The organism is uncultured Parabacteroides sp. (assembly GCF_905196875.1).
GTDB lineage: Bacteria > Bacteroidota > Bacteroidia > Bacteroidales > Tannerellaceae > Parabacteroides.
On the sequence record NZ_CAJJWO010000002.1, the window covers coordinates 1 to 115,343 of the forward strand.

A 115,343-nucleotide genomic window follows, 5' to 3' on the forward strand; every position below is an offset into this window, starting at 1 on the left:
ATTAATACTAAAGTAATGAAATAAAGTTCTTCTGTTCGATCTCTGTGAAGAGCAAAAACAGACAAAAACAAACCCTGGAAGAGTAATCTTCCGGGGTTTCGTATTTAGAAAAATGTTTCATTTCTAGAAAATATTGAACCTATTGCTATCTCCATTGGCATATTGGCACATTAGCATATTGGCACATTATTGCAAATTCCGAATCAACCGGCCTATCGGCCAATTATTAATTATAAAAACAATCCAAATGAAAAAAAATTAGATGCCGCCCTTCTGACGGAGACGGCACAAGAATTGAGGCTCCGCTGTGAGCAGCTCGAAGGGGAACTTCGGGAAGTGAAAAAACAATGCAACAAACTGGCACGCTTGCTGCAGCATGCCGTCTGGGAGGAAGATATGATAGAGGAAGAACCTATCGTCTTCAACGGACTGACTGCCGATTTCGTGGAACTGATCGGCCCTTTGCTGATGAACCGCAAATGGACGGTAAACGGGCGGCACGAAGTGAAACCTTTCCTCCGTTCGCTCGACTCGGTCTTTCGTATACGCTATGATCCCGAAAAAGATTACCTGTCGCTAGGTACGTTGGAGAATGTCGTACAAGAATATATCGACCGCTCCAACATGACTGAGTGCCCCGGATAGTGCATTGATTTTAAAGGGCTCATGTTTATCATAATAAAAAGTAAAACAATGAGCCCTTTTAGATGGAATCAACTATCTTGAAAGCTATAAGGATTACCTCAATTTTAAACTATCTGTTATGATAAAAGTAACTATGTTTGCCCGATTTAAAACCTGTGTGGGCGACGTCAATCTGATCGACGTTCTTTCTGATATTCGAAATGGCAAGTATGCCGCATCCGTTAACCGTATCCGTGTCTATATGGATAAAGAAAATCCCGAAGCTGCCGATATGCTGAAGAGAGAATTGCCGGCTATAACGATCTCCGCTACTTACCGTGAAAAACGCCTGGCAGAATGTATGACAGTCTACAATCCGTTGATAATCCTCGATTTCGACAAACTGAAGAAGGAAGAACTGCCGCACCTGCTCGCCCTGGTGCGCGAGGCTGCCTATACAGTGGCCTGCTGGATCAGTCCGCGCGGACATGGTATCAAAGTCATTGTCTATCCGGTTGTCGGGTTTGAGCTGATCCCCCAAAAACATTCGGCTGTGTATAAGCTGGTGAAAGACTGGTATCAACGTCTGCTGGGTGTCGAAGCCGATACTTCGGGAAGTGATGCCGGGCGGCTCTGCCTTGTTTCGTACGATCCGCAGCTCTACCTCTCTCCCCGCTTCGAACCCTGGCTGAGAGGGGAGGGTGCTTTACCCGGCGATCTGCCTCCGATAAAAGCCATTATCGGGAAAGAAATAATGCAGCTAATCTCTTCTGCCCGTAAGCGGACTACCCGCAAGTTTGCCTATGCCGAGGGCAACCGCAACAATTTCGTACATCTCTTTGCCGCCAACTGCAACCGCCTGGGAGTGGCAAAAGAAGAGGTTGTGAAGTATGCCTGCAAAACTTTTACCGACCTGCCGGCCGAAGAGTGCCTGCAAGCCATCGATAGTGCTTTTACGCATACGGAGGAGTTTGGAGCCGTGAAAATGACGCCCCGTTCGTCTCGCGGAGATGGTTTTGTCGTTCAGATACAAGAGTTCCTGAGCAAAAACTTCAAACTTCGCCGCAATATCGTCCGGCGTATGATAGAGTATCGCAGCCTGACGAAGCACGACGCTTATCAGCCGGTGACCGACTATTGGGAAAACTCCGTCTGGTGCGCTTTGCAGAAAGCGGGTGTGTTTTGCCGTGTGTCCGATCTGCGGGCGGTGATCCAATCTGATTTCAGCCCCGAGTACAATCCTTTCCGGTCTTACTTTGAAAACCTGCCCGCCTGGGACGGGGAGACAGATCCTATTGCACAGCTGGCGTCCACTGTCGATACTACCTGTCCCGACTATTGGGTAAAATGCCTGAAGAAATGGCTGGTAGCTGTCGTGGCCTGTGCCATCAACGAACGGAAGGCAAACCATACGGTCTTGTTGCTGAGTGGGGCACAGGGATTGGGTAAGACCACTTGGCTGCGTAACCTGGTACCCCCTGCGCTACGGAACTATGTCTATTCCGGCAATCTCGACCCTACGGCTAAAGACTCGTCGCTGTTGATGAGCGATTGCTTCCTGATCATCCTCGACGAGCTGTCGGGACAGAGCCGTGTGGAGCTAAACCAGCTGAAAGCCCTGATCACGAAAGACTCCATCCTCGAACGCCGCCCGTATGCCCGCAACGCGGAATCGTTCGTCCGCCGTGCTTCCTTTGCCGCCACGGTCAACGATAGCCAGATACTGACCGACCGTACCGGTTCGCGCCGTTTCCTCTGCTTCGAAACGCTCCGGATAGATTATACCTCCGAAATAGATCATGCCGCCATTTATGCCCAGGCATTGGGGCTTTACAAACAGGGTTTCCGCTATTGGTTTGCCGACAAGGATATAACGGAGATAAACGAGAACAACGAACCTTTCCAGCAGTCGAGTCCCGAAGCGGAATTGCTTTTTACCTATTTCCGCAAACCGGTACGTTTCGAGGTCTATGTGCTGCTTTCTGCCAGTGAAATCATGGCACAAATAGCGGAACGAACACGCTATTCCATGACCACAATGGGCGTAAATCAGCTCGGAAAAGTGTTAAAAAGTGCCGGTTTTGAGTCACAAAAGAGGCACGGGAAGCGCCTTTTTGCCGTGGTTGTGCTAACAAATGATCAGGTAGAAGCCCGTCGCAAGGGATTTGGGTATGATCCGGTGGATGGGTCTGAAGATTCTGATAATAAGGATAATAACGATGATATCCCTCCCGATTATAAACTTCCGTTTTAGCAATCGGGGGCGGGTGGGGGCGGTAAAAAGGCCTTTCCGGAAACTTCTGTATATATGTTCCATGTTCCATTTACGACTCCTTCGTAGATGGAACATGGAACATCTTATCATAAAGTTTTCAAACTCCCTTTTTTGCCGCCCCCATCCGCCCCCACGAAAAAATAAAATAGCTGCCGCACCTATTTTATCTGGCTGCGGCAGCTACTGAAAATGACTGCGGCAGCCGGTAAAAACAGCTGCCGCAGTCATTTCCTTTTCTTCAGGGTTCTCCCAGATGCTCGATGATACATTCCACCTGTCGGGGCGTGAAGCTCCGTACACCGGGATGGTAGCCCAATTCAAGCAGTTTCGCTTTCAGTACGCCATGATAATTGATCCACCGCCATAGTTGCAGGATGGCTGCCCTGCGGCTCAGGTGGGGGCTGTAAAGTGCCGCCAGTTCGCCGATCCCGTAGGCTCGTATCGTGAAGGTTGTTTGTTCCATGATATGAATGGTTTTATTTTACTAAGGTAGTGAAAAACAATGGGTAATGCAATTTATTCTACTTGTTTTTGTTTGGATTTATCTGCAATTATCTGAAATAAACTGTCGCTTCGTTACGTCCTGACACCTATGGCTTCAACAGGGGGAGACGGCTGTCATATCTTTGATATGTAATTAATAATCAACTAAAAACGATAAAGTTATGGCATTGCAGTTTCATTTGGTTCAAAGGAAGAACCTGAGTAAAAATGTGGAAGAAGGGAAAGAGAAGCTTTTCTATGCGCAGACCCGGGCAACGGGGACGTGTTCCTTCGAGGAGTTGTGTAATATCGTGGCGGAGAGTTCTACCGCGTCGAGTGGGGATGTGAAGGTGGTGATAGACCGTGTGATCAAATTTCTTCTTTTGTTTCTGGCTCGCGGAGAGGTGGTGCAGTGTGGCGAGTTGGGTACGTTCCAGTTGTTGCAGACCAGTTCGGGAAGTGTGACGGTCGATGAGTTCTCTTCCAGTATGTTGTATCGTGCCCGTCTTCGTTTCCGCCCCGGACCGAAGTTGCGTGAGTTGATCCTGACGGCCAAAAGCGAGCGCTTCAAGATTGAGGAGCCGAAGAAGCCGGCTGAAGGTGGTGGCGAAGACGATCGTCCTGTTATCGAATAGTTATCCATAGAACCGGTCGCAGTGTATGGATAAGCAATCATTTACCTCGAAGTACCTCCCCGCCGCACGTATGGCGGGTGAGTTGTACGGACTGAATCCGGTGGTCATCCTGGCGCAGTCTGCTATCGAAACCGGCTGGGGCGAGAGCACTCTGGCTACCTCTTACAACAACTTTTTCGGGCTGACAGGCTATGGTGTTGTCAATGCCTACTGGCATGGCGGCAAGACGGATCTGGATAAACCGGGCGGCCTGTTGTTCCGCCGTTACGATAGGCCCGAAAACAGTTTTCTCGATTTTGCCCGCCTGATCTCCACGGTCTACAAACAGGCGGCTGCCGTGAGCCATTACCCCCGGGCTTATGCCCGCGAGATTGCTTACAGCCGGTATATCAGTGAAATAAACGGGGATAACCGGGAGACTTATTGCAAGATGCTGGAAAGCATTGCACGGTCGCTGGTTCCCCTGGTGTATAATCTAAATAATGAAAGCGTATGAGTGAGAAAGGAAACAAGGTGAGGACAATCCTCCAGTTTATCATGGAATTACTGGGATTCCTGTTGGGAAGAAAGAAACAAGGGTGACACCCGTAGGGGCGGTTCGCGAACCGCCCTTACCAAACCGCCCCTACCGCATTTGTTCCTATGTCAACGCCGAAGAAATAAACATATAGATCATCATCCCGATAATATCGTTCGTGATGGTGATGAAAGGGCCGGTAGCCAATGCCGGATCTATCTTCAGGCGGTCGAGCGTCATCGGGACAAGCGTGCCGAAAATACTGGCGAACATGACAACGGAAAACAAGCTCAATGATACCGAAGCCGTGATACCTTTGTCCCCCAGCATAAAGAAATTGTACACAAATACAACCAGACTGATGATACTGGCATTGATAAGTGCAACGATACCTTCCTTCAATATCTGCGGAAGAATATTATCCTGTTTCAAGGAGTTGTTGGCCAGGCCTTGTACCACGATGGCGGAAGATTGTATCCCGACATTTCCCCCTGTTCCACCGATCAGCGGGATAAACAGCGCCATCTTCGGATTGCTTGCCAGGTTTCCTTCGAAACCGCCGAGGATCACCGAGTTGGCCAGTCCGCCGATCATACCGATCAATAACCAGGGAAGGCGGGCAGCCGTCTGGGTAAATACGTTATCCGAAGTTTCCACGTCTTGCGAGATACCGGAAGCCAACTGGTAGTCGCGTTCATGTTGTTCGCGTACTTCATCCATTACGTCGTCGATCGTGATACGTCCGACAAGGCGTCCGATACTGTCTACTACCGGCAAAGCCACCAGGTCGTACTTCTCGATCGTTTCGGCTACCTCTTCGATACTGTCGCTATCACGTACCGAGATCGGTTCTTTCTTCATGACGTGTTTGATCTTCGAGACGGAAGGGTTGGTAATCAATCGTTGAAGAGGAAGAACCCCCTTCAGGCGCTCGTCGTCGTCTATTACATAAACATAATAGATTTCGTCCATGTCTTCGGCCTGCTTACGCATCTCTTCGATACACTGGGGCATACTCCAGTTTTCGTTGACCACGATCATTTCCGTACCCATCAAACCACCGGCGGTGTCTTCGTCGTATTTCAACAGGTCGACGATGTCGCCCGCCTGCTCCACGTCTTCGATATGCGAAAGGATCTCTTCCTGCGTGTCTTCGTCCAGCTCACGCATCAGGTCTACGGCGTCGTCGGTCTCCATGTTGTCGACGAAGCGTTTGGCGATCAGTTCGTTGGGCAGTTCTTTCAACAACTTATGACGGTCTTCTTCGTCCAACTCCATCAAAACGTCAGCCGCTTTGTCACCATCCATCAACAGATACAGATAGATTGCTTCCCGCAAGTCCAGTTCCTGGTATAACTCGGCAATATCGGCCGGATACAGGTCATGGAGCATTGCTTGTGCTTTCGCATCATCTTTTTCGGAAATGATACTTTTCAGATTTTCGATATAGTCTTTCGTCAGTTCGATCATAAGTCACTTTTCTTTATCAGACGTTTGTCCGGTGTTAGTATATACCATACACTGTCTTCTCTGAATTCCGGTGAAGCAAAGCTTTGTTCCCTGTTTTCTTCCGGGTAAGAGATGCCGGCGATGTCGAGGAACGAATGGAACAGATTGGATGTGCTTACTTTTTTCTCTTTATGATTTTCTATTGCTTCCGCCTTCTCAGGCCGGGCATTCCGGTAGGCGGCGGAAGTCCATATAAATAAGGGAATATGCAATTCGTAGATGGACGGCTCCGTATTGCCGTGTACTGCCAGGTTGCGTTCGTCGTCGTAGAGGTTCTCCGCATGGTCGGACAGGTAGACAACGGCGCTGACGGCTTTTTCATCGTCTACTTTCCGGATAATCTCGTTGAGTACATAGTCGGTATAACAAATGCTGTTGTCGTAGCTGTTTACCAGTACTTCCTTGTTTGAAGGGCTGACTACGTCATATCCCGTATTCTCATGCAGCGAAGGAGTGAAGCGGCAAAAAGATTCCGGATACCGGGCATTGTAACGGAAATGGCTGCCCAGGGTATGGATCACGATCAGTTGCTTTTGTTTGTTCCGGCTCAACACCGAGTCGAGATGAGGCAATAGTTTCCCGTCGTAATTATCGGCAGAGTCGAAATCGGTGGTGGAGAAGAACGTGTAGTCCATATCGGCCGTAATACGTTTTACAAAACGGTCGCTCGACGATTGGCTGGCTAGCCATGCCGTGTTGAAACCGCATTCTATAAAGGCATCGGACAGTGCTTTTTCTTTGTAAGCTATATCGGGGTTATCCGGGGTCGCCCGGGTGAGTATCTGCTGAATCGCTATATTGGTCAGGTTCGATGTAGTCAGTACTTTGCTGTAAGAAACCAGGTTTTCCTGTTTGTCCAGCAGCGGGGAAGTGGGGCGGTTATATCCGTTCAGCGAGTAGTTGCCGTAGCGTCCGGACTCGCCGATCACTAATACGTAAATTTCTTTTCCGGGTATGGTGTCCTGTTGCTCTGCCCGGAAGGAGAAGTCTTTTAGTTGCTCCTGCATCCGGTCGATTTCCCGCTCCATCGCGAAAACTTCGGCGGTAGCAGCTATCAGGTCGCAGGGATAAATCTTCTTATATTTCATCAGGAAACTCGAATTGGTGGCCCGCATACGATAGATTGCTCCGTCGGTATAGTCCACCATTTTCCACATCATCCCCCATAGGGCGATATTGAAAATAGCGAACAGGCTGAATACTACTATCTTTCCTTTTACGGTGAATATCGGTTTATTCTCTATCCGGGTGAACAAGACCCAATAATAGAGGATAAGGATCAGGAGGAAGAAGATAACATATCCTTTCAGGGAATAGATGAGTTCGAATGCTTCCTGGTTGTTCGTGTTCAGGATGGCCGACATCAGTCCGATGGATATCGGCATCTTATTGAGCAGGACATGTCCGATCTCGATCGGGCTGAGTATCAGGAAAAGACCCGACAGTGAAAAATAGAGTTTTGCTTTGAACAACAATGCCGGGACAATCAGTATCAGGCAGGAGAAAAACAGGTAGGCCGCTTGCTTCGGAATGTCGCCCATCAGGTCGCTCGACCGGAACATGACAGCAAGGTTCGGTAAAAGAAGAAGGAAAAATAAAAGAGTCATCCATCTGTACTTGTTAGATGGAAATAGCGACCGGATCATTTTCCCTATTCGTTTCATATCTTGTTTATTTTCCTGTTTTTATTCTTTCTGTATTGTCCCCGTTTGTTGTAACCACTTGTTGGTGATCAATGTTAATTCAACGAATTGCTCGACTGATAATTGTTCAGGTCGTTTATCGAAAATAGGCAAGGCATAATCCGGACAATCTTTTCCCAACAACGGCTTCATCGAATTGCGGAGCGTTTTTCGTCGTTGGTTGAAAGAGGTCTTGACGACTGTCTTGAATAATTTCTCATCACAGCCGAGTTCTTTCCGGTCGTTCCTGATCATCCGGATCACGGCACTTTTCACTTTTGGTGGCGGGTCGAATACGGTTTCGCTTACCGTGAAAAGGTATTCTACCGTGTACCAGGCTTGCAGCAGTACACTTAATATACCGTATGTCTTACTGCCGGGACCGGCTGCCAGACGTTCGGCCACTTCCTTCTGTATCATGCCCGAGCAACAAGGTACATGCTCTTTGAAGTCGAGTACCTTGAAGAAGATCTGGCTGGATATATTATATGGATAATTGCCGATGACGCAGAACTGACCGGGAAATAGCTTTGAAAGGTCCAACCGCAGAAAATCTTCTGCCAGGATACGTCCTTCGAGTGCGGGGAAATTCTGTTCCAGGTAATCTACCGATTCCATATCCAGCTCCACCACAGTCAGGTCGTGACCGGCTTCCAGCAGATATTGCGTGAGTACGCCCATCCCCGGACCGATCTCCAAAACAGGTAAATCCTTGTAGTCGCTTAGTGTATCGGCTATACGCTGAGCGATATGTAAATCCTTCAGGAAGTGTTGTCCTAAAGCTTTTTTCGGTTTAACTAATCTCATCCGGTTTTTGATGTAAAGTATTCGTATTAAAATATAATGCTTATCTTTGCGGGTGCACAAAAATACAACAAATAATTTAAAGTATCCTACGTAGAATGAATTTTAAAAGTATACTACAAACGTTTATCAAGATATTTCTACCCTTAGCTTTTGGCTGTTTGCTGCTTTGGTTCTTGTATAGTAATATGGATGTTAGCGAGATATGGAGAGTGATCCGCGAGGGTGTGAGATATGATATCATCCTGGTCTCTTTGTTGTTCGGACTGTTTGCCAATGTGGTTCGCGGGCTTCGCTGGGGGTTGCTTATTTCGTCGTTGGGCGAGCGTTTTAAAATGAGCAATATAATCTATGCCGTTTTAGGAAACTATGCGGTAAACATGGTGCTTCCCCGTGTGGGCGAAGTGTGGCGTTGCGGTATTATTACCAAATATGATAAGATCCCTTTTACTAAGCTGTTGGGAACTCTTCTGATAGACCGTGTAAGCGATACGATCGTGGTCGGATCGATCACTTTATTGATCTTTATCTTTAATTTCGACTTCTTTGTCAGCTTCTTTGCCAGGAATCCGGCGTTGCTGGACGGCTTCCGTACCATGTTCGACTCTATATGGATTTATGTGGGAGCTGTAATTTTAGTTGGCGGAATTTGGTTTGTTTTCAAATATATGAGTAACTTTACGCTGGTTCAGAAAGCAAAGTCTTTGTTACTGAATGTGTGGGATGGAATGAAGAGTATATGGTTACTCAAGCAGAAAGGACGTTTCCTATTGCAGACCTTGTTGATTTGGGGTGGTTATTTTTGTTATTTCTACATCACATTCTATGCTTTCGACTTTACACGCGACCTGGGAATAACTGTCGGACTGATCGCCTTTACCATGAGTAGTATCGGTGTGGCTGTCCCTGTGCAGGCCGGTATCGGCGCATGGCATTTTATGGTGATCGCAACGTTGGTATGTTTTGGCGTCAATGAAAATGATGCTGCCGCTTTCGCCCTTGTGGTTCACACGGTCCAGACAGCCTGGACGGTGATATGTGGTCTGTTCGGTATTGTGGCGTTGCCGCTTACCAACAGGGATAATAAGGTGGAGTTGGCAGTTGACAAATAATAGTTGACAGTTAAAAAAACTCCGTGCGATAATCCTTTTGGGAATAAGTTTGTTACTATATATTATTTATTAATCTGGTTGTCAATGTCTCTCTTGGCATTTATCTGTCAACTGTCACTTGTCAACTGTCAACTTAGAAGAAACTATGTCAGCAGAAATCAAGAATCTTTCTCCGCAGCATGTCTGGGGTTATTTCTATGACCTCACACAAATCCCTCGTCCTACAGGACATATGGAAGCAGTTACCCGTTATGTAGAAGCTTTTGGTAAAGGATTGGGATTGGAAACCTTGCGGGATGAAGTAGGAAACGTTCTGATCCGCAAACCTGCAACCTCCGGGATGGAAGGACATAAAACCGTTATCCTGCAATCGCACCTGGATATGGTTCCTCAGAAAAATGCTTCTGTAAAGCATGACTTCCTTACTGATCCGATCGATGCTTACATAGATGGCGACTGGGTGACAGCCCGTGAAACCACTCTAGGTGCCGATAACGGTATCGGTGCTTCCTTTGCTATGGCTGTACTTTCCGATACGACGATCAAGCATGGTCCGATCGAAGCTCTTTTCACTATAGACGAAGAGGAAGGAATGGACGGTGCTTTCGGATTGAAGTCCGGTTTCCTGAAAGGTGAAACATTGATCAACTGTGACTCGGAGGAAGAAGGTGAACTATTCGTCGGTTGTGCCGGCGGGGCAGACCTGAATATCTCCGTGCAGTTTAAAGAAGATACGTATATTCCTGAAGGCGATGTAGCAGTTAAGCTGAGCCTGACAGGTTTGAAAGGTGGTCATTCCGGCGTGGATATTCATTTGGGACGTGCCAATGCCAATAAATTGATGTTCCGTTTCCTGAAAGAGGCGGTTTGCGATTATGGTGCCCGTTTATCTTCTATCGAAGGCGGTTCGCTTCGTAATGCGATTCCGCGTGAAGCGTTTGCCGTGGTGACGATTCCCGGTGATAATGTGGAGTCATTGTGGGAACTGGTGGCTGACTATCAGGATATGTTCCGTGAAGAATATAAAGGTATTGAGAATAACATCAGCTTCGTAGCCGATATGACCGATCTGCCTGCGACATTGATACCGGAAGAGATACAGGACGATCTGATTAATGCAATAGAAGGTTGTCAGAATGGTGTGATCAGTATGTTGTCTGATTTCCCGGGAACAGTAGAGTCATCGTCTAATCTGGCAATAGTGAGATCATCCAATGAGCTGATCGAGATAAAGATATTGGTACGCAGTTCTTCCGAAAGCCGTAAGGCTTCCGTATGTTCCAGCCTGGAAAGTGTATTCTCTCTGGCAGGAGCGAAAGTAGAATATGGCGGTGCTTATGGCGGTTGGCAGCCGAATATCGATTCGCCACTTTTAAAGGTTGCATCACAGACTTATGAAGAGTTGTTCGGTAGAAAACCGTCGGTAAAAGTGATGCATGCCGGTCTGGAATGCGGTATCATCCAGGAGTCTTATCCTACTATGGATATGATCTCTATCGGTCCGGATCTGGAACATCCCCATTCTCCGGACGAACGGGTAAATATTCCGTCTGTACAGAAAGTCTGGGACTTTATCGTGGCTACGCTGGAAAGAATATGATTGAATGAAGGCGATATAATTTCCGCCAATATATATATATAATGTAAGGTATGCTAAAGCACTGTTGATGCTTTAGCATACCTTTTTTGTTTTAGAGATTGTGATGCTATGAGACCTCTCTTTTTTGCATTGCCATAGTCGTTATATGCAGTCAATATTGTCGGATAAGACTAAATTGTATTATAGGCATATTTAAGGGTAAAGCGCTGTATATCTAAACATTAATATCTATTTATTTTTAAATGTAATGCTTTGGTTACAAATATGTAAGGCAGGCATTTCTAAATAGTATACCTAGCCTTACTTATTTGTAATATATATATTCCGTTTTTAAAATTCCATAAAAATGCCTTTAATTCTCCTGTTTAAAAACTTTAGATTTCCTATGATTTACCTTTAACTAGTCAAAGAACAGAAAAAACGTTAAAGTTTAGGCTTGTGTGGAAGTTATATGTGTGTTGTAAATGGCAGAATATGAAGTTGTTGCGTTTCTTATTAAGATTTGACGGTCATGCCATCTTGTTTTTTTCTTTGGCAGGGAACTGTATGGATAGAGAATATAGCATTTTAGGACAAATGATGTTTTGCATTGTTAATAAGGTACCTGTACATTATTATATGCAAAATAGTTTATTTAAGTTTGGGTATTTTGTATAAGTATTTGAAATATAGATATATAGCAGATCTTAAATGACTGGTTAAAACGATCCTTTTTCTTAGCCACAAAATTACTTATAACTTTTGAATACACAACTATAACCAGAAAAATAATTAACGAACATATATGCTTTCTTATCAACTGAATACGTAAGGGAGTACAAATATAAGACTTTTCATGATTAAGCTAAAAAGACTTGTATGTGATGACTAGAAAAAAGGATCGTTTAATCTCGTCATTTGACTTTGGCAACATTTTACGAATTATCCAAACAGGCTTTTTAAGTAACACTATTATTAATATTAAATTAAAGATTATGGACAAAAAGTTTTCTACTTTGATGGCTGGATTGATGCTGGCTACTTCAATGGGGATAACTGCACAAAATGACCATTCCGGTTTGGGTGAAATCCCTTACCGTTCGGAATTGGTAAAGAGTGCAGTTACTTCATTTCATTGTAATGGAGTAACAGAAATTGACTCAGAGAAATGGTATCAGCTTGTTGTGAGCGATGGAGCTGTAGAACCAGTATCAAGAAAAGGAGATCAAGGACAGGTTGGTGCAAATGCAACAGTTCTTACAATGGAGCGCGATTATGCAACAGGTGAGCTTCGTTTGGAAGTAAAGACAATTGAAGATGCAACTCTTACTCATTCTTTGTGGAAGATCAAATACGAAAAAGATGCAGTGAGTGGCAAAAAATTTACTTTTGTAAATAAGGAAACCGGTTATGCATTGACTTTTGATCACACAAATGCGGTTAATCTGAATGGTGCTGCTGATGCAGAAGCTGTTGTTACGAGTGAAGATGCAACCATTTTGAATGGTTGTAACGATGTTTGGGAGTGGTATACAACAGACAAACAGACAAGCCGTTTCTCTTCTAAATTGGTTTATTCTTATTTCCATAACACAGACTCTGTTATGGCATTTGCCAAGAATACTAATGGAGAAGTCGTTTTGGTCAAAGAATCCAAAATAAAGGCTAAAGATAATCTGAGTGGGATCAGTAATCTGATTAATATTCAGCCTGTTATTGCAGGAGCTAAGGTCTTGAATGCAGCAGAGTTGAATTCAATGATTGATGCTGACGGTTCTTATCAAGGTTTTGGTGCAGGTGCGGCTCGTGCTAACGAAAATGTTAAGTTTAAATTCAATGTGGATTTAGCTAGCAATCCGTTGGCTGCAGCAGAAGGATATCTGGCAGAAGAAAGTCAGGTGGCTGCTTTGGAGCGTGACAACTATAAAAGCGAAATATTTCTTATTAAACAAGGGTTCAAATCAGTTTATGCCGGTTATAACATCTTGTTTAAGAGCTATGCTAATCCTGGTTGTTATTTGAAAGTGACAACGGATTATCATGAATCAATAACGACAGGAAACTATAATGGATTGATCTTGAGGGATGAAGAGTATGCGAATACTGATAAAATTAACGCGACCAATGCTCGTTTTCACTTCAAGGTAACTTATTATCCGACAAATGACAGTTTGGCTATCGAGCCGCTGAATGCTGCTATGCCGAATAATGAAGGTGACCTGGGTGATCTGACTCCTGCATTATATTTGAATACTATCAATGCCGGTATTGCTTACAATAGTTTACCTGTTGTCGGTGGTGTTGCTAACTGCTTGTTTAATAAAGCGGCTGGTGTTCCTGTAGCTTTAGCTTCCATGAACTTTGCCGGAACAGGCGTTGATGCTAAAAAGGTATTAACAGTTAGTACCCCTTATGGTATTAATGCAAATGAAACTAAGTATGCTGCCATCTGTAAGGAAGATTATGCTTGTGCTGAAAGTTCTATCGGACCGAAGAATCCTGCATTTATAACATTCAACTGTGATGCTCATGGTAACAAAGGAACTCATGTAGAATATCAGTCTAATATGGCTGTTAAGGTAGGTTTTGATCATAATTATACTTACCTGACTCGTACATCTGTTCCAAGCGGTGTCTATTTGATTACATTATCAACTTCACAGTCTAATAAAAATGATGCTACAAGTACAGAAAAACGTGCTGACGGTTCTTATATCGTAGCGGATATGGGTGGTCATTTGGTATATGATGTAAAAGAAGAATCTCAGATATTCGAAAATATGCCGGCAACTCAGTGGGTTGTAGAACAGTTGAATTGCAATGTTTATACTAACGATGTAACAACCAATAAAGCTCCTTTGGTAAAAATTAGTAACCGTGAGTATGGTATTGAAGGATTTATTGGTCAGTTATATACTGCTGGTGATAACAAATATTATTTCATTAATCATACTCCGTATGCTGATGGTATGTGGAGTAAAGGAACTGGTGATGGTGAACATTACAATAATGATTACTTCTCTTGTGGTGATACATTGTCATTCGAAAAAATTACACCAAATACCAATGGTTACGCAGTTATCTCAGATGATGTACTGAAAGAAAATGTTTATGCTTTCCAACATGCATTTGATAATGCCGGTGGCTTATTCCTGGGTGTAAATACTACAGATAACTATCTGCAGGCTATGACAGGTGATGAAACTTATTATGAGTTACATCTGATTTCTGATTCAGAAGACTATGGTTATACCAGTGCATTGGCAGGTGCTGCTCAGTTGAAGAAATCTGCTTATGTTGTTAAAGTGAAAGATACCAATAAGATCGACAATGACCATAAGTATGTTGCTGTAGACCATATGTATCGTTATGTAGTAGCTGATGAAGCTGATATTCAGGCTGGTAAAAATGGTTTGAGATGGGCTGTGTTCTATCTGAAAGAAAACAATAACCTGGATTCAACTCCTTACTACTCATTGGTTAATGCAACAGATTTGGAGCAAGACAAATTGGATAATGTTAATAAAACTGCAGGTAAACTGGCTATCGAAGCAATCAGCAAGAAGAGTAAGATTGATAATCTGTGCGGAACTTCAACAGATGTATTTGCTTTGACTACTAACCCTCGCCCATTATATAGAACATTAGCTGCAGAATATGTAAATAATCTGAAGAAATCTATCACGTTGTCTACAGGTTATGGAAACGAGTATCTGTTTGAAGACAGCAAGTCCGGTATTCTGAACTATCTAGCTGTAGAAAACAAAACAGTACAGACTAAGAATGAAGGTTTGTATGCAGATTATGTTGCTAAATCGAAAGATCGCATGCCTCAGTATTTGTTTGCTGTAGCAGCTGATAGCGTACAAGCTTATTACTATTGTGGTGAAAATGTTCATGGAAGTACTCATGGTTTGAATCCTTCTTGTGATCATAAAGTATTGTATCCTGGTTATGTAAGCGGTCGCTTCCTGGTTAACTTGAATGACTCTATTCAAAATTCGATCAACAAGGTAGAAAATCCAAGTAAGTTCCAAAGTGATAACTATACTCGCCTGGCATTTGTTGAGGCTGTTCACCGTGGTGATTCTTTGTATGTATTGAAAGCTCCGTATACTTTGAAGGGTAAAAATGCAATTACTGGTACAGATGTGGAAGGCAATGTATTGATCGTGCCTGATAGCCTTGTTAAAGAAAAAGAAGGTATCATTTATGATGTTGTCGAATTGAATGGAAATCATAACAATGCAGCATTCTCATTCCGTTATGTAGGTGATACGGATGAAGAAGGATTCTTGTTGGAATCTTATGATGTTGCTCACGTAAATGCTGACAAATCACTGTCTGCTATCGGTTCATTCGAAGGAGCATGGGTTCGTATTGTAAACGGCATTCCTGTTCTTGCTAAATTCTACAATGTCAATGGAAGTCATGGTACTGGCGACTTTGTAGATGGTGGTTGGACAAGTGTAACTGATTTTGGTCAGGTATTGAACCAGGCTGCTATCCTTACATTAGGCGAAACAGATAAAGTTGCAACATCCAACGACAATATCACGGCTTCTTCTATCAGCATAGTAGCTGGCGAAGGTTTCGTAACCGTTAAGGGTGCTGAAGGCAAGACTGTTGTTATCAGCAACGTACTTGGCCAGACAATTGGTAATACGGTAATCTCTTCTGACGAAGCTAAAATCGCTGCTCCTGCAGGTGTAGTAGTTGTAGCCGTAGAGGGTGAAGCTGCTGTAAAAGCAATCGTAAAATAAGAAACTATTTATAATCAATAAATTTAAATAGATTGTGCGGTTCTGCCATGAACCAATTACCCCGCGAGGGCGAACAGGCAATCTGTATTAATACTAAAGTAATGAAATAAAGTTCTATTGCAATTATCTCTGTGAAGAGAGAAAGCAATGCAAAAATGAGCTCCGGTAATTATATTGCCGGAGCTTTTTGTATTAAAATGAGTGAGAATCCCTGTCTGAAAGAAAAAAATTGTACTTTTGTGTGCTGCATTAATAAGTATAAAGATAATGGCCAACGATGAAATGAAACAAGCCTGGAAAATACCGGAGCCTACCCTCCGGAGACTACCCTGGTATCTTGCCTTTCTGAAGCTCTTGAAAGGTAAGGGAGAGACGTTTGTATCATCTACCCAGATCGCAAAAGAGATTAATGTAGACCCCAGTCAGGTAGCAAAAGATCTCTCTTTTGTAAATATATCCGGAAAGACCAGGGTTGGTTATGAGATTTGTACCCTTGTGGATGTGTTGGAAGACTTTTTAGGTTTTACTGCACAGCATAAGGCTTTTTTATTTGGTGTAGGTAGTTTGGGAGCTGCCCTGCTGCAAGACTCCGGATTGAACCAGTACGGACTCGAGATTGTAGCCGGGTTCGATGTGCGCCGGGAACTGGCCGGTACGGTGATCAACGGGATACCGGTTTTTCACCTGGATGATTTTCCTGCCAAACAAAAAGAATACGGTGCAACGATCGGTGTGATCACGGTTCCGGTTGATAAGGCACAGGAGGTTACCGAGCAGATCATTGCCGGAGGGATCAAAGCCCTGTGGAACTTTACCCCGTTCCGTATCCGCGTGCCGGAACACATTGTCGTACAGAATACTTCCATGTATGCCCATCTGGCTGTCATGTTTAATCGTTTGAACTCAATAAATCACTGAAATGAAGATCATAGCAGTAGGAATGAATTATGCAGAACACAATAAAGAGCTGCATCATTCGTTAGAATTATCGGAACCTACTATCTTTATGAAGTCCGATTCCTCCCTGTTGAAAGACGGGAAGCCGTTCTTTATCCCCGATTTTTCGTCGGAGATACATTACGAAACCGAGATTGTTGTAAAGATAGACCGGCTGGGTAAGAATATCGCCGAACGTTTTGCTTATCGTTATTATAATGAAGTTACAGTCGGTATCGATTTTACCGCCCGTGACCTGCAAAGAGAACTGCGTGCGAAGGGATTACCCTGGGAGATTAGTAAGGCATTTGATAATTCGGCTGTGATCGGGTCGTTTGTGCCGTTGGAGAAACTGGGGGATGTGAATCGTATCCCGTTCCATCTGGATATAAACGGAAAGAAAGTACAGGAGGGAAATACTTCGGACATGCTTTTCCCGGTAGACAAGGTTATCGCTTATGTAAGCCGTTTCTTTACCTTGAAGATTGGAGATCTGATATTTACAGGTACTCCGGCCGGGGTAGGGCCTGTGAAGATCGACGATCATTTGCAGGGATATATCGGTGAACGTAAGTTGCTTGATTTTTACGTAAAATAGTTGGCAGAAGCAGTTGTGGATGACTTTAACTGTCACTTGTCAACTATCATTGTCAACTAAAAAAGGATTATGTTACGAATACTATATACATTAATAATAAGTATCTGTTTTCTTTCTTCTGTCCGGGCCGATGGAAGTATTTATGCTGCCAAGTCCGTTTTGTCATCCGGTAAATGGGTGAAAATACAGGTGGAAGAAGACGGAATCTATAAACTCTCCTATGCCGATTTACGTTCGATGGGATTTTCCGATCCGGCAAAAGTTTCCGTACATGGATATGGTGGCTGGATGCTGGATGAAGATTTCTCTAATCCTTATATCGATGATGTTCCGGCGGTAGCTACCTGGCGTGGCGATGATTATCTTCTGTTCTATGGACGTGGTGTGGTGAAATGGAGTTATGATACCGTTAACCAGTGTTTTGTTCATGTCAATAATCCTTACTCTCAGTATGGATATTATTTTCTGACGGATGCTACCGCTACAAAAGAAATGGAATCTGTCGCTTCGGCTGCGGGTGCTTCTTTGAAAGTGACGACTTTTGATGATTACCGGTTGCATGAAAAAGATTTAGTCTCTGTTAATAACTCCGGACGTGAGTTGTTTGGAGAAGCGATGGATATGACCCTGTCGAGGGATTTTTCATTTAACAACATAACGGGAATCACCAACGACGACGGTAAAGTCACTCTCCGCTTTATCGCAAAGCCTATCAGCGGTACCGGAAATGTAACCCTGAGTGTGAATGGCAGTGAACTGATCTCGAGGACGATCAGTTACAGTTCTTCCAGCGATGAATATACCAAAGCAAACCTGGCGTATGAAGTGGCCGACTGGAAAGGTGATAAAAGTGCAAATGTCAAAGTCAATGTAAGATACGGGCAATATGGCCATAAAAACGTCTACCTCGATTATATTCGTTTGCAGATGAAACGGGAGTTGCAACCCTATGGTGCCTGTACGTTTTTCCGTAGTCTGGCTTCTGTCGGGAATCCTTCTCGTTTTGTTATTCAGAATGCCAATGCGAATACATTGGTTTTTGATGTAACGGATCCGGTGAATCCGAAGCGGATGGAGACAGAACTGAGTGGAAGCGAATTATCTTTTTCTATTCCGGGAGGAACGTTGAGGGAGTTTGCTTTGGTGCAACGGAATCAGTCACTCCCGACTCCTAAGGTTGTAGGCGATGTAACGAATCAGGATCTGCACGCTTTGCCGCAAACGGATATGATCATTATTGCACAGCCCGGATTAACGAGCCAGGCAGAACGTTTGGCGGAAGCTCACCGCGACCGTGACGGGCTGACGGTTCAGGTAGTTACCCCGGAAGTGATCTACAACGAATTCTCCAGTGGAACACCGGATGCTACAGCCTATCGTCGTTTCATGAAGATGTTTTACGATCGGCAAACATCCGAAAGCGATGCTCCCAAATATCTTCTTCTTTTTGGTGACGGTGCGTTCGATAACCGTTTCTTAACCTCTAGCTGGCAGAATGTAACGACAAGTAATATGCTGTTGACTTACCAGACGGATGAATCGCTGGATGATAAATCGTATGTGATAGACGATTACTTCGGTTTTCTTGACGACAGCAACAATGGAAAAGGTCTGATAGCTTCGAAGATCGATATCGGTATCGGCCGTTTTCCTGTCCGGACTGTAACCGAGGCGACCAATATGGTCAACAAGGTGATCAATTATATGGATAATAATGAGACCGGATCATGGAAAAATAATGTCTGCTTTGTAGCTGACGACGGTAACAATGCCGATGGTTATATGACGGATCATGCCAGTCAGGCTGACCAACTGGGCGAGTATATAAACACCAGTCATCCGGAGTTCATGGTGAATAAGATTTATTTCGATTCTTATAAAAAGGATGTTTCGGGAGGCCTGAGCACTTATCCGGCTGTGAAGACAGATATACAGAAAATGCTTAAGAGCGGTCAGTTGTTGATCAATTATACAGGACATGGTAATACTGTTTCCTGGAGTGATGAACAAGTACTGACGGAAAGCGATATTACTAAATCGACTTATCCCCGTTTGCCGATCTGGATTACTGCGACCTGCGATTTCTGTCGTTTCGATGCTCCGGTAACTTCTGCCGGTGAGCAGGTTTTCCTGAATAAGGTGAGTGGCGGTATCGGGTTGTTCACTACTACCCGTGTAGCCTATTCCAGTCCAAACTTCTCAATTAACGATAACCTGATCCGTAATTTGTTTGAGAAAAAGAACGGACGCCGGTTGACCCTGGGAGAAGTGATGAAAGCGACCAAACGCGCATTGGGTTCCACTCGTTATAAATTGGGATTTGCTTTAATCGGTGACCCCGCTATGAAGTTGTGTTATCCGGAATATCGCATGAATGTGACGGCAATAAACGGGGAACCTGTAACCAACGAACCTGTTACTTTTAAGGCATTGCAAAAAATAACCGTCGAGGGCGAGGTGCTGAACCCGGATGGGAATGTGGCAACCGACTTCTCCGGCCTGTTGAACCCGACAGTTCTGGATAGCCGTGTATCTTATGAAACATTGGACAATAACAATACAGGTAAGACTTTCAAATATACGGATTACTCGAATATACTTTTTATAGGTAACGACTCCGTTCGTTCGGGAAAGTTTAGTTTCACATTTACCGTTCCGAAGGATATCTCTTATTCGAATGAATTTGGAAAGATGAATCTTTATGCATCGGATGAGACGAGTAAAATAGAAGCCCAGGGGGCTTATTTGAATTATCGTGTCGGGGGAACGGACGATAATGCGGATGACGATAAGGATGGTCCGGAAATACGTGCGCTCTATCTGAACGACTCGACTTTTGTGAGTGGCGGACAGGTCAATACTACCCCGTTCTTTGTAGCCCGTCTTTGGGATAAGAGTGGTGTTAATATAACAGGTAGCAGTATCGGACATGACATGATGTTGATCATCGATGGTAATCCGGCTTTAAGTTATAATCTGAATAGTTACTATGAATTGGTAGCGGGAAGCGAAGGAGAAGGAATTGTCAAGTTCCTGATCCCGGTATTGACTCCGGGAATGCATAAGGCAGAGTTTAAAGTCTGGGATATACAGAATAACTCGACGACACAGGAATTTGAGTTCGAGGTTGTGGAAGGCTTGAAACCGTATCTGCTGGAGCTGTCGGCGACTCCGGTTCCAGCTCGTGAGCAAGTGACTTTCCATCTGTTCCATAACCGTCCGGAAAGTCAGTTGACTGTCGGGATTATGGTGTACGATATGGTTGGGCGCTTGCAGTGGAGGCATGAAGAAACAGGTTCGTCTGAACTATTTAAATCGTATACGGTGACCTGGGATCTGACCAATAACAGGGGAGGACGGCTTCGCCCCGGCGTTTATATATATCGTGCAGCAATCAGTTCCGGAGGATCTAAGGAGGCGACGGAAGCGAAGAAATTAATAATCCTCGCACAATAAAGTAAAACAAAATCAGTTTATATGTTCGTAAGGTAAGTTTATTACTTACTGCGTATTTAACAGGAATATAGTATGATAAAGAATTTAAGAATTAGTACACTTATAGTAGTTTTCAGTTTACTGACCGTATTTACTATGTGGGCGGAAGATAATGGAAAAAGCAAATTTGCTCCGGTCAATACAGCAGTACCTTCTCTCTCTATTGCTCCCGATGCTCGTGCCGGTGCGATGGGGGATAATGGAGCGTCTACTACTCCGGATATAAACTCACAATACTGGAACCCTGCCAAGTATGCTTTTATGTACAGCAAGGCCGGTGTGTCTTTGTCGTATACTCCCTGGTTGCGCAAATTGGTTAATGACGTGGCTTTGGCTAATCTTTCCGGTTATTATAAGATCGGTGATAACGATTTGCAGGCAATCGGTGCTTCCCTGCGGTATTTCTCGCTGGGGGATATTAATACAGGTAACCAGACTGATCCGAATGGAAATGGCGGTTATACGGTAAGTCCTTACGAAATGGCGTTCGACGTCAGTTACAGCCGTAAATTGTCCGAATCTTATTCTATGGCCGTAGCTATGCGTTATATCCGTTCGGATATGGGACAGGATGCGCAGGATGAAAGTCGTGTTCCTGGTAATGCTTTCGCAGCCGATATTGCGGGTTATCTGGAAAAGTATGTGGTTCTGGGGCAGGCAGAGGCTTTATGGAGCTTAGGTTTTAATGTGTCTAATATCGGTACCAAAATATCTTATAATGGTGGTACTACCAATGAATTCTTACCTACAACTCTTCGTTTGGGAACAGGTTTGCTTTATCCGATCGACGATTTTAACCGGATTGGTTTATATCTTGATTTGAGTAAATATCTGGTACCGAGTTTGCCTTACCTGACTGAAGGGGCAACAGATGAAGAACGCCAGGAATATGAAGATAAAAAGAAAGAATATAATGATGTATCCGGTATCTCCGGTATCTTCAAATCTTTTGGAGACTCACCAGATGGCTTCAAGGGGGAATTGCAGGAAGTGATGGTTTCGATCGGTGCTGAATATAGCTATAACGATCAGTTTTTCCTGCGTGGAGGTTATTTCTATGAGAATGCCAACAAAGGTAACCGTCAGTATTTTTCCGTCGGAGCCGGTTTCCGTATGAGTGTATTCCAGTTGGATGCAGCTTACCTGGTAAGTACAGTTCAGAGTAACCCGTTAGACCAGACGTTGCGTTTTACCTTGTCGTTCGATATGGACGGAATCAAGAACCTGTTCAGATAAACAGCTATGAAGATACGGGTAGGATTCGGGTATGATGTGCATGCCTTGGTGGCTGACCGCGAACTGTGGATGGGAGGCATACGTATTGAACATACATTAGGTCTGTTAGGCCATAGTGATGCCGATGTGTTGATACATGCTATTTGCGATGCACTGCTGGGCGCAGCGAATATGCGTGATATCGGTTATCATTTTCCGGATACGGCCGGAGAATATAAGAATATAGACAGCAAGATCCTGTTGCGCGACACCATGAAACTGTTGCGTGATGCCGGTTACGAACTGGGTAATATCGATGCGACTATTGCGGCAGAACGTCCGAAGCTGAATCCTCATATCCCTGCTATGAAGCAGACACTGGCCGAAGTAATGCAAGTGGACGAGGAGGATATTTCCATAAAAGCAACAACGACAGAAAAACTAGGCTTTACAGGCCGTCAGGAGGGTATTGCGGCTTATGCTACTGTTCTGATACAGAAGTGATGTATTCTTCATAATGAACTTCGCAGGGAATGGTGAACCAGAAAGTAGTGCCTTTCCCTTCTTCTGATTCTACACCAATCTCTCCGTTCAGGCGATTTACGATTGTCTGACAGATTGATAATCCTAATCCGGTCCCCTGGATAAACAAGTCGAATTTAGCAAAGCGCTCGAATACATGTGGGATGTTTTCCCGGGCAATTCCTTTCCCTGTGTCGGATACGTAAAAGCGTAATCCTCCATCAATTTCCTCGTACCCCATACGGATAGAACCTTCGAAGGTGAATTTGCAGGCATTGGTCAGAAAATTGGTCATAACCTGCGTTAACCGGATCTTTTCCGAATGGATAAAACAGGGCTTTTCCGGGAGGATACATTCCAGTGTAACCCCTTCTTTTGTCCGTGTCTGGTGTGTCTGTGCCAGCATTAAGAAGAGAGAAGATACATCGATGTTTGAAAAGCTGAACTCAAGTTGTCCAGCTTCGATCTTTGACAGGTCGAGAATATCGTTGATCAGTTGCAGCAGCAATTCGTTGTTTGTCTCGATGATCTTACAGAACTCGAGTGTATCTTCCGGGCTTTCGGAATGAGCGATAAGATTGGAAAAACCGACAATAGCATTCAATGGAGTACGGATCTCGTGACTCATATTTGCCAGGAACGCCGATTTCAGGTGGTTGGCCTCTTCTGCTTTTTCTTTTTCCCGGCGCTCTTCATCCTGTTTTAACTTTTGCATATAAAGACGAAAGCGTAGTACAGCGATCATACTCAGTAGGCCGATGATTGCAAGAGCACTGATCAGGTGTATCTGATATTTTTGAAAGAAAGTAGGAGGTTGCTGGTAGTAAACTGCATGCTGAGGGAAACGGACAGGGGGAATACCATTTCTGAACAGATGCTGGTAATTGAGATATGTCTGTGGAGACCCTCCGATATGAGAATGAATATCCCGGGCTGGTTTCCCATTCAGTATAAGACTGATGGTCGATACGACAGATGTGCTGAAATCCTTTACAGATATATAATGTCCACCGGCAAAGTTTCCCGATTCTGGATTCAGGTCTGTCAGGATATAAATCGGGGAATTAGAAAAGCTGTTTATTATTTTTTGAACGTTGTCTCTTAGATACTGGTTCTCATCGTTTTCCTTTGAAAGGAACCATGAGTAATAGATTATTCCGGTTTCTTTGCCATAAATAGAAAGTGTTTCCAGCAGTGTTTCGGTTAAGATGGACGGGCTGGAGAGTATTTCCAACTGCAAATCAGGAAAATGAGTTTTCATTGTATCGGAAAGCTCTTGTTCTGCACAGATACTTATATAACGTTCGTCGCGAATAAATACGATCTTTTTTAATTCAGGCTGAAGCTGTTTTATAAGTCGTATGGTTTCTTCTGTATAAAGCGGTTGCGTTATGGTGGTTACATTATATTTATTAATGAGCTCCTCGGTGGGAACCATATTCTTTGTGTCCTGGATGTCCCTGTGGAGTAAGTATTCGATCTTCGATGGGGATAATTTACGTGAATAGCAAATAACAGCCGGAACCTCTTTCCATTCGTTGTCGAACAAAGGTTGGCAGATTAGCCACGCAGGATCGCCTATGCACACGATTGCTTTGGGAGGCGATGAATATTTATCTTTTAATTCAGTTATTTTGTCGTAAACTTCTGTTATATTTCTCATGGCAGGTATCTGTAATTCTTCCCCTTTTACCATCAGACCATCTTTTGAAAAGGTATCCCGGATGGTTTCATATGTCTCTTGTGTCCAGGTCTCGTTAAAGTTGATGGAATGTAGGATCAGGATATAGTTATCCTTGTCTTGCATTTGGGCATGCAAGATCCTGTTCGTAAATAACAGCAGGAAGAATATGAAGATTGTCTTTTTCATATATGCATGATTGTTAAAGCCAAGTAATAATGAAATTCAGAGCTTGTAGGACAAAGGTATGCATTCTGTTCCGTTATTTTGCTTATCCCGCTGTTAATTTGTAGTTTTGAACCGGATAAAAGAATGAATTATGAAAAATAATGACTGGAAAGATCGTTTGGGAGTTATGTATTCGACAAACCCGGACTTTCAATATAATACGGGAGACGAGGCGGAAGAAGATACGCAACCCAAAGAAAAACAACAATTGCGTATATCTCTTGATAAACGTAACCGGGGTGGAAAAGCAGTTACGTTGATTACCGGATTTCGTGGAACGACAGACGACCTGGAGGCTTTAGGTAAGTTCCTGAAAGTAAAATGCGGTGTGGGTGGTTCCGCCAAGGATGGAGAGATCATCGTACAGGGAGATCTTCGTCAGAAGGTGCTTGAGATACTTCAGAAAGAAGGTTATACAAAAAGTAGGGTTATATAAGCCTTGCCATCTAAATAATAAAACTATGTTGACTGTTTACAGAGCTTCTGCCGGAGCAGGTAAAACCCACAAGCTGACGGGTGAATATCTGAATTTGTTATTCACTGGTACGGGTGCGTATCGCCGTATCCTGGCCGTGACATTTACCAATAAGGCGACCGACGAGATGAAAGGCCGTATCGTGGAGGAGTTATATAATCTCTCGTCCGGCCGGAAGTCCGATTATGTAGATTCGTTGAAGTCTGCTTATTCGCTGACGGAAGAGCAGGTTCGTAAACAGGCAGGCAAGATATTAAGAGATATTCTTCACGACTACTCCTCTTTCAATATCAGTACGATCGACCGGTTCTTCCAGCAGACCATGCGCGCTTTTACCCGCGAGATCGGTTTGCAGGGCGGTTACGGTATCGAGATGGATCAGGAACTGGTACTGACCTCTGCGATCGATAATCTATTGGCCGATCTGGAGAAGCCCGAAAGTAAAGAACTCCTGGGCTGGTTGCTCCGCTTTGCCGAAGATAAGATCGAGAACGGAGGCGAGTGGAACCTACGCAAGGATATCATGTCTTTGAGTCGTGAAGTCTTTAAAGAAAGCTATAAGGCTTCCAGTGATGAAGTTGCCAAAGATATCCAGGATAAGGAAGCACTGGAGAACTATAAGAATGAGCTGTTCGGCATTATCCGTTCGGTAGAAGCCGAGGCCAAACGTTTGGGGGAAAGAGGCTTGCAGATACTGGGTAAATATGCCCTCCGTACGACTGACTTTAAAGGAGGCAGTCGTTCCCCGCTTACCTTGCTCGAACGGCTCGAACGGGGAGAAATGAAAGATCCTTCCGCTACGTTTATCAGCCTGGCCGATAACCTGGAGGGGTGTTTCACCAAGACGACTCCGCAGGGTGCCCGCCAGATCATCGGATGTGCTTTCGAAGACGGGCTGAATGACTGTATCAAGAATATTGTCGCTTTATTCTCCAACCTGACGGCCTATAATACGGCCCGCGAAATAGTCCGTTATTACTATACCCTCGGTATCCTGACCGATGTTTCCCGCCAGATCGCCTCTTACCGTGAGGAAAAGAATGTCATGCTGATCGCCGATACTACCGAATTGCTTAACAAAGTGATCGGTGGGAGTGACGCCCCGTTTATCTACGAGAAAACCGGTACGCATGTGGATCATTATATGATCGACGAGTTTCAGGATACCAGCGGCATGCAATGGAACAATTTCCGTCCGTTGATAGAAGAAAGCCTGGCACACGACCGGGCCAACCTGATTGTGGGTGATGTGAAGCAGAGTATCTACCGTTTCCGTAACTCCGATTGGAAACTGCTGGACGAACAGGTACAAACCGATTTCTCCGCAGAAGAAGTAACGGAAGAAACGCTGAAGGAGAACTGGCGTAGTTGCCGGAATATCGTGGAGTTCAATAACACTTTCTTTACCTCTATTCCCGCCCTGTTGCAGACTGTGTATAATGAAACGCTACTGACTTCTTCGCTGAGTGAAGAGCAACGAGCCTCTTTCCTTACCAAGATCATGTCTGCTTATGATAAGAGTTACCAGCAGGTGCCCCCTCCTTTTCAGCAGAAGGACGGACATGTCAGGATCGAATTCTTGTCGGGTGATGAAGAGAAGGACTGGAAAGAAGAAGCACTCGAGCGTCTGCCCCAGGTTGTCGAACAATTACAGGATAACGGTTATGCTCTGAAAGATATAGCAATCCTGGTGCGAACCAACATGGAGGGAGCTATGGTGGCGGATAAGTTGCTTTCCTACAAAGAAGAAAACCCTTCCGACCGTTATAATTATGATATTATCTCCGATGAAGCCCTGTTTGTCAGCGGATCGCCTGCCGTAAGGTTTATGATCGCCCTGTTGCGCTATCTGAAGAACCCCGAAGACAAGATCAACGAACAAACAGCTTTGTATTCTTACCGGATATTAAAGGGTGAACCTGTAGGAACGGATCATCCGGATGTCTGTTCCGTAGAAACGACCGGACTGGCTTTCCCGCCCGAGATCGGTTCCGAACTGCAGGCCCTTTCCCGCCAGTCGTTGTATGAAATATCGGAAGGGCTCTTCCGGCTTTTCTCCGGTCACTTCCAGGATAATGAACAGGTCTTTGTACAGGCTTTTCTTGATATGGTGTCCGAATATACCCAAAAAGAAAGTGCCGACCTGAGCCGTTTCCTGAAATGGTGGGATGATGCAGGCTATCGTAAGACGATTGCCACACCTGACGCACAGAATGCGATCCGTATCCTTACCGTCCATAAATCGAAAGGGTTGGGCTTTAAGGTCGTTATCATACCTTTCGGCGATTGGGAGATCGACCATAAACCGTCGAAACCCGTTATCCTTTGGTGCAAGCCGGATACAAAACCGTTCGATCGCTTACATTTGGTTCCGGTGCGTTACAGCCAGTCGTTGGGGAATACCATCTTTGCGGAAGACTATTTCCGTGAACGGTTGCACGCCTTTATCGATAACCTGAATACTTTGTATGTGGCCTTTACACGTTCGAAAGAGGAATTGATCGTCTTTGCCCCGCGTCCCAGGAAGATAAAAGAAGAGACCGGAGAGGTAGAGAAGATATCGTCTGTCGCCGACGCGCTTTGGGGGGCACTGCACTGGAAAGTAACGGATACCAAGCAAGGAGAGTCTTTAATGCCTTTGTCTCCCTCTTTCAATACAAAAGCCGGACTTTTTGAATTAGGAACATGGTGGCATCCGTCAGTTGCAAAGGCGGACAGTTCATCCCCGGAAGAAGTAGAAATGATCCGTATCAACTCCATCTCTCCCGACGACCGCCTTCAACTCCGTTTGCATGGTAAAGGCTTTTTCTTTGATAATGAGAAACGGAAACATGGTGCGTTGATGCATGAAGTTTTGAGCCAGATACGAACAAGTGCAGATATAGGATCGGCCGTAGAGAGTTACCGTCTGGCCGGAGTGATCAATAAAAGTGAAGCTGAAACATTGATTCTCCGTTTAGAAGAACTGCTTAAAACAACGGAAGTCCTTCCCTGGTATGACGGAACAGCCCGTGTACTCAATGAAGTCGATATCCTTTTCGGAAAAGGACTGTCGAAACGTCCTGACCGGGTAATGATCACGGACGATAAAGTGGTGGTGGTCGACTATAAGTTCGGGGATATCCAGGATAAGAGACACCATAACCAGGTAAAGAATTATATGAAACTGATTCGCCAGATGGGCTACACAGAAGTGGAAGGTTTTCTCTGGTATGTTGAACAGGGTAAAATAGAGGCTGTTGATAGTTAATAGAGGTGTTTTATCCTTTTTTATTCAGTAAATAGCCGAAATACGCATCATTTGTCAATTGTCGGCAGTCAATTGTTTTGTTATTCCACAAAAATGAATACTTTTGCAGATTGTAATAAAAACGCAGTTTTAGGAAAAGAATGAAAGTACATAAAGAAGGAACAGGTCTACTACTTACGTTATTTACGGTGTTGTTTATCGTGAATGTCGCAATATACCATACCGTCAGCAAGGAGACGTTGTTCTATTCTGTTGCATCGGTATCGACCATTCTCTTTCTCTTGGTACTGAATTTTTTCCGTAGTCCGTTCCGTCGTTTCCCTTACGACTCCGAAGGACTGGTGATTGCCCCTGCCGATGGTACGATCGTAGCCATTGAAGAGGTGATGGAGAATGAGATCCTTCACCGGAAGTGTTTACAGATATCTATCTTTATGTCTGTGTTCAATGTACATGCCAACTGGTTTCCGGTAAACGGGACAGTGAAACATGTTTCTCATAATAACGGACGGTTCATGGCTGCCTATCTGCCCAAGAGCAGTACCGAAAACGAGCGTTCTGCTGTTGTTATCACTACCAAGAATGGAACAGATGTGCTGGCCCGCCAGATTGCAGGCGCACTTGCACGGCGTATTGTTACCTATGCGAAGGTAGGAGAGAAATGTCATGTTGATGAACAAATGGGTTTTATCAAGTTCGGGTCGCGTGTAGATGTCTATTTACCTGTCGGGACTGAAGTCCTGATCGAGATGGATCAGAAGGTTACGGGTAATCAGACTCCGATTGCACGTTTGAGCAAATGCCCGTGCGAATAAGGTCCTGAAAATATACGAAACAATGAATATCAGAAAACATATTCCTAACTCAATTACTTGTTTGAGTCTTATTTCCGGCTGTATAGCCAGTGTAATGGCATTGCAGGGAAATTTGTTGTGGGCAGCTATATGGATCATTATCGCTGCTGTGTTCGACTTCCTGGATGGGTTTGCCGCCCGTTTGCTGAAAGCTTATTCCCCGATGGGGAAAGAGCTCGACTCCCTTTCGGATATGGTTAGCTTTGGCGTTGCCCCCGGTATGATCGTATTCTGTATGCTGAGCCAGGCCAGTCTTCCTTTGGGAGAGATAGGACGTTACATTCCTTATCTGGCTTTTGTGATCCCGGCTTTCTCGGGTTTACGTCTGGCCAAATTTAATATCGACGAACGGCAGACAACTTCCTTTATAGGTATGCCGGTTCCGGCGCATGCGTTGTTCTGGGCCTCGGTCGGATATTCATTGTCTCCTTTGAGCCAGGCTAATAATGTCCTGTTCATTGTGATTACATTGGTGGTGGCGTTGGCTACCTCTTTATTGCTTGTGTCTGAGATTCCCATGTTCTCGTTAAAGATCAAGTCGGTTGGCTGGAAAGGTAATGAAAGACGCTATATATTAGTCGTTTGTGCAGTCTTGTTCATTGCCTTCTTCGGTATGCTTGGTATAGCTGGAACGATTCTTCTCTATATCCTCTTGTCTATTTTTAACAAAAGACACTAAACAAGAGGTTTGGTCTATGTGTTTCTCTTATAAACCAACTAAGTAGCGAATATTATGTTTAAGTTTTTGTTTGTAATGTTTTTCTTCTTTATCCTGTTAGTTTTTCTGATGGGCTTCTCTATTCTGCGCACATTTAAAAATATGTTGTTCGGTAGTGGAAGCAGCAGCGGAAAGAAGGGAGAACAACGTCGTCAGACAAGCAGTTACTCTGGCGGGCAACAGCAGTCGCAAGCTGCTGAGGATGATTACGCTTCTGCAAACCGAAAGAAGATATTTGCAAAAGACGAAGGCGAGTATGTCGACTTCGAAGAGGTAAAATAGTAATATGCAAATAGTATCCCGCGCTTTTGATGTGGGGTTTTTGTTTTTATCTTCTCTGCCGGAAGAATTTCTGCATCTCTTCCGCACATTCTTGTTCCATCACTCCTCTTTTTACAACGGCCTTCGGGTGGAATGCTTTCGGAGCATATTCCTGGTATCCTCTCTTTTCGTCGCTGGCACCGTATACAATCGTACTTAGTTGTGACCAGCCGATTGCTCCTGCACACATGATGCAAGGTTCTACTGTCACATACAAGCTGCATCCGGTCAGGTATTTCGCTCCCAATACACCTACGGCAGCAGTAATAGCAAGCATTTCCGCATGGGCCGTCGGATCGTTCAACCGTTCCGTCTGGTTATGGGCACGGGCAATAATCTGGTTGTTACATACAACTATCGCCCCTACGGGAACTTCTCCTTCGGCCGCGGCAGCACGTGCTTCCACCAGGGCCTGTTTCATAAAATATTCGTCGTTAAATGGATTCATCGTCTCATTTCGTTTTCCTTGAAGAGCGTAGGATAGTCTTCTTCCAGTGTCTTGAGTATGTGTGAAAGGATGGTTTCCCGATACCACCGGGATTTGTTTTCTATGTTATATCTGGCCAGATAGCGGTCGACAGCCTTCTGCTCTTCTTCATTAAGCATAAAAGTAACCTTATATACCCGCGGACGGTTGGGTTGTGGAGCTGAATATTTCCGTTTCTGTACCATAATGTGCAAATGTACAAGCGAAAGCGCAAATAAAAAAGAAAAACAGTATATTTGTGCAAATTAATAAGATGGCTGAAGGAAACGACTTAGGTAGAGACGGAGAGGCTGTTGCACGTGACTTTTTGATTCGTCAGGGCTATACGGTTCTGCATTCGAACTGGCACTGGCATCATTACGAACTGGATATTGTTGCCTTGAAAGACAGCGAGATAATCGTTGTCGAGGTAAAGACCCGTTCGGAGGACTTTCTTATCTCGCCCGAAGAGGCTGTCGACAATAAGAAAATAAGGCGGATCGTAGCCGCAGCAGATGCTTATGTCCGTTATTTCAATCTCGACTATCCGGTTCGCTTCGATATTATAACGCTCATAAAGGGCCGGGAAGGTTATAAGATCGAACATCTGGATGATGCTTTCTACGCTCCTGGCAGATAATAAAACAAAGAAAAGTATGAATATAGAAGAAGCCCGTGAATATTGCCTGTCGCTGAGAAACGTTACGGAAAGTTTTCCGTTTGACGACGTCTCTTTGGTCTTTAAGGTGGAGAACAAGATGTTTGCTCTTCTGGCATTAGATGCGGAAGAACCATATATCGCTTTGAAATGCAGCACTGATTATACGGAAGAACTGCGTGAACGTTATACCGCTGTGGAACCGGCTTATCACTTCAATAAAAAGTATTGGAACGGTGTTTATCTGGAACGTGATATGCCGGCGGAAGAGGTCTGTCGCTGGATTCATCATTCCTATCGTGAAGTAATAGCCAAACTGCCAAAAAAGATAAGGGAAACATACGATGAATGAAGAAAACGAAATGCCGCGCTTTATCCGCCTGAACGAAACAACTTCTACGAATAACTATCTCCGTGGGCTGGTTGGTAAAGAATCGCTACCGGAAGGAAGCGTTGTTGTTACTGAGTTTCAGACAGCCGGACGTGGACAGGTAGGCAATTCATGGGAATCGGAAGATGGCAGGAACCTGATGTTTAGTGTGATCCTTTATCCTGATTTCCTTCCAGCCAACCGTCAGTTCCTGATTTCCCAGATAGCTGCGCTCAGCGTAAAAGAGACGCTCGATCAGTATATCGACGATGTAACGGTGAAATGGCCGAACGATATCTATTGGAAAGACCGGAAGATATGCGGCATGCTGATAGAGAACGACCTGACGGGGCATTCGCTCTATTGTTCAGTGATCGGTATCGGTATCAATATAAACCAGCGGGAGTTCCTGAGTAATGCTCCCAATCCGGTTTCACTGTTCCAGATCACCGGTCGGGAATATGATCGGGAAGAACTGTTAAGCAGTTTCCTGAAACGTCTTTACGACCGTTATCTCGCCCTGATCCTGGAGAAGGAGGAAGAGATACGGAATAGTTATATGGCTGCCCTTTATCGTGGAGAGGGTTTTTATCCGTACCGTGATGAACAGAGAGTTTTCCAGGCACGTATCCAGGGCATAGAACCGACCGGTCATCTGATCCTCGAACTGAATGACGGGGAAGTGAGGCGGTATGCGTTTAAGGAAGTATCGACAGTAATAACTCCTGACTTAAGTTTGTAAAGATTTTATCATTAGATTTTAATTTCCTGATCTGAAGTAAAAGACTATATTTGCCGGTGCAACTTTAATGAAAAGCACTAAAGTGAATGGAAGAGGGATCACACATAGAATTTGAGGATCTGTATAAACGATTTTATAGGAAATCATTCCTTTTTACGATGTCGTATGTACATAACGAGATGGTTGCGGAGGATATAACGTCTGAAGTACTTATCAAGTTGTGGGCGGAACTCAGGCGGGGAGGAATAAATAATCCCGATGCTTTTCTATTGACTCTTCTGAAGAATAAAGCGCTCGATTATCTGAAGCATGAAATGATTAAAGAAGAAGTTTTCAGTAAAATCAAGACAGCGCATCAGGAAGAATTGGATATGCGTATCTCTATGCTGGAATCCTGTGATCCGGAAGAGGTTTTTACAACTGAGATTCAACAGATCATCCGTACTACTCTTGCCGCTTTCCCCGAGCAGACCCGCCTTATATTCGAAATGAGCCGCTTTGATAATAAATCGAATAAAGAAATAGCAGAAGAACTGGGGCTGAGTGTAAAAAGTATTGAATATCATATTGCAAAAGTATTGAAGGCATTACGCATAAGCCTGAAAGATTATCTTCCTATATTTTATTTCTTCTTTTTTTTCAAATAAAATGACTTTCTCTTTAGGGATGTGCAGCTATCGATCGTCGATATGATTGTAAGGCTAATTATATCTTATATAAAACAGATGGATCAGGATTTAATAAAAAAATATATATCGGGTAGGGCTTCGGAAGAAGAGAAAATGCAAATACTGGCCTGGGCGAAGAATGATAAGAAAAACATGTCGGAGCTTCTGGCTATGCGTAAACTGTATGATGTCACGCTTTGGCAACAACGTGATGTAATAGGGAGCTCAAAAAAAATCAACCGATTCAGTCTTTTGTTGTTTACAAAGATAGCCTCTGTTGCAGCTGTTTTTATACTCTTATTGAGTATGAGTTGGTATATATTCGAATTGAAGCAACAACTTCCTCAAACTGCAATGCAAACGATCTCTGTGCCACCCGGGCAACGTGTCGAGTTGACGCTCGCCGATGGGACGGATGTTTGGTTGAATGCCGGTACGACTTTCACTTTCCCGAATAACTTTTCTTCAGACAATAGAGAAGTGGAGTTGAATGGAGAAGGCTATTTCACTGTAAGTCGAAATGAAAAGAAACCATTTATCGTAAAGACTTCTACCTATAATGTTAAGGTTCTGGGGACCGAGTTCAATGTAATGGCGTATGCCAAAGCTCCTATGTTCGAAGTGTCCCTGTTGAAAGGTTCGGTAGAAGTCTATTCTGATGTAAAACAACAGAAAGTATTACTGGAACCGAATATGCAGGCACATCTGGAAAATGACCGTCTGGTAAAAGGGCCGATCTCTCAATTTAATAATCTGCTTTGGAAAGAGGGAGTGATTTGTTTTGACGATGAACCGGTAGACCGGATGATTGACAAGCTGGAATTATACTTCGACACCCGGATTACCGTAGAGAATGAAGCCTTCAAGAAAAAGAGATATACCGGAAAGTTTCAGGCAAAAAAAGGTATCGAACATATCCTGAACGTTTTCCAGCTGAAAGATCGCTTTGTCTACGAAAAGGATGAAGAGAATAATACGATAACTATCAAATAGTAACAGATAAAATAGTAATAACCTTTAAAAGAAATGCCTATGAAGTAAATACCATCAATAAACACAAAACCGGAAAAACGCGCCAACGTTCTTCCGGCTAAGAAGTTAATACCGTGTAATTGCGTTAAACTTAGTACTAACTAATACAGATTTTAAAAGTATGAAAAATATTTCAGATGGGGATAGTTATGCCCTGTTAAATCCTATTAAACGAATAATTAATATTATGAAACTAACCTTTTTAGCTCTTTTCTTATGTGTGACAGGGCTGTTTGCTACCGAGGCTTCTTCTCAGGTGGCGAAGGTTACGATAACCGCACAGTCAATCCCTTTCGGGGAGATCCTTTCCAATATTGAAAAGCAGACTGACTATTATTTCGTCTATGACAAGCGGGATATTGACTTGAACCGTAAGGTATCGATCAGTGCCCATGAGAAAACGGTTGAGGAAGTCCTTTCCACAATCTTCCGGAATACGGATATTGTCTACGCAATGAAAAGCAACAATATCATCCTGATGAAAAATAACGACCGGATGTTGGCAGTAATGCAACAAGCCAACCGGAAGACTATAACCGGTATTGTGCTCGATCCGCAGGGTGAATCCATTATCGGTGCGAACGTGATGGAAAAAGGAACCGGCAACGGAACTATTACCGATATAGACGGTAGCTTTACACTTGATGTTGCATCGAATGCAACCCTTCAGATTACTTATATCGGCTATATGGCACAAGACGTGCCGGTTAAAAATCAGAGCTCGATCCGTATCCTCATGAAAGAAGACACTCAGAACCTGGAGGAAGTAGTGGTAGTCGGTTATGGTGTGCAGAAGAAAGCCAACCTGACCGGAGCTGTATCTGTCGTTTCTTCAAAAGATCTGAAAGACGTATCCAGTTCTTCCGTATCACAAGCCTTGCAAGGTAAATTATCGGGTGTTGTAATAACGAAGAGCAACGGACAGCCGGGTGCCAGTTCGGATATCCGTGTCCGCGGTATGGGCACGTTTGGCGATAATGCTCCATTGGTCGTTATCGACGGTATCCCGGCAGACGGAGGGTTGGAAAGTATTTCATCTTCCGATATCGAGTCTGTCAATGTGTTGAAAGATGCTGCTTCGGCAGCTATCTACGGTTCGCGTGCTGCGAATGGAGTAATCTTGGTGACAACGAAAAGAGGTGTTTCCGAGAAAAGCAGTATTTCGGTAGACGGTTATTTCGGTTTGCAACGTATCACCCGCTATCTGGATATGTGTAATGCAGCTGAATTTGTAGAACTTCAGAATGAAGCCATAGCCAATGCGAACCGCTGGATCAGCGGTAGTAATCTGTCTCCTTATTTTACAAACGAGCCTGCTTCTTACGGAAAGGGAACCGACTGGGGTAAAGAACTGTTCAGTGTAGCTCCGACTTATAATGTAAATGTCAGCGCGCAGGGCGGAAGCCAGAACTCTTCTTATTATATGTCCGGTGGATATGTGGACCAGGAAGGTATTCTGGAAAATACTTCTTACAATAAAGCAAACTTCAGGATCAATAACGATAACAAATACGGCGAACGTTTGTCCTTCGGTACAAGTATCAACCTGAGTACCAGTTTACAGCATGGAACTTCCAATGCAGCGGGCGACGCTTATAATATTTCTCCGACAATTCCGCTTTATGAAGCTGACGGGGTAACTCCAGGTTATGATAAACATCCTGGTGAAACCGGTATCAATCCTGTCTATATGGCAAATTTGAGTAATCCGGATCACCGGACTTATAAAGTATTAGGTAATATTTATGCCGAGTATAAGATATTCGACTTTCTCCGCTTCCGTATCAATGCCGGACTTGATTTCAACTATTATGAAAAGAAGTCGTTTACCCCGACTTACAATATCGCCGACAAATATGGAAATACCCGTTCAAGCTACGAAGAAACACGCGGCAAGAATGTGACCTGGCTGACCGATTATCTGCTTTATTTCGACCATAAGTTCTCATCCAAACATTCTATCGACGGTATGGCCGGCTTCTCGCAACAGCTCACCACCGATGATGATATCTATGGAAAAGCCTACGACTATGTGTCTGAATCCAAGAATATGCAGATACTGAACGGCGGAACCAATCCGACCGACTCACGCAACAGTGGTGCAAAGAGCCAGTTGGCCATGATGTCCTGGTTCGGACGTATCAACTATAACTTTGCCGACCGTTACCTCTTCTCCTTCAATCTGCGTGCCGACGGTTCTTCCCGTTTCGCATCCGGTAACCGCTGGGGTTTCTTCCCATCCTTCTCCGGTGCATGGCGTATCAGCCAGGAAGAGTTCTTTAATGTTCCTGCTATATCTAACCTGAAGTTGCGTCTGAACTGGGGGCAACTGGGTAACCAGTCTGTTTCCGGCAGATATCCTACTATTGCCACCCTTAGCAATATGAGTGTACTGATGGGCTCCGGTGGCTATAATCATAGCATTGTTCCGGGGTACTATGTTGAAAACCTGGTGAATAAAGATCTCAAATGGGAAACAACCACTATAACAAATGCCGGTGTAGACATAGGTTTGCTGGACAATCGCCTGACGGCTTCAGCCGAATATTACGATAAGCGCACTTCCGGTATCCTTCGCCAACAAGTCATTCCCGGAACAGTGGGATTAGGTGCTCCTAATGTGAACTTTGCCAAAGTAGCCAACCGCGGTGTCGAGCTGGAACTTAACTGGCAGGACAAAATCAACAAAGACTTCACTTATTATGTCGGAGCCAATATCAGTACGGTGAAAAACAAGATCCTGCAACTGAGTGACGGTAAGGATGAAGAGCTGCGCGACGGCGGCCATCGTGATACTTATATCAACAAGGTCGGCTATGCGATCGACTCTTTCTACGGTTGGGAAATGGAAGGTGTGTATGCCAGTCAGGAAGATATCGACAACTCGCCTGCATACGGTAGCGCTATTGTCGGTTCAATCAAGTTTAAAGATCAGAACGGAGATAATAAAATAGATGCGGACGACCGTGTGATCTTGGGAAACTCCATTCCTAAATTGACATTCGGCTTCAAGCTGGGCGCACAATATAAGAACTTCGACTTCTCCATGTTCTGGCAAGGCGATTTAGGCAAGAAACAGTTTATGCCTTATGAGAAATGGTTGAACGACGGAGCTATCAATTACGGAAGATGGTGGTACGAAAACCGTTGGAACGGCGAAGGTACACCGGGCAAATGGCCGGCAGTAATCTGGGGCGGTGCCTATTCGATGTATCAGATGAACGACTTCCTGTTGACGAACTCGAGCTATGCCCGTCTGAAAAACCTTTCTGTAGGTTATTCGTTCGATGTGGTCAATAAATATAAGTTCAGAGTATACGTAAGTGGTGAAAACCTGGTGACCATCACAAGTAAAGGCTTTTACGGATACGATCCGGAAAGGAGCGGAACCGCCCAGTATAACAATTGGGCATACAGCTACCCAGCTGCAATGACCTTTATGATTGGTGCAAATATTAAGTTTTAAACAGTAAAAATACGAGAATATGAAAAGGTTCGAAATATATATAATCGCATTGATGGCCGTATTGTCTTCCTGTAGTGATTTCCTCGACAGGGAACCGTACGGAGAACTTTCTGAAGATAACTTTTATCAGAATAAGGATCAGGCAGTTTATGCCGCCAACGCCTGCTATAAAACTTTACAGACCCTGAACGGCTTCTGGGCAACCGGTGTACAGATATTCGGGGACTTATGTTCCGACGATTGTACGCAAAACGGTTCGATCGATGCCTCTTATGCCCGCGGCAGCTTCGATCCGGGCGACAATTATCTGGTAACAGGCTCTTTTGTAAACGCCTATACCGGTATTGCCCGCTGTAACATCGGTATCGAAAAAGTATCTAATATGCCGGACGATAAGATCAGTAGTGAAGACAGAAACCGGATCGTTGCAGAAATGCGTTTCATCCGTGGTTACTGGTATTATCACCTGATCCGTCTGTATGGTGATGTGCCTGTCTTGCTGAGCCAGGTGGATTTGAAGGATGAAGTGTCTTTACATCCTGCCCGCTCCTCCGTGGATGAAGTTTATGAAAAGGTGATTGTGCCCGACTTTACCTTTGCTGCCCAGCATTTGCCCTCCTCTTATGGTTCTGAAGATGCTCCGCGTGCAACGTCGGGGGCTGCCTATGCTTTTCTATCGGCTGCTTATCTCTATCGCCAGGATTATGACAATGCGATCAAAGCAGGTGAGGAAGTTGTGAAACTAGCCGGCGAAGGTGTTTATGAGTTGTTGGCGGATATGGAATCCATTTATATGGAAACGAATGAGTACAACAAGGAATCCATCTTCGAAGCATCCTTCAGTAAAGACCAGCAAAACTGGAAGACCCGTTATTTTGGAACGGTAGACGGTGGTATGTGTCGTGGAGAGATTTACACGACTCACTTTAACCCGACAGCCAATCTGAGGGATGCTTACGCCTTGATCGACGGTAACCCGATAGGAAAGGATGTAAACGCTTTGTATGACGCTTCCGCTTTCTGGAAGAACAGAGATCCCCGCTTTGATATCACTTTCTATACGCCGCTGGATGTCTCTACCCATCGTACGACAGGCGAACCGCTTGTTTATTCGATGGACTGGCTACTGAATAAAGAAGGTGGCGTCGACTTCCAGAAAAATACCTTGTGGTATGGGCCGAACGAAACGAACGTAGGCTTGAATAATATCCTGATGCGTTATGCGGAAGTCCTGCTTAATCTGGCCGAGGCTTATATACAGACCGGTGATTTCCAGACTGGTGCCAAGTATATCAACCAGATCCGGACACGTGCCCGCAATTATGCCCTGGCTCACCCGGATAAATATATTCCTGCCGGACTTCCGGAAAGTAAAGTCTTGCCAGATATTACCATCAGTGGTAAGGAAGACGGTATGGAGAAACTGCGTTACGAACGTCGTGTCGAATTTGCCGGTGAAGATGTTCGTGGTTACGACCTGCGCCGTTGGAAGATCGAAGAGTCGACCTGGGCGAAAGTACAAGGCTTTACCTGGGATAAAAAGATGAGCTTACTGCCCATCCCGAATACGGAAATAAGTAAGAACCCTAACCTGAAACCTCAGAATCCGGGTTATTAAATAAGTCATAAGGTATATCGAAAGGTTTTATCCGCTTTTTGATATACCTTTGTTTTCAAACATAAAAACTAACAGAATGAAACGTTTATTTAACAGCAAGTCTGTCCTTTTTCTTTTGTTATTACTGGTTTCTTCCGGTATCTACGCCCAGACATCCGACTCACACGAACGCGACTGGCGCACGGATCGTCAGAAGGTAAAGATCATTTCCTACAACATCATGAACGGATTCAGCGATGGTGCGGACAAAGATCGTATCGCCCGTTTTACCGCCTGGGTCAAGGAAGAATCGCCCGATGTATTGGCATTGAACGAACTTTGTGGCTTCACCGAAGTCAAACTGAAAGAGTTGGCTGCCGGATATGGTCATCCGTATGCCGCCATCGTAAAGGAGAACGGTTATCCGGTCGGCCTTACATCTAAAACCCCGATCCAGGTAATCGACCGGAAAATAGAGGGTTACGGACATGGCTTGTTGCATTGCAAAGTACTCGGTATGGACTTTCTGGTGACGCACCTGAACCCGTCCGATCGCCTGAAACGTAAGCAGGAAGCAGACAATATTGTCAACTACATAGCCGATAACCAGCTTACCGACTGTCTGCTGATGGGAGATATGAATGCCCATTCCCCTTTCGATGCTTCCTGGACAGACGAACATCTGGAGAATTATGCTGTAATATCAACTTTCATGGCTGCCTCGCTGCACGATATTTGCTATATGTTCACCGCTGACGCTCAACGTTATTCGTTCCCAACACGTATATTGGCCAGTTCTCCGAAAGGGGATGCCTTGCGCCGTCAGCAGGAACGTATCGACTTTATCTTTGTAACCGACAGCCTGCGTTCCAACTGTATAGATGCTCAAATCTATAATGGCCCCGATAACGATTACCTTTCCGATCATTACCCGGTTGGCATCAGTATGTTTATTCCGAAAGAATAATCGGAAGAAAATAATTGTTCCTGCTTGCTGCGTCAACTGCCGTAAAGCAGGAATATATCCGTTGAATATAAAACTGTGTAAAGGTGACGCCGTACTTTTTGTATAGCGTCACCTTTCTTTATTTGTCTCCTTTGCATAATATCAGCGTTACAACTAAGCCGATTTGTTAGTATATTTAAGCCTCAAATACCTCATAGTTAAACATTTTCTTCCTATATTTTCATCCTGTAACATTTACTTTACTAAAAAGTAAGGCATACCTTTCGTTTTTGCAACTATTGCCTTACTCTTATGTAATGCTCCTCTTTCATAATTAAAATACCTGAGAAAAGCCAATAATTGTCCTATGCTTCGAACTTAGTATTCCTGACGAAAATGCTTAGTTGTTTTGATCTTCCTGAAAAGAGGTTCTGAAGATGGTCGGTGATGTAGAAGTAGAAAGAGTGAGTTCTCTGTAAGGTATAGATATATAGTTTGTTACGATCTGATGATTGTCTTTGATAACAAGTATAACGGAAATTATAGATATAAATATAAGGTACGCGTGTACATTATTATATATAGCATAAGATTAAATAGGATAAAAGTAGCAAATAGCATGAAATATATGGATTAAGTATCCAAAAGGTAGTGACTAGGAAAAACGACCGTTTATTCTCGTCAACAAAAGTAGCTATAAGTTTTGAAACTCCAATTCTTTTTCATAAAAAAATCTCTTTTGTATCTTCTTTCTTATCAACAGGATAGCAAACTTAGTACGAAATTCTTCCTTTTAGCTACAAACAGAGTTACCCTCCCAAAGAATGACGAGAATAAACGGTCGTTTTTCCTAGTCACTCCTAATTAGTTTAGTGTCTGTAAACGATTGAACAAGAACTATTTCATTAACACTATTATTAATATTAAAATTTAGATTTATGAACAAAAAGTTTTCTACTTTGGTAGCTGGCGTCCTGCTGGCGACAAGTATTGGAACTGTAAATGCTGCTCCTAGCTATGCTAAGTATGCTACTGCATCAACTACGTATGCAAAAGCAATCAAGGCTGGTACTTATTATCAGCTTTCGACTGGTACTGCAGGAGAAGTGGTTGCAATGGTTCCAGTTACTGGTGGTACTTATAAACTGCAGACTGTTACTACGGCAGATGCAGTTGATGCTCGTTACACTTTATGGACTATTGATGTACAGGGAAATGCTACAGACGGTTATCGTTATGCATTCATTAACTTGGGAACCAGATCTGTTTTGGCTGTTAATCCGGCAACTGCATTGAAAGCGCTAAATGCATCAGCTTCTGCTACAACAGTTGGTGGTGATGTGGCTTTATGGAAATGGCAGGATGCTTATAATCCTGTAAGTGGTTTTGCTAAGAATGGTGAAAAGGAATTGACCTCTGTTTTCGGTGCAAAGAATGACTCTATTGTAACTTGGGTAAAAGGAACTAATGAAGTTTATGCATTGAAATATGCATTGAATAATCCGGTAACTGTTACTGGACAATTAAAAGCTGTTCCTGTTAATCCGGAAGCTATCGTTTTAGGTGTAGATGACCTGAACTCTATGCTTTGGGCTAATACAGAAGCTGGAAAATTGAAACTGACATTTGATAAAGATGTTGAGGGTGGTAATCCTGCAGCAATTAACTTGTTTACTAAACAAGAATATAAAGCTGTAGCGCCGGTAGGTTTCCCTGCTAATTTCACTGCACCTGCAACTCCGGGTAAGGATGAATTGACAGGTAATGCAAGCTTGTTAGCAAAGTATAACGAGTTATCTAATACAGAGTACGCTTATCTGGAAGCCGTCGTAATTGAAGAGTTCGCGAAATCTATTAAAGCTTTAATGCCTGAAGCTACATTTACGGCTGATCATAAGGCGGTATGGGATACTTATCAAGCTATTGCTACTGCAGCTAATGCTGGAAATTATAATCAAAAAACGGCAAAGACCGAAATTGAGACAATTATAAATAATGCAACAGTAACAGGGGTTGATGCTGCGAAAGTCTCAGCGGTGAAAGCTGTATTAAATACAATACTGTATTCTCATCCGGCAGTAGCTTATGATATTACAATATCTGGCTATACATCTGCTTCTGTAGGCTTGGCTAGAGCCTTAGAAGAACTGGATAAAATTGTAAAAGGAACTACTCTTGATGGTGTTTCAGCTGTAGTAGCTACTTATACAACAGCAAAAACAGCAGCAGAAACTGCTTTAATGGCTAAAACTCCGGTTGTTTATGACGAATTTAAGACTGCAGCTATGTCAGATGGTTGGGTTTCTTTGAAGGCTAATGACGAAACTGCAGATGCTTCAAAGATGACTTATCTGGCTGTTGATACAAACTTCGTTACAAGTCAGGCTGGTAACAAACATCTTGCTTTTGCTATAAAGAATTTTAAAGATCAGAAAATTCATAATACTTTGGATCGCACTCGTAATGACTTGAATGGTCGTTTCAACTTCCAGTTTGTATGGCATCCGTCTTCTGACTCAATCGTGATTCGTACAGCAGGTTTTGCAAAGAAACAAGAGGATACAAAGTATTGGACTCAGATGACTTCAGCTTCAAATCCTCAGGACTTAGGAATTTGGAAAGCTAATGCTGCTGCATTGGAAACTACTAATGGCACAGCCGTAGATATTGATGCAAGTCATCTGCCTTTCGAACAAAACTTGATTAAGATTGCTGTTTTGGCTGACAATCACCGTGAAGTAACAGTAGGAAGCTCTGAATACAAAGCTGGTGCAACTCCTATTTCAACTATCAATACGAAGATAACTATCAACGGTTCTTCTAAATATGTAAGAACTACTTTGCCTTCAGGCGTTTACTTCTTTAACTTAGCTTCTAATGTGAAGAAAGTTTTGAATGGTAAATACTTGGTTGCAAGCTTCTGCGGTAGCGATTTAGAATATACAACAGAAGAACAAGCTCAGCTTTACGGACAGGCTCAGGACTTCGGACACATGCCTCGTACTCAGTGGGTTGTTGAACAGAATCCTGGTTTAGCTGGTGAACAGACTGTAAATATCTATAACCGTGAATTCCCTGCTCAGAATGTAAAGAATGTTCAGTTGTATAAAGGTGCTGATGCAAGTCAGATCTTCGCTCAGTACGGAATCTTTACAGGTGTAGTTGGTACAGATACTTTGGCATGGGTTAAGGCAGATGTTAAGAAACCGGTAGCCGGAGTTCTTACTAACAAATATCTGGGATATAATGTAGTGGAACAGGATGATCTTTCAAGAAAATCATTCATCATGGATTACTTCAACGGTATTCAGATCGGTCACTATGTAAATGTAAACAAAACTACTGCTGATACAACTGTATATGTAGACCTGAAAGGTGAAAAAGTAACTTTGGAACTTGTTCCGGTTCAGGATAAAGATCAGAAGTTCGGTTATGAAGGTACTGCTGCTCCTCAGTTGTATAACAGAGCTTATGCAATCCGTGTATACGATAGCTCTAAGCTGGTTAACGATAACAAGTTCATCGTAGAAGATCCTGACAATGAAGCATCTTACGCTATTTCTCCTGTAGAAGTAAAAGATGCAGCTCATTTCTATCTGAAAGAAAACAACCAGTTGATCTCAGAAGAAGGTGACACAACTTGCTATTATGCTTTGGTTGGTGGTAACACTAATGCTTACAACCGTGTAGGTGTGCGTGATGCTTCTCAGAGATTCTCCATTGAAGGTGCTTGTTCAGAAGAACGTATTGCAACATTCGCTTTGAAAGAAAGTGATACTCCTCTGTATCGTCGTCTGGGTGTTTCTAATCCTGAAGATGGTCTGAAAGATATGGATGTTAACAAGTATGCTAAGATCTATAGAGTAAACAGCACAGCTAAAGAATATCTGTATGAAGATGCTTATAGCGTTTATTCTAAGGAAAAAGGAATCAACTTCCTGGGCGTAGAAGGTAAGGGTGACAACAAACTGTCTGCTCTGTATGTAGATACTGCTTATGTACGTAATGAGACTAAGATGCCTCAGTATATGTTTGCTGTGGACGTAACAGAAGTTCCTGCTGGTATGCTGTGTCCTGATAATCCAGAACATAATACAGATGAATATATTGCTAACCACGGTGATTGCGGTCACAAGGTTCCTTCTCAGGGTTATAAGATCGGTCGTTATTTAGTTAATGCACAGGATTCTGTACAGTTGGCTGCTAACGGTAAAGATTATATCTGGAATGAAAAGTATACTCGTCTGTCATTCACATGGGCAAAACATATCGGTGATACTTTGATCGTAATGCGTCATGGTAAAGATATGAACTTGGCTTCTTATGCAGTTGCTGCAGACTCTATCTTCCTGGGTGACAACAAACATAACATGGCAACATGGACTTTGGATGCTGATCCTAGCAAGAACACGAAGGGTGACTCTATCAACGCTGCTCACGAATATGGTATCAAGAATGCAGTATTCGCATTGCGTCTGGTTGATGACAAACCTGCATGTGACTTCCTGATCGAATCAGTTGGTGACAAACCTATTCCTTCTGACGGTAAGGGTGGTTGGATCAAGATCCAGAATGGCGTTCCTGTAATTGCAAAAGCTGCAAACTACAACGAAGCTATCCTCGATACTGAAATCTTCAACATCGAACCGACTGAAGAAGTAGCAACATCTAACGATGCTATCACTGCTGGTGAAGTTTCTGTAGTTGCCGGTAACGGTAAAGTTACTATTAAGGGTGCTGCAGGTAAGACTGTTACAATCAGCAACATCTTAGGTCAGGCTATTGCTAACACAGTTCTTTCTTCTGACAATGCAGAAATCGCTGCTCCTGCTGGTGTAGTTGTAGTTGCTGTTGAAGGTGAAGCTGCTGTTAAAGCAATCGTTAAATAAGAAATAATGAAATAATTCTAAAATTACCGCTACGCGGTTGTCTGGTATAGACGTTGCTTGCAGCGTCTATACTCCAACCAATTACCCCGTGACGGGCGAACAGGTAGCCGTATTAATACTAAAGTAATAAAATAAAGTTCATCTGTCGGTACCTTTGTGAAGAGGGAATGCAGATAAAAAACAAACCCCGATAGATCATTCTACCGGGGTTTCGTTTGTAAATAAAGGTACCTTTATTTATTTTGCTTTGCTTTTTCGGCCAGGTGTTCAACGCGGTCGGCCACATATTCTGCCTGGTTGATGCCTTTGTCGACCGCATCTTTGAATTTCTTTTTTGTTCTGTCAGCCAATTCACTCATGTCATCATGAATACATTTGAATTTGCCGTCGTCCTCCATTTTGCGAAGCACATAGCCGATTGCAATACCTGCAGCGATACCTATTAATACATTCTTCATAACTACTACATTTTTAAATGATTCTACTTGGTTTCTTTATATATGAAACATCGTGTCGGGATGTATTGTTTTTGATTCAAAAGTAAAAAAGAAGCAAGAGAACTTAAAAACAACGTTTCCCCGCTTCTTTCCTCTGAAAGTAGAAGGGAAACGCTAAAGTTAGGAAGAAGGTTTGGTTTAAATTCTTAGTGTTTTCAAAATAAGGAATAAAGTGTGTTTCATGTCTGGTGCAAATGTAGGGCGGCCACGTTACAGTGTTGCTTCATACGCGATACAGTTTTATTAAATAATGCCGGAATAATCCCTTACTGATATTGTTTGCTGATTGAAATACTGTATTTTTGCAGAAAAACATTTAGAAATCAAAAAACAACAAGATGGCACAATACAAACGAATTCTTCTGAAACTAAGTGGTGAGTCGCTGATGGGAGGGAAACAATACGGTATCGACGAAGTTCGTCTGAACGAGTATGCAACACAAATTAAGGAAATTGCCGAAATGGGTGTACAGATCGGAATTGTGATCGGTGGCGGTAATATCTTTCGTGGTCTGAGCGGCGCATCCAAAGGATTCGACCGCGTGAAAGGAGACCAGATGGGAATGCTGGCAACGGTTATCAATAGCCTTGCATTGAGTTCTGCGCTGGTAGCACAAGGCGTGAAGGCAAAGGTGCTGACTGCCATTCGTATGGAACCGATCGGTGAGTTTTATAATAAATGGCGTGCCATCGAACTATTGGAACAAGGTAATGTTGTAATCATGTCCGGCGGTACGGGTAATCCGTTCTTTACAACCGATACCGGTTCTTCCCTGCGAGGGATCGAGATCGAAGCCGATGTGATGCTGAAAGGTACCCGCGTAGATGGCATCTATACAGCCGATCCGGAGAAAGATCCTACGGCAACCAAATTTTCAGATATCACTTATGATGAAATATACACTCGTGGCCTGAAGGTAATGGATTTGACGGCCACTACAATGTGTAAAGAAAATAACTTGCCGATCATTGTCTTCGATATGGATACCAACGGTAACCTGAAAAAGGTGATGAGCGGGGAAAATATCGGAACATTGGTGCATAACTAGTTCTTTATTCTGTTTAACAGACAATTGGCCTCTTTCTTCATTATGGAGAAAGAGGTTTTTTTATATGCGGATGTGAGGTATGGTACAATTGTTATCGAGTTTATGACATTTGTGATAGTCTTTTCAGAGGATATTATTCTATTTTTGTACTTTAAGTCAATGTAAAAATAAATCAGAAGATAATACATGAAAAAACAATCTTGTGTGGCATTGGTATGCCTTGGCTTTTTATTCCTTCCCATTTCAGAAAGTTTCAGGTTCGATATAGAAATGTTGAACTGGGTAAAAGGCGAGGTGGATTATGCGACAACGATATATTGGTATGGAGATTATGATGCCGAGGCGATAAATACTTCAAGATTGAAAGAAATTACCGACTACAAGCTTCCTGAATAATTTTATCTATCTTTGCCTTAGAGTTTAAACCTATTCATAACAGCCATGAGACACGCCATTTATCTGTTTATTACTGTTTTCTTTTCTTTATTGCTGATGGGTTGTAATGCCCCGAAAAAAGAAAAGAAGTATGTGATCGGTCTCTCGCAATGTATGCTCGACGATGCATGGCGGCAGGCGATGGTGAAAGAAATGCAGATCGAAGCTTCCAATTACGACAATATAGAAATCATAGTCAAGGATGCGAACAGCAATAACAATACACAGATCCGGCAGATAAAAGAACTGATCAAAGACAAGGTGGATGTACTGATTATCTCTCCTTTTCAATCGAACCCTATCACAGAAGTAGCGGAAGAGGCTTATAAGGCCGGTATTCCGACCATTATTACCGACAGGAAAGTGAATACGGATATGTATACGACGTTCGTCGGTGCCGATAATTATACGATCGGATATGCTGCCGGCAGTTATGCTGCAAGATATCTTCCTCCTTCGGCTTCAATTCTTGAAATATGGGGATTGTCGAGCTCTTCTCCGGCACAGGAACGCCACCAGGGATTTATAGATGCTTTGGTGAAGCGGTCCGACTTAAGTTTCCGTAAAGTAGAAGGAGAATGGGTGTATGATACGGCCAAAGTTCGTTTAAAGGAGTTGGAATGGCCGTTCAAAGTAGATTTTGTCTATTCCCACAATGATATGATGGCTATCGCCGCCCGCGAATATTTCGTGGAAAAGGGGCCGGAATGGGCGGAAGAGTTACCGATTATTGGAGTGGATGCGGTGGCGGGAGCCGGACTTGAAGCCGTGGCCGACGGGCGTATCAATGTCTCTTTCCTTTATCCTACCGGAGGCGAACAGGTGATCCGCGCTGCAATGAAGATACTGAACGGGGAACCGGTTGATAAGTATATCCCTTTGCAAACCGGAGAGATCGATAAGATCAGCGCCCGCACTCTCTTGATACAATCGGCCCGCCTTCAGAATTACCAAAGAAGGATCGAGCAACAGCGTACGAATCTCGATACGTTGCTGAATCGTTTTAATTTCCTGCAAGACTCTTTTCTGATTATCTCAATCCTGATGATCGGCTTCGTCCTTCTTTCTATCTATACCTTTCTGATTAACTTTAAATTGAAGAAGACCAATCACGAACTGCGCGAAATCAACCGGAAGGAGGAAGAACAACGTGAAAAACTTATTCAACTGAACGCCGAGATAAAGGAAGTGACAGCACAGAAACTACAATTCTTCACGAATATCTCCCACGAGGTCCGTACTCCGCTGACCCTGATCCTCGGTCCCTTGGATAAGTTATTGAAACTGATGCATGACTCCCCTTATCTGCGTGACCTGCAATTGATGCAAAAGAATGCAGAGCATTTGCTGCGGGTCATCAATCAAATACTTGATTTCCGGAAAGTAGAAAATAAGCAGGAGAAACTGAAGATACGCAATACGGATCTTGTCGCTTTCATCCGTGAGATCAAATCTTATTTTGAAAGTATGGCTACCGTGCGCCATATTAATTTCACTTTTACTGCCGACCGGAAGGAATGTCTCCTCTGGTTTGATCCGGTAATGATGGAGAAAGTCTTGATCAACCTGCTTTCCAATGCCTTTAAATTCACATCTGAAAATGGAATGATCCGTATAAACCTGACCGAAATCGATAATAAAATACAGTTATCGGTGGAAGACGATGGTTGCGGTATCAAACAGGAAAATATACCTTATCTTTTCACTCGCTTTTATACGGAAAATACAGCTGTTGGAACCGGAATAGGACTCCATCTGGTGAAAGAATATGTCGACATGCATCATGGAACGATCACTGTCGACAGTACTCCGGGTGTTAAAACCGTTTTTATCCTGACTCTGTTGAAAGGAAAGGAGCATTTCACGGATGGTTATGTAACCGAACTGCCTATTTCACCTTTGGCGTATGATGCATCCCGGCTGGATGACTCTACCGAGAAAGAGCTGTTGGCTGTCAAATATCCTTATACCATTCTTATCACGGAAGATGATGAAGAAGTGAGAACATACCTGAAAGAAGAATTGCAGGACAACTTTGAGATATTGCTTGCTGCCAACGGAAAGGAAGCGTTGGAGGTTTTGGCTACCGAAGAAGTGTCGCTGGTGTTGAGTGATGTGATGATGCCTGAAATGAACGGTTTCGACCTGTGCCGCCATATCAAGACAAATCTATCGACCAGCCATATCCCAATCGTTTTGTTGACCGCCCTTTCCGACGAGCGTCAGCGCAACTTCGGATTGTCGGGAGGTGCGGATGAATATATCCAGAAGCCTTTCCGGATCAATTTCATCAAGCTGAAGATCATCCGTATCCTGGAAGAGCGTAAACGCTTACGCGAGCAATTGCTTGAAAAGCTGCAAAAAGGGAAGTTGCTGCTTACCGAACCGGAAAAGGTGAAGAACATGGATGATGTTTTTCTGAATAACTTTATTAAATGTATAGAAGAAGTCTATGCAGATACAGAATATAACGTCGAGAAACTGAGCGATACGCTCGGCCTGTCCCGCGGACATCTTCACCGGAAAATAAAAGAACTGACCGGAACGACGCCTGTCGAATTCCTTCGTAATTATCGTCTGAGTAAAGCGGCCGCCCTGTTGAAGCAAAAGCAATATACAGTAAGCGAGATTGCTTATCAGACAGGTTTCTCTTCACCGGCTTACTTCTCCAAATGCTTTAAGCTTGTGTACGATGTTACTCCTACCGAGTATCAGTAACGCTATATCATTAGATGATATTTTGTAACGATGGCCTTCATAGCGTTATGAAAGGTGTCTTCATAGTGTTATGAAAGATGGTTTCATAGTGTTGTGAAAGCTGCCTTCATAACAAATGTCTCCTCTCTATCACATTTGTCGCATCAATGCCTTAAATCTTTCTCCATGTGACATTTCTTATACGTTTAGATGAATATTTTATCACCTGTTATTTGCATTAGGAATACTTTTGCTTTCACCAAATCATTGTTAAACTAATAATTTAAGATTAATGAAAGCATTAAAACTACGTAAATGGTGCGTATGGATAACGATGTTATTTATGGCGCAAACTTTGTTAGCCCAGCAAGTTTCTATTAATGGAACTGTTATTTCGGGAACTGATAACTATCCCGTAATAGGAGCTTCCGTTATTGAAAAAGGAACTACGAATGGTATCATTACCGATATGGACGGTAATTTCTCTCTTTCGGTAGCCAAAGGCGCTACTCTTCAAATCAGTTACATGGGATATATTACACAGGAAATACCGGTAAACGAGAATAAGAAGCTGAATGTAGTCCTGAAAGAGGATGTTCAGGCATTGGGCGACGTGGTGGTGACCGGTTACTCTTCACAGAAAAAAGCCGACCTGACAGGTGCTGTTTCGGTTGTAAAAATGGATGATATAAAGAATATAAACACCAGTAATGCTGTTCAGTCATTGCAGGGACGTGTTCCGGGACTTCATGTAACCAATACCGGTCAGCCTAACGGTGATGTGGATGTCAAGATACGTGGCGTCTCTACGTTGGGAAACAGCAAGCCTCTTTATATTATCGACGGTATTCCAAGCACCCGTTCTATGAATGAGATAGCGACATCCGATATCGAATCTATCCAGGTATTGAAGGATGCTTCCGCAGCTACTATCTATGGATCGCGTGCAGCAAACGGTGTGATCATTGTAACGACAAAGAAAGGAAAAGCGGGTGGAACGCATGTGGATTTCAGAGCTTCTCTGACTGCCCAGCAGTGGCAGCGCTCAGTGGATCTGTTAAATACTGAAGAGTACGGGCTTGTGAATTTCCGTGCCAAAGTAAATGACGGTTCAGTACTGAACTCAACGACATTAGCCGACGGATCGGCTAATAAGGGTATGAATCCTTATACATATATGTATGATGTTGCCTGGAATGGTGGCATACCGACTTTAAACAAAATGATCCTTCCTGAATATCTGGATGTAGCGGGCGATCCTGTGATGCGTGCTGGAGACACAGATTGGGTAAAGGAAATCAGCCGTACCGGTTTTATTCAGAATTATAATGTGACGGTAACTTCGGGAAATGAAAAAGGACGTGCTTTGTTCTCTGCCGACTATTACGGAAACGACGGTACCGTGAAAGGTACTTATTTCGACCGTATCACGGCACGTATCAATAGTGACTATAAGTTGTTCAACGACCGGGTAGTGATAGGAGAGAACTTGTCTCTGTCTAAAACACGCTGTTCTACGTTGGATGGCAAAGGTCTGCAGGAAAATGCAAAGAATATCCAGTCTATCGTACCGGTTCATTCGTTGGACGGTGGTTGGGGAGGCCCGGCAAGTAATATGAGCGACCGTCAGAATCCGGTTCGCCTGATTGAAGATAACAAACAAAATCACGAAGATGTGTTCCGCCTTTTCGGGGATGTGAACCTGAGTGTTGATATATTGAAAGGTTTGACATTCCGTTCTAAATTCGGTATCGATTATACCGGATGGTGGAAACGCGATATGCAAAAGACTTATCAGTCCGGTTTCATGTCGGATAAGACAGCCCGTTTGAATACATATACAAACTATGGTGGAAACTGGGTATTGAGTAATACCTTACAATATAAAGTAGATTTAGGTAAGAGTAACTTCGATATATTGGTCGGTCAGGAAATGATGAAATACAGACTTGAAGATATGTCGGCCGGTCGTGACGGCTTCCTGCTGGAAAATGAAGATTATATGTATCTGTCGGTTGGTGACGGTAACTTGCGTAATGCCGGTGGAGCTACTTCTTACGCTCTTTCTTCTTTCTTCGGAAAAGTGAATTACAGCTATGATAACAGATATCTGGCATCTGTAACGGTACGTCGTGACGGTTCTTCCCGTTTTGGTGCTAACAACCGTTGGGGTACTTTCCCTGCATTCTCTTTGGGATGGCGTATCAGTGAAGAAGGTTTTTTCGAAGGAGCTAAAAATATTGTTTCAGACTTGAAGCTTCGTTACGGTTGGGGTAAAACAGGTAACCAGGAAATCGATAACTATGCCTCTTATGGTCTGTATCAGGCTCGTTATTATACAGATCCTACCTGGGAACGTGACCAAGGTACTGCTTATGATATCACCGGAGCAGGACAAGGTCAGTTATCTTCCGGCTTCATCCGCACACAGCGTGTTAACCCGGATCTGAAATGGGAAGCAACTACTCAGAATAATGCAGGTATCGACTTCGGTGTGTTTAACCAGATGTTTACCGGATCTATCGATTATTTCTATAAGAAAACAGATGATATCCTGGTTAAACCTCCTTATATCGCAACAATAGGCTTTGGCGGTGATCGTTGGGTGAACGGTGCAAGCATGGAGAACAGCGGATTTGAATTTATGCTGACTTATAACCAAAAAGTAGGTGAAGTAGACTTGAATATCACTGGTAACATTGCCAGCTATCGTAATAAGATCACCAAATTGCCGGAAGATGTAATCAATTCTTATCCGGGTAATGGCAATGACCAGACTATTCTTGGACGTCCCTGGAAATCTCTCTTCGGTTATGTGGCTGACGGGATCTTCCAGAACGAACAGGAAGTGACAGATCACGTAGAGCAACCGGGTAAAGGTGTTGGCCGTATCCGCTATAAAGACTTGAATGATGATGGTAAGATCAATGATGAAGACCGTACCTGGTTAGGCGTAGAAGACCCGAAGTTCTTGTATGGTTTGAATGTGAATGCCGGTTGGAAGAATTTTGATTTCTCTATGTTCTGGAATGGACAGGTCGGTTCCCATGCCAATAACGGTCAGAAAACATTTACTGATTTCTTTGGACTTTTCGGAGGACAGAATTACGGAAGACGTCTGGTGGATGCATGGAGTCCGGATAATACAAGCTCAACCATTCCGGCTGCTTCATCAAATAATGTAAATGATGAAGGACGTTTCTCCACCTATTTCGTGGAAAATACTTCTTTCCTGAAATTAGCAAATATTGAAATCGGTTACCGTCTGCCGGATCATATACTGAAAGCTGCACACATGGAAAGCGCACGTATCTATCTGTCCGGTCAGAATCTGCTGACAATTAAGAAAGGCTGGGGCGATAATGCCTTTACGGGGGCAGATCCGGAAACTCCGAACTTTGCTTATCCAGTTCCGAGAGCCTTTACTTTTGGTATCAATGTTTCATTCTAATAAATCCGATTATACAATTATGAAAACTTTAAAATATATAGCTTTCGGAGCAGCTTTATTACTCCCGATGATGTCTTGTGATTCTTTTCTGGATGAAGCTCCACAGGGGGTAGCTGATTCGGATAACCTGAATACGGCGGATAATATAGAAAAGATGGTGATTTCGGCTTATTCTTCACTGGGTAACGATAACTATTCGGATGGTTTGAATGCTTACTGGCCTTACGGGGATCTGCGTAGCGGTGATGCTTATAAAGGTGGTGCCGGAACAGGTGACATGGGTGATTTCCATATGTTTGAAACTTTTGTCTATTTGCGTGATGATAATGGTTACCTGGACAAGAAGTGGTATTCGCAATATATCGCGATTGCCCGTACAAATGATGCTTTGGGACGTATTCATGCAATTTCGGAAGAGGCTTATCCTAAAAAGAAAGTCCGTGAAGCTGAAATGCGTTTCTTACGCGCTAATTATTATTTCGACCTGAAGGTTTTGTTCAAGCATATGCCGTGGATCGATGAAAATGATAAAACAGACGATTATATTACGATATCGAACGTCGAGTATACCGATAAGGAATTATGGGATATGATTATTGCGGAGTTCCGTTTTGCAATGGAAAACCTGCCGGATAAGAACGACGATCTGGCACGAGCTAATAAAGGTATGGCGCAAGCTTATCTGGCAAAAGCTCTTCTGTATGCTGCTTACGAACAAAATGAGAAACATGAAGTTACTAATATTGATAAAACAAAACTGCAGGAAGTTGTGACTCTTTGCCAGGGATTGTCAGGGAAGTATTCGCTGGCTGCTGATTTTGCCAATAACTTCCTTTGCGAAACAGAAAATGGGCCGGAGTCGATATTCGCAGTTCAATTTTCTGTAAACGACGGTACGTTGCGTGGCCGTCTGGATTGGGGAGCTATGTTGAATTATCCGATGAATCCGGAATATGGTTGCTGTGGTTTCCATAGTCCTTCACAGAACATGGTGAATGCTTTCCAAACGGATGAAAACGGATTACCGTTGTTCGATACTTATAATAATCATGATTTACAGACTGCTGACGATTTGCTTGCCACAAATATCGACCCGCGTTTGAATCATACGGTTGCCATTCCGGGTGCTCCTTACAAATATAACCCTGAGTTTATTTTTGAAACGAGCTGGACGCGCGATCCGAATACTTACGGTAGCTTTATGTCGATGAAGGAAACAGTTTTACCGGATTGTCCGTGTTTCGCTTTTGCCTCTCCTTTTATGTCAAGCTCCAAGAACCGCGATATTATCCGCTACGACGATGTGATGCTATGGCAGGCAGAAGCTTTGATCGAACTGGGTCGTCAGGCAGAGGCGCTTCCATTAATTAATGCCCTTCGTGAAAGAGCGGCCAACAGTACGGCTAAGTTAGTGGATGTGCAGGGTGATCCTACCGGCAAATTCAATATTGCAACTTATCAGCCGGGTAAGAACTGTCCGGAATGGACACAGGATTTCGCGCGTAAGGCTTTGCGTTGGGAACGTCGTCTGGAAATGTCGCAGGAAGGTTCTACTTTCTTCGATCTGGTTCGCTGGGGTATTGCTGCGGAGACTGTAAATAAATATTTTGAAGTTGAGAAAACCCGCCGTACCTATATGGGTGAAGCGAAGTTCACTAAAAATAAAGATGAATATTTCCCTATCCCGAAAAATCAGATTAATTTTAGCAAAAAGCTGTACAAACAAAATTATGGCTGGTAAAATGAATCAATCGGTAAACAGGGCATTTACCCTTGCAGGTGGTGTCCTGTTTATGACCAATATAAATAGTACTATTGTTTTATTTTAAATCCTTATTTACCATGAAAGTAAGAGCTCGAAATGTCTTAATTCTTGCAGGTGCCCTGATGACCTGTATCTCTACAGTGGAAGCACAAGATCTGACAATGAAAATAACGAAGAAGTATCTTAATCTGCCGGTTTCGCATCAGACCGACCGGGCAGTGATGACTTTTGACGTAGGAGGGAAGCAGGAACGGGCGTTTAACATCCGTCTGGCTCCCGAAAATCCGGACTACTGGGTGTTCTGTGATATGTCTGCACTGAAGAATAAAGAGATAAAAATATCCTATAACGGGAATAAAGCCGGAATAAACAAGATCTATCAGGCGGATGAAATTGCCGGACAGGATAGTCTGTATAAAGAAACCAACCGTCCGCAGGTTCATTACACCCAGCGTAGAGGCTGGAACAACGATCCCAACGGATTATTGTATTATGATGGCGAATATCATCTGTTTTATCAGCATAACCCCTACGAACGTGAATGGGAAAATATGCATTGGGGCCATGCCGTAAGTAAGGACCTGATACATTGGGAAGAACTGCCGGATGCGCTTTTCCCGGATGAACACGGCACGATGTTTTCCGGCTCGGCTGTTATCGACTATGACAATACTTCCGGCTTCGGCAAGAAAGGCACTCCGGCTATGGTTGCTATTTATACTGCCGACAATCCGGAAAAACAGGTACAGTGTATCGCTTATAGCCTGGATAAAGGACGTACATGGACAAAATATCAAGGAAATCCGGTGATCGATTCCAAAGCGAAATGGAACAGTAAAGATACCCGCGACCCGAAAGTTTTCTGGCATAAACCGTCCAATAAGTGGGTGCTGGTGCTGAACGAACGTGATGGACATTCCATTTACAACTCCGATAACCTGAAAGACTGGACTTTCGAAAGCCATGTCACCGGCTTCTGGGAATGTCCTGAATTGTTCGAGCTGGCTGTCGATGGAAATAAGAACAACACCAAATGGGTGATGTACGGTGCTTCCGGTACCTATATGATCGGAGTGTTCGATGGGAAGAAATTTACGCCGGAGGCCGGTAAGTATTACTATTCAACCGGCTCTATCTATGCCGCCCAGACTTTTACCAATATTCCGGAATCCGACGGACGTCGTATCCAGATGGGTTGGGGACGTATCTCTCACCCGGGAATGCCTATCAACGGTATGATGTTGCTCCCGACGGAATTGTCTTTGCGCACTACGAAAGACGGTGTTCGCCTGTTCAGCAAACCTATTAAAGAGTTTGAACAGCTACAAACCAAAGCGGGCCAGTGGAGTTCACTGACTGCTGATAAAGCCAATGAGCTGCTTCAGCAATACAACGACGCAGGAGCTTTGCGTATCCGTACCACCATTAAGCTGTCTCACGCCACGAGTGCCGGCCTGAACCTGTTCGGACAATCTTTACTGGATTATGACATGAACTTCAATCGGATAAACGGTGTGTTCTATTCGCCGGAAGATATGACCAGCATGGAAATTACTGCCGATATCATATTAGATAAGACATCTGTAGAGATCTTTATAGATAACGGGGCTTACTCCTATTCCATGGAGCGTCGGCCGGATGTGAAGAATAAAGAAGGTTTCCACTTCTGGGGAAACAATATCGAAGTAAAAGATCTGGAAGTGTATACGCTCCGGTCTATTTGGAAATAAATGTGTAGTATTAATTGTATATAAAGGATTATGTTGATGAAATATGTTTTATATCTTGCGATCCCATTGATAATCATTCTGTCTATGGCGTCGTGTAAAAATAGTAAACCGAAAGCAGAAGCGCAGGATACAGTGGCTGCATTTCAGGAAAAGTATCGTCCCCAATTCCATTTCTCTCCCGCAGAACATTGGATGAACGACCCGAATGGCATGGTGTATTATGAAGGAGAATATCACCTGTTTTATCAGCATTATCCTGAAGCTTCCGTTTGGGGACCTATGCATTGGGGGCATGCTATCAGTAAAGACCTGGTGCATTGGGAACACATGCCTGTCGCGCTGGCTCCGGATAGCCTGGGGTATATATTCTCAGGTAGCGCAGTGGTCGACTGGAAGAATACATCTGGCTTCGGTACGGTCGAAAATCCTCCTTTGGTAGCCTTCTTCACCTATCATAACCCCGATATAGAACAGGCGAAGCAGATAGAGATCGAATCGCAAGGAGTCGCTTATAGTGTCGATAAAGGTCGTACCTGGATCAAGTATGATAAGAATCCGGTATTGAAGAATCCCGGAATACGCGATTTCCGTGATCCGAAAGTATTCTGGCACGAAGAAAGCGGACAGTGGATCATGTCTGTGGCCTCGGGACAAACGATCAGTTTCTATGGTTCTAAGAATTGCTTGGACTGGTCTTTCCTCAGCGAGTTCGGTAAGGGATTGGGTTGCCACGACGGTGTTTGGGAATGCCCTGACCTGCTGCCGCTCAAAGTAAAAGACTCAGATGAGAATAAATGGGTCTTGTTGGTGAATATTAATCCGGGCGGCCCGGCAGGTGGCTCTGCTACTCAATATTTTGTCGGCGATTTTGACGGTAAGACATTTACCACCGACCAGAAAAAGACCTTCTGGATGGATCACGGTAAAGATAATTATGCCGGCGTAACCTGGTCGGATGCTCCCGGAGGCAGGCAGATCCTGATCGGATGGATGAATAACTGGGAATATGCCGGTGCAAAACCTTGTGTAAAATGGAGCGGAGCCGCCACTTTCCCGCGTGAGCTAGGATTGGTGAAAGACGGATCTATCTATTTACTTACTTCCGAACCCGTTAAGGAACTGGATGTATTATACGGAGAGTCTGTCACCCTGGATCATTTAAAGGTCAACAAATCCGAACTTCTGTCGGATAAGTTTGAGTTCGGTAAGGCTCCTATAGAGATAAAACTGACATTCAACCAGGAGAATAATACCCAGCTGGGCTTTGCCTCCCGTTACGGTGTACGTCTGAAAAACAATAAGGGCGAATATATTACGATTGGCTATGAGAATTTAGACAAGTTGTTTTATGTAGACCGTACCAATGCGACCGGAGAGGTTTTCTCCGATAAATTCGCCTCGGTTCATTCCGTTCCTTACATTGTAAATACACCGGAGATAGAATGGACCCTACTGATAGATGTAGCCTCCGTAGAGTTCTTTACGGCGGAAGGACGCGTAGTCGTGACGGATGTCTTTTATCCTTCGGAACCGTTTAACACGATAGAAGTATTCACTGAAAATGGAAATGTGGATATTGTGAAAGGAAAAATAACAGAAATACGTTCAATCTGGAAATAAAAACATACAAATGATGAAAAAGAACAAGCCAATAGTAGTAGGTATCGGCGAACTCCTTTGGGATGTGCTGCCTACGGGAAAACGTGCCGGCGGAGCACCGATCAACTTTGTGTATCACGCTACCCAACTGGGAGCCGAAGGGTATGCGATCAGTGCCGTAGGGAATGATGTGTCCGGCACGGAGATCATTCAGGAACTGGATAAAAGCGGAATCAACCATTTGCTGGGGAGTGTGGAATATCCGACCGGCAGCGTCATGGTGGAATTGAAAGAGGGTATTCCAACCTATACCATTATCGAAGGAGTTGCCTGGGATCATATCCCGTTGACGCAGGAGGCGATCGACGTGGTGAAGAAAGCCGATGCAATCTGTTTCGGTACCTTGTCGCTGCGTTCGCCCGAATCGCGGGCAACTGTATTGAGCCTCCTGAATTATTTGCCCGAAGACACTTTGCGCTTCTTCGATATCAATATCCGCCAGTCGTACTATTCGAAGGATCTGATCGAGACCTTGCTTCATAAAGCAAATGTATTCAAGATCAATGATGAGGAACTCGTGCTGCTTCGCGGTATGTGCGACCTGGAAGGCTCGGATGAGGAAGCCTGCCGCAAATTGCTCCGCAAATATAACCTGAAGTATGTGATCCTGACCGCCGGATGTGACTTCAGTTCCATCTATTCGCAGGATGACCAGTCTACTATCCCTACTCCTAAAGTGGAGGTGGCCGATACGGTCGGTGCCGGCGATTCGTTTTCCGGAGCATTTATCTATTCCATATTAACCGGTAAATCCCTGCGCGAAGCCCATCAGGCAGCGGTAGAAACAGCCGCATTCGTTTGTACCCGTGAAGGTGCGTGGCCGGAATACCCTAATAAAGACTGATCATGAAAGAAAAAGGATTATATATAAAACTGATCCCTATCATGCTGGCATTCTTTGCCATGGGATTCGTTGACCTTGTGGGTATTGCCTCCAACTATGTGAAGGCTGATCTGAACCTGACCGATTCGGAAGCGAATATCTTCCCCTCGCTGGTGTTCTTCTGGTTCCTGATCTTCTCCGTGCCGACCGGAATGATGATGAACCGCATCGGACGGAAGAAGACCGTGCTGCTCAGTCTGGTGGTGACTTTCTTTTCACTGCTTCTTCCCATCTTCGGAGATGGCTATACCTTGATGCTGCTTTCTTTCTCGCTGTTGGGTATCGGTAATGCATTGATGCAGACCTCACTGAATCCCCTGCTGTCGAATGTGATCAGCGGCGATAAGCTGGCCAGCAGTCTTACTTTCGGACAGTTTGTGAAAGCGATCGCCTCTTTCCTGGCTCCGTATATCGCCATGTGGGGAGCTACGGTAGCTATTCCTTCATTCGGACTGGGCTGGCGGGTACTTTTCCCGATCTATATGGTGGTTGCGGTTATTGCCATTCTGTTGCTTGGAGCTACACAGATAGAAGAGGAAAAACCGGAGGGTAAACCATCTACTTTCGGTGAATGTTTTGCCCTGTTGGGAAAACCTTTTATCCTGTTGTGCTTTATCGGCATCATGTGTCATGTCGGTATCGATGTTGGAACAAATACGACGGCTCCCAAGATATTGATGGAACGTCTGGGGATGGGACTTCATGAAGCCTCGTTCGCTACCAGTCTTTACTTTATCCTGCGTACCATCGGATGCTTCCTCGGTGCTTTTATCCTGACGCGGATGTCGGCAAAGGTATTCTTCGGTATTAGTGTCCTTATGATGCTGGCGGCTATGGTCGGTCTTTCCATTTTTCAAAGTAAAGAGGTTATATATATATGTATAGGATTGATCGGTTTCGGTAACTCGAATGTCTTCTCCATCATCTTTTCACAGGCTATTCAATCTATGCCGCAACGCAAGAATGAAATATCCGGCCTGATGATTATGGGTTTGTTCGGCGGAACGATATTCCCTCTCTTTATGGGGTTCCTGTCGGATGCAATGGCTTCGCAGTTGGGTGCGGTTCTGGTATTGAGTGTCGGAGTCCTTTATCTGGCATTTCTCTGTCCTAAACTGAAGCATTAAAGATATTTCCTGCAGGACTTAGAAAAGTTTCATGCCTATGAAACACTTGTTTCACCTAGTAGAAACAAATGTTTCACTATAGAGAAACAACAGCTTCATACCGACGGAACTTTTCTAAGACGATAATAAGAAGCCACGCCGCCGTAAGCATTTGCAACAGCGATGTGGCTTCTGTCTTTTGCCGGCTCTTTATACTATTGAATTATACCGCTAAAGGGATAATTTGTTTGTCAGGTTCAAAAACTTTACTACTTTTGTTTATCGAAAAAAACAGAAAACAAAATATCAATCAGTTATGGCAGAAATAAAGCAGTATGTAAAGGCCGCAGAAGAGAAAATGACGTTCGCAATCGAGTATCTCGACGATCAGTTGGCTCACATTCGTGCCGGTAAGGCTAATCCGAAAATCCTTGACAGTGTGAAGGTGCCTTATTACGGAAGTCTTGTTCCTCTAACTAACGTAGCATCGGTGAATACACCCGATGCAAAAACGATTATTATCACTCCGTGGGAAAAACCGCTTATCAAAGAGATCGAAAAAGCAATCATGAACTCGGAAGTCGGTATCACTCCTGAAAATAATGGTGAAATTATCCGCCTGGGTATTCCTCCGTTGACGGAGGAACGTCGTCGCTCTTTGGCAAAACAATCCAAACAGGAAGCAGAAACGGCAAAGATCAGTATCCGTAATGCTCGTCGTGATGCCATTGAGACAATCAAGAAAAGTGTGAAAGCAGATGGTACTCCCGAAGATGTGGCAAAAGACGCTGAAGCGGAAGTCCAGAAGATACATGATAAATTTATTAAAAAGGTAGATGACCTCTACGCTGCTAAAGAAAAAGAAATAATGACAGTATAACTTATAGGGGCGAAACAATTTTCGCCCTTCTTTTTTTATATAAGACAACAAGAAAGCATGAAAGGACTGGTAATAAAAAATACAGGTAGCTGGTATACCGTGCGTACCGACGACGGACGTGATGTGGAAAGTAAAGTTAAAGGCAATTTCCGTCTGAAAGAGATCCGCAGCACAAACCCTGTATCGGTGGGCGACCGTGTCGATATCGATATCAATAATGAAGGCACAGCTTTTATTACCCATATAGAAGACCGGAAGAACTATATCATCCGCCGGGCTTCCAATTTGTCGAAGCAGTCGCATATCATTGCAGCTAACCTCGATCAGGCTATGCTGATCGTTACTGTCAATTATCCGATTACCACCACTGTCTTTATCGATCGTTTTCTGGCTACTGCCGAAGCCTACCGTGTGCCGGTTAAAATGATCTTCAATAAGATCGACCGTTATAAAGGGGAGGAGAAAGAATACCTCGATGCTATGATGAACCTGTATACCACGATCGGTTACCCCTGTTCTACCCTCTGTGCGAAGACGGGCGAGGGGCTGGAAGAGTTAAAGGCTGAGCTGAAAGATAAGATCACGCTTCTGTCCGGACATTCGGGGGTTGGAAAATCGACAATCATCAATAAGCTTGTTCCCGGGGTGAACCTGCGGACTGGCGATATCTCCGAGTATCACAACAAGGGGATGCATACTACAACCTTTTCTGAAATGATCCCGCTGCCGGAAGGTGGTTATCTGATCGATACTCCGGGAATCAAAGGTTTCGGTACGATCGAGATGGAGACGGCCGAAATATCCCATTATTTCCCCGAAATATTCAGATTCTCGTCCGATTGTAAGTTCAGCGACTGTTCTCACCGGCATGAACCGGGCTGCGCGGTGCTTAAAGCGCTGGAAGAGAATTTCATCAGCGAGTCCCGCTACAAAAGCTACCTCAGTATCCTGGAAGATAAGGAGGAAGGTAAATACCGCGAAGAATATTGATAATTTGCCAATTTGCCAATGTGGCGCTACGCTAAATGTGCCAATTCATAGCTGTTTTTCTTTAATTGGCATATTAGCATATTGTCACATTATTATACGGCTGGAAGGCTCATTCCGGTGATCTTACGGTATAAATCCAGGGCATACACATCTGTCATCCCTGATATATAGTCGAGTACGCATTGCACCTTGCCATATGTGGTGGGAGCATTGGTGTCGTATTGTTCCGGGATACGTTGCAACAGGAGCTTACTGTAAGCATGGCCCTGGTTCATCACAGCCTCTGTCAAGCTGTCGATGAGGTGGCTGAAGATATGGTAACCGGCCAGTTCGATATCGAGTACTTCTTTGGCGCGATAGATCTTTTTGTATGCTGTCTTTGAGCAGGTTTCATAAGCTTCTTTGGCTTTCGTGCCGATTTGCTCGATCAGGGGAGCGTTATATGTGCCGTTAAGTATTCCTTCTTCATTTTCCAGAAAGACGCGTGAACATTCGTCTACCAGTAAGCCGATGATACAGGAACGGAGGTAAGCGATCTGTTCGTTTGTATCGTCTACCATTTTCATGACTTTAATGATGCGGTCGAGTCGTTCCCCTTCAAAGAAGTTAAGTAAAAGGCGGATAGCCTCTTCCGTTGTCAGGATATGTAGTTTGCAGGCATCTTCTATATCCATGATCTGATAACAGATGTCGTCGGCCGCTTCCACCAGGTAAACCAGTGGATAACGGACGTATTTGTTAGCATCTTCGGGGTTTTTATTTATCCCCAGTTCTACCGCTATGCGCAAATAGGCCTCTTCTTCCGACTGGAAAAATCCGAATTTTCCTTTCTTTCCGGAATAAACCGATGCATACGGATATTTAATAATGGAGGCCAAGGTGCTGTAAGTAAGAGCAAAGCCGCCTTTGCGTCTGCCGATAAACTGGTGTGTAAGCAGGCGCATAGCATTGGCATTCCCTTCAAAATGCAAGAAATCTTCCCAGCGGCCGCCAGTCGAACGTATTTCATCTTCCAGATAACTGCCGTTCCCTTCAGAAAAGTAAGCGGAGATAGCCCGTTCACCGGAATGTCCGAATGGAGGGTTTCCCATATCATGAGCCAGGCAGGCAGCAGAAACAATAGAACCTAATTCCGGAAAATTGATACTTCCGTCAGGATATTTCTGCATTAACCCCTTCGCTACATTATTACCTAATGAACGACCTACACAAGATACTTCCAGGCTGTGCGTCAAACGGTTATGAACAAAGATACTGCCTGGTAGAGGGAATACCTGTGTTTTATTCTGTAATCTGCGAAAGGGGGAGGAGAAGATTAACCGGTCGTAATCCCGTTGAAAATCCGTACGTTCATGTTTGCGTTCATGATACTCTTCCATTCCAAAACGTTTGCCTGACAGTAATTGGGTCCAGTTCATAGTTTTATGATAAATGTCTTTTTACAAAGATAGACATTTTGGGGGAGAATAGGAGAATAAGGGCTTCAAATAATAATTAATTACGTAGTTCTATCAGAACTTAAACCATATTTTATCCATTTGTTTACAAAGCTATGAATTTATACCAGAATTACATGCTGTTTTAACTAGCGAAGTATTTAAATTTATTTACATTAACATAAATATGGTATGTTTTCCTACACACAGAAATGTTACTTAACGTAAATTTAACTTCAAACAGCATAGTTCTGATAGAACTCAGTTCTTTTCTTTGCTTAGATCTAATTAAACGTTAAAGTGTTTGCTAAACTTAAGAAGAAGTATTATGAAAATTTTTATTATTAACTCATCTAAACAATCTAACTTTATGAGGAAAAGCTTTGTAATGTTGATACTATTCTGTATAGGAATATGTACAAATGTGCTATGGGCGCAAAGTAAAGTAAGCGGCGTTGTAATGGACAAAGAACTCAATGAGCCTCTCGCCGGGGTGAATGTTCTGCAAAAAGGAACAACAGTGGGTACCGTAACGGATATGGATGGTAAATATTCGTTGGATGTTAGCAGTAATGCTGTTTTGGTTTTTTCTTATTTGAGTATGAAAACAATAGAAGAACCGGTCAATGGCCGTTCTACTATTAATGTAAACATGGTTTCCGACTCTGAACAGCTGGGTGAAGTCGTTGTAACTGCATTGGGTATCAAACGTGAGTCCAAGACTTTGACTTATGCTGCCCAAACAGTAGGAGGAAAGGACTTGAATGAAATCAAGAATGTGAACATGATCAACTCTTTGCAAGGTAAGAGTGCAGGTTTGCAGATCACTCCGAACTCGACTGGTGCCGGTGGTGCTTCAAAGATTTTGTTTCGTGGTAATAAATCTATTAGTGGTAGCAACCAGCCGTTGGTAGTTGTGGATGGTGTGCCTTTGATGATGAATGTATCGACCTCTCAGGTAGATATGGTATATGGTAGCCAGCGTGATGGTGGTGATGCCATGTCGACGATCAACCCGGACGATATTGCTCAGATCACTTTGCTGAAAGGTGCTTCTGCTGCTGCATTGTATGGTGCTGTTGCTGCCAATGGTGCTATTATGATTACAACCAAATCTGCTCAGGCAGGTAAGGTGTCTATCAATGTATCAAGCAATACGACAGTTGAAACAGCGATGTCTCTGCCCAAGTTCCAAAACTCATACGGTGTGAGTGATGAAGGTACTTTTAGCTGGGGTAACAAGTTGTCTTCTAAAGCCCCGAATTATGCAAAAGAATTTTACAGACCGGGTTTCACTACCAACAACTCTATCTCTCTGGCTGGTGGTAACGACAATATCTCGTCTTATTTCTCTTATGCAAATGTGGCTTCCAACGGTATTATGCCGAAGAACGATTATATGAGTCATAACCTGTTGGCTAAAGTCGGTTTTAACTTGTGGAAGAAAGTGAAAGTCGATGTTAGTGCTCGTTATAATAACCAGCATATCGAGAACCAGGCTATGGCTGGTTTCCTGGGTAACCCGATCACCGGTGCTTATCTGTTTCCGAGAGGTGAAGATTGGAATGGTTACAAGAATAACTTTGAGGTGTATGATCCGTCATTAAATACAAACGTTCAGAACTGGACAAACCTGGGACAGGAACAGTTCTCTAACCCGTATTGGATGCTGAACAGACAAACTCCTATTTCTGATCGTAACCGTTACGAATTTGGTGGTAGTGTGAAATATGATATTATCGCCGGTCTTTCCGTTACGGGACGTTTACGTTATGAACGTGGTGAAGATAAGTTTATCCAGAATGAATACGCTTCCAGTACCGGCGGACGTAACTCAATGGGACAGATAAAAGATAACCGTGTGTTTAGTGAACAGATGTATGGTGACGTATTGGTAAGTTATAATAAAATATGGGATGAAGATTATTCATTGTCAGTAACGGCTGGTAGCAGTTTCACAAAGACTAATTCATCCAGCATTGAAATCATCGGCGATGGTTCTAAGTTCTCTGTAGTCGATGGTAAACCGACAGGTAACACTTATTATCCGAATATTTTCTCACCGGCTAACTATTATAAGACCAGAACTTCAGAAACTTTATCAGAAAAGCGTTTGAATTCTGTTTTTGCTACGGCTCAGTTTGGTTACAAGGAAGGTTTGTTCCTGGATGTAACAGCTCGTAATGACTGGTCTTCTGCTTTGGCATTTACCGATGGTGTTTCATTCTTCTATCCGTCTGTCGGAGCAAGTGCTTTGTTAGATAAGTTTGTCGATTTCGGTAAGAATGTGGATATGTTCAAACTCCGTGCTTCTTATTCAATTGTGGGTAACGATGTTCCGGTATTTATGACTAATCTGCGTTATACATTGAAAGACCAGGGTTCTATCACTCCTCCGGAAAAGGCTCCGTTCAAGACATTGAAACCTGAAAAAACAAACTCTTTGGAAGTTGGTTTCGACGGTACATTCTTCCGTAACCGTTTGAATGTGAACTTGACTTATTATAAAACGAATACAAAGAACCAGTTCTTTGCTATCGATGCTCCGTGGGAAACAGGTTTGAGACAACGTTATGTAAATGCAGGTGATGTTCAAAACTCTGGTTTTGAAGCTGTCTTGGGTTGGTATAACCAGTTTACAGATAATTTCAGCTGGACAACCAGCTTCAACTTCGCTTATAATACGAATAAGATTAAGGAGTTGATCGACGAATTGCCTGACGGTTTGTCATTGGCTAACTATGGTGGTGCTAAAGTGATCCTGAAAGAAGGCGGACATTACGGTGACCTGTACGTTCGTCAGATCAAGAGAGACGATAGCGGTAAACCGGTTGTTGAAAATGGCGCTCCCCAGTTGGGTGGCGATGGTATTGCCGATCTGGAATATGCAGGCGATATGAACGCAAAGGTAAACATGGGTTGGACAAATACATTCCACTATAAAGATTTCACATTGTCATTCCTGATCGATGCTAAAGTCGGTGGTAAGGTAATGTCGATGACCGAAGCTACATTAGACGGCTGGGGTGTTTCAGAACGTTCGGCTGCTGCTCGTGATGCAGGGCAGGTCGTTTTTGAAGGTATAACTTTTGATCCGCAGAAGTTCTATTCTACTACCGGTGCAACAAACTTCAACTCACAGTATGCAAATGGTTTGTATATTTATGATGCAACCAATGTTCGTTTACGTGAATTGTCATTCGGTTATACATTCCGCAACTTGTTTGGTGCAGGTAAGAACCTAAATGCATCCCTGATTGGACGCAACTTGTTCTTCTTCTATAAAGATGCTCCGATGGATCCGGAAGTTTCTGCTTCTACAAATAATGGATGGCAGGGATTCGATATGTTCTCATTGCCTACATCCCGTAGTTTTGGTCTTAATTTAAAACTTAATTTCTAAATCTTAGTTCCTATGAAGATAAATAAATTTTTGACATATACTGTCGCTTCAGCTCTTACATTGGCTGCTGGTTCTATGATGACAGGCTGTACCGATAATTTTGGAGAACTGAATACGAATAAATATGAAGTAGACCCGGACAATTTGCCGTTTGAGTCTCAGTTTGTAGAGCCAATCACTTACGTCTATGCTCCTCAACAAAATATGTTCCAGTTCTGGACTAACCTGAGCACAGACTTGTTCAGTGGCTATTTCATGACTCCGCATAACTTTGGCGGTAACGGTAACGTCGACTATAAACTGAACCGTGGCTTTTGCGGTGGTATGTATGAAAACTTCAACCTGCATATATTCAATAATACACGTCGTTTGATCAAGACTTGCGACGAGAAAGGTCTTGTTGATTATGCAGCGATCATGCGTGTGGTTCAGGTGTATGCATTGTCTACAATGACAGATACTTACGGACCTGTCGCTTATCAGTCTGTACTGGAAGGAAACGATGTTTCTTTTTATTATGACTCGCAGGAAAGCATTTATAATGCGATGTTTGCATTACTGGATGAAGCTATAACCGGCTTTAAGAATGGAACGTCTGATGTAGCCAATATGCAGCAGTTTGATTACTGGTGTCAGGGGAATCGTGAGTTGTGGGTGAAAGTTGCCAATCAATTCAAATTACGTTTGGCAATGCGTATTGTAAAAGCTAATCCGGGTCTGGCTAAGCAAAAAGCTGAAGAAGCTGTTTCCGGAGGTGTCTTAACCTCTGCTGATAAGGATATCCTGATCGACCAGGGTTTGAGCAACGAATTGACTCGTATGTTCGAATGGGGTGACTGTGGTGTGAATGCAAACCTGGTGACAATTCTGGAAGGTTATAACGACCCGCGTATCGCTCTTTATATTACGAAGAATACAAATGATATCAAAGTAGGAGACAATGTAGTTGTTGCTAAAGACTCTAAGTATCTGGGTATTCGTGGTGGCTGTAATCTGCCGAATAAACCGAACCAGTGGGGTAACTTCTCCAATATAGTATGTACTTATTCAACTCCGATGCCGGTAATGAAGGCTGCCGAATCTTACTTCCTGCGTGCAGAAGGTGCTTTGCGTGGCTGGAATATGGGTGGTAATGCTAAGGATTTGTATGAAGAAGGTATCCGTCTTTCTATTAAGAACGAATTGAAGTATAAAGGTGTTTATGCAGGTGTGACTTCTGTTTCCGACGAAGAAATCGATGCTTATATTAACGGCACGACTCTTCCTGCTGATTTTGTAGATCCGGTGGATGCTCAGAATAGTATCAAGGCTATGAATACCGTTCCTGTGAAATGGGATGAAGGCGCTAGCAACGAACAAAAGCTGCAACGTATCATTACCCAGAAATGGATTGCCAACTTCCCATTGTCAACGGAAGCATGGGCTGAATATCGTCGTACGGGTTATCCTAAGCTATTCCCGAACCGCGTAAACAGCAGTAATGGAACAATCGATACAGACGAACAGATCCGTCGCCTGATCTATTCGGAAGTGGAAATCAATACGAACAATGATGAGTTGCAGAAAGGTATCCAGGTGCTTAATCAGGAAAATTCAAGCTCGAAGTTTACCGGTGATATCGGTGGTACTCGTGTTTGGTGGGATAAAGCAAATGTAGGAAACTTCTAATTTTAAAGGGGTTCTGTAATTGTGAGAATATAAGAAAGGCTTCCTGCAATCAAAGCAGGAAGCCTTTCTGTTTATGTACTATTGTTATCTGCTATTTAAGTGGATGCGGAGTGTCGGAAATCCAAATCGCTTTGATTGTTTCTTCCTGGTTATATCCCAGAGGACAAGCTTTGCTGCGGGTATTGGCCCGATAGGTATTTTGTGTTTCATTAGGACTACAAATACCACGTAAGCCGGGCATTTCGATGTGTCCGTTCGGATCTGCCTGTTTGATCCAGTTCCATGCGTACCAAAGCCATTCGTTCCTGTAAGTTTCTGGTTGTTTGGCATACCATGATATTTCATCCCAACCCCATGGGAAATAGGAGGTGGTATCGGCAACGTTGACGGGGTCTTCTTTTCCGTAATTGTCTAGTTCTACCAGATAGGGTAACGATTTGCATGTCCATCCGCTGGGTGTAATGCATCCCAGGCTCTTACCATAAATACCATCCAGGTGATTAACGCGTAATTCTCCTTGTTGTGCTTCACCAGCTTTAATATTTCCAGGTATGGCACGGATACGCATCGGGAAAGAATTGAAATCGATCAGACTTTTGCCGTCTTTTAACATGCCGCCTTTAGGCGTATGAGCATCCAGCAGTACCCAGTGACGACGGGCATGTTCAGCTGCATAGGTACGGATATGATCGATAACCTTTGCCCAATATTCCCGGTGAGGATCATGCATGCCTATCAACTCGATCTGGCCTAAATGAAAGGCTTCGCAACCGATATTGATATAGGAACAAGCCAAAAAGTGAAACCATAGCTGTGTTTCCGTACGGCTGATATCAGGCACACTCCCTCCTTTATGCCAATGATCCACATATTTACCTTCTTTGCTTAGCATATCTTTGTAAGAGAAGTTCCGCGTTTCCGGTTTTATTCCGTATGACCGGAAGACCCATTCGGGAACAGGTATTGTATTAACCTCTTCTGAGATTGCTTCGAACAGACATCCCTGGAAGATAATATCCGGATCATAGGCATGCAATTCTTGAATGATGGATTGGGCTTTAGACCAGAATTCCGGATTGTTGAGGATGCGCTCATTTTCCCACCGAAAGATTGCACGACCGACGAGTTTGGGCCCAATGTTTTTGATCATACGGATATCATCCGTGTAAATGTCTTTGTTCTTTTCTCCCGGAACCAGTACGCAGGAGAGCGTGATAGATCGGTCCAGATAGTTTTCTAAAACTTCACGGTCTATTCCATTCCCGTCGAAATGATAGGCCTTATCCTGTGCACTCATGCAAAGGGGAAATAAGGCTATCAAAATAAAATATTTGCAGATTTGTTTCATCTACTTTCCGGTTGTTTATTCCAGTATACCTTTTCCCTGACGTATGATTTCAAAATTATCTGTCGTACAATCTACCACTGTCGATGCTTCGAAACCTCCATAGCCTCCGTCGATTACAAGATCTACCAGGTTTTCATACTTTTCGTGTATAAGTTCCGGGTCGGTGGTGTATTCGATCATGTCGTCGTCATCGTGTACCGACATGGTCAGGATCGGGTTTCCCAGCTCTTTTACCAACGTACGGATAATGTTATTATCAGGCACACGGATACCGACTTCTTTTCTGTTCTTATATATCTTAGGCAATTCGCTGCTTGTTGGCAGAATGAAGGTGAAAGGACCCGGCAGGTTCTTTTTCATCAACTTGAATGCAGCATTATTAACCTTGGCATATTCACTTAAATTTGAAAGGTCGTAGCAAATGATGGCCAGGTTGCTCTTTTGAGGATTGATACCTTTCATCTGGCAGATCTTTTCGACAGCACGGACATTCAATGCATCACAACCGATTGCATAGACAGTGTCAGTCGGATAAATTACCAGGCCTCCGTCGCGGAGAACTTCGATAACTTTGTCTATTTCCCTTGGATTGGGATTTTCGGGATAAATCTTAATTAGCATAGCTTTATCAGTTAACAGTCAACAGGTGACAAATGTTTATTGCAGTATAAACTGTAAATATCCATTTGCCACCTGTTTACTTTTTTACGGCTATTAGCCGTAAATTATATTACCGTTCTCGTCGGTAAACTCTTCTAATCCTTTACTGTACTGGTTCATGGCACGAAGGCTCATACCCATGCTTGAGAAACCACCGTCATGGTAGAGATTTTGCATCGTTACCTTACGGGTGAGGTCGGAGAACATCATGACGCAATAGTCTGCACATTCATCGGCAGTAGCGTTACCCAGCGGGCTCATCTTGTCGGAGAAATCCAGCAAGTGTTCCATTCCTTTCACACCGCTACCGGCTGTAGTCATTGTCGGTGACTGAGAGATTGTATTGATACGAACCCCTTTTTCGCGGCCATAGATATATCCGAAGCTGCGTGCAATCGATTCCAGCAGGCTTTTGGCATCTGCCATGTCGTTGTAACCGAAGAATGTACGCTGGGCTGCCACATACGACAATGCCAGAACGGAGCCTCCTTGTGCAATTGCATCCTGTTTCTTGGCTACCTGCAACATCTTATGAAAAGAGACAGCGGATATATCCAATGTCTTTTCAAGCATTCCGTAATCCAGATCATCGTAGGTACGTTTCTTACGTACGTTTGGACTCATACCGATAGAATGTAATACGAAATCTATTTTTCCTCCCAGTATTTCTACTGATTTTGAGAATACCGTTTCCAGGTCTTCAACGCTTGTAGCGTCCGCCGGCACTACTTCTGCATTCAGTTTCTTTGCCAGGGCATCCACTTCGCCCATACGTACGGCAACCGGTGTATTACTTAACGTAATGATTGCACCTTCCTCTACAGCTCTTTCTGCCACCTTCCAGGCGATCGACATCTCATTCAGCGCACCGAAGATAATGCCTCTCTTTCCTTTCAATAAATTATGACTCATACCTTTATTTAATTTATTTACGGCACAAAAGTACATAAAATGTGCAAGATGAGCAATTATTCCCTGTAATATACTCTTTTCACCCTTGGAGAAACCGATGTCAGTATCTCATAAGGTATTGTTTTGAGTTTGTCGGACAACTCGCTTACCGGCAGTTCTTCGCCAAAGACGATAACCGGATCGCCCTCCTGGGCATTGGTGTCGGTGACGTCGATCATGCAAGCATCCATACAAATATTGCCGACTATCGGACAACGTTTTCCGGCGATGGAAACTTCACCTCCCCGGTTACTGAAATGACGGTCGAGGCCATCGGCATAGCCGATTGGGATGATGGCGATGCGTGAGTCGCGGTCGACGTATGTTTTCCGGCTGTAACCGATCGAGTCGCCTGCCGGGACATGCTGTATCTGAAGTATGGTAGTACGTAGGGTACTGACGTTGCGCAATCCTTTTATGCCGGAAGCACTTACCCCGTACAGCCCGATACCTAAGCGAACCATATCCATCTGGTAGTTTGTAAAGCGTTCGATCCCTGCAGAGTTCAGAATATGTTTGATCACTTTGTATTCCAGAAGATTTTCCAGTTCCGCTGCCGCCGCACTGAATGTATCCAGTTGTTTCTTTGTAAAATCGTCGAAGATAGATGAGTCGCTGCCAACCAGATGGGAGAAGATGGAGCGTGCCGTAACGCCGCTTTGCTCTTTCAACCGTTCACAGATGGCTGGGACATCACTTGGCTGGAATCCCAGACGGTGCATTCCCGTATCGATCTTGATATGAATCGGATAGGCGGTGATACCTCTCCGTTCTGTTTCTTTTATCATCGCATCCAGCAGACGAAAACTGTATACCTCCGGCTCCAGATTATTTTCGAACAAGACATTGAAGCTGCTGAATTCCGGGTTCATTACGATGATCGGGATAGAAATGCCCTCTTTCCGCAGTTCCGCGCCTTCGTCGGCAACAGCAACGGCCAGGTAATCGCAACGATGTTCCTGCAATGTCTTGGCAAGCTCGTATGAACCGGCCCCGTATCCGAAGGCTTTCACCATACAGACCATCTTTGTTTCCGGTTTCAGCTTCGAGCGGTAATAGTTGAAGTTATGCACCACAGCATCGAGGTTTACTTCCAGGATTGTTTCATGCACCTTCTTTTCCAGCAGTTCGGAGATACGTTCGAAGTGGAAATGGCGTGAGCCTTTAAGCAGGATCAGTTCATCTTTAAACTGTTTGAATGTCGGCGATTTAAGGAACTCATCCGTTGTGTTGTAGAACTCTTTTTCCATATCGAATGCTGCGCCATACTCTTTCAGGTCGCGGCCGATACCGATAATGCGGTCTATCTTTTTACGACGAACCAGGTCGGCTACCTTCTTATAGAGAGACTTCGGTAATGTGCCGGATTGCAGGATATCGGAGAGGATCAGCGTGCATTTCAGATTCTTGTCCACGTGGCGGCTCTGCTGGAAGTCGAGGGCGATATCCAGCGAATTGATATCCGAATTGTATGTGTCGTTTATCAACATACAGTTGTTGATACCCTGTTTTACGTCAAGACGCATGGCAACAGGCTCCAACTGAGAGAACTTTTTCGTGTCGTTCACACTGGTCGGCTTCAGGAAAAGTATTACTGCCATGCAGTGGATCACATTCTCGATGGAAGCATCGTCGGTGAAAGGGATTACATACTTTTGAGTCAATCCCAACAACGTACAACGAATCACCGTTTCATTTTCTTTCTTTTCGATCGATTCGATATAAAGCGGGGCATCCGAGTCTGTACGGCTCCAGGCAATCGCTTTATGGGAGAGGCAAGCAGATTCTATACAGTTGGAGATAAATACATCATCGCCGTCGTAGATGATCGCTTCGCAGTCGTTGAACAATGTGAGTTTCTCCAGGCATTTTTGTGTCGTGGAGATAAAGTTTTCCTGGTGTGCTTCACCTATATTAGTAATGATGCCGATAGTGGGGGCAATGATCGGGCGAAGGTTTTCCATCTCGTCCGGTTGAGAAATACCTGCCTCGAAAATACCCAGCGTATTCTTTTCGCTCATCTGCCAGACCGACAGCGGCACACCCAGTTGCGAGTTGTAGCTGCGCGGCGAACGTACGATGTTGAATTCCTTATGTAACAACTGGTAAAGGAACTCCTTTACAATCGTTTTTCCGTTACTTCCGGTAATACCGATTACGGGTATATTAAACTGTTTGCGATGATAGGTGGCCAGTTTCTGAAGCGCTTTCAGCGTATCCTTCACCACCAGGAAGTTTGCATCCTGAAGCGACTCGAACTCAGGAAGCATATCGCTTACAACAAAGTTGCGTACGCGTAGTTTGTAGAGTTCTTTTATATATCTGTGTCCATCGTTAGTCTTTGTCTTAAGGGCAAAGAAGAGACTTTGTTCCGGAAAAGAAAGCCGGCGACTGTCGGTCAGCAATATGCTGATGGTGCTATCTTGCAGGTTGTTTGCTTTGGCGCCAATAATTCCGACGATTTCTTTTATTGAGTATTCCATTCTTTACATTAGTTTAGACTTTATTATTTCCATCTCTTTTGTAAGATCAAAGGAAGGAAATTTCTCGTTAATTCGTTCCATCTTTAACAAAGTTTGCGAGATAAACCGTTTATAGGCATCACTTTCGGGCTGAAATGGGCGATGATTAATAGCCTTTTGTATCTCTGCCCATTCTTTAAGGATCCCTTTGGTTTCATCCGATAAGAAATTTTCCGTAAAACGTTGCCAAATATAATCAATGGCAAGCTCCGAGGGATGCAACATGTCAGTTGCGTAGAATCGGTAGTCGCGTAGTTCATCCATCATGATCTCGTAAGCCGGAAAATAAGCGATCCGTTCGGGGTATGCTGCCTGTAGTTCGTCTACGGCCAGAAGTAAAGTCGCCTTACTGAGTTGATTACCATGTGCCCCGTCTTTCCAGTGACGTATGGGGCTGACGGTAAACAGTATCTTTAACTCCGGATTTTGTTCCCATAATGAAAGCAGCAGTTTTTTCCATTCCGAAACGATCTCCGTGACTGTCAACATCGAGCGGTCGAACATCTTCTCCGGAAGTTTATGACAGTTGGCAACCACTTCACCCGAGCTCTTCAATCGGTACACGTAAGCTGTTCCCAACGTTACTACCAGGTAGGTTGTCGTACGAAGCTTACCGGCAGAAGCAAACAACCTGTCGTTTATATTCTCCAGGCACTCCGTTTCCGAAGTAGAAGAAAAGCGGCTGTGATGTGCGAAGCTATGGTATACACCCTCATATTGCAACAAATCTCCGGTAGTGAACTGTTCCGGATGCAGCAATAAGCGCAGTGATGCGGCAATCGATGCCGGATTGTACAACGTACCGAACGGATTTATATCTACATTGAATTTATTCCCGGCTAGCCTTGTCCCTATATTCTCGGCGAAACAGGAACCGAGTAACAGCGTCCGCTCCGTGCATGAGAGCAGGAAAGGAGCTTTGGAAACAGGGATATAGGTATATAATTCCATATTTATTCTATTGACTCGTTGGACGGCGCTTCGTGCGTTTTCTGGTCGGCCGACCGTCGGATGTAGAACACTCGCTTTCCGCACCAGCTCTTTTGTATCTGGTTGTCTTCGATCAGCTGTTCCAGATCCTTTTTGGCTTTTTGGCGTGTGCACTGGTTCATGTCCGCAGCCACAGTCTGATTGATCGTACCGTAGTTTTTGATATACCAGAGGATACGTTTCTGCCGTATATCTTCACTGTACGCTTTTCTATCGGTCGTACCTTCCCTCCGTTCAATCTTGGCATCCCGGAAACGCTTTTTCAGCTCCGGATCGGCGCGGAACTCCACGTTCTTGAACGAGATAGAAGCGGACCGTATATCTTTTTTATTCTCGACAGGCCTGCATTTCAGCGTGACCGAAAATGTACCGATCCCTTCCAGATGTACGCTCTGGCTGTTACTGAGGCAAAAGAACAGCCGGTCGCCAATTGCCTTGATCGCTCCTTTGATATCGGCAGCCGTAAAGGTACTCATCCCCTCGATCATCCGGGCCAGCTCGTTGGTATTGACGGTCTGGATATTAATAGCCCTGGCATGCAGGGTAGGCTTCGCTTCCCCCGCTCTGGGAGGATTGGCAAATAAGTCATATTCAATACTCATATTCTTCCTGATCTTTAAGGTGCAACATCATAACAATTAAGGATTTTCCCCCTTAATATTGAAAATGTAAAGTATACCTTTCATAAATTAAAGGCTTGCTCTACAAATATGTAAGGCTTACCTTATTTTTTAGTAGTATATACTTTTCAAATTTAAAAGTCCGTACCAAAGGTAATAAATGTCCTGAGAAAAAGAATTAATTATTCAGACCTTTTTTCTTAGTTATGCAGTATTTGTTGGGGGAGGCTGTAAAGGCTTGAAAGAAAAGGAATATAGTTGCATATATATATGTACGTGCGTACATTATTTATTTGAATGGAAAATCGGTCGAATGTGAAGTGTAATGGATTGGTAGAGAGGATGATTTTTGGAAGAAAGATATGACGAGATTTATCGTTCCTTTTTTCTAGTCATTGTTTTTCGGAGGGGAACTGTTCGTTTGCGAAAAACACCTTTTCGTACTTACTTTGCTATTCGATTGATAAGAAAGCATATAGGCTGATGAAAAAAATATTAAAAAGGATAGTTAGTATCAAACTAATTCTTACTTTTGTAGACTAGAAAAAAGGAACGATAAATCTCGTCATGTATTAGAAATGCGAGGCGTTCCGGTTGTGAATTGAACTTATTACACTTTAGTATTAATATTAAAATTTAAATTATGAACAAAAAGTTTTCTACTCTTGTAGCAGGCTTAGCGTTAGTATCATCAGTTGCTTCTGCGGCACTTGATACTTCAATTAAGCTGAAAGAAGGAGGCAACGATGGTCTGTTCCAATTATCGGTTGGTACAACTCCAAATGACAGCGTCCTTTACTTAACAAAGGATGATTCATTGAAATTAATGAAGGCGTCTGATGTTACTCCTGGTATGTTTGCATCTACATTATGGTGTGTTAATGTAGAGTCTTTCAACCAAGGCCAAGCTCCAAAATTCGACTTTACGAACAAGGCGTATGGTCGTATTCTTGAAATTTCTATGGATGGATTGAAGGATCTTCCCGCGGGTAATGTCTCTGATTCATTAATTGTAGGTGGTGACATTAATGGATGGGCATTTTCTTCAACTTTCAAAGACGGTGTTCAAACTGAAAAACCCTTATTCTCTTATTTTGATAATGATTCAGTTGTCGCTTTGGAACACCATGATGGGAATGCTTTGAGAGCAGTGAAGTATCATGCAAGTGAGATTGCAGATATTGACCACACTGTATTCTCTTTAGTGAAACCTTCTCGTATGGTTTTGAATGCTGCTGCATTACACACGATGTTAGGCATGAATGCTGATGGTGAATCATTTAAGTTGTCATTCAACAAGACTGCCAATCCGAACGTTATGGCTCAGGATTTGATTGCACGTGATACGTTGAGTGGTTATGTTGTATTGCAGGCAAAAGAAAGTAAAAAATATTTGCGTGTAGATACAGCTTATCACAATACTACAGGTATCAAGTTCATCCAGTTGACAGATACTACAAGTGCTACAACTTATGATGCAGCTGCTACAGCTGGTAAATCTGGAAACTATGCATTCCGTTTTGAATATTCTCCTTATGCAGATAGCGTATTCATTACTGTAGAAAAGGCTATCCTGACAAAAATGGATGGAAAAACATGGGCACAGTCTGATTCTACAATGAATCGCGATTCATTGCATGTATATGTTCAGGACCTGGGTACATCTAATGCTTTGACTGTATTGAAAGATTCAGTTTCTACTTGGATTAAGTTAGGTTTTGGTGGTTGCGGTGATCCTGTGACTTCAACTAAGACTACTATTCCTAGTGACTTGTATGTAATCAAGAGCACAGACGGTAAGTATTTGGCAGCTCCTATCCATGGAGACTCAACTGTACAGTGGGTTACTTTAGAAAAAAATGTAAATGTTTGGACAATGCCTGCATTCCAGTGGGTAGTTGAAAAACAAAATGCAAACTCTAAGACTTCTAAGATCAATATCACTAACCGTGAATTTGGTAAGTTGGTTACAGACTTCACTGGTGTTCAGTTGGATACAAACAAAGATGCATATGCTGCTGTTGCTGACGATAAGGGTGTTTCTAAAGCTGTTAGCGTAGAAGGCTTTACTGCTGCTACTTCTGATATCAAGAAAGATAGCTTACTTGGTTATAAGTACTTAGATAATGAAGACCTGTTGGTAACTCGTTACAAATTCCGTTATCTGCACGAATTCTCTGATGATTATTATGCAGGTGTAAATACAGAAGAAAATGACTCTATCCTGTATGTTGGTGCTAAGTCTGGTTTCTCTTTGAAACAATCAGCAACTGATGAAACTTATGGTTATACATCTAAAGCTGTAGCTGACTTGAAGCCTTTGTATCGTAAAGTTTACACTTTGAAGATACGTAATGCAAAATTAATCTTTGGTGCTAAAGCTGATAGCGTTGTATTAGATAAAGAAGGTCGTTTCGCAGTTTCTGAAAAAGTAACTCCGATCACATTCTTATTGAAGGCTAATAACGAAAAAGCAATTGATGAAAAAGAAACATTGTTCTATGCATTCATCAAAACAGGTGCTGATACAGTAAAGGTTGGTACAGATGATAACAACTTGTGGATGAAGAGTCAGTTGATGACTGAATCTCGTACTTCTGCTTTCTCTGTAGAAGTTGACGATTCTCCTCTGTATAGAAGATTCAATACAACAAAAGAAAATACTGTTGCATCAGATGATCCTGATACATTGAAGTTCTTCCGTGTTAACAACACTGCAGATATGTTGTTTGAAGATGCTTATAGCGTATATTCAAAAGATAAAGAAATTAATTTCTTAGGCGTTAACAACAACATCCAGTATCCGAATGCAAAACGTGCTATCTATGTTGATACTGCTTATGTAGACCGTGGTACAGGTTATATCAAACCGCAATATATGTTGGCTGTTGGTGTAAATGTTGTTCCGGGTATTGATGCTGTTCCGTGTCCGTTAGAACATAACCATGGTTACGACAAAGATGGTAAGCCGCTTGATAAATGGACTTGCTCACATGCAACTCCGGGTACTGACGGTTATATCAGAGGTCGTTATTTGATCAACGCAGTTGACTCTGCAAAAGTTGATGGTGCTTATGATGCTGCAGCAGTTCGCGATGCTGATTATATCTGGAACAATCAGGTTCGTTTAGCATTCGTAGAAGCTATCCACAAAGCTGATACTCTGTATATTTTGGATGGTGCCAATGCAAATCTGACTGATCCTGTAGATTTCACAAAGTTGCCGAAAGCTTCAAAGAAATATCTTGGTGACAACACTCATAAGAATGTAGTATTCTCATTCCGTTTATTGGAAGAAGGATCTGACAACTTCTTGATTGAATCAGCTGAGACTGACGGTGAAATGATCGCTCCTATGAGAGGTGGTTGGGTGAAAATCCAGAATGGTGTACCTGTAATTTCTTATGCAGCATTTAGTGATGCAGCTAACGAAGCAGAAATCTTCAACGTAGAAAAGACTTCTGAAACTCCGACTGCTAACGAACCTGAACTTTCTGCTAAGACAGTTTCTGTAGTTGCTGGTAACGGTATCGTAACTATCAAGGGTGCTGCAGGCAAGACAGTTGCTATCAGTAACGTACTTGGTCAGACAATTGCTAACACAGTTCTTTCTTCTGACAATGCTGAAATCGCTGCTCCTGCTGGTGTAGTTGTTGTAGCTGTAGAAGGTGAAGCTGCTGTTAAAGCAATCGTTAAATAAGATATTCAAAGACATTTGATTAAAAATGTAATCAAATAATTCTAAAATGATGCTACGTAGTGGCTCCTTTAGGGGAGCCACTCAGTAACCTGTGATGGGGGAATAAGTGGCGTTATTAATATTAAGTAATAAAATAAAGTTCTTACTGTAATTTCTCCCGTGAGGAAGGAATACAGAAAAAAACAGCCTCTGCGATCGTGTATCGTAGAGGCTTTGTTATATGGAAAAATGTGATTATTTTAGCTGCCTGAAAAGAATATTCTAATACTCGGATCTGATATGGGGAAGCCTGATATACAACAAGAATACTTTGTTCTGTCTGCTTTGAAACAAGATAGTCAGGAGGCTTTTTCATTACTTTTTCGCACCTATTATACTGATCTTGTTTTATTCTGTGGTAATTTTATCAAAGACAAGAGTGCCTGTGAGGATATTGTCCAGTCGATCTTTCTGAAGCTGTGGAACGATAGAAAGACTATTCAAATAGAAACATCCTTGAAATCTTATTTGTTGAAATCGGTTCGCAACAGCTGTTTCGATGAATTCCGACATTTGGAAATCGTCCGCCAGTATGAGGCTGGGAATGAAAACTCGGTGCTGGATTGTTATGATACGGAAAACTATATGTTATATTCCGATTTGCACGATCATCTTCATAAAGCTCTTAAACTGGTGCCCGAACAATATCGGGAAGCTTTTGAAATGAATCGTTTTGAAGGGCTGAAATACAGAGAGATTGCAGTAAAGCTGAATGTGTCGGAACGAACGGTAGAAGTACGGGTCAGCAAGACTCTCGAAATTTTGAGAAAGCAGTTGAAAGACTTCTTTGTACTATTAATATCAATCGGTATTCCCTAAAAAACGTTAGAAGTTATGTGGAGAAATAATTTCCGGACGTCTTAATACTATAACAAGAAAAGAAATGACAGATAAAGATCAAATACAGCTTATCATAACCGCTTATCTATCCGGTAAAGCGACTGCTGAAGAACGTCGTGAACTGGAGGAATGGGTACAACAGTCTCCTGATAATAACCGTTATTTCCAAGAGGCTCGTAATATTTGGCAAGTGATGCACCCAGCCTTTATCCCCTCTGAGATTGACGTAATTGAAGCTGAAAAAAATATTTTTTCAAATATCGCAAGGACAAAGAGGAATATCACCAGAACATTGCTGGTTTATTGGCAACGTGTGGCTGCCATACTCGTTATCCCTTTATTAATATTTAGTGCTTATTTATATTTGAATAGAGATGTTGACTTGTCTGATACAATAGAATATCAGGAAGTAAGATCACCTCATGGGACTTTTTCCGAAGTTCGCCTACCGGATGGAACCAACGTTTGGTTGAACGGTGGAAGTTCTTTAAGATATCCTTTAGTTTTCAGAAAAGGGGAACGGGATGTTTTCTTAAATGGTGAGGGATATTTTGAGGTTCACTCTGATAAGAAAAATCCTTTTGTTGTGAAAACGAATCAAATAACTCTTCAGGCTACAGGTACAGCCTTTAATATAGAGGCTTACGATAGCGATTCGATTACCGCGGTTACAATGGTGAATGGTAAAATCGATGTTATTTTTGGAAATTCTTCCCCTGTCGCAATGGCTCCGGGAGAGCGTGCATCTTTTAATAATTTGACCAGAGAATGTCTTATCATGCAGACCGATCCTTACAAGTGGTACGCATGGAAAGATGGGTTAATGATATTCCGTGATGATCCGTTATCTTACGTATTCAAGCGGGTGGGATTAACTTTTAATGTTAATATAGACTTAAAAGACCCCAGTTTGGCCAATGCTCCTTATCGTGCCACTTTCGAATATGAATCGTTGGATGAAATATTACGATTGTTGGAAATGAGTGCTCCTTTACAATTTAAACATAATAAAAGGATAAAGTCAAAGGATAACTCTTATGAGAAGCAAACTATAGAGGTATATAAAAGAAAGAGGTGATTTATTCACCTCTTTCTTTGTTTAAAAAAATCCTTTTTCCGATGTGGAAAAAGATCGCTGAAACGTCTTAGTCATATAAGGAGATAATACACTTTTGTTCATAATTAAATCTGGTGCCTATGCTATAAAGATGATATATTGTTTTATTGAGATTTTGAATTGTTACTTATTGAAATACTGATTCACAAAATAAACTAAAATGAAATTTGCTTATTTATATATATTACTTATCTGTGCTGCATGCAGCCAATCGAAAGAGGTATATCCTGATATTTCTGATACAAATCGTACTACATTTAGTCTATCCTCCAATGATACGACACTTACACAAATATTTGACTGGGCCGTTTGTAGTTCCAATACATGTGTGGGAGATAGTAATGATCCTGTAGGTCCTTGGTATGAAGCTGCATTGCCGGACAGGGCAGCTTTCTGTATGAGAGATGTTTCTCATCAATGTTTGGGAGAAGAAGTGAATGGACACGGTAAACAAAACCTGAATATGTTTACTAAGTTTGTGGAAAACATATCTGAATCGAAAGATTATTGCTCCTATTGGGAGATAAATAAGGATAATGTTCCCGCTCCGATAGATTATGCTTCTGATAAAGATTTCTGGTATAATCTGAATGCTAATTTTGATGTGTTGAATGCTTGCTTTCGCTTATATCTGTGGTCTGGAAATGAAATGTATATCAATGATCCCCGTTTTGAGAAATTTTTTCGCTTAACAACAAATGATTATATTGCTCACTGGCAGTTACAGCCGGATAAAATAATGGAACGTCCGGATGTTATGCACGAAGATAATACACTTGTTAATCCGAGATTTAAAACGTTCCGGGGACTGCCATCCTATGAAGAGTCTGTTCGGGGGCTTACTGTGACGGGTGATTTGATTGCTTCCGTGTTCAGAGGTTTGAAATCGTATGCCCAAATATGGAAGATCAGAGGGAATGAAGATAGTTGCTGTGTTTATAATGCGATGGCAGAAGAGTATGCTCGTCTTTATGATACTGTTTGGTGGAATGAGGATACTCAGAATTATTATGCCTATAAGCTGAAAGATGAAAAATTGATAGAAGGTGGGAGTAATGTCTTTTCTTTTTGGTTTGATATTGTTAGTAACCCGGAACGGGTAGAAAGATTATTGGCTTTAATGGCAGAGAAAGAACCGATAGTAGAAATTATGTCTTATTATCCGATGATTTTCTATAAGCACAGTAAGAATGAAACAGCTTATCGTTATTTGAACGATTTGTATGCGAGTGATCGTCGCGACTATCCGGAAGTGGCAAGTAGTGTGATTGAAGCTATTGTATGCGGACTTGTCGGAGTTGAGGCGGACGCCACAGCTAACAGAATATCTACACTGCCTCGTTTTACGTCTTCGACAGATTGGGTTGCAGTAGAAAATATACCTGTATTTTCTGGGAAAATCTCAATATTGCATCAATCGAGAAATAAAAGTTCTTTTGTAAATAAACTGGATAAAGAGTTGGTTTGGAGGGCAATGTTTCCTGGTAAGGTTAAGATGATAAACAAAAAAACAGCTGAATATATTACAGATGTTTTGGGTAATCAGTATAGTTTTATTGATATTCCCTGTCTGGCAGGTGAAACGGTTTCGGCAGAGGCACAAGAATGAAAATGAATTAAAAAAATCATTTTCTGAATGTGGGAAAATGCTACAGAAACGTCTTAGTTATGTATAAGGAGATAAAAAAGAGTTGTTCACCCCAAAAAATCTAATGCCTATGGGATAAAGTTGTGTTATTGTAATTGATATATGTACCGGACAAAAAAAGGAAAGGTCTCGCACACCTTTCCTTTCAATTGTTCAGTCATTAAAAAGTTTTTAGTCAACCTTATTTTTCTAACTAAACAAACAAATGTATGAATTCCATTTTGGATAAAAAAATCGAAAAGCTAAGTTTTGCCATTAAATTTTTTCGAGTTATGAGATTATGCTTGTTATTTATAGCTTTAAGTCTAACACAAGTATTTGCTTCAGTATCTTATTCACAGACAACGTCTGTGAGCCTTCAAATGAAAAATGCTTCAATTGAGGATGTGCTGAATCAAATAGAAGAAGAAACTGAATTCCGTTTTCTTTATAATAAGAAAATGGTTAATGTGGAACATGAAGTCAATGTCTCTGTTAAAAATAAGAATATTGTAGAGGTATTGGACAATCTATTTAAAAATGCCGGAATATCGTACTCGATAAGTGGACGGCAGATTGTATTAAATAAAAAGGAAATTTATGAATCTGTGCAACAGGTAAATAAAGTAACAGGAATTGTGCTGGATTCACAAGGTGAACCTGTTATCGGTGCTAATGTTGTAGAGAAAGGTACAACAAACGGAACAATTACAGATGTATCCGGTGCATTTACATTGGATCTTTCGCCGAATGCAATCTTAAAAGTTTCTTATATCGGATATGCTGATCAAGAAGTGGCTGTGAACAACAGGAAAAGCCTTGAAATCAGATTGGCTGAAAATACAGAACTGATAGATGAAGTTATCGTTGTCGGTTATGGAACTCAGAAGAAAGCAACAGTGACCGGATCTGTAGCACAGGTTTCCGGTGAGGTCATAAAACAATCACCGGCAGCAAACTTATCAAATTCCATAGCCGGACGTATACCGGGGGTTGTTGCCAATAACAGAAGCGGAGAACCGGGTAGTGATGCGTCTGAAATATATATACGAGGAAAAGGTACATTAGGCAATAGTTCCCCGCTATATGTGATAGATGGTGTTGCAAATCGTGGAGGTATCGACCGCTTGAATCCGAATGATATAGAATCTATCTCCGTGTTGAAAGATGCTTCCGCTTCTATTTATGGTGCGCAAGCAGCCAACGGTGTAATTCTTGTTACCACCAAAAGAGGTACTGATTCGAAGCCGGTGATTGCTTATGATGGTAATTTTTCCGTTTCTCAGAATACACGTACCCCTCATCTGATGAATGCTTATCAGTATATGGTATATGATGACGAAGCGAACAAATATATGGGACGCGATCAGATTTGGGCAAATATTAAGGGAGGTTATCTGGATGGAACGATTGATCCGCTTCAGTATGCAGATACAGACTGGTTTGATGCAACTTTCCGGAATTTTGCACCTCAGACGCAGCATTCTCTTTCTGTAAGAGGTGGTAACGACCGGGTTAAGTATTATATTTCAGGAGGATATCTCTATCAGGAGCCCGGTTTTAAGAACACGAATATGGATTTTAATACATTACAGGTTCGTTCGAATCTGGATGCTAAAATAACAAAAGATTTTACTGTTTCTTTAGAATTGTCAACTCGTCAGGAAAACAGGAATCAGTCAAATATCTCTTCATCTGATTTCTTTTATGAGGCTTATATGATTTACCCTTATCTACCGGATTTCTATCCGAATGGTTTGCCGGGTCCTGGTATTTCAAAAGGGAAAAATTTGGCGTTACTGGCTACAGGAGTAACGGGTTATAATAAGATCAAAGATAATTATATGAATACTAAGGTTTCCTTTGATCTGAAAATGCCCTGGGTTCTTGACGGATTGTATCTGTCTGGCTATGGAGCATTTGATACTCAGTTTAGAAGAGAAAAACTGCTGAATGATACGTGGGATGCGTATCGTTATAATCCGACCACTAAAGAATATGATAAAGTGGCAACAGGAAATAAGAATAACTTTATCGATCTTACTCAGAAAAGTGATGAAAGCCGGATCACAACATTCCATATTAAGTTAGGTTATGAAAAACGTTTTGAAGAGCATAGTGTAAATGCGTTTATTGCCTATGAGCAGAGTAAAACAACCGGTGACTGGTTCTCTGCCTATCGCAGGGACTTCCTGTCGAGTAGTGTGGATTATTTATTTGCCGGGAGCGATATTGAAAAAAGTAATGATGGAAAAGGGTCGATTTCTGCTCGTCAGAATTATTTCGGACGTTTGAGTTATGGCTATAAAGACCGTTATATGGCAGAATTCACTTTGCGTTATGATGGATCTCAAAATTTTGCAAGTTCTGAAAGATGGGGCGTTTTCCCCGGCTTATCAGTAGGATGGCGTATTTCTGAAGAAGAATTCTTTAAGAAAAGTCTTCCTTTTGTCAACGAACTGAAGATTCGTGCATCGTGGGGTAAATTAGGTAATGACCGGGTAGATCCGTTCCAATATTTGAGTACCTTCAATCTTACCAATGGTGCCCATTTCGGAACAGATCCGGTATTGAATAAAGGTTTTACTATTGGGCGTTTGAGTAATCCGCTGATTACATGGGAAAAGGTCGACACAAAGAATATAGGATTTGAGTCTCAATTCTTAAATGGTCTTATTGGTTTTGATTTTGAATACTTCAATTCGAATCGTAAAGATATTCTGACTCCTAAACAGGCTTCTGTTCCTGATTACACGGGGTTGACTTTACCTGATCAGAATATTGGAGAAGTAGGGAATCAAGGATTTGAAACGAGTTTGATTTATAGGAATAAAGTAAATAAGGTCGATTATTATATTGGCGGTAATCTGACATTTGCCCGTAATAAAATTAAATTCTTTGATGAGGCGAACGATATACCTGATTGGCAGAGAAGAACCGGATATGCTATTGATTCATGGCTGGTATATAAAACGGATGGTATTTATCAGACACAGAAAGAGGTAGATGATTCTCCCCATTTAATGAATGCGCAACCTGGCGATATTAAATATGTAGATGTAGACGATGATGGTGAGATTACGGCGAATGACATGGTACGTATCCATGAAAGTGCTATACCGGAAATTGTATATGGTATTAATATGGGAGCTAAATGGAATGGATTTGAATTGAATATTCTTTGGACGGGCCAGGGACGGGCAAAGCAAATGATTCGTCCGTTCGGTTATAACCGTGATGTCGAATATTTTGATAATCGTTGGATCTCAGCTGAAGAAACTCCGAATTCTCTTTATCCGAGAGCCTTTAATACACAAGATCAGATCAATAATAGAGATTCGGATTTCTGGTTGAAAAATGCTGCATTCCTGCGTTTGAAAAATGTTGAGTTGGCTTATAATGTACCTTCTTCCTGGTTGGAAAAGATTAACATCAGAGATTTACGTGTCTTTGTAAGTGGATTTAATCTGTTTTCAATCGATAAAATTAAAGTGTTGGACCCGGAGGGTACAAACGCTGCCGGAATGTATTATCCTCAACAACGTGTTTACAATGTTGGGTTAAGTCTTAGTTTCTAATTGTTTAAATCTATTGTTATGAATAAAATAGCAAAATTGTCAATATTTCTTTTTAGTGCATGTTGTATCTCATGTTCGGATTTTCTGGATGTAGAACCTCTGGATTCATTTACAGGAGAAGCTGTGTTTTCAGATCCCTCTCTGACTGAAGCTTATGTCAATGAACGTTATATGGGTTTGCGGGATTATTTTGGACCTGAGAGTACGGTGGGATTGAAATATCAGGCTTCTACACGTTTTATTTGCGATGAATCTATGAGTAACTTTAACTGGGCTAGTGCCTGGAGCTATAACCAGGGAGAGGTAACACCTGATCAGGTTGGAAGTTATAATGTGTGGAAAGAATATTTTACAGGGATAAAAGATTGTAATATCTTCTTTGAGAATATCGGATTATTGCAGAATCAGGAAGAATTGGTTAACCGCTTGACAGGAGAGGTGACATTTTTGAGAGCTTATCTTTATGCTGAACTGGTGAACAGATACGGTGGAGTACCTATTATCACAAAAACATTTGGTATTAACGATGATATGATGGTGACTCGTGACAGTTATGAAGACTGTATCTCTTTTATTGTAACAGAACTTGATAAAGCTGCTTCTTTATTGCCTGTTAAACAGGAAGATAAAAATTTCGGACGTGCTACTAAAGGTGCTGCATTGGCATTGAAATCAAGAATGCTATTGTATGCAGCTAGTCCACAATGGAATTCTTCCGGTGATACTCAGAAATGGAAAGCTGCAGCAGATGCTGCAAAAGCTGTTATCGACTTGACCGATAACAGCGGTTCGTTAGCTTATGAACTGGATCCCAGTTATAAAGACTTGTTCCTGACAAGCAAAAGTAAGGAGATTATATTCATGCGTTTGTATAGTTCTGAGTATGGTCATCGTTTTGACTGGGAAAACTCTCCGAATGGTTTTACAGGATGGAGTGCAACATGCCCTTTGCAAGATATGGTCGATTCTTATGAAATGGAAGACGGTTCGATGCCGACTCCTGATTTGTATAAAACAGACGAGCCGTGGAAAGGGCGTGAGCCTCGTTTCTATCATTCAATTCTCTGTGATGGACAAGAATTCCGGGGACGTGAAATTGAATTCTGGACAACAAGTGATCCGGAAGGTGTAAATGGTGTTGATACAGAATACGGCCCGGAGGGATGGAACACTTCTAAGACACGATATACGATCCGGAAATTCATGAACGAGGCCCTTACTGCTGCATGGGTGGATAAAGGTACACAACCTTTTATCTTTTCCCGTTTAGGAGAAATTTATCTGAATTATGCAGAAGCGATGTTTCATCTGGGAGACGAAGCTACTGCCCGTAAATATGTTAACCTGATAAGGGAAAGGGCACGTGAAGGAAAAGACGTGTTGCCTGATATCACTGCATCCGGAGATGAGTTATTAAAGAAAATCCAGCACGAGCGTAAGATTGAATTGGCTTTTGAGGAACATCGCTATTATGATGTTCGCCGTTGGAAAATAGCAGAACAGACAGAGAATAAAGTGGAGAGAAGAGTCCATATTGTAAAAGATCTGGCAACCGGAAAGAAAACATATTCGTTTGTAGATGTCCAGGAACGGAAATTCCTGCCGCAACATTATCTGATGCCTATTCCACGTAGTGAAATTCAGAAAAATCCTCTTTTGGAACAGAATCCTTACTATAATTAATGTAAGAATGTAGTCGAACAAAGGATACATGTTTCTTTCAAATGAAGATGTATCCTTTGTTATTTTACAGAATAGTATAAAAATGAAATTGTATGAAAAAAGTAATATATGCCATAAGCTTATTATTGTTCGCTGTTAATATTTCAGCGCAGGATATCAGTGTGACATCCTCCTGTCGGGATCTGGAAAAAGGATTTGAATGGGCCAAAGAAAAAGCCCGTTCCTTCGTTGTAACAGGTAAAAAGGGACCGGTTAATATTTCGGATGTGAATGATGAATCGGAAATAGTCGACTACATACCTGCTTACTGGGCTGGTTATCCTTTACGTACTGCTTTTTATTCGCGTGATTTTTGCCATCAAATAGCGGGTGCACACCTGTTAGGACTGGAAGAAGAAAATTTTACAATGATGAAAGCCTTTGCTGCTTCGGCGAATGCTTCCAGAAAATGGTATCCTTTATGGGCCATAAACTTTGACGGATCGCCTTATTTGTTGGACTATAAAAATGACAATGATTTTGTGAGGGAGGTTCCTGCCACATTCGAATTGGTAGAAAAAGCCTATAAATTATATTGTTGGACCGGTGATAAACGATATCTGGAAGATGAAACGTTATGGAATTATTATACCAGAGTTGTAACAGACTTTATCGCTTTGCATGATGGTAAAATACCGAACGGGATCGCTGAAGGTACTGGCGAAGGAAATATCTTTAAAGGCTCAGCAACGTTCAATGAGCAACGGGATGTTCCGTTGATTGAGGCAGGTGATGGAATTGCTTGTCAATACAGTGCTTTTGTAGCCTATGCCGAAATGGCTAAATTGCGTGGTATGACTAAGCTAGCTGATGAGTATTTAAAAAAAGCGGAAGATTTAAAGAGTTATTTTAATACGAAATGGGGAGTTGAAGGTACTGACTTGTATAATCGGGGATATGTTTCAAAAGATAAGCCGGTTGCAGGTTGGGGGAAAGAAAACTCATGGTTTATGCCAATGAAAGGCATTACGGATCCTTTTTCAGAAAGAACCGGAAAATATCTTGATTTCATCAGTATGCGTCTGGACTCGAAAGAAGATATTCCTGATAACATAGAGGCTATATCTTATGTGCCGGAGGTATTCTTTTTGTATAACAGGAATGAACAGGGTTGGAAATGGATGAAGCATATATTGTCTACTATTGATCAGGAACATGCCGCAAGCAGTCTTACGGGAAAAAATGGGAATTATCCGGAGGTTTCTTATGTCCTGATCGCAAATATAGTAGAGAATCTGGCAGGCGTATCGGTTGAGGCTTCTCGTAATTATATATCGACTGCATCTCATTTACCACAGGAAGTAAATACATTGAGTGTGAAGAATATAAAGATGGGCAATTCTCTGGTAGAAGTTTCACATGAAGAACAGAGTCTTTCATCTTTGTATTATGTGCAGGGAGATAAAACCTTGATCTGGGATGCTTGTTTTGCCGGTTCTTATGATTATGTACATGTGAATGGGAAAAAGCAGGCTTGTGGAAGTGTTGATATAATGGGAGTCAAATACTCCGTTTGTCAGTTGACAATAGAACCTGGAGAGAAAAAAACTGTGTCAGTCAAGTAGTTTACATGCAAATTAGTATATTTGTTGAACTAATATTTATTCAATAGCCACATGTAAATCAAATATCATGAAGAAAATTCTTTTTATTACACTTTTCTGTCTGAACTTTGTTTGTACAGGAATGTTAACCGCTCAAAACCGCTGGTCGATTAACCCCGACGGAAGTATCTCGTGGGAAGTGAAAGACCGTATTCCTCATTACGACCATATTGAGATGAGCGGGTTGAAAGTATCGACTGTACTTCGTTACGGCGTGAATGCCGACGGCTCTTTCGCTTTGAATAAAAGCATGATCTGGCCAATGCTTCGGACGATCCCGAATGATACCCATGCCAGCCTGATGCGACGTTTTGCATGGAATGCATCCGATATGGTTTCTGTAAACGGACAATCCCTTTCCGGTGAGAAAGTAAGTAAGATCACACTGGATGGAAAAATGACCGTGGTAAGTACTGTCGAACTGCCGCGTAATGTGAAAGCAGAACTGACACGTGTCATCTTCCCGGCAGTCTCCAGCCCGGCTGTTTATGAAAAGTATATCCTTCGGAATACAGGCACATCGCCTTTGGCTGTGGAGATCCCCGAGTTGCATGCCGTGAGCCATACAGATCCGGCAAAAGGCGTGGATGGCAGTTATAAATTAGTATCGGAAATCATCGGAGCCACAACCAAGCAGCTTCAACCCAGAGAAGAGTTGGTCTTTTATGCTGCCCTTACTGGCTATAAAGAAGATGAGGTGGAATTGAAGCCAGATGTAGAGAAAGAGCTTCAGGCACGGAAAGACCTGATCGCCGGCTTTTGGAATAACCTGATACTGGAAACATCCGATCCCGTTGTAAATACGATGTTTGCCTTTGCCAAGATACGTGGAGCGGAAAGTATCTACGATACCAAAGGCGGACTGATGCATGGTCCGGGCGGCGAGTCCTATTACGCAGCTATCTGGGCTAACGACCAGGCAGAATATATCAATCCGTTTTTCCCTTACCTGGGATACGAAGTCGGAAACGGTTCAGCTCTGAATTCATTCAAGCATTTCGCCCGTTTCATGAACCCGGAATATGAAAAGATCCCCAGTTCTATTGTTGCAGAAGGACTGGATGTCTGGGGCGGAGCCGGTGATCGAGGCGATGCAGCAATGGTCGCTTACGGGGCTGCTCGTTATGCCCTGGCAAGAGGAGATAAGGCGGAAGCCGAAGAATTGTGGCCACTGATCGAATGGTGTCTGGAATACTGCCGTCGTAATCTGAACGACAAAGGCGTTGTGGCTTCCGATGCCGACGAACTGGAAGGTCGCTTTCCCGCCGGAAAAGCCAACCTCTGCACCTCTTCCTTATATTATGACGCATTGCGTTCAGCTTCTTATCTGGGTAAAGACCTGAAAAAGCCGTTCTCCGTATTGGCTGACTATGAGAAACAAGCGAAAGACCTTCGTAAGAATATGGAAGAGTATTTCGGTGCAGAAGTCGAAGGTTTCGACACCTATCAATATTACGAAGGTAACGACATCCTTCGTTCCTGGATCTGTATCCCGCTGACAGTCGGCATCAACGAACGTAAAGACGGAACGATCGACGCCCTATTCTCACCCCGCTTATGGACAAAGAACGGGCTGTTGACCCAAGCCGGCAGTGAAACCTTCTGGGATCGTTCCACCCTCTATGCCCTGCGTGGCGTATATGCCTGTGGCGAAACGGAGAAAGCTACCGAATACCTGAAATTCTATTCCAGTCAACGTCTTCTCGGCGACCATGTTCCATACGCCATCGAAGCCTGGCCGGAAGGAAGCCAGCGTCACCTTTCGGCGGAGAGCGGATTGTATTGCCGTATCATCACAGAAGGAATATTCGGTATCCGTCCGACCGGATTGAAATCCTTCACCTTCACTCCCCGCTTACCGGCAGAGTGGAACCAGATGAACCTGCGTAACATAAAAGCATTCAACTCTACATTCGATATCGAAGTAACCCGTGAAAACGGAAAGCAATCAGTAGCAGTCAAAGCCGGAGGTAAAACCCTCCTTCACAAAACATTCAAGGAAGGAGAAGTAATCTCCGTCAAACTCCCCTGATCTACTAATTCATCAGCCAGGCAGCTAAAAGAAAATACCTGGCTGGTGAGTATAGTTTCGTATATTACGAGAATAGAGTATCACATATTATGAGAATGAAATGTCATATATTGTGAGAATACAGTATCATAATATATGATACTTTTCACCGACCAGCATAAAAAGCATCCAACATCCTTTCCACCCTCCTCAACAAAACGCGCAGCGTTTTTAGAAAGGCCTCAGCGAAGCCGGTGCAGCCTTGATCTTTTGCTTACTTTTCTATCAAGAGAAAAGTAAGATAATTACCTGTTGATAACTTTTTTGTACTTTTCTTCTATATTTCTTGGAAGGTAATTTGATAAATGTTTAATTTTACCCGGAAATAGAGTAACGTGCCCGTTGCCAACGAAGTAGGTTGCTTTTGTTTAAGGGAAAGTTTAACGTGGAACACAAGAATGGAAGAGAAAAATAGCTGCTATCACGTACCGGTAATGCTCGAAGAAAGCCTGAAAGGTCTGAATATTCAACAAGGGGGGGCTTATGTCGATGTGACCTTCGGTGGAGGAGGACATTCGCGCGAGATACTGAAACAGCTCGGTAACGAAGGAGAACTTTATGGATTCGATCAGGATGCCGATGCAGAACATAATATCCCTGCCGATCCCCGTTTTGTGTTTGTCAGGAGTAATTTCCGGTATTTGTATAATTTTATGCGTTATCACGGCGTTGCGGGAGAGGTAGACGGTCTGTTGGCCGACCTGGGAGTCTCTTCCCATCACTTCGACGACAAAGACCGTGGTTTCTCCTTTCGTTTCGACGGAGCACTGGATATGCGGATGAATACCCGTGCGGGACAGACGGCAGCCGATATACTGAATACCTATACCGAAGAGGCACTGGCAGATGTATTCTACCTGTACGGCGAACTGAAGGTCGCACGTAAACTGGCCTCACTGATCGTCCGGACACGTGAGAATAAAAAGATAGAAACGATCGGTGACTTCCTGGAGTTGGTTAAACCCTTCACCGGAAAGGACAAAGAGAAGAAGTTTCTGGCACAGGCATTTCAGGCACTTCGTATCGAGGTGAACGATGAAATGCGTGCATTGAAAGAAATGCTGCAACAAACCCTGCAGGTGTTAAAACCCGACGGACGTTTGGTGGTAATCACTTACCACTCGTTGGAAGACAGGCTGGTAAAGAATTTCCTGAAAACAGGGAACTTTGAAGGAAAGAGCGAACAGGACTTTTTCGGAAATGTGCAAACGCCATTTCGTATGGTAAACAATAAAGTAATCGTGCCTTCCGACGAGGAGATTGAAAGAAATCCCCGTTCAAGAAGTGCCAAACTGAGAATAGCGGAGAAGAAATGAACGGAACAATGAAAAATGAATAATTAATAATGAATAATGGGCTTCGCGTCTCTCTCGTTATTAATTATTAATTAGCAAAGCGTTATGGTGGAGGAAAAACAACAACGTAAAAAGTCAAAGAAAAAAGAGAAACGTCTTTCTCTTTTGTATGTGCTGGGCGGTGGTATCCTGAATGAGGATTTTATCGTTAAACACACACGGATGATCGTGCTTGTTGTGATAATGATATTCTTCTTTATCGGGAACCGTTACACCTGTATGCAAAAACTGCGTGAGATAGACCGTCTGCAACAACGCTTGCGTGACGTGCGCTTTGAAGCATTGTCTATTTCTTCGGAGCTGACAGGCAATAGCCGTCAGTCGCAAATAGAATTATTGATTGAAGAACAAGGTATTGAACTGGAAGGAGCCAAAACTCCGCCGTATGAATTACATAAATAAGTATGGCTGAAGAAATCGAACCAAATGAAGCTGCACCGAAAAGTAACCGGATATTATTCTGTTACTTTCTCGTTGTGTTATTATTGGGGCTTATCGCAGTAGGCATACTCCTGCGGACGTTTGATACAGCTTTCGTGGAAAAGGAAAAATGGGAGAAAGTGGCCGAAAGCCAGAAACGCCCGAACCGTCTGATATTACCTGGACGCGGAAATATTTACTCTTCCGATGGAAAGTTGATGGCCACCAGTGTGCCTCGCTATTATACCTATATCGACTTCCGTGCCGACGGTCTTTCGGTCGATACCTTCCTGAATTCGAAGATAAACGGAGTGGATTCACTTTCGGTTTATTTATCTCGTAAGTTCAAGAACCGTACTCCGGCCGGGTATAAGGCACACCTGCTTCGCGGACTGAAAAGCAAAAGCCGCCAGTATCCGGTGTACGAAGGCCGTGCTTCTTATACAGACCTGAAGGAAATGCGGAAATACCCGTTCCTGCGTTTGAGCCGGTATAAGAGCGGGTTTTATACAAAAGAAATGGTGCAACGCCAGAAACCTTTCGGAACGCTTGCTTCCCGTACGATCGGAGATATTTACGGTGAAATAGAAGCAGGTGGTGTAACGAAAGGAAAGAACGGATTGGAGTTGCAATACGACTCGTTGCTTCGCGGTGAAGCTGGATTAAGTTCTGTCCGCCGTGTGGGTGGAGGCTGGACCAATGTGGTAGAGGTCGAACCTGTGGACGGAATGGATATCCGTACGACGATCGATATCAATATCCAGGATATCACAGAGAAGTCTCTGGTAGATATGTTGAAGAGGATCGATGCTGAGTCAGGTACTGCCGTTGTTATGGAAGTATCGACGGGCGAGATAAAAGCCATTACCAACATGGGACGTATCCGCGAAGGGGCTTATGCCGAAACCAAGAACCATGCAGTTGCCGATGAGATAGAACCGGGTTCGACCTTTAAGGTAGCCTCTATGATGGTCGCTCTCGAAGATGGTATCTGTCAACCCAGTGATACTGTGGACGTAGGTAAAGGTGTATATATGTATAAAGGTGCCCGTATGACTGACCATAATATGAATAAGGGTGGTTACGGACGTATCTCTGCGGAACAGGCTATCTGGTATTCATCTAATATCGGAGTTGCCAAGATCATTCTGAAAGGATACGAAAAGAACCCGACCAAATATGTGGAAGGACTTTATAAACTGGGACTGACTATTCCGTTGAACCTGGAGATCCCGGGAGCCGGACGTGCCAAGATACGTATGCCGAATGACACGACTTTATATTGGTCGAAGACTACGTTACCCTGGATGTCCTTCGGATATGAAACACAGATCCCGCCGATCTATACGCTGACCTTTTTCAACGCCATCGCGAATGGTGGAAAGATGGTTCGCCCGATGTTTACGAAAGAGATCATGCACAATGGGAAAACGGTGCAAAGCTTCTCGACAGAGGTGTTGAAGTCATCCATTTGTTCGGATAAAACGCTTGATATCATTAAGGAAATGTTGTTGGGCGTGGTCGAGCAGGGTACAGGTAAAGCCGTTCATTCGGATATCATCCGTATAGCCGGTAAAACGGGTACGGCACAGATTGCAACAGGCGGTGTTTATCGTACGAGCGGACACCAGGTGGCTTTCTGCGGCTATTTTCCGGCCGACGAACCGAAGTATTCCTGTATCGTAGTGATCCGCCGTCCGCGTATCGGTTATCCGTCCGGTGGTACGATGTCGGGAGGCGTAGTGAAGGCAATTGCAGAAAAAGTATATGCCAGCCACATGTCGTTCGATGTGCGGGATATGGAGCGCGACTCATTAGCCGTATTAATGCCGGCGGCGAAGAACGGAAACTTGGAAGCGCTTGAAAATGTACTGGGAAAACTGGACATAGATGCGAATACAGACAGTCTGGAAACAAAATGGGTAGTCACCAAACGTGAAGAAGGAGACGAAGAACTCCATCTGCGTGATTTGACGATCCGTGAAGGATTAGTGCCGAGTGTGATCGGTATGGGAGCCAAAGATGCGGTTTACCTACTCGAGAGTGCCGGTTTGCGTGTCGCTCTGGATGGCATGGGCCGGGTTTCGGCCCAGTCGATGGGAGCAGGCACACGGATTGCCAAAGGACAAACCATAAGATTAACATTAAAATAATATGGAACTGAAGAATTTGATTCATACGTTGGATGTACTGGAAACAGTCGGAGCGGATCATGTAAAGATTACAGGCATCCAGTCTGATTCCCGCAAGGTGGAAGATGGCTTTATGTTCGTAGCGGTAAGAGGTACGGCAGTCGATGGACATGCCTATATTGACGGTGCCATAGCAAAAGGTGCTGTTGCGATCGTCTGCGAGGAAATCCCATCCCTTTCGGAAGGAAAGGAAATTTCTTCCGGGAGAAAAGTTGTTTTCATCCGGGTGAAAGATTCGGCGGACGCTTTAGGCAAACTGGTATCGGCCTGGTATGACAATCCTTCGGACAAGCTGACGCTGGTCGGCGTTACCGGGACGAATGGGAAGACAACCATCGCAACCTTATTGTATGAAATGTTCCGTAAGATGGGACATAAAGTTGGCCTGATCTCCACCGTATGTAATTATATCGACGGCGAAGCGATCCCGACGGAGCATACGACGCCAGACCCGATCACCCTCCATAGCCTGATGGCACAAATGGTGGAAGCCGGATGTGAGTATGCCTTTATGGAAGTCAGTTCCCATTCAATCGATCAGAAACGTATCAGCGGCTTGTCGTTCGACGGTGGTATCTTTACCAACCTGACGCGCGACCATCTGGATTATCATAAAACGGTAGAGAACTACCTGAAAGCAAAGAAGAAATTCTTTGATGATCTGCCTGCGGATGCTTTTGCACTGACCAATGCCGATGATAAATCAGGTCTGGTCATGCTCCAGAATACAGCGGCAAAGAAGCTGACCTATTCACTCCGTACCCTGGCTGATTTCAAAGGAAAGATACTGGAGTCGCATTTTGAGGGAACAGAAATGATCATTAACGGTCGTGAAGTAGTCGTTCATTTTGTGGGACGTTTCAATGCCTACAACCTGTTGGCTGTTTACGGTGCGGCTGTTTCACTGGGGAAAGATCCGGAAGAAACGCTGATCGTATTGAGCACGCTGCATTCGGTATCCGGCCGTTTCGAAACAATACAGTCGCCGTTGGGATATACGGCCATTGTCGATTACGCCCATACGCCGGATGCTTTGACAAACGTGCTGAACGGTATTGGAGAAGTGCTCGATGGAAGAGGCCGGATCATCACTGTTGTCGGTGCCGGCGGAAACCGTGATAAGGGGAAACGCCCGTTGATGGCAAAAGAGGCGGCGAAGCTGAGCGACCAGGTGATCCTGACTTCCGATAATCCCCGTTTTGAAGAACCGGACGAGATTATTCAGGATATGGTGGCCGGGCTAAGTCATTCGGATATGGAACGTACGCTTTGTATTACCGATCGTACACAGGCTATCAAGACAGCCACTATGCTGGCTAAGAAAGGCGATGTGATCCTTGTGGCCGGTAAAGGCCATGAAGATTATCAGGATGTGAAGGGCGTGAAACATCATTTTGACGACCGTGAGAAGTTACGGGAAATATTTGCAACACAACAACAATAAAACGACATGCTTTATTATCTTTTTAATTATCTGGATCAATTCGACTTACCTGGAGCGGGGATGTTTAAATACGTATCATTCCGTTCCGGATTGGCACTGATCCTTTCCCTGTTTATCTCGACAGCTATCGGCCGCCGTATTATCGACCGTTTGCAGATGTTGCAGATCGGCGAGACGGTACGTAACCTCGGACTGGAAGGGCAGATGAGTAAGAAAGGTACACCGACAATGGGAGGTATCATTATCATCATTGCCATCCTGATCCCGACTTTACTTTGTGCTAAGCTGAATAATATTTATGTGATCCTGATGATGGTCACCACCGTTTGGCTAGGTGCACTTGGTTTTGCCGACGACTATATCAAGGTGTTCCGTAAGAATAAAGAAGGGATGCATGGTAAATTTAAAATCATCGGACAGGTTGGTCTGGGGCTGATTGTCGGTTTAGTCTTGTTCATGAGTCCGGATGTCGTGATTAAGGAGAATATGGAGGTACGGCATGATAATGTGATCGAAGAAGTTCACTATCATACGGTAGAAACGAAGTCTACCAAAACGACCATCCCGTTCATGAAGAATAACAATTTCGATTATGCCCAACTGGTTAGCTGGGCAGGCGATTATAAAGAAGAAGCGGCGTGGCTGGTCTTTGTTTTAATGACCATATTTGTGGTGACAGCCGTTTCGAACGGGGCAAACCTGACTGACGGACTGGATGGCCTGGCTGCCGGAACTTCTGCTATCATAGGGGTTGCGTTAGGTATTTTGGCTTATATGTCCGCCCACTTCGAGTTCGCTTCCTTCCTGAATATTATGTTTATTCCCGGAGCGGAAGAGTTGGTGGTGTTTGCCTCCGCCTTTATCGGCGCGACAGTAGGTTTCCTTTGGTATAACTCATACCCTGCGCAGGTATTTATGGGTGATACGGGAAGTCTGACACTGGGCGGTATAATCGCTGTATTTGCTATAATTATACGTAAAGAGTTGCTAATACCAATTCTTTGTGGTATTTTTCTCGCTGAAAGTATTTCGGTTATGGCGCAGGTAGCCTACTTCAAATATACAAAAAAGAAGTATGGCGAAGGTCGTCGTATATTTAAGATGACGCCATTGCACCATCATTTCCAGAAAGCAGGAAATGCAGGAATACAAGCGTTGCTGCAAAAACCGTTCAACGTGGTGCCTGAATCGAAGATCGTAGTGCGCTTCTGGTTGATCGGTATTATTCTGGCGGTTATAACGATCGTCACATTGAAGATGAGATAAATAATGTGGTAATGTGGCAATATGGCGCTGCGCTAAATTTGCCAATTAAAGAATTGAATAATTTAGAATAGAGAGTGTTTTATTGGCACATTGGCATATTGGCAAATTAGATAATTATTAATAATGAAGAGGATTGTTGTATTAGGGGGAGGAGAAAGCGGCGCAGGTGCAGCCGTGTTGGCGAAGGCAAAAGGATTTGACGTGTTCGTTTCCGACTTTTCGTCTATCAAACCCAAGTATAAGGATATGCTCGACGCCCACGGAATCCGTTGGGAAGAAGGACAGCATACCGAAGCCGACATTCTGAATGCCGACGAGGTCATCAAAAGCCCCGGAATACCCGACAAGGCTCCGATGATCCAGAAACTGAAAGCGCAGGGGACGCATATCATCTCCGAAATAGAATTTGCCGGACGATACACCGACTCGAAAATGATCTGTATCACCGGAAGTAATGGTAAGACAACGACTACCATGCTTACATACCACATCCTGAAAGAAGCCGGAGTGGATGTCGGCCTGGCCGGAAACGTAGGGAACAGCCTGGCATTGCAGGTTGCCGAAGACCCGCACGCGGTCTACGTGATCGAACTGAGCAGTTTTCAGTTGGACAACATGTACGACTTCAAAGCGGATATAGCTATCTTGCTGAATATAACGCCCGATCATCTGGATCGTTATAACTACGAGATGCAGAATTATGTGAACGCCAAGTTTCGCATAATTCAGAACCAAACGTCGGAAGATGCGTTCATCTTCTGGAACAACGACCCGATCATAGCCCGCGAGATCGCCAAACGCCATCCTGCGGCAACTCTTTACCCATTCGCCGAAACGCATGAAGACGGCGTGAAGGGATATACGGATAATAAGCAAATAGTAATTGAAACCTCAAACGGAACATTTACAATGGATCAGGACTTATTAGCATTAACGGGTACACATAACCTGTACAATTCGCTGGCATCGGGCATCGCATCGAAGGTGGTCGATATCCACGATGAAAATATACGGGCTTCATTGAGTGACTTTACCGGAGTGGAACACCGCCTGGAGAAAGTGGCCCGTGTACGCGGAGTAGATTATATCAACGACTCGAAAGCGACGAATGTAAACTCTTGCTGGTATGCCTTGCAAAGTATGACGACCAAATTGGTACTGATACTGGGCGGAACGGACAAGGGGAATGACTACTCTGAGATAGAAGAACTTGTAAAACAAAAAGTACGTGCCTTGATTTTCCTGGGTGTCGACAATAACAAACTGCATACTTTCTTCGACGGAAAGGTGGAGCAGATTGAAGATGCCCGCTCGATGGAAGAAGCGGTAAGCAAGGCTTATAAACTGGCAGAAAAGGGAGACACCGTATTGTTATCGCCCTGCTGCGCTAGCTTCGATCTCTTCAAGAGTTACGAAGACCGCGGCGACCAGTTCAAGGCTTGCGTACGTAACTTGTAAAATGAATTAGAATGGATCTGGCAAGTAAATTATTTAAGGGCGACCGGGTGATATGGATCATCTTTATGTTCCTGTGCCTGATTTCGGTTGTTGAGGTGTTTAGTGCTACGAGTACGATCGCCTACAAGAACGCGAATCATTGGGCACCGATCGTTCGTCATGCCACTTTCCTGCTGGGCGGGTTTGTGCTTGTTTTGCTGTTGCACAATGTCCCGTGCCGGTTCTTTCCGGTGTTTATACTGTTATTGCCTGTTTCGGTATTAATGCTGATCGCCACGCCATTCGTAGGGATCAATGCGAATGATGCACATCGTTGGCTGGAGATATTCGGTATACAGTTCCAGCCTTCGGAGTTTGCCAAACTGGCCTCGGTGGTGTTTATTGCCTTCCTGCTCAGTAAGCGGAGTAAGTTTACGGACGACCAGATATTTAAGTATATATTGATCGGGGTGGGTATGACATGTATCCTGATCCTTCCCGAGAACTTCTCGACTGCTTTTATGCTGTTCGGCGTTTGTTTCCTGATGATGTTTATCGGGCAGTTGCCGCTGAAGAAGCTCGGAAAACTGGCGGGTGTCCTGATTTTGGGGTTGATCGTGTTTATCGTCCTGCTGCGTTTCACCCCCACCGGGGTGACTCAGTATCTGCCTGACCGTTTCAGTACCTGGCAGGGACGTCTGGAACGTTTTTTCGAGCCTCATGAGTCGGATGTGGATGCGAATGGAGTTTATAAAATAACCGATGATAATTACCAGGTTTCCCATGCGAAGATCGCTATTGCACGCGGGGGACTGTTCGGACAATTGCCGGGTCATGGGCAGCAGAGGGATTTTCTTCCGCAGGCCTATTCCGACTTTATTTATGCGATCATTATTGAAGAACTGGGAGTTGTGGGTGGTGTGTTTGTCCTGATGTTGTATATCATGTTGTTGGTACGCGTCGGGATGATTGCCCGGAAATGCGATAAGGCTTTCCCGAAATACCTCGTGCTGGGATGCGGATTACTGGTTGTGGTGCAGGCATTGGCCAATATGGCGGTGGCTGTCAATCTGATTCCGGTAACCGGTCAGCCGATGCCGTTGGTCAGCCGTGGAGGAACCTCGACGGTGATCTCTTGTATCTATTTCGGAATTATCCTGAGCGTGAGCCGTTTCGGTGCCAATATGGGTAATGAGGAAGATGAAGATCCGGAAGATGAAACCGAAGGCGCTGGTGCAGCTCCCGCGATTACAGAAGAAGAAATATCAAACTGGGTACCCGATACGCAACCCGAAACGGAAGAACAGTTTGCAACAGAAACAAAATAAAAAATGAAACAGTACCGGATAATAATAAGTGGCGGCGGAACTGGGGGACACATTTTCCCGGCCATCTCTATAGCCAACACCGTCAGGAAACGTTTTCCTGATGCGGAAATCTTATTTGTAGGTGCGGAAGACCGGATGGAAATGGAAAAAGTTCCGGCCGCCGGCTATCAGATAGTAGGTTTACCGGTGAGTGGTTTCGACCGTGCTCACCTATTTAATAATATAAAAGTGCTCAATCGCTTGCGTAAGAGTCTCCGATTGGCGAAGAAGACAATTTGTGATTTCCGTCCGGATATTGCCGTGGGTGTTGGAGGTTATGCCAGCGGCCCGACTTTATGGATGGCTGCTTCACAAGGTATTCCGACCCTGATACAAGAGCAGAATTCGTATGCTGGAGTTACCAACAAACTGTTGGCGAAAAAAGCATCGAAGATCTGTGTCGCTTATGACGGTATGGAAAAGTTTTTCCCGGCAGACAGGATCGTGATTACCGGTAATCCGGTGCGTCAAGACCTGGAAGAGGCGACTAACAGGAAAGAAGAAGCATTGGCATTCTTCGGCCTTTCTTCCGAAAAGAAGACGATCCTGGTGGTCGGCGGTAGCCTGGGAGCCCGGACGATCAATCGTAGCATTCAGGGTGATCTGGATAAACTGTTCGCCTCCGATGTGCAGGTAATCTGGCAGACCGGACGCTATTATTATAGCGAAGCGACCAAGCACCTGAAGGCTTATCGCGGTATGCCTGTCTGGTGTTCCGACTTTATTACGCGGATGGATTATGCCTATGCGGCGGCCGATCTTGTCATCTCCCGTGCGGGAGCCAGTTCGATTTCCGAACTTTGCTTGTTGAAGAAACCGGTTATCCTAGTTCCTTCCCCGAATGTAGCGGAAGACCATCAGACCAAGAATGCACTGGCACTGGTAAACAAAGACGCTGCGATAATGGTTGCAGATAGAGAGGCTGAACAACAGTTGGTCGCCAAGGCGCTCGAGGTTGTTCATGACGACGAACGACTGGCCGGGATGAGCCGTAATATCGAAAAGCTGGCCCATCATCACAGTGCAGATCAGATAGTAGATGAAATAGTTAAGATAGTAGAGAAAAAGCAATAATATGAATATAAATACGATAACGGCTGTCTATTTTGTCGGAGCGGGTGGTATAGGAATGAGTGCCTTGATCCGCTATTTCCTGTCGAAAGGGAAACAGGTGGGAGGATATGATAAAACTCCGTCTGACCTGACTGCGCAGCTTAACCGTGAAGGTGCCGTTATTCATTATGAAGATAATGTATCCCTGATTCCGGATGCTTTTAAAGATCCTGCTCAGACGTTAGTTGTTTATACGCCGGCTGTTCCTGAGTCGCATACCGAGTTGACGTATTTTCGTCAGAACGGATTTGAGGTGATGAAGCGGGCCCGTGTCCTGGGTGAGATCACCAACTGCTCACGGGGCCTTTGTGTTGCCGGAACGCATGGAAAGACAACTACCTCTTCGATGGTAGCCCATCTGCTGAAACAATCGCATGTGGATTGTAATGCGTTTCTGGGCGGCATCCTGAAGAATTACGATAGTAACCTGATGCTTTCGGACAAAAGCGATTTGACCGTGATCGAGGCCGACGAGTTCGATCGCTCTTTCCATTGGCTCACTCCTTATATGGCTGTTATCACCGCTGCTGATCCCGATCATCTGGATATCTATGGCACAGCTGAAGCGTATCGTGAAAGTTTCGAGCATTTCACTTCGCTGATCCGTCCCGACGGTTGCCTGATCATGCGGAAAGGTATTGCTGTAACGCCTCGCCTGAAAGAAGGAGTGAAGTTATATACCTATTCGGCTTCTGAAGGAGGAGATTTTCATGCGGAAAATATCCGTATCGGAAACGGTGAGATCTTCTTCGATTTTGTGGGCTCCGATATTCGGATATCAGATATCCAACTGGGAGTACCCGTTAAAGTAAATATCGAGAATGGTGTTGCTGCTATTGCCCTGGCATGGCTGAACGGGGTGACACCCGAAGAAATAAAGAAAGGCATGGCTTCGTTTGCAGGCCCGAAACGTCGTTTCGACTTTCATTTGAAAAAGGGAAATATCGTCTTGATAGACGATTACGCTCATCATCCAGCCGAACTGAAAGCCAGTATCCAATCTGTTAAGGAGCTGTATGCCGGACGTAAGGTGACAGGTATTTTCCAACCTCACCTGTACACCCGTACACGTGACTTTGCGCCTGATTTTGCTACCAGCCTGTCGCTGTTGGATGAATTGATCCTGCTGGATATTTATCCGGCACGCGAGGAACCGATACCGGGAGTGACTTCGGAGATTATATTTGACGCAGTGACTACTCCGGCCAAAAAGCTGATCCGTAAAGGAGAATTGCTCGGTCTGGTGGAAAAGGAAGCGGATACGTTTGAAGTAGTATTGATGGTTGGCGCCGGCGATATCGACCGGTTGATCGAGCCGGTTAAACAAATATTGGATAAGAAATTGTGATTCGTATAGTATCCATAATAGTAGCGACACTGTTGTCTTGTTACATCGTGTTTGTCACCTTCTTCTTCCGGGATATGAGGCAGGATAAGGAATGTCATGACCTTCAGGTCGTGGTGAAAGACAGCCTCGATAAACATTTCGTGAGTGAGAGCGACCTGGTGTCGATCCTCAAAAAGGCGGATCTTAACCCGATCAAAAAGCCTATGGACGCGATCAATACGGATAAGATAGAGAATGAACTGAAGAAGAACGAGATGATTGCCCGTATCGAAGCGTATAAAACGCCGTCGGGAATAGTCAAACTCGAAGTGGAGCAGAAGATACCTATTTTACGTGTGATCAGTTCAAGGGGAAACTTCTATGTGGATAACCTCGGAAGCACGATGCCGGTCAGTCATCGGTATGTAACTGACGTCCCTTTGGTAAGTGGATACGTCGAAAAAGAGCTGGCGGTAACCGACTTATACAAATTTGCATTATTTTTGCAGGAGAATGAGTTCTGGAATAGTCAGATAGAGCAGATTTATGTTCATCCTGACAACGAAGTGGAACTGATTCCCCGGGTGGGTAACCACCGGATCGTACTGGGTTCTTTCGACAACTTCGAAGAAAAGCTGGATAACTTGCGGCTCTTCTACGACGAGGTCGTTCCGAAAGTCGGATGGGAGAAATACAGTATTATTAATTTAAAATACAGAGATCAGATTGTTTGTACTAAAAGATAGATGATATGGCATACACAGACTTTATAGCAGCCATCGACCTTGGCTCTTCTCACATGGTCGGTATGGTAGGAACGAAGGGCCCGACCGGGGCACTCTCGATTATTGCCTACGAAGTTGAAAACTCCGCTACCTGTATACGAAGAGGATGTGTATATAATGTGGAAGAAACGGCGAATAAGATAAAGCGTCTTATACTGAAGCTTGAAAATAAACTGAACGGCGCGAAGGTCGGGAAAGTATATGTCGGCATCGGTGGTCAGTCGCTGCGCTCTATCGACCATACGGTTCCACGTATTCTGGGTACCGACGGCGTAGTGACCGAAGAGATTATTGACGGTCTCTACGAAGAATGCCGCAATTATCACCCGGATATGCTGGATGTGCTGGCTGCGGTTTCGCCTACCTATTTTTTAGATGACAAACCCGAACCCAACCCGGTAGGTATTCCCTGTACCCGGATTGAAGCTCGCTACAAGCTGATTGTAGGACGGCCTTCGTTGAAACGTTATGTGCTCAACAGTATTGCCGACCGTGCTAAGATAGAAATAGCCGATATCGTTGTCTCTCCCCTGGCTTTGGCTGATGTGGTGCTGACTGACAACGAGAAGGACTTAGGATGTGCTTTGATCGGTTTCGGTGCCGGAGTAACCACACTCACGGTTTATAAAGCCGGACAGTTAGTCAACCTCTCGGTCATTCCTTTCGGAGGTCATCTGATCACCCGCGACATTACCAGCCTGCATCTGGTGGAAACGGAAGCCGAACGGGTGAAACTGACCTACGGTAGTGCACAGATGGAGAAAGATAACGATTTGAGTATCCAGGTAAGTTCTGCCGATGGAATGGGACTTCGTGAGATCAAATTGGCCGACCTCAATAATGTGGTTGAAGCCCGTATGAAAGAAATTCTGGAAAACGTATATGCCCGTCTTGAAGCTACCGGTCTGATGAATGGCCTGGGAGCTGGTATCGTAATAACAGGCGGAGGCGCTGCCCTGAAGAACCTTCCGGAAGTGATCCGCGAACGGTTGAATATGGATGTTCGCTACTCGGCCGTTCGCAAAGGTATCGTTGAGAGTGGGGAAATGATAGCCAACAATCCCGAATATGCCGTGGCTGTCGGCCTGTTGGCAAAAGGAACTGAAAATTGTGCCCTTTATATACCGCCTAAGGTGGAAGTGAAGGTGGAGGAACCGGAGGTAGAGGTGAAGGAAGAAGTGAAAGCTGCCCCTGAACCTCCGAAGAAGAAACCCGAGAAGAAGAAAGGCCCTGGCCTGTTCGGACGCCTGACCAAAAGCATAGACACGTTTGGCAAGGGATTGTTTGATGACGAAGACGATACAAAGTAATCAGCGAATGTAATAAAACCGGAAGACAATGGACGATACAATATTAAATTTCAATTATCCGACAGATACTCCTAAAATCATCAAAGTAATTGGTGTAGGAGGCGGTGGAGGTAACGCTGTTACCCACATGTACAAGGAAGGTATACATGATGTTACATTCGTTTTGTGTAACACCGATAATCAGGCGTTGAACCGTTCCGACGTGCCCGTAAAAGTACCGTTGGGACGTAACATCACCCAGGGATTGGGAGCCGGCAACAAACCCGAACGTGCCATGATGGCTGCCGAAGAAAGTATGGAAGATATCCGTAAGATGCTTAGCGACGGTACTAAAATGGTTTTTATCACTGCCGGAATGGGTGGTGGTACAGGTACAGGAGCAGCTCCGGTAATTGCCCGCTTTGCCAAGGATATGGGTATCCTGACTGTCGGTATCGTTACTATTCCATTTGTATTCGAAGGCGAACGCAAAATCATTCAGGCCCTGAACGGTGTTGAAGATATCAGCAAGAACGTGGATGCACTGCTGGTTATCAACAACGAACGTTTGCGTGAGATCTATTCCGACCTGACCATGACGAATGCTTTTGGAAAAGCCGATGATACCCTTACCATTGCTGCTAAGAGCATTGCCGAGATCATCACCCTCCCGGGTATAATCAACCTCGACTTTGCCGATGTCAATACCACGATGAAAGATGGTGGTGTTGCCTTGATGAGTAACGGTTTCGGTGAAGGTGAAGGACGTGTACGCCAGGCAATCGAAGATGCACTGAACTCTCCGCTGTTGAACAATAACGATGTGTTCAATGCCAAAAAGATATTATTCAACGTTTCGTTCGGTGAGGAAGCCGAACTGCGTATGGAGGAAATGAACGATGTTCATGATTTCATGTCACGCTTCGGACGCGATATCGAAGTGATCTGGGGTACGGCTATCGACAGCACGCTCGGTTCGAAAGTGAAGATGACGATCCTGGCAACCGGTTTCGGTATGGAAGACATTCCTCAGATTGCCGAAAAACGTCAGATTGAACAGGGACGTATGACCGAGGAAGAACTTCGTCTGGAAGAGGAACGCTTGAACAAGGAACGTGCCGAAAAAGACCTGATCGACAAATATTACGGAGCTTCCGGTCAGCGTATGCGCCGTGTTGCAGCCCGTGCCAAAGCTGTTGTATTGACACAGGATGAACTGGACGATGATGCTTTGATTGCCTTGATCGAGGATAATCCTACTTATAACCGTGATCCGAAAGTTATAGCTCGTGCCCGTTCGAAGGTCGGTGGTGAAGAAATTCCGGTATCATCGACAGCAGTAAATACTTCTGCTTCTCGCTCCGAAGGAAAGAAACCGGATACGGGAGGCAAGCAGGTGATAAGTTTCCGATAATTTTAAATAAGAAATAAGATATGGATTTGTTTGAAAAAGTCAGCGAAGACATTAAAAACGCAATGAAGGCAAAAGATAAAGTTGCCCTCGAAACATTGAGAAATGTGAAGAAATTCTTCCTCGAAGCAAAGACTGCTCCGGGAGCCAATGATACTTTGACGGATGCCGATGCCACCAAAATTATCCAGAAGCTGGTAAAACAAGGAAAGGACTCTGCTGAAATTTACACCCAGCAAGGTCGTGCAGACTTGGCAGAAGGTGAACTTGCACAGGTAAAAGTGCTGGAAACTTATCTGCCGAAGCAGATGACTGCCGAAGAACTAGAAGCAGCATTGAAAGCTATTATCGCCCAGGTAGGTGCTACCGGTCCTCAGGATATGGGTAAGGTAATGGGAACAGCCTCCAAGGCCCTTGCAGGAAAAGCGGAAGGACGTGCTATTTCAGAAGCGGTGAAACGTCTGCTGAATAGCTAATATAATATAGTTTTGAAAATAACTTATCTCCTTTCAAGAGGGGATAAGTTATAACCAGTCACTATCTGATATATGAAAATGCTTGTATTGCAAGCTTTCATTTAGACTCATTCTTTTGAGCTAGACCGAATTCTAATAACTTTAAACGATGATAACCTTTATCTGTTGTCTTGCAGTCCTTATTGCAGGCTATTTCATCTACGGCTCTTTTATAGAACGTATCTTCGGGGTCGACCCTTCCCGTAAAACTCCAGCTTTCACTCATCAGGATGGAGTAGATTATATTCCGATGTCTTCCTGGAAAGTCTTTATGATTCAGTTCCTGAACATTGCCGGTCTCGGTCCGGTATTCGGTGCCATAATGGGAGCCAAGTTTGGTGTGGCTTCTTTCCTGTGGATCGTATTGGGCACGATCTTTGCCGGGGCTGTTCACGATTATCTGGCCGGAATGCTTTCCCTGCGCCATCATGGCGAGAGTCTGCCTGAAATTATCGGGCGTTATCTCGGGAACAATTTCAAGCAGTTCATGCGTGGGTTTACCGTTATCCTGATGGTCCTTGTCGGAGCTGTCTTTGTTGCCGGTCCAGCCGGGTTGTTGGCAAAGTTGACTCCGGAATACCTCGATGCCACTTTCTGGATATTTGTGGTGTTTATTTATTATATCCTGGCCACTTTGTTGCCGGTCGATAAGATCATAGGTAAGATATATCCATTGTTTGCTGCCGCCCTGCTTTTTATGGCAGTAGGTATTCTTGTGATGTTGTTCGTGAACCATCCGCCACTGCCGGAGCTGACAGATGGTCTGACGAATACGCATCCGGAAAATCTTCCTATCTTCCCGATTATGTTTGTGAGTATTGCCTGTGGAGCCATTTCCGGTTTCCATGCTACTCAAAGTCCGCTGATGGCCCGTTGTATCAAGAATGAAAAATATGGACGTCCTGTCTTCTTCGGAGCGATGATCACAGAAGGTATCGTGGCTTTGATCTGGGCTGCCGCTGCTACTTACTTCTATCATAATAATGGTATGGGCGAAAGTAATGCAGCCGTGATTGTAGACAGTATCACTAAAGAGTGGCTGGGGGCGGTCGGTGGAGTATTAGCCGTATTAGGTGTTATTGCTGCTCCGATTACTTCGGGGGATACTGCATTCCGTTCGGCTCGTTTGATCATAGCAGATTTTCTCCATAAGGAACAGAAAAGCATAATAAGCCGTCTTGTGATTTGTATCCCTCTGTTTATCGTAGCGATCGGGATCTTACTTTACAGTTTAAAAGATAAGGATGGTTTCGATATGATCTGGCGTTATTTTGCCTGGACAAACCAGACATTGGCAGTCTTTACCCTTTGGGCATTAACGGTCTTTCTTGCCCGTTCGAAGAAGCTGTATATCGTAACCCTCATCCCTGCCCTGTTTATGACAGCCGTCTGCTCCACTTATATTTTTGTCGCCCCTGAAGGATTAGGCATGAACGTTACGGTTTCACAGATAATCGGCTGCGTCATAACAGTAGCGACACTGGCCGCATTTCTTTTTTGGAAGAGCAAGAATGATAAGATGGAGATTGTCGACAAATAATTACAGCGTGTTTGTGTCGTAACAAAAAAGGCATTGCCCAATCGGTTCAATGCCTTTTTTATTCTATTTTCCGGAGCCTGGGCGGTTGTGGCCGGCTCCGGGATATGTTCCTTAAAGTACCTGGATACCTTCTTCGCGGGCCTGTTCTTCTCCTGAAGGAGTGATCAGCTTGTAACCCTTACCGTGGATGTTGATGATTTCGATTCCCGGATCATCTTTCAACAGTTTACGAAGTTTAGTGATATACACGTCCATACTACGGGCATTGAAGTAGTTATCGTCTACCCAGATAGTTTTCAGTGCATAGTTACGTTCCAGAATTTCATTAGCGTGTGCACACAGCAGGCTCAGTAATTCGCATTCTTTTGTAGTCAGCTTTGTTACTTTGTCGCCGATTGCCAGTGTCTGTTTCTGTGTATCGAACAAGAAATTCCCCAACTTGTAGAAAGGAATGTCTTTCATTTTTTTGCCTTTTACACGGCGCAGGATCGCTTCGATACGAAGCAACAGCTCTTCCATGCTGAACGGTTTTGTCAGATAATCGTCGGCTCCGATCTTGAATCCTTCCAGGATATCTTCCTTCATAGTCTTTGCTGTAAGGAAAATGATTGGAATATCAGGATTTATTGAACGGATTTCCTGTGCCAGGGTAAAACCGTCTTTTTTCGGCATCATTACGTCTAATACGCAAAGATCATATTTGCCTTTGGTGAAACCTTTGTAACCAGCTTCTCCGTCAGAGAAGAGATCAGTTACATAACCTTTTGCCTGTAAGTATTCTCTTAATAGCATACCCAGGTTCTCGTCGTCTTCACAAAAGAAGATTTTCAGTTTTTCTTCCATAACTAACTTTTTATAAGAGGTAAAGTAATAATAAATTTTGTTCCTACATTTCCAGGACCGATCTCGGCACGGATCGTACCTTTATGGTCCTCGATAATTTTACGGACGTAAGCAAGTCCCAAGCCGAAACCTTTTACATCATGTACATTTCCAGTGGGTACCCGGAAGAAGCGGTCGAATACTTTCTTAAGATATTCTTTCTTGATCCCGATCCCGTTGTCTTCAACAGCAATCAACAGTTTCCCGTTGTTGTCGTTCCAGGTTCTAACCATCAATGTAAGCGGTACCTCCGGACGGCGGTATTTTACCGCGTTGTCCATCAGATTGAACAATACATTGGTGATGTGCATTTCATCTACATAGATGGACGAATCTGTTGCCTGTAAGTCTATGTCGAGTGAACCGTCATACTTTTCTACTTTCAGGACGAAGGTGTTAGCTACGCTTATCACCAGATCGTTCGCATCTACTTCTTTCAGCTTAAGTGCCGCTTTTTGTCGTTCGAACAGCGACATCTGAAGCACTTTTTCTACCAGGAAGCCCAGTCGTTTCGTTTCATCATTGATAACTCCTGAGATGTGTTTAAACACATCGGGGCTCTTGGTTATATCCGAATCTTTCAACATCTGTGCCGCGAGAGAGATAGTTGATACCGGTGTTTTCAACTCGTGCGTCATATTGTTGATAAAGTCGTTTTTCATTTCTGACAATCTCTTCTGGCGGAATACTATATATATGGTAAAGATAAATGTTACCAAAAGTATCAGCGAAAAGAGTACGGATGGTACAATAAATGTTACAGAACTTGAAATGTAATCACCCTTTGTCGGAAAATATACCTTCATATAATTCTGTTTTGAGGGAGGATCGTTCGGGAACAATACATACGTAATTATATCAGACGCAATAGGTTCCTTTTTTATTTCTCCACTTTGGTACACTTTTTTGCCATCTTTGTTAATAACAAAAAATATGAACGGCAGGTTCAAACCGTTGTTAATAAATTCTGATTTTAAGTAATTATTCAGTTTCTTAAAATCTACCCGCTCCTGAATAGGTTTAAGGTTTGCAGTAGTTACCATGCTATACACGACCTCCTGCATCAAAGCGTTCTGATATTGCATGCGGCGCTTCAATGTTTTCTGCAAATCCTGTGATGTACTGACAATGTTGTTACCTGATTGTTTCTTGTCGAGCGACGATAGGGGTTCGAACTTCTGGCTGAAACTGCGTAGTTGCTCTATATGCAATATGTTTCCATTCGCATCCTGTATCTGCAGTTTCTGTTGGCTGATTGTCTGGGCAACCTCCTGCGGATCCTGACTGTTTTGCAGGTAATTATTCTCATCACGCTTAATATCTTCTTCCAGATATCTGCGTGTTTCGTCTAGCTCCAGGTTTTTTGATACTTGGTGCAGGCTTCTTTTTACTGTTTCATTGAATTGCTCGCTACTTTTTTTGAGTATGATGCTCACGTACTTAACCTGTAGGAAAAGTAAACCGGCAAATGCAAATGCCATTACAACAGCGAGTAACCAAATAGTAGATTTCCTCATTCCAAATACTTTCTCTTTTTAACAGAACAAATAACGCTCATTTTAGTTTAATATTCACACAAAAAAGGTAAAAAACATAGGCTGGTTTTCTTAAAAATAGTTTAGTTTGTCAGTTACTAAACAATCTATTGGTCTTGAAAACAGAGCCTTATACCACTATTTCCCTTTCAAGAGGAATACTTAGAGTTTTGTTCTTGTGTATAAAAACATAATTATTGATTATTTTGTTTCAACTTATGCAAAAAATATGAATTTGCCGGGAATAGTTTCAGCTTCATATTCAGGCATACGGAGTAGTATAATATATATGTATAACGGATACGACTGCCGATTTATTTTATTTGAGTGCTAACGAACGGTAACATAAGAAATTGAAACTTCTTAAAAACTTTTGCCGAATGCATTCAGATTTAATTATTAGCTATATCTTTGTCTCCTGACAAGTGACAAGAGTTATGTAGTATGGCACAAGAAGGTATTACGCAAATTGATGTAAAACAGGTATTACAGCAAAAGGCCCCCTCAGTGGCCGGCAAAATCCCTGGTTTTGTAGTCAATTATCTGATTCGTACCATTCACCAGGATGAATTGAATGATATCCTTACCCGTTATCATGATAAGGATGGGGTTGATTTTATGCAGGAGTTGATCGGTTACTTCGACCTGACCCTGGAACTGGTGAACGAAGAAAATATTCCCGCTGAAGGACGCTATATATTCGCATCCAATCATCCGCTGGGAGGGTTGGACGGCATCTGTTTGTCGGCTGTGATCGGGAAGTATTACGGTGGGAAGATACGTTATCTGGTAAACGATTTGTTGCTCTACTTGTCAAATCTGAGGTCCATTTTTGTCCCTATCAATAAACATGGTGCGCAGGGTAAGAAGAATGCCCGGCTGATCGATGAGGCTTATGCTTCGGATAATCAGATCGTAACTTTCCCGGCAGGTCTTTGTTCCCGTAAGATAGACGGGAAGATACAAGATCCTGAATGGAAGAAATCGTTTATTCAGAAAGCGGTCGAACATAAACGGGATGTCGTTCCGGTCTATTTCGAGGGAAGGAATTCCAATTTCTTCTACCGGCTGGCTAATCTGCGTAAAGCGTTGGGGATTAAGATGAATTATGAAATGCTTTATTTGCCGGACGAGATGTTCCGGTGCAAGCATAAAACGTTTCGTATCCATTTCGGGAAACCTATCCCGTGGCAGACGTTCGACGGTAGTAAGAAGCCGGGCGAATGGGCCGAATGGGTAAGGACGCAGGCTTATAATCTCAAGAAAACATAGACTCAATTTATATGCAAGACATTATTAAACCGATTGACCGTGCAGTACTTAAGGCGGAACTGACAAAAGAGAAGAAGCTCCGCAGCACGAATAAATCAAACAATGAAATATATATTGTTACGGCCCACGACTCTCCCAATGTAATGCAGGAAATCGGGCGTCTGCGGGAGATCGCTTTCCGTTATTATGGCGGAGGTACCGGTTTTCCGGTGGATATCGACGAGTTCGATACGATGGATAATGCTTATCGCCAGCTGATCGTATGGAGTCCGGAAGACGAACAGATCCTGGGCGGTTATCGTTTCCTGTGCGGATCGGATGTCAAGTTTGACGAAAGCGGTAAGCCGATGTTAGCCACTTCTCACTTGTTTAACTTCTCCGACAAGTTTAATAAAGAATTCCTTCCTTATACGGTCGAACTGGGCCGCTCTTTCGTAACTTTGGAATATCAATCTACACGTGCCGGTGCAAAGGGTTTATTTGTGCTGGATAATTTGTGGGACGGATTGGGAGCTTTGTCGGTAGTCGATCCGAGCTTGCAGTATTATTTCGGGAAAGTAACGATGTATAATACGTATAATACAGAGGCTCGTAATATGATCTTATATTTTCTGGGAATGCATTTCCCGGATGCAGATAAACTGGTGACACCTGTCTATCCGCTGCAAACCGATATGGATCTGGAAAGGATGAAAGATTTATTCCATTACGATAACTTCAAAGAGAATTATAAGGTGCTGAATCAGGAGGTGCGTAAATTCGGTATCAACGTGCCGCCGCTCGTGAATGCTTATATGAGCCTTTCTCCTAAGATGCGCGTATTCGGAACCGCTATCAATCATGAGTTCGGGGATGTAGAGGAGACCGGCATACTTATTGCCATCAATGAAATCCTCGAAGATAAGAAGAAACGTCATATCGAAACTTATCTGAAGGAAGAAGGACAAACAGCCGACCTGATCCGTAAAACGGAATAAGTCATGCGCTGACAACTACATAGTCAACCATTTGGGAGAGCCTTAAAAAAAACGGCCTTCCTCTTATTACCCTATAGCCTATCGTGCAATACCCTATAACGTATCGCTTTTCACACTATAGGGTGTTGCACGATAGGTTATAGGGTAAATTGCTGACAGATAACAGATAATGATAGTTGCGGCATCTTGCGGCGTTTACGGCACCCCTGCTGTTTTGCGATAGGCGCCACGCGCCACGCGGGTGATGAATGCCGGTTGCAGGCGTGAGAGGTAGCGACGGACACCCCGCTCGCCGATCCCGGCCGACTGGCAAAGCGGATAGAGATCGGATAAGGAGAACTGCTCGGGTAAACTGTCGAATATTTTCCGGAAATTGTCCGGACAACTCAGTTCGGGTGTCTCGGTATCCGCTTGCAGCTGCGTCATCAAAAGACGGCTATGCTCGATGCAAACTCCGGTGATCGCCATCGCCGCCCGGAAATGGAGATCGCTGCAGAAACGCTCGTCTACCCCGTAATCGAGGCTGGCGGCATCGAGAGCGGTAAAGATCATACAAAGACGAAATGTGATCAGCCCGTAACGCTTCACGACACTCAGGAAATCATCACTACCAAATACATCCGATTCATTGAGCAAACGTCCGAAATGACGGTTCAGCTCCTCCCACTGCCTGACAGTCAGGCGTACCTGCAAACGACGTTTACGTAATAATAAGGCTACATCTTCAATCTTTTCGGAAAGTCTGTCCAGATGAGATTCGAAATCTATCGTCTCTTCCCCGGGCGACACGTCTTGCCAGACAGCTTTGCTGCGGCAGGTGTAGAGCAACAGGCGGCTGACCAGCCCGTTCTCCGTATTGGGTATCAGACGGGGAAACTGTCCCGGGGTACCGGCCAATAGTACCGCCAGGCGGGGACGGGGGATACGGATCATCTCATTATCAGTCTTGCGTGACGAAGCCACAGGCTCGTGGTGGAATGCCTTGCGCAGCAGGTCGTCGAATTGCCCGTAATCCTGCCGCGAAGCGCTGATCAGGGTGTCGATTTCGCTGTCTGCCATCAGGCCACC

At 43.6% G+C, this 115,343-nt stretch carries 81 protein-coding genes (1 of these 81 running past the window's edge); 63 read left to right on the plus strand and 18 right to left on the minus strand.

From position 1 onward, the window contains the following. Positions 1-189 precede the first annotated feature (189 nt). Together QZ076_RS00930 and QZ076_RS00935 are read left to right on the plus strand one after the other, a co-directional pair. On the plus strand, positions 190-645 hold the full coding sequence (locus tag QZ076_RS00930) for a hypothetical protein (protein ID WP_293709486.1): 456 nt from the start codon (positions 190-192) through the stop codon (positions 643-645). A gap of 118 nt (positions 646-763) precedes the next feature. Then, positions 764-2,878, plus strand: coding sequence for a VapE domain-containing protein (locus tag QZ076_RS00935; protein WP_293709488.1), 2,115 nt, complete (start codon positions 764-766; stop codon positions 2,876-2,878). Positions 2,879-3,137: 259 nt separating this feature from the next. Here QZ076_RS00935 and QZ076_RS00940 read toward each other — a convergent pair whose 3' ends face one another. After that, entirely contained in the window at positions 3,138-3,362 is a 225-nt protein-coding gene (locus QZ076_RS00940; RefSeq protein WP_028727239.1) for a DUF4248 domain-containing protein, read from the minus strand. A gap of 202 nt (positions 3,363-3,564) precedes the next feature. Between QZ076_RS00940 and QZ076_RS00945 the strand changes: the two genes are divergently transcribed. Both QZ076_RS00945 and QZ076_RS00950 read left to right on the plus strand, forming a co-directional pair. Next, positions 3,565-4,017 carry an HU family DNA-binding protein gene (locus tag QZ076_RS00945; RefSeq protein ID WP_293709490.1) on the plus strand — a complete coding sequence of 151 codons (453 nt, stop codon included), beginning with the start codon at positions 3,565-3,567 and terminating at the stop codon, positions 4,015-4,017. Positions 4,018-4,042: 25 nt separating this feature from the next. Then, entirely contained in the window at positions 4,043-4,513 is a 471-nt protein-coding gene (locus QZ076_RS00950) for a glucosaminidase domain-containing protein (protein WP_293709492.1), read from the plus strand. A 144-nt stretch (positions 4,514-4,657) separates the two neighbouring features. On the opposite strand, the gene mgtE is transcribed toward QZ076_RS00950, so the two are convergent. Genes mgtE through rsmA form a run of 3 tightly spaced genes read right to left on the minus strand, consistent with a single transcriptional unit; the run spans position 4,658 to position 8,532 of the window. Beyond that, a complete protein-coding gene (gene mgtE, locus QZ076_RS00955) occupies positions 4,658-6,004 on the minus strand; it encodes a magnesium transporter (RefSeq protein ID WP_293709494.1) in 1,347 nt (448 codons plus the stop codon). Beyond that, positions 6,001-7,707, minus strand: a complete 1,707-nt coding sequence (locus QZ076_RS00960; RefSeq protein WP_293709496.1) for a phosphoethanolamine transferase — start codon at positions 7,705-7,707, stop codon at positions 6,001-6,003. The genes mgtE and QZ076_RS00960 overlap by 4 nt, the downstream gene beginning before the upstream one ends. A 21-nt stretch (positions 7,708-7,728) precedes the next feature. Next, entirely contained in the window at positions 7,729-8,532 is an 804-nt protein-coding gene (gene rsmA, locus QZ076_RS00965; RefSeq protein ID WP_288206794.1) for a 16S rRNA (adenine(1518)-N(6)/adenine(1519)-N(6))-dimethyltransferase RsmA, read from the minus strand. A 95-nt stretch (positions 8,533-8,627) separates the two neighbouring features. Between rsmA and QZ076_RS00970 the strand changes: the two genes are divergently transcribed. The 8 genes from QZ076_RS00970 (at position 8,628) to ispF (ending at position 22,731) form a co-directional block, all read left to right on the plus strand. Further along, a complete protein-coding gene (locus QZ076_RS00970) occupies positions 8,628-9,641 on the plus strand; it encodes a lysylphosphatidylglycerol synthase transmembrane domain-containing protein (protein ID WP_293709498.1) in 1,014 nt (337 codons plus the stop codon). A 145-nt stretch (positions 9,642-9,786) separates the two neighbouring features. After that, positions 9,787-11,241: an aminoacyl-histidine dipeptidase gene (locus tag QZ076_RS00975; RefSeq protein WP_293709500.1), complete on the plus strand. Its 1,455-nt coding sequence runs from the start codon at positions 9,787-9,789 to the stop codon at positions 11,239-11,241. A 974-nt stretch (positions 11,242-12,215) separates the two neighbouring features. Further along, positions 12,216-15,983, plus strand: coding sequence for a DUF6383 domain-containing protein (locus QZ076_RS00980; protein WP_293709502.1), 3,768 nt, complete (start codon positions 12,216-12,218; stop codon positions 15,981-15,983). 267 nt (positions 15,984-16,250) lie between these two features. Next, positions 16,251-16,901: a redox-sensing transcriptional repressor Rex gene (locus QZ076_RS00985; protein ID WP_293709503.1), complete on the plus strand. Its 651-nt coding sequence runs from the start codon at positions 16,251-16,253 to the stop codon at positions 16,899-16,901. A 1-nt stretch (position 16,902) separates the two neighbouring features. Further along, positions 16,903-17,517: a fumarylacetoacetate hydrolase family protein gene (locus QZ076_RS00990; RefSeq protein ID WP_293709505.1), complete on the plus strand. Its 615-nt coding sequence runs from the start codon at positions 16,903-16,905 to the stop codon at positions 17,515-17,517. Positions 17,518-17,586: 69 nt separating this feature from the next. After that, on the plus strand, positions 17,587-20,973 hold the full coding sequence (porU, locus tag QZ076_RS00995; protein WP_293709507.1) for a type IX secretion system sortase PorU: 3,387 nt from the start codon (positions 17,587-17,589) through the stop codon (positions 20,971-20,973). A 72-nt stretch (positions 20,974-21,045) separates the two neighbouring features. Next, on the plus strand, positions 21,046-22,248 hold the full coding sequence (porV, locus tag QZ076_RS01000) for a type IX secretion system outer membrane channel protein PorV (RefSeq protein ID WP_293709509.1): 1,203 nt from the start codon (positions 21,046-21,048) through the stop codon (positions 22,246-22,248). Between the two features lie 6 nt (positions 22,249-22,254). Then, entirely contained in the window at positions 22,255-22,731 is a 477-nt protein-coding gene (gene ispF / locus QZ076_RS01005) for a 2-C-methyl-D-erythritol 2,4-cyclodiphosphate synthase (protein ID WP_293709511.1), read from the plus strand. Here the strand turns inward: ispF and QZ076_RS01010 are convergent. Further along, positions 22,709-24,619 carry a HAMP domain-containing sensor histidine kinase gene (locus tag QZ076_RS01010; RefSeq protein WP_293709512.1) on the minus strand — a complete coding sequence of 637 codons (1,911 nt, stop codon included), beginning with the start codon at positions 24,617-24,619 and terminating at the stop codon, positions 22,709-22,711. The two genes, ispF and QZ076_RS01010, sit on opposite strands and share 23 nt — an antisense overlap. 130 nt (positions 24,620-24,749) lie before the next feature. Between QZ076_RS01010 and QZ076_RS01015 the strand changes: the two genes are divergently transcribed. The 5 genes from QZ076_RS01015 to QZ076_RS01035 all read left to right on the plus strand — a co-directional run bounded on the left by QZ076_RS01015 (position 24,750) and on the right by QZ076_RS01035 (position 30,237). Continuing rightward, positions 24,750-25,094 (plus strand): translation initiation factor, encoded by a 345-nt coding sequence (locus tag QZ076_RS01015; RefSeq protein ID WP_293709513.1) that lies wholly within the window; start codon positions 24,750-24,752, stop codon positions 25,092-25,094. Between the two features lie 25 nt (positions 25,095-25,119). Then, on the plus strand, positions 25,120-28,383 hold the full coding sequence (locus tag QZ076_RS01020) for a UvrD-helicase domain-containing protein (protein ID WP_293709515.1): 3,264 nt from the start codon (positions 25,120-25,122) through the stop codon (positions 28,381-28,383). Between the two features lie 140 nt (positions 28,384-28,523). Further along, positions 28,524-29,198, plus strand: coding sequence for a phosphatidylserine decarboxylase family protein (locus QZ076_RS01025; protein ID WP_293709517.1), 675 nt, complete (start codon positions 28,524-28,526; stop codon positions 29,196-29,198). A 22-nt stretch (positions 29,199-29,220) separates the two neighbouring features. Next, the gene (gene pssA / locus QZ076_RS01030; protein ID WP_293709519.1) at positions 29,221-29,916 is read left to right on the plus strand and encodes a CDP-diacylglycerol--serine O-phosphatidyltransferase; all 696 of its coding nucleotides are present in this window, start codon (positions 29,221-29,223) and stop codon (positions 29,914-29,916) included. A 54-nt stretch (positions 29,917-29,970) separates the two neighbouring features. Continuing rightward, positions 29,971-30,237: a DUF4834 family protein gene (locus tag QZ076_RS01035; RefSeq protein ID WP_293709521.1), complete on the plus strand. Its 267-nt coding sequence runs from the start codon at positions 29,971-29,973 to the stop codon at positions 30,235-30,237. A 46-nt stretch (positions 30,238-30,283) separates the two neighbouring features. Here the strand turns inward: QZ076_RS01035 and QZ076_RS01040 are convergent, their stop codons facing one another. Together QZ076_RS01040 and QZ076_RS01045 are read right to left on the minus strand one after the other, a co-directional pair. After that, entirely contained in the window at positions 30,284-30,724 is a 441-nt protein-coding gene (locus tag QZ076_RS01040) for a nucleoside deaminase (RefSeq protein WP_293709523.1), read from the minus strand. Then, positions 30,721-30,948, minus strand: a complete 228-nt coding sequence (locus tag QZ076_RS01045; protein WP_293709525.1) for a hypothetical protein — start codon at positions 30,946-30,948, stop codon at positions 30,721-30,723. Before QZ076_RS01045 ends, QZ076_RS01040 begins: the two co-directional genes overlap by 4 nt. 68 nt (positions 30,949-31,016) lie before the next feature. Here QZ076_RS01045 and QZ076_RS01050 point away from each other — a divergent pair, with 68 nt between their 5' ends. The 9 genes from QZ076_RS01050 to QZ076_RS01090 all read left to right on the plus strand — a co-directional run bounded on the left by QZ076_RS01050 (position 31,017) and on the right by QZ076_RS01090 (position 45,110). After that, on the plus strand, positions 31,017-31,382 hold the full coding sequence (locus QZ076_RS01050) for a YraN family protein (RefSeq protein ID WP_293709714.1): 366 nt from the start codon (positions 31,017-31,019) through the stop codon (positions 31,380-31,382). A 16-nt stretch (positions 31,383-31,398) separates the two neighbouring features. Further along, on the plus strand, positions 31,399-31,752 hold the full coding sequence (locus QZ076_RS01055) for an MmcQ/YjbR family DNA-binding protein (RefSeq protein ID WP_129731512.1): 354 nt from the start codon (positions 31,399-31,401) through the stop codon (positions 31,750-31,752). Next, positions 31,745-32,512: a biotin--[acetyl-CoA-carboxylase] ligase gene (locus QZ076_RS01060; RefSeq protein ID WP_293709528.1), complete on the plus strand. Its 768-nt coding sequence runs from the start codon at positions 31,745-31,747 to the stop codon at positions 32,510-32,512. The genes QZ076_RS01055 and QZ076_RS01060 overlap by 8 nt, the downstream gene beginning before the upstream one ends. Before the next feature lie 86 nt (positions 32,513-32,598). Beyond that, on the plus strand, positions 32,599-33,159 hold the full coding sequence (locus QZ076_RS01065) for an RNA polymerase sigma-70 factor (protein ID WP_293709530.1): 561 nt from the start codon (positions 32,599-32,601) through the stop codon (positions 33,157-33,159). A gap of 78 nt (positions 33,160-33,237) precedes the next feature. Beyond that, on the plus strand, positions 33,238-34,173 hold the full coding sequence (locus tag QZ076_RS01070; protein ID WP_293709532.1) for a FecR family protein: 936 nt from the start codon (positions 33,238-33,240) through the stop codon (positions 34,171-34,173). 226 nt (positions 34,174-34,399) lie between these two features. After that, entirely contained in the window at positions 34,400-37,678 is a 3,279-nt protein-coding gene (locus QZ076_RS01075; protein ID WP_293709533.1) for a TonB-dependent receptor, read from the plus strand. A 19-nt stretch (positions 37,679-37,697) separates the two neighbouring features. Further along, entirely contained in the window at positions 37,698-39,296 is a 1,599-nt protein-coding gene (locus QZ076_RS01080) for a RagB/SusD family nutrient uptake outer membrane protein (RefSeq protein WP_293709534.1), read from the plus strand. A gap of 76 nt (positions 39,297-39,372) precedes the next feature. Next, positions 39,373-40,242 carry an endonuclease/exonuclease/phosphatase family protein gene (locus QZ076_RS01085; protein WP_293709535.1) on the plus strand — a complete coding sequence of 290 codons (870 nt, stop codon included), beginning with the start codon at positions 39,373-39,375 and terminating at the stop codon, positions 40,240-40,242. Positions 40,243-41,159: 917 nt separating this feature from the next. Further along, positions 41,160-45,110, plus strand: a complete 3,951-nt coding sequence (locus QZ076_RS01090; protein WP_293709536.1) for a DUF6383 domain-containing protein — start codon at positions 41,160-41,162, stop codon at positions 45,108-45,110. A gap of 233 nt (positions 45,111-45,343) precedes the next feature. On the opposite strand, the gene QZ076_RS01095 is transcribed toward QZ076_RS01090, so the two are convergent. Then, positions 45,344-45,568 (minus strand): hypothetical protein, encoded by a 225-nt coding sequence (locus QZ076_RS01095; protein WP_075559246.1) that lies wholly within the window; start codon positions 45,566-45,568, stop codon positions 45,344-45,346. 377 nt (positions 45,569-45,945) lie between these two features. Between QZ076_RS01095 and pyrH the strand changes: the two genes are divergently transcribed. From pyrH to rsgA, 11 genes are all read left to right on the plus strand, one after another. Next, entirely contained in the window at positions 45,946-46,656 is a 711-nt protein-coding gene (pyrH, locus tag QZ076_RS01100; RefSeq protein ID WP_122361228.1) for a UMP kinase, read from the plus strand. 186 nt (positions 46,657-46,842) lie between these two features. Beyond that, a complete protein-coding gene (locus tag QZ076_RS01105; RefSeq protein ID WP_293709537.1) occupies positions 46,843-47,052 on the plus strand; it encodes a hypothetical protein in 210 nt (69 codons plus the stop codon). A 45-nt stretch (positions 47,053-47,097) separates the two neighbouring features. Next, complete coding sequence (locus tag QZ076_RS01110) at positions 47,098-49,809, plus strand: substrate-binding domain-containing protein (protein ID WP_293709538.1); 2,712 nt, start codon at positions 47,098-47,100, stop codon at positions 49,807-49,809. 271 nt (positions 49,810-50,080) lie between these two features. Further along, positions 50,081-53,239 (plus strand): TonB-dependent receptor, encoded by a 3,159-nt coding sequence (locus QZ076_RS01115; RefSeq protein ID WP_293709539.1) that lies wholly within the window; start codon positions 50,081-50,083, stop codon positions 53,237-53,239. Between the two features lie 19 nt (positions 53,240-53,258). Further along, on the plus strand, positions 53,259-54,980 hold the full coding sequence (locus tag QZ076_RS01120) for a RagB/SusD family nutrient uptake outer membrane protein (RefSeq protein ID WP_293709540.1): 1,722 nt from the start codon (positions 53,259-53,261) through the stop codon (positions 54,978-54,980). A gap of 146 nt (positions 54,981-55,126) precedes the next feature. Further along, the gene (locus QZ076_RS01125; protein ID WP_293709716.1) at positions 55,127-56,734 is read left to right on the plus strand and encodes a DUF4980 domain-containing protein; all 1,608 of its coding nucleotides are present in this window, start codon (positions 55,127-55,129) and stop codon (positions 56,732-56,734) included. 36 nt (positions 56,735-56,770) lie between these two features. Beyond that, positions 56,771-58,354 (plus strand): glycoside hydrolase family 32 protein, encoded by a 1,584-nt coding sequence (locus QZ076_RS01130; protein ID WP_293709541.1) that lies wholly within the window; start codon positions 56,771-56,773, stop codon positions 58,352-58,354. 13 nt (positions 58,355-58,367) lie between these two features. Next, a complete protein-coding gene (locus tag QZ076_RS01135) occupies positions 58,368-59,237 on the plus strand; it encodes a carbohydrate kinase (RefSeq protein WP_293709542.1) in 870 nt (289 codons plus the stop codon). A 2-nt stretch (positions 59,238-59,239) separates the two neighbouring features. Continuing rightward, entirely contained in the window at positions 59,240-60,403 is a 1,164-nt protein-coding gene (locus QZ076_RS01140; protein ID WP_293709543.1) for an MFS transporter, read from the plus strand. A 295-nt stretch (positions 60,404-60,698) separates the two neighbouring features. Beyond that, on the plus strand, positions 60,699-61,262 hold the full coding sequence (frr, locus tag QZ076_RS01145; protein ID WP_293709544.1) for a ribosome recycling factor: 564 nt from the start codon (positions 60,699-60,701) through the stop codon (positions 61,260-61,262). 57 nt (positions 61,263-61,319) lie between these two features. Then, entirely contained in the window at positions 61,320-62,252 is a 933-nt protein-coding gene (rsgA, locus tag QZ076_RS01150) for a ribosome small subunit-dependent GTPase A (RefSeq protein WP_293709545.1), read from the plus strand. 92 nt (positions 62,253-62,344) lie between these two features. On the opposite strand, the gene dgt is transcribed toward rsgA, so the two are convergent. Beyond that, on the minus strand, positions 62,345-63,670 hold the full coding sequence (dgt, locus tag QZ076_RS01155; protein WP_293709546.1) for a dGTP triphosphohydrolase: 1,326 nt from the start codon (positions 63,668-63,670) through the stop codon (positions 62,345-62,347). Between the two features lie 388 nt (positions 63,671-64,058). Here dgt and QZ076_RS01160 point away from each other — a divergent pair, with 388 nt between their 5' ends. Together QZ076_RS01160 and QZ076_RS01165 are read left to right on the plus strand one after the other, a co-directional pair. Then, entirely contained in the window at positions 64,059-67,091 is a 3,033-nt protein-coding gene (locus QZ076_RS01160) for a SusC/RagA family TonB-linked outer membrane protein (RefSeq protein ID WP_293709547.1), read from the plus strand. A 12-nt stretch (positions 67,092-67,103) separates the two neighbouring features. Beyond that, positions 67,104-68,759 (plus strand): SusD/RagB family nutrient-binding outer membrane lipoprotein, encoded by a 1,656-nt coding sequence (locus QZ076_RS01165; protein ID WP_293709548.1) that lies wholly within the window; start codon positions 67,104-67,106, stop codon positions 68,757-68,759. 91 nt (positions 68,760-68,850) lie between these two features. Here QZ076_RS01165 and QZ076_RS01170 read toward each other — a convergent pair whose 3' ends face one another. From QZ076_RS01170 to QZ076_RS01195, 6 genes are all read right to left on the minus strand, one after another. Then, positions 68,851-70,107, minus strand: a complete 1,257-nt coding sequence (locus QZ076_RS01170) for a hypothetical protein (RefSeq protein WP_293709549.1) — start codon at positions 70,105-70,107, stop codon at positions 68,851-68,853. A gap of 15 nt (positions 70,108-70,122) precedes the next feature. Then, complete coding sequence (locus tag QZ076_RS01175) at positions 70,123-70,728, minus strand: L-threonylcarbamoyladenylate synthase (protein ID WP_293709550.1); 606 nt, start codon at positions 70,726-70,728, stop codon at positions 70,123-70,125. A gap of 93 nt (positions 70,729-70,821) precedes the next feature. Beyond that, a complete protein-coding gene (locus tag QZ076_RS01180; protein ID WP_293709551.1) occupies positions 70,822-71,679 on the minus strand; it encodes an SDR family oxidoreductase in 858 nt (285 codons plus the stop codon). A 56-nt stretch (positions 71,680-71,735) separates the two neighbouring features. Beyond that, positions 71,736-74,201 (minus strand): bifunctional UDP-N-acetylmuramoyl-tripeptide:D-alanyl-D-alanine ligase/alanine racemase, encoded by a 2,466-nt coding sequence (locus tag QZ076_RS01185; RefSeq protein WP_293709552.1) that lies wholly within the window; start codon positions 74,199-74,201, stop codon positions 71,736-71,738. Between the two features lie 3 nt (positions 74,202-74,204). After that, positions 74,205-75,191: a GSCFA domain-containing protein gene (locus tag QZ076_RS01190; RefSeq protein WP_293709553.1), complete on the minus strand. Its 987-nt coding sequence runs from the start codon at positions 75,189-75,191 to the stop codon at positions 74,205-74,207. Positions 75,192-75,193: 2 nt separating this feature from the next. Further along, on the minus strand, positions 75,194-75,832 hold the full coding sequence (locus QZ076_RS01195) for an HU family DNA-binding protein (protein WP_293709554.1): 639 nt from the start codon (positions 75,830-75,832) through the stop codon (positions 75,194-75,196). A 661-nt stretch (positions 75,833-76,493) separates the two neighbouring features. Here QZ076_RS01195 and QZ076_RS01200 point away from each other — a divergent pair. The 22 genes from QZ076_RS01200 (at position 76,494) to QZ076_RS01305 (ending at position 109,609) form a co-directional block, all read left to right on the plus strand. Then, the gene (locus QZ076_RS01200) at positions 76,494-79,550 is read left to right on the plus strand and encodes a DUF6383 domain-containing protein (RefSeq protein ID WP_293709555.1); all 3,057 of its coding nucleotides are present in this window, start codon (positions 76,494-76,496) and stop codon (positions 79,548-79,550) included. 279 nt (positions 79,551-79,829) lie between these two features. After that, positions 79,830-80,408 carry an RNA polymerase sigma-70 factor gene (locus QZ076_RS01205; protein ID WP_293709556.1) on the plus strand — a complete coding sequence of 193 codons (579 nt, stop codon included), beginning with the start codon at positions 79,830-79,832 and terminating at the stop codon, positions 80,406-80,408. Between the two features lie 64 nt (positions 80,409-80,472). Then, positions 80,473-81,507 carry a FecR domain-containing protein gene (locus tag QZ076_RS01210; protein ID WP_293709557.1) on the plus strand — a complete coding sequence of 345 codons (1,035 nt, stop codon included), beginning with the start codon at positions 80,473-80,475 and terminating at the stop codon, positions 81,505-81,507. A 199-nt stretch (positions 81,508-81,706) separates the two neighbouring features. Next, positions 81,707-83,155 (plus strand): hypothetical protein, encoded by a 1,449-nt coding sequence (locus QZ076_RS01215; protein WP_293709558.1) that lies wholly within the window; start codon positions 81,707-81,709, stop codon positions 83,153-83,155. Positions 83,156-83,556: 401 nt separating this feature from the next. Beyond that, on the plus strand, positions 83,557-86,751 hold the full coding sequence (locus tag QZ076_RS01220; RefSeq protein WP_293709559.1) for a TonB-dependent receptor: 3,195 nt from the start codon (positions 83,557-83,559) through the stop codon (positions 86,749-86,751). An 18-nt stretch (positions 86,752-86,769) separates the two neighbouring features. Further along, on the plus strand, positions 86,770-88,434 hold the full coding sequence (locus QZ076_RS01225) for a RagB/SusD family nutrient uptake outer membrane protein (protein ID WP_293709560.1): 1,665 nt from the start codon (positions 86,770-86,772) through the stop codon (positions 88,432-88,434). A gap of 92 nt (positions 88,435-88,526) precedes the next feature. After that, the gene (locus tag QZ076_RS01230) at positions 88,527-90,038 is read left to right on the plus strand and encodes a hypothetical protein (protein WP_293709561.1); all 1,512 of its coding nucleotides are present in this window, start codon (positions 88,527-88,529) and stop codon (positions 90,036-90,038) included. Between the two features lie 67 nt (positions 90,039-90,105). Beyond that, positions 90,106-92,109 (plus strand): hypothetical protein, encoded by a 2,004-nt coding sequence (locus tag QZ076_RS01235; RefSeq protein ID WP_293709562.1) that lies wholly within the window; start codon positions 90,106-90,108, stop codon positions 92,107-92,109. Between the two features lie 437 nt (positions 92,110-92,546). After that, positions 92,547-93,464, plus strand: coding sequence for a 16S rRNA (cytosine(1402)-N(4))-methyltransferase RsmH (rsmH, locus tag QZ076_RS01240; protein ID WP_293709563.1), 918 nt, complete (start codon positions 92,547-92,549; stop codon positions 93,462-93,464). An 87-nt stretch (positions 93,465-93,551) separates the two neighbouring features. Then, positions 93,552-93,905 carry an FtsL-like putative cell division protein gene (locus QZ076_RS01245; protein ID WP_293709718.1) on the plus strand — a complete coding sequence of 118 codons (354 nt, stop codon included), beginning with the start codon at positions 93,552-93,554 and terminating at the stop codon, positions 93,903-93,905. Positions 93,906-93,907: 2 nt separating this feature from the next. After that, positions 93,908-96,076: a penicillin-binding protein gene (locus QZ076_RS01250; RefSeq protein ID WP_293709564.1), complete on the plus strand. Its 2,169-nt coding sequence runs from the start codon at positions 93,908-93,910 to the stop codon at positions 96,074-96,076. Between the two features lies 1 nt (position 96,077). Beyond that, the gene (locus tag QZ076_RS01255; RefSeq protein ID WP_293709565.1) at positions 96,078-97,559 is read left to right on the plus strand and encodes a UDP-N-acetylmuramoyl-L-alanyl-D-glutamate--2,6-diaminopimelate ligase; all 1,482 of its coding nucleotides are present in this window, start codon (positions 96,078-96,080) and stop codon (positions 97,557-97,559) included. A gap of 6 nt (positions 97,560-97,565) precedes the next feature. Next, positions 97,566-98,825 (plus strand): phospho-N-acetylmuramoyl-pentapeptide-transferase, encoded by a 1,260-nt coding sequence (gene mraY / locus QZ076_RS01260; protein WP_293709567.1) that lies wholly within the window; start codon positions 97,566-97,568, stop codon positions 98,823-98,825. A 123-nt stretch (positions 98,826-98,948) separates the two neighbouring features. Beyond that, positions 98,949-100,283: a UDP-N-acetylmuramoyl-L-alanine--D-glutamate ligase gene (gene murD, locus QZ076_RS01265; RefSeq protein WP_293709569.1), complete on the plus strand. Its 1,335-nt coding sequence runs from the start codon at positions 98,949-98,951 to the stop codon at positions 100,281-100,283. Between the two features lie 11 nt (positions 100,284-100,294). After that, positions 100,295-101,590, plus strand: coding sequence for an FtsW/RodA/SpoVE family cell cycle protein (locus QZ076_RS01270; RefSeq protein ID WP_293709571.1), 1,296 nt, complete (start codon positions 100,295-100,297; stop codon positions 101,588-101,590). 3 nt (positions 101,591-101,593) lie between these two features. Then, positions 101,594-102,703, plus strand: a complete 1,110-nt coding sequence (murG, locus tag QZ076_RS01275; protein WP_293709572.1) for an undecaprenyldiphospho-muramoylpentapeptide beta-N-acetylglucosaminyltransferase — start codon at positions 101,594-101,596, stop codon at positions 102,701-102,703. Position 102,704: 1 nt separating this feature from the next. Next, positions 102,705-104,090 carry a UDP-N-acetylmuramate--L-alanine ligase gene (gene murC / locus QZ076_RS01280; RefSeq protein WP_293709574.1) on the plus strand — a complete coding sequence of 462 codons (1,386 nt, stop codon included), beginning with the start codon at positions 102,705-102,707 and terminating at the stop codon, positions 104,088-104,090. After that, positions 104,087-104,815 carry a cell division protein FtsQ gene (locus QZ076_RS01285; protein ID WP_293709576.1) on the plus strand — a complete coding sequence of 243 codons (729 nt, stop codon included), beginning with the start codon at positions 104,087-104,089 and terminating at the stop codon, positions 104,813-104,815. The genes murC and QZ076_RS01285 overlap by 4 nt, the downstream gene beginning before the upstream one ends. Positions 104,816-104,820: 5 nt before the next feature. Further along, positions 104,821-106,164 carry a cell division protein FtsA gene (gene ftsA, locus QZ076_RS01290; protein ID WP_293709578.1) on the plus strand — a complete coding sequence of 448 codons (1,344 nt, stop codon included), beginning with the start codon at positions 104,821-104,823 and terminating at the stop codon, positions 106,162-106,164. Positions 106,165-106,192: 28 nt separating this feature from the next. Next, positions 106,193-107,557, plus strand: a complete 1,365-nt coding sequence (gene ftsZ / locus QZ076_RS01295; RefSeq protein ID WP_288205800.1) for a cell division protein FtsZ — start codon at positions 106,193-106,195, stop codon at positions 107,555-107,557. Between the two features lie 20 nt (positions 107,558-107,577). After that, positions 107,578-108,030, plus strand: coding sequence for a GatB/YqeY domain-containing protein (locus tag QZ076_RS01300; protein WP_293709580.1), 453 nt, complete (start codon positions 107,578-107,580; stop codon positions 108,028-108,030). Positions 108,031-108,178: 148 nt separating this feature from the next. Continuing rightward, complete coding sequence (locus QZ076_RS01305; RefSeq protein WP_293709582.1) at positions 108,179-109,609, plus strand: carbon starvation protein A; 1,431 nt, start codon at positions 108,179-108,181, stop codon at positions 109,607-109,609. 111 nt (positions 109,610-109,720) lie between these two features. Here QZ076_RS01305 and QZ076_RS01310 read toward each other — a convergent pair whose 3' ends face one another. Beyond that, the gene (locus QZ076_RS01310; RefSeq protein WP_005861388.1) at positions 109,721-110,452 is read right to left on the minus strand and encodes a response regulator transcription factor; all 732 of its coding nucleotides are present in this window, start codon (positions 110,450-110,452) and stop codon (positions 109,721-109,723) included. Between the two features lie 2 nt (positions 110,453-110,454). Further along, on the minus strand, positions 110,455-112,008 hold the full coding sequence (locus QZ076_RS01315; protein WP_293709584.1) for a HAMP domain-containing sensor histidine kinase: 1,554 nt from the start codon (positions 112,006-112,008) through the stop codon (positions 110,455-110,457). Between the two features lie 462 nt (positions 112,009-112,470). Here QZ076_RS01315 and QZ076_RS01320 point away from each other — a divergent pair, with 462 nt between their 5' ends. Together QZ076_RS01320 and QZ076_RS01325 are read left to right on the plus strand one after the other, a co-directional pair. Further along, positions 112,471-113,298, plus strand: a complete 828-nt coding sequence (locus QZ076_RS01320; RefSeq protein ID WP_293709586.1) for a 1-acyl-sn-glycerol-3-phosphate acyltransferase — start codon at positions 112,471-112,473, stop codon at positions 113,296-113,298. An 11-nt stretch (positions 113,299-113,309) separates the two neighbouring features. Continuing rightward, a complete protein-coding gene (locus QZ076_RS01325) occupies positions 113,310-114,275 on the plus strand; it encodes a GNAT family N-acetyltransferase (RefSeq protein ID WP_293709588.1) in 966 nt (321 codons plus the stop codon). A 195-nt stretch (positions 114,276-114,470) separates the two neighbouring features. On the opposite strand, the gene QZ076_RS01330 is transcribed toward QZ076_RS01325, so the two are convergent. Continuing rightward, positions 114,471-115,343, minus strand: partial view of a DUF3987 domain-containing protein gene (locus tag QZ076_RS01330; protein WP_293709590.1) — the end only. 1,329 nt of this gene lie beyond the right edge of the window; 873 of the gene's 2,202 nt are visible here — the last part of the coding sequence; its start codon lies off the right edge, out of view; it ends in the stop codon at positions 114,471-114,473.

Excerpts from the sequence above, each read along its gene's own strand:
- QZ076_RS00935 (WP_293709488.1), top strand. The coding sequence starts at position 764 with ATGATAAAAGTAACTATGTTTGCCCGATTTAAAACCTGTGTGGGCGAC.
- QZ076_RS00940 (WP_028727239.1), bottom strand. The coding sequence starts at position 3,362 with ATGGAACAAACAACCTTCACGATACGAGCCTACGGGATCGGCGAACTG.
- QZ076_RS00945 (WP_293709490.1), top strand. The coding sequence starts at position 3,565 with ATGGCATTGCAGTTTCATTTGGTTCAAAGGAAGAACCTGAGTAAAAAT.
- QZ076_RS00950 (WP_293709492.1), top strand. The coding sequence starts at position 4,043 with ATGGATAAGCAATCATTTACCTCGAAGTACCTCCCCGCCGCACGTATG.
- mgtE (WP_293709494.1), bottom strand. The coding sequence starts at position 6,004 with ATGATCGAACTGACGAAAGACTATATCGAAAATCTGAAAAGTATCATT.
- QZ076_RS00960 (WP_293709496.1), bottom strand. The coding sequence starts at position 7,707 with ATGAAACGAATAGGGAAAATGATCCGGTCGCTATTTCCATCTAACAAG.
- rsmA (WP_288206794.1), bottom strand. The coding sequence starts at position 8,532 with ATGAGATTAGTTAAACCGAAAAAAGCTTTAGGACAACACTTCCTGAAG.
- QZ076_RS00970 (WP_293709498.1), top strand. The coding sequence starts at position 8,628 with ATGAATTTTAAAAGTATACTACAAACGTTTATCAAGATATTTCTACCC.
- QZ076_RS00975 (WP_293709500.1), top strand. The coding sequence starts at position 9,787 with ATGTCAGCAGAAATCAAGAATCTTTCTCCGCAGCATGTCTGGGGTTAT.
- QZ076_RS00980 (WP_293709502.1), top strand. The coding sequence starts at position 12,216 with ATGGACAAAAAGTTTTCTACTTTGATGGCTGGATTGATGCTGGCTACT.
- QZ076_RS00985 (WP_293709503.1), top strand. The coding sequence starts at position 16,251 with ATGGCCAACGATGAAATGAAACAAGCCTGGAAAATACCGGAGCCTACC.
- QZ076_RS00990 (WP_293709505.1), top strand. The coding sequence starts at position 16,903 with ATGAAGATCATAGCAGTAGGAATGAATTATGCAGAACACAATAAAGAG.
- porU (WP_293709507.1), top strand. The coding sequence starts at position 17,587 with ATGTTACGAATACTATATACATTAATAATAAGTATCTGTTTTCTTTCT.
- porV (WP_293709509.1), top strand. The coding sequence starts at position 21,046 with ATGATAAAGAATTTAAGAATTAGTACACTTATAGTAGTTTTCAGTTTA.
- ispF (WP_293709511.1), top strand. The coding sequence starts at position 22,255 with ATGAAGATACGGGTAGGATTCGGGTATGATGTGCATGCCTTGGTGGCT.
- QZ076_RS01010 (WP_293709512.1), bottom strand. The coding sequence starts at position 24,619 with ATGAAAAAGACAATCTTCATATTCTTCCTGCTGTTATTTACGAACAGG.
- QZ076_RS01015 (WP_293709513.1), top strand. The coding sequence starts at position 24,750 with ATGAAAAATAATGACTGGAAAGATCGTTTGGGAGTTATGTATTCGACA.
- QZ076_RS01020 (WP_293709515.1), top strand. The coding sequence starts at position 25,120 with ATGTTGACTGTTTACAGAGCTTCTGCCGGAGCAGGTAAAACCCACAAG.
- QZ076_RS01025 (WP_293709517.1), top strand. The coding sequence starts at position 28,524 with ATGAAAGTACATAAAGAAGGAACAGGTCTACTACTTACGTTATTTACG.
- pssA (WP_293709519.1), top strand. The coding sequence starts at position 29,221 with ATGAATATCAGAAAACATATTCCTAACTCAATTACTTGTTTGAGTCTT.
- QZ076_RS01035 (WP_293709521.1), top strand. The coding sequence starts at position 29,971 with ATGTTTAAGTTTTTGTTTGTAATGTTTTTCTTCTTTATCCTGTTAGTT.
- QZ076_RS01040 (WP_293709523.1), bottom strand. The coding sequence starts at position 30,724 with ATGAATCCATTTAACGACGAATATTTTATGAAACAGGCCCTGGTGGAA.
- QZ076_RS01045 (WP_293709525.1), bottom strand. The coding sequence starts at position 30,948 with ATGGTACAGAAACGGAAATATTCAGCTCCACAACCCAACCGTCCGCGG.
- QZ076_RS01050 (WP_293709714.1), top strand. The coding sequence starts at position 31,017 with ATGGCTGAAGGAAACGACTTAGGTAGAGACGGAGAGGCTGTTGCACGT.
- QZ076_RS01055 (WP_129731512.1), top strand. The coding sequence starts at position 31,399 with ATGAATATAGAAGAAGCCCGTGAATATTGCCTGTCGCTGAGAAACGTT.
- QZ076_RS01060 (WP_293709528.1), top strand. The coding sequence starts at position 31,745 with ATGAATGAAGAAAACGAAATGCCGCGCTTTATCCGCCTGAACGAAACA.
- QZ076_RS01065 (WP_293709530.1), top strand. The coding sequence starts at position 32,599 with ATGGAAGAGGGATCACACATAGAATTTGAGGATCTGTATAAACGATTT.
- QZ076_RS01070 (WP_293709532.1), top strand. The coding sequence starts at position 33,238 with ATGGATCAGGATTTAATAAAAAAATATATATCGGGTAGGGCTTCGGAA.
- QZ076_RS01075 (WP_293709533.1), top strand. The coding sequence starts at position 34,400 with ATGAAACTAACCTTTTTAGCTCTTTTCTTATGTGTGACAGGGCTGTTT.
- QZ076_RS01080 (WP_293709534.1), top strand. The coding sequence starts at position 37,698 with ATGAAAAGGTTCGAAATATATATAATCGCATTGATGGCCGTATTGTCT.
- QZ076_RS01085 (WP_293709535.1), top strand. The coding sequence starts at position 39,373 with ATGAAACGTTTATTTAACAGCAAGTCTGTCCTTTTTCTTTTGTTATTA.
- QZ076_RS01090 (WP_293709536.1), top strand. The coding sequence starts at position 41,160 with ATGAACAAAAAGTTTTCTACTTTGGTAGCTGGCGTCCTGCTGGCGACA.
- QZ076_RS01095 (WP_075559246.1), bottom strand. The coding sequence starts at position 45,568 with ATGAAGAATGTATTAATAGGTATCGCTGCAGGTATTGCAATCGGCTAT.
- pyrH (WP_122361228.1), top strand. The coding sequence starts at position 45,946 with ATGGCACAATACAAACGAATTCTTCTGAAACTAAGTGGTGAGTCGCTG.
- QZ076_RS01105 (WP_293709537.1), top strand. The coding sequence starts at position 46,843 with ATGAAAAAACAATCTTGTGTGGCATTGGTATGCCTTGGCTTTTTATTC.
- QZ076_RS01110 (WP_293709538.1), top strand. The coding sequence starts at position 47,098 with ATGAGACACGCCATTTATCTGTTTATTACTGTTTTCTTTTCTTTATTG.
- QZ076_RS01115 (WP_293709539.1), top strand. The coding sequence starts at position 50,081 with ATGAAAGCATTAAAACTACGTAAATGGTGCGTATGGATAACGATGTTA.
- QZ076_RS01120 (WP_293709540.1), top strand. The coding sequence starts at position 53,259 with ATGAAAACTTTAAAATATATAGCTTTCGGAGCAGCTTTATTACTCCCG.
- QZ076_RS01125 (WP_293709716.1), top strand. The coding sequence starts at position 55,127 with ATGACCTGTATCTCTACAGTGGAAGCACAAGATCTGACAATGAAAATA.
- QZ076_RS01130 (WP_293709541.1), top strand. The coding sequence starts at position 56,771 with ATGAAATATGTTTTATATCTTGCGATCCCATTGATAATCATTCTGTCT.
- QZ076_RS01135 (WP_293709542.1), top strand. The coding sequence starts at position 58,368 with ATGAAAAAGAACAAGCCAATAGTAGTAGGTATCGGCGAACTCCTTTGG.
- QZ076_RS01140 (WP_293709543.1), top strand. The coding sequence starts at position 59,240 with ATGAAAGAAAAAGGATTATATATAAAACTGATCCCTATCATGCTGGCA.
- frr (WP_293709544.1), top strand. The coding sequence starts at position 60,699 with ATGGCAGAAATAAAGCAGTATGTAAAGGCCGCAGAAGAGAAAATGACG.
- rsgA (WP_293709545.1), top strand. The coding sequence starts at position 61,320 with ATGAAAGGACTGGTAATAAAAAATACAGGTAGCTGGTATACCGTGCGT.
- dgt (WP_293709546.1), bottom strand. The coding sequence starts at position 63,670 with ATGAACTGGACCCAATTACTGTCAGGCAAACGTTTTGGAATGGAAGAG.
- QZ076_RS01160 (WP_293709547.1), top strand. The coding sequence starts at position 64,059 with ATGAGGAAAAGCTTTGTAATGTTGATACTATTCTGTATAGGAATATGT.
- QZ076_RS01165 (WP_293709548.1), top strand. The coding sequence starts at position 67,104 with ATGAAGATAAATAAATTTTTGACATATACTGTCGCTTCAGCTCTTACA.
- QZ076_RS01170 (WP_293709549.1), bottom strand. The coding sequence starts at position 70,107 with ATGAAACAAATCTGCAAATATTTTATTTTGATAGCCTTATTTCCCCTT.
- QZ076_RS01175 (WP_293709550.1), bottom strand. The coding sequence starts at position 70,728 with ATGCTAATTAAGATTTATCCCGAAAATCCCAATCCAAGGGAAATAGAC.
- QZ076_RS01180 (WP_293709551.1), bottom strand. The coding sequence starts at position 71,679 with ATGAGTCATAATTTATTGAAAGGAAAGAGAGGCATTATCTTCGGTGCG.
- QZ076_RS01185 (WP_293709552.1), bottom strand. The coding sequence starts at position 74,201 with ATGGAATACTCAATAAAAGAAATCGTCGGAATTATTGGCGCCAAAGCA.
- QZ076_RS01190 (WP_293709553.1), bottom strand. The coding sequence starts at position 75,191 with ATGGAATTATATACCTATATCCCTGTTTCCAAAGCTCCTTTCCTGCTC.
- QZ076_RS01195 (WP_293709554.1), bottom strand. The coding sequence starts at position 75,832 with ATGAGTATTGAATATGACTTATTTGCCAATCCTCCCAGAGCGGGGGAA.
- QZ076_RS01200 (WP_293709555.1), top strand. The coding sequence starts at position 76,494 with ATGAACAAAAAGTTTTCTACTCTTGTAGCAGGCTTAGCGTTAGTATCA.
- QZ076_RS01205 (WP_293709556.1), top strand. The coding sequence starts at position 79,830 with ATGGGGAAGCCTGATATACAACAAGAATACTTTGTTCTGTCTGCTTTG.
- QZ076_RS01210 (WP_293709557.1), top strand. The coding sequence starts at position 80,473 with ATGACAGATAAAGATCAAATACAGCTTATCATAACCGCTTATCTATCC.
- QZ076_RS01215 (WP_293709558.1), top strand. The coding sequence starts at position 81,707 with ATGAAATTTGCTTATTTATATATATTACTTATCTGTGCTGCATGCAGC.
- QZ076_RS01220 (WP_293709559.1), top strand. The coding sequence starts at position 83,557 with ATGAAAAATGCTTCAATTGAGGATGTGCTGAATCAAATAGAAGAAGAA.
- QZ076_RS01225 (WP_293709560.1), top strand. The coding sequence starts at position 86,770 with ATGAATAAAATAGCAAAATTGTCAATATTTCTTTTTAGTGCATGTTGT.
- QZ076_RS01230 (WP_293709561.1), top strand. The coding sequence starts at position 88,527 with ATGAAAAAAGTAATATATGCCATAAGCTTATTATTGTTCGCTGTTAAT.
- QZ076_RS01235 (WP_293709562.1), top strand. The coding sequence starts at position 90,106 with ATGAAGAAAATTCTTTTTATTACACTTTTCTGTCTGAACTTTGTTTGT.
- rsmH (WP_293709563.1), top strand. The coding sequence starts at position 92,547 with ATGGAAGAGAAAAATAGCTGCTATCACGTACCGGTAATGCTCGAAGAA.
- QZ076_RS01250 (WP_293709564.1), top strand. The coding sequence starts at position 93,908 with ATGGCTGAAGAAATCGAACCAAATGAAGCTGCACCGAAAAGTAACCGG.
- QZ076_RS01255 (WP_293709565.1), top strand. The coding sequence starts at position 96,078 with ATGGAACTGAAGAATTTGATTCATACGTTGGATGTACTGGAAACAGTC.
- mraY (WP_293709567.1), top strand. The coding sequence starts at position 97,566 with ATGCTTTATTATCTTTTTAATTATCTGGATCAATTCGACTTACCTGGA.
- murD (WP_293709569.1), top strand. The coding sequence starts at position 98,949 with ATGAAGAGGATTGTTGTATTAGGGGGAGGAGAAAGCGGCGCAGGTGCA.
- QZ076_RS01270 (WP_293709571.1), top strand. The coding sequence starts at position 100,295 with ATGGATCTGGCAAGTAAATTATTTAAGGGCGACCGGGTGATATGGATC.
- murG (WP_293709572.1), top strand. The coding sequence starts at position 101,594 with ATGAAACAGTACCGGATAATAATAAGTGGCGGCGGAACTGGGGGACAC.
- murC (WP_293709574.1), top strand. The coding sequence starts at position 102,705 with ATGAATATAAATACGATAACGGCTGTCTATTTTGTCGGAGCGGGTGGT.
- ftsA (WP_293709578.1), top strand. The coding sequence starts at position 104,821 with ATGGCATACACAGACTTTATAGCAGCCATCGACCTTGGCTCTTCTCAC.
- ftsZ (WP_288205800.1), top strand. The coding sequence starts at position 106,193 with ATGGACGATACAATATTAAATTTCAATTATCCGACAGATACTCCTAAA.
- QZ076_RS01300 (WP_293709580.1), top strand. The coding sequence starts at position 107,578 with ATGGATTTGTTTGAAAAAGTCAGCGAAGACATTAAAAACGCAATGAAG.
- QZ076_RS01305 (WP_293709582.1), top strand. The coding sequence starts at position 108,179 with ATGATAACCTTTATCTGTTGTCTTGCAGTCCTTATTGCAGGCTATTTC.
- QZ076_RS01310 (WP_005861388.1), bottom strand. The coding sequence starts at position 110,452 with ATGGAAGAAAAACTGAAAATCTTCTTTTGTGAAGACGACGAGAACCTG.
- QZ076_RS01315 (WP_293709584.1), bottom strand. The coding sequence starts at position 112,008 with ATGAGGAAATCTACTATTTGGTTACTCGCTGTTGTAATGGCATTTGCA.
- QZ076_RS01320 (WP_293709586.1), top strand. The coding sequence starts at position 112,471 with ATGGCACAAGAAGGTATTACGCAAATTGATGTAAAACAGGTATTACAG.
- QZ076_RS01325 (WP_293709588.1), top strand. The coding sequence starts at position 113,310 with ATGCAAGACATTATTAAACCGATTGACCGTGCAGTACTTAAGGCGGAA.